Origin of the sequence: Roseivirga thermotolerans, assembly GCF_014653175.1 — a bacterium.
In the GTDB taxonomy this organism is placed as follows: domain Bacteria; phylum Bacteroidota; class Bacteroidia; order Cytophagales; family Cyclobacteriaceae; genus Roseivirga; species Roseivirga thermotolerans.
In genome coordinates, this window is sequence record NZ_BNAG01000004.1 from 1 (window position 1) to 115,343 (window position 115,343).

The 115,343-nt window shown below is 43.7% G+C and carries 93 protein-coding genes; 32 read left to right on the forward strand and 61 right to left on the reverse strand.

Features of this window, described 5'->3' with window-relative positions; all coding sequences use genetic code 11:
- Positions 1-440 precede the first annotated feature (440 nt).
- From IE164_RS13770 to IE164_RS13830, 13 genes are all read right to left on the reverse strand, one after another.
- Entirely contained in the window at positions 441-857 is a 417-nt protein-coding gene (locus tag IE164_RS13770) for a BrxA/BrxB family bacilliredoxin (RefSeq protein WP_189630834.1), read from the reverse strand.
- Between the two features lie 92 nt (positions 858-949).
- Positions 950-1,270, reverse strand: coding sequence for an SUF system Fe-S cluster assembly protein (locus IE164_RS13775; RefSeq protein ID WP_189630835.1), 321 nt, complete (start codon positions 1,268-1,270; stop codon positions 950-952).
- A gap of 147 nt (positions 1,271-1,417) precedes the next feature.
- Positions 1,418-1,606, reverse strand: a complete 189-nt coding sequence (locus tag IE164_RS18650; RefSeq protein WP_373299015.1) for a four helix bundle protein — start codon at positions 1,604-1,606, stop codon at positions 1,418-1,420.
- A 92-nt stretch (positions 1,607-1,698) separates the two neighbouring features.
- Positions 1,699-2,136 (reverse strand): SufE family protein, encoded by a 438-nt coding sequence (locus IE164_RS13785; protein ID WP_189630837.1) that lies wholly within the window; start codon positions 2,134-2,136, stop codon positions 1,699-1,701.
- A complete protein-coding gene (locus IE164_RS13790; protein WP_189630838.1) occupies positions 2,133-3,380 on the reverse strand; it encodes an aminotransferase class V-fold PLP-dependent enzyme in 1,248 nt (415 codons plus the stop codon). The genes IE164_RS13785 and IE164_RS13790 overlap by 4 nt, the downstream gene beginning before the upstream one ends.
- Position 3,381: 1 nt before the next feature.
- Positions 3,382-4,692, reverse strand: coding sequence for a Fe-S cluster assembly protein SufD (sufD, locus tag IE164_RS13795; protein ID WP_189630839.1), 1,311 nt, complete (start codon positions 4,690-4,692; stop codon positions 3,382-3,384).
- Positions 4,693-4,694: 2 nt separating this feature from the next.
- On the reverse strand, positions 4,695-5,453 hold the full coding sequence (gene sufC, locus IE164_RS13800; RefSeq protein WP_189630840.1) for a Fe-S cluster assembly ATPase SufC: 759 nt from the start codon (positions 5,451-5,453) through the stop codon (positions 4,695-4,697).
- A gap of 19 nt (positions 5,454-5,472) precedes the next feature.
- Complete coding sequence (locus IE164_RS13805; protein ID WP_189630841.1) at positions 5,473-5,904, reverse strand: four helix bundle protein; 432 nt, start codon at positions 5,902-5,904, stop codon at positions 5,473-5,475.
- 52 nt (positions 5,905-5,956) lie between these two features.
- Positions 5,957-7,402, reverse strand: coding sequence for a Fe-S cluster assembly protein SufB (gene sufB, locus IE164_RS13810; protein WP_189630842.1), 1,446 nt, complete (start codon positions 7,400-7,402; stop codon positions 5,957-5,959).
- A 116-nt stretch (positions 7,403-7,518) separates the two neighbouring features.
- Positions 7,519-7,986 carry an Lrp/AsnC ligand binding domain-containing protein gene (locus tag IE164_RS13815; protein ID WP_189630843.1) on the reverse strand — a complete coding sequence of 156 codons (468 nt, stop codon included), beginning with the start codon at positions 7,984-7,986 and terminating at the stop codon, positions 7,519-7,521.
- Positions 7,987-8,559: 573 nt separating this feature from the next.
- On the reverse strand, positions 8,560-9,774 hold the full coding sequence (locus tag IE164_RS13820; protein ID WP_189630844.1) for a ferritin-like domain-containing protein: 1,215 nt from the start codon (positions 9,772-9,774) through the stop codon (positions 8,560-8,562).
- A gap of 3 nt (positions 9,775-9,777) precedes the next feature.
- Entirely contained in the window at positions 9,778-11,712 is a 1,935-nt protein-coding gene (locus tag IE164_RS13825; RefSeq protein WP_189630845.1) for a GMC family oxidoreductase, read from the reverse strand.
- A 12-nt stretch (positions 11,713-11,724) separates the two neighbouring features.
- Entirely contained in the window at positions 11,725-12,150 is a 426-nt protein-coding gene (locus tag IE164_RS13830; protein ID WP_189630846.1) for a hypothetical protein, read from the reverse strand.
- Positions 12,151-12,293: 143 nt separating this feature from the next.
- Here IE164_RS13830 and IE164_RS13835 point away from each other — a divergent pair, with 143 nt between their 5' ends.
- On the forward strand, positions 12,294-13,679 hold the full coding sequence (locus IE164_RS13835; protein WP_189630847.1) for a TlpA disulfide reductase family protein: 1,386 nt from the start codon (positions 12,294-12,296) through the stop codon (positions 13,677-13,679).
- Positions 13,680-13,761: 82 nt separating this feature from the next.
- Positions 13,762-15,447: an AMP-binding protein gene (locus IE164_RS13840; protein ID WP_189630848.1), complete on the forward strand. Its 1,686-nt coding sequence runs from the start codon at positions 13,762-13,764 to the stop codon at positions 15,445-15,447.
- A gap of 118 nt (positions 15,448-15,565) precedes the next feature.
- Here IE164_RS13840 and IE164_RS13845 read toward each other — a convergent pair whose 3' ends face one another.
- The 5 genes from IE164_RS13845 to IE164_RS13865 form a co-directional block, all read right to left on the reverse strand.
- Entirely contained in the window at positions 15,566-16,051 is a 486-nt protein-coding gene (locus IE164_RS13845; protein ID WP_229838694.1) for a VOC family protein, read from the reverse strand.
- 72 nt (positions 16,052-16,123) lie between these two features.
- Positions 16,124-16,945, reverse strand: coding sequence for an AraC family transcriptional regulator (locus IE164_RS13850; RefSeq protein ID WP_189630849.1), 822 nt, complete (start codon positions 16,943-16,945; stop codon positions 16,124-16,126).
- A gap of 32 nt (positions 16,946-16,977) precedes the next feature.
- Positions 16,978-17,466: an energy transducer TonB gene (locus IE164_RS13855; protein WP_189630850.1), complete on the reverse strand. Its 489-nt coding sequence runs from the start codon at positions 17,464-17,466 to the stop codon at positions 16,978-16,980.
- Between the two features lie 35 nt (positions 17,467-17,501).
- Positions 17,502-18,005: an energy transducer TonB gene (locus tag IE164_RS13860; RefSeq protein ID WP_189630851.1), complete on the reverse strand. Its 504-nt coding sequence runs from the start codon at positions 18,003-18,005 to the stop codon at positions 17,502-17,504.
- A 221-nt stretch (positions 18,006-18,226) separates the two neighbouring features.
- Positions 18,227-19,219 carry a serine hydrolase domain-containing protein gene (locus tag IE164_RS13865; protein ID WP_189630852.1) on the reverse strand — a complete coding sequence of 331 codons (993 nt, stop codon included), beginning with the start codon at positions 19,217-19,219 and terminating at the stop codon, positions 18,227-18,229.
- 174 nt (positions 19,220-19,393) lie between these two features.
- Here IE164_RS13865 and IE164_RS13870 point away from each other — a divergent pair, with 174 nt between their 5' ends.
- On the forward strand, positions 19,394-19,846 hold the full coding sequence (locus IE164_RS13870; protein WP_189630853.1) for a hypothetical protein: 453 nt from the start codon (positions 19,394-19,396) through the stop codon (positions 19,844-19,846).
- Here IE164_RS13870 and IE164_RS13875 read toward each other — a convergent pair whose 3' ends face one another.
- From IE164_RS13875 to IE164_RS13890, 4 genes are all read right to left on the reverse strand, one after another.
- Positions 19,847-21,412 (reverse strand): N-acyl-D-amino-acid deacylase family protein, encoded by a 1,566-nt coding sequence (locus IE164_RS13875; protein ID WP_189630854.1) that lies wholly within the window; start codon positions 21,410-21,412, stop codon positions 19,847-19,849. It lies immediately after the preceding gene.
- A 131-nt stretch (positions 21,413-21,543) separates the two neighbouring features.
- Positions 21,544-23,106, reverse strand: coding sequence for an FMN-binding glutamate synthase family protein (locus IE164_RS13880; RefSeq protein ID WP_189630855.1), 1,563 nt, complete (start codon positions 23,104-23,106; stop codon positions 21,544-21,546).
- Between the two features lie 86 nt (positions 23,107-23,192).
- Positions 23,193-23,723, reverse strand: coding sequence for a paraquat-inducible protein A (locus IE164_RS13885; RefSeq protein WP_189630856.1), 531 nt, complete (start codon positions 23,721-23,723; stop codon positions 23,193-23,195).
- 132 nt (positions 23,724-23,855) lie between these two features.
- Positions 23,856-26,300 carry a zinc-dependent metalloprotease gene (locus tag IE164_RS13890; protein ID WP_189630857.1) on the reverse strand — a complete coding sequence of 815 codons (2,445 nt, stop codon included), beginning with the start codon at positions 26,298-26,300 and terminating at the stop codon, positions 23,856-23,858.
- Between the two features lie 103 nt (positions 26,301-26,403).
- Between IE164_RS13890 and IE164_RS13895 the strand changes: the two genes are divergently transcribed.
- Positions 26,404-29,373: a S9 family peptidase gene (locus tag IE164_RS13895; protein ID WP_189630858.1), complete on the forward strand. Its 2,970-nt coding sequence runs from the start codon at positions 26,404-26,406 to the stop codon at positions 29,371-29,373.
- A gap of 149 nt (positions 29,374-29,522) precedes the next feature.
- Here the strand turns inward: IE164_RS13895 and IE164_RS13900 are convergent, their stop codons facing one another.
- Positions 29,523-30,089, reverse strand: coding sequence for a pentapeptide repeat-containing protein (locus tag IE164_RS13900; protein WP_189630859.1), 567 nt, complete (start codon positions 30,087-30,089; stop codon positions 29,523-29,525).
- Positions 30,090-30,549: 460 nt separating this feature from the next.
- On the opposite strand from IE164_RS13900, the gene IE164_RS13905 reads away from it, so the two are divergent.
- From IE164_RS13905 to IE164_RS13915, 3 genes are read left to right on the forward strand one after another with little or no spacing between them, the layout of a single operon-like run.
- Positions 30,550-31,188, forward strand: a complete 639-nt coding sequence (locus tag IE164_RS13905; protein ID WP_189630860.1) for a peroxiredoxin — start codon at positions 30,550-30,552, stop codon at positions 31,186-31,188.
- Positions 31,189-31,202: 14 nt separating this feature from the next.
- Positions 31,203-31,517 (forward strand): thioredoxin family protein, encoded by a 315-nt coding sequence (locus IE164_RS13910; protein WP_189630861.1) that lies wholly within the window; start codon positions 31,203-31,205, stop codon positions 31,515-31,517.
- The gene (locus IE164_RS13915) at positions 31,498-31,755 is read left to right on the forward strand and encodes a DUF6952 family protein (protein WP_189630862.1); all 258 of its coding nucleotides are present in this window, start codon (positions 31,498-31,500) and stop codon (positions 31,753-31,755) included. The genes IE164_RS13910 and IE164_RS13915 overlap by 20 nt, the downstream gene beginning before the upstream one ends.
- Before the next feature lie 407 nt (positions 31,756-32,162).
- Here IE164_RS13915 and IE164_RS13920 read toward each other — a convergent pair whose 3' ends face one another.
- From IE164_RS13920 to IE164_RS13955, 8 genes are all read right to left on the reverse strand, one after another.
- Positions 32,163-34,061, reverse strand: coding sequence for a M56 family metallopeptidase (locus IE164_RS13920; RefSeq protein ID WP_189630863.1), 1,899 nt, complete (start codon positions 34,059-34,061; stop codon positions 32,163-32,165).
- Positions 34,058-34,429, reverse strand: coding sequence for a BlaI/MecI/CopY family transcriptional regulator (locus IE164_RS13925; protein ID WP_189630864.1), 372 nt, complete (start codon positions 34,427-34,429; stop codon positions 34,058-34,060). The genes IE164_RS13920 and IE164_RS13925 overlap by 4 nt, the downstream gene beginning before the upstream one ends.
- 198 nt (positions 34,430-34,627) lie before the next feature.
- Positions 34,628-35,098, reverse strand: coding sequence for a heme-binding domain-containing protein (locus IE164_RS13930; RefSeq protein WP_189630865.1), 471 nt, complete (start codon positions 35,096-35,098; stop codon positions 34,628-34,630).
- 114 nt (positions 35,099-35,212) lie between these two features.
- Positions 35,213-36,532, reverse strand: coding sequence for a hypothetical protein (locus tag IE164_RS13935; RefSeq protein ID WP_189630866.1), 1,320 nt, complete (start codon positions 36,530-36,532; stop codon positions 35,213-35,215).
- 11 nt (positions 36,533-36,543) lie between these two features.
- The gene (locus tag IE164_RS13940) at positions 36,544-37,155 is read right to left on the reverse strand and encodes a hypothetical protein (RefSeq protein ID WP_189630867.1); all 612 of its coding nucleotides are present in this window, start codon (positions 37,153-37,155) and stop codon (positions 36,544-36,546) included.
- A gap of 1 nt (position 37,156) precedes the next feature.
- Entirely contained in the window at positions 37,157-37,933 is a 777-nt protein-coding gene (locus IE164_RS13945) for an anti-sigma factor family protein (protein WP_189630868.1), read from the reverse strand.
- The gene (locus tag IE164_RS13950; RefSeq protein ID WP_229838695.1) at positions 37,923-38,543 is read right to left on the reverse strand and encodes an RNA polymerase sigma factor; all 621 of its coding nucleotides are present in this window, start codon (positions 38,541-38,543) and stop codon (positions 37,923-37,925) included. The genes IE164_RS13945 and IE164_RS13950 overlap by 11 nt, the downstream gene beginning before the upstream one ends.
- Positions 38,544-38,791: 248 nt before the next feature.
- A complete protein-coding gene (locus tag IE164_RS13955; RefSeq protein ID WP_229838696.1) occupies positions 38,792-39,301 on the reverse strand; it encodes a hypothetical protein in 510 nt (169 codons plus the stop codon).
- Positions 39,302-39,537: 236 nt separating this feature from the next.
- Between IE164_RS13955 and IE164_RS13960 the strand changes: the two genes are divergently transcribed.
- The 5 genes from IE164_RS13960 to IE164_RS13980 all read left to right on the forward strand — a co-directional run bounded on the left by IE164_RS13960 (position 39,538) and on the right by IE164_RS13980 (position 45,947).
- Positions 39,538-42,732, forward strand: a complete 3,195-nt coding sequence (locus IE164_RS13960) for a PAS domain S-box protein (RefSeq protein WP_189630870.1) — start codon at positions 39,538-39,540, stop codon at positions 42,730-42,732.
- 242 nt (positions 42,733-42,974) lie between these two features.
- Entirely contained in the window at positions 42,975-43,553 is a 579-nt protein-coding gene (locus IE164_RS13965) for a YceI family protein (protein WP_189630871.1), read from the forward strand.
- A 2-nt stretch (positions 43,554-43,555) separates the two neighbouring features.
- Positions 43,556-44,818 carry a hypothetical protein gene (locus IE164_RS13970; RefSeq protein ID WP_189630872.1) on the forward strand — a complete coding sequence of 421 codons (1,263 nt, stop codon included), beginning with the start codon at positions 43,556-43,558 and terminating at the stop codon, positions 44,816-44,818.
- Positions 44,819-44,833: 15 nt separating this feature from the next.
- Entirely contained in the window at positions 44,834-45,379 is a 546-nt protein-coding gene (locus IE164_RS13975; protein ID WP_189630873.1) for a hypothetical protein, read from the forward strand.
- Between the two features lie 130 nt (positions 45,380-45,509).
- On the forward strand, positions 45,510-45,947 hold the full coding sequence (locus IE164_RS13980) for a BLUF domain-containing protein (protein ID WP_189630874.1): 438 nt from the start codon (positions 45,510-45,512) through the stop codon (positions 45,945-45,947).
- On the opposite strand, the gene IE164_RS13985 is transcribed toward IE164_RS13980, so the two are convergent.
- From IE164_RS13985 to smc, 3 genes are all read right to left on the reverse strand, one after another.
- Positions 45,944-46,786, reverse strand: a complete 843-nt coding sequence (locus tag IE164_RS13985) for a cyanophycinase (RefSeq protein ID WP_189630875.1) — start codon at positions 46,784-46,786, stop codon at positions 45,944-45,946. The two genes, IE164_RS13980 and IE164_RS13985, sit on opposite strands and share 4 nt — an antisense overlap.
- Entirely contained in the window at positions 46,783-47,403 is a 621-nt protein-coding gene (locus IE164_RS13990; protein WP_229838697.1) for an SGNH/GDSL hydrolase family protein, read from the reverse strand. Before IE164_RS13990 ends, IE164_RS13985 begins: the two co-directional genes overlap by 4 nt.
- Before the next feature lie 84 nt (positions 47,404-47,487).
- The gene (gene smc, locus IE164_RS13995; protein WP_189630877.1) at positions 47,488-51,018 is read right to left on the reverse strand and encodes a chromosome segregation protein SMC; all 3,531 of its coding nucleotides are present in this window, start codon (positions 51,016-51,018) and stop codon (positions 47,488-47,490) included.
- 179 nt (positions 51,019-51,197) lie between these two features.
- On the opposite strand from smc, the gene IE164_RS14000 reads away from it, so the two are divergent.
- On the forward strand, positions 51,198-51,683 hold the full coding sequence (locus tag IE164_RS14000) for a hypothetical protein (RefSeq protein ID WP_189630878.1): 486 nt from the start codon (positions 51,198-51,200) through the stop codon (positions 51,681-51,683).
- Here IE164_RS14000 and IE164_RS14005 read toward each other — a convergent pair.
- The 3 genes from IE164_RS14005 to IE164_RS14015 all read right to left on the reverse strand — a co-directional run bounded on the left by IE164_RS14005 (position 51,680) and on the right by IE164_RS14015 (position 54,095).
- Positions 51,680-52,972: a M56 family metallopeptidase gene (locus IE164_RS14005; RefSeq protein WP_189630879.1), complete on the reverse strand. Its 1,293-nt coding sequence runs from the start codon at positions 52,970-52,972 to the stop codon at positions 51,680-51,682. The genes IE164_RS14000 and IE164_RS14005 overlap by 4 nt on opposite strands.
- Entirely contained in the window at positions 52,973-53,353 is a 381-nt protein-coding gene (locus IE164_RS14010; RefSeq protein WP_189630880.1) for a BlaI/MecI/CopY family transcriptional regulator, read from the reverse strand.
- Between the two features lie 82 nt (positions 53,354-53,435).
- Positions 53,436-54,095 carry a DUF4159 domain-containing protein gene (locus tag IE164_RS14015; RefSeq protein ID WP_189630881.1) on the reverse strand — a complete coding sequence of 220 codons (660 nt, stop codon included), beginning with the start codon at positions 54,093-54,095 and terminating at the stop codon, positions 53,436-53,438.
- Between the two features lie 89 nt (positions 54,096-54,184).
- Between IE164_RS14015 and IE164_RS14020 the strand changes: the two genes are divergently transcribed.
- The gene (locus IE164_RS14020) at positions 54,185-54,832 is read left to right on the forward strand and encodes an NUDIX hydrolase (RefSeq protein ID WP_229838698.1); all 648 of its coding nucleotides are present in this window, start codon (positions 54,185-54,187) and stop codon (positions 54,830-54,832) included.
- Here IE164_RS14020 and IE164_RS14025 read toward each other — a convergent pair.
- From IE164_RS14025 to IE164_RS14035, 3 genes are all read right to left on the reverse strand, one after another.
- Positions 54,819-55,208: a RidA family protein gene (locus IE164_RS14025; RefSeq protein ID WP_189630882.1), complete on the reverse strand. Its 390-nt coding sequence runs from the start codon at positions 55,206-55,208 to the stop codon at positions 54,819-54,821. The two genes, IE164_RS14020 and IE164_RS14025, sit on opposite strands and share 14 nt — an antisense overlap.
- Positions 55,205-57,661, reverse strand: a complete 2,457-nt coding sequence (locus IE164_RS14030) for a hybrid sensor histidine kinase/response regulator (protein ID WP_189630883.1) — start codon at positions 57,659-57,661, stop codon at positions 55,205-55,207. The genes IE164_RS14025 and IE164_RS14030 overlap by 4 nt, the downstream gene beginning before the upstream one ends.
- A gap of 116 nt (positions 57,662-57,777) precedes the next feature.
- The gene (locus IE164_RS14035) at positions 57,778-58,365 is read right to left on the reverse strand and encodes an LOG family protein (protein WP_189630884.1); all 588 of its coding nucleotides are present in this window, start codon (positions 58,363-58,365) and stop codon (positions 57,778-57,780) included.
- 132 nt (positions 58,366-58,497) lie between these two features.
- On the opposite strand from IE164_RS14035, the gene IE164_RS14040 reads away from it, so the two are divergent.
- The gene (locus tag IE164_RS14040; protein ID WP_189630885.1) at positions 58,498-61,728 is read left to right on the forward strand and encodes a S41 family peptidase; all 3,231 of its coding nucleotides are present in this window, start codon (positions 58,498-58,500) and stop codon (positions 61,726-61,728) included.
- On the opposite strand, the gene IE164_RS14045 is transcribed toward IE164_RS14040, so the two are convergent.
- On the reverse strand, positions 61,725-63,602 hold the full coding sequence (locus IE164_RS14045) for a sensor histidine kinase (protein ID WP_189630886.1): 1,878 nt from the start codon (positions 63,600-63,602) through the stop codon (positions 61,725-61,727). The genes IE164_RS14040 and IE164_RS14045 overlap by 4 nt on opposite strands.
- Positions 63,603-63,686: 84 nt before the next feature.
- Between IE164_RS14045 and IE164_RS14050 the strand changes: the two genes are divergently transcribed.
- The 4 genes from IE164_RS14050 (at position 63,687) to IE164_RS14065 (ending at position 74,251) form a co-directional block, all read left to right on the forward strand.
- Positions 63,687-64,364 carry a LytR/AlgR family response regulator transcription factor gene (locus IE164_RS14050; RefSeq protein WP_189630887.1) on the forward strand — a complete coding sequence of 226 codons (678 nt, stop codon included), beginning with the start codon at positions 63,687-63,689 and terminating at the stop codon, positions 64,362-64,364.
- 168 nt (positions 64,365-64,532) lie between these two features.
- Positions 64,533-65,024, forward strand: a complete 492-nt coding sequence (locus tag IE164_RS14055; RefSeq protein ID WP_189630888.1) for a hypothetical protein — start codon at positions 64,533-64,535, stop codon at positions 65,022-65,024.
- Between the two features lie 4 nt (positions 65,025-65,028).
- Positions 65,029-73,674: a TLD domain-containing protein gene (locus tag IE164_RS14060; protein ID WP_189630889.1), complete on the forward strand. Its 8,646-nt coding sequence runs from the start codon at positions 65,029-65,031 to the stop codon at positions 73,672-73,674.
- A gap of 127 nt (positions 73,675-73,801) precedes the next feature.
- Positions 73,802-74,251, forward strand: coding sequence for a hypothetical protein (locus IE164_RS14065; RefSeq protein ID WP_189630890.1), 450 nt, complete (start codon positions 73,802-73,804; stop codon positions 74,249-74,251).
- Here the strand turns inward: IE164_RS14065 and IE164_RS14070 are convergent.
- Genes IE164_RS14070 through IE164_RS14080 form a run of 3 tightly spaced genes read right to left on the reverse strand, consistent with a single transcriptional unit; the run spans position 74,243 to position 76,169 of the window.
- A complete protein-coding gene (locus tag IE164_RS14070; RefSeq protein WP_189630891.1) occupies positions 74,243-74,884 on the reverse strand; it encodes an SCO family protein in 642 nt (213 codons plus the stop codon). The genes IE164_RS14065 and IE164_RS14070 overlap by 9 nt on opposite strands.
- Positions 74,850-75,428, reverse strand: coding sequence for a toxin-antitoxin system YwqK family antitoxin (locus IE164_RS14075; RefSeq protein WP_189630892.1), 579 nt, complete (start codon positions 75,426-75,428; stop codon positions 74,850-74,852). Before IE164_RS14075 ends, IE164_RS14070 begins: the two co-directional genes overlap by 35 nt.
- Positions 75,429-76,169 (reverse strand): YHYH protein, encoded by a 741-nt coding sequence (locus IE164_RS14080; RefSeq protein WP_189630893.1) that lies wholly within the window; start codon positions 76,167-76,169, stop codon positions 75,429-75,431. It lies immediately after the preceding gene.
- 167 nt (positions 76,170-76,336) lie between these two features.
- On the opposite strand from IE164_RS14080, the gene IE164_RS14085 reads away from it, so the two are divergent.
- Positions 76,337-76,714 (forward strand): Dabb family protein, encoded by a 378-nt coding sequence (locus IE164_RS14085; protein ID WP_189630894.1) that lies wholly within the window; start codon positions 76,337-76,339, stop codon positions 76,712-76,714.
- 49 nt (positions 76,715-76,763) lie between these two features.
- Positions 76,764-77,474, forward strand: a complete 711-nt coding sequence (locus IE164_RS14090; RefSeq protein WP_189630895.1) for a TIGR00266 family protein — start codon at positions 76,764-76,766, stop codon at positions 77,472-77,474.
- Positions 77,475-77,983: 509 nt separating this feature from the next.
- Here the strand turns inward: IE164_RS14090 and IE164_RS14095 are convergent.
- The gene (locus IE164_RS14095; RefSeq protein WP_189630896.1) at positions 77,984-78,184 is read right to left on the reverse strand and encodes a hypothetical protein; all 201 of its coding nucleotides are present in this window, start codon (positions 78,182-78,184) and stop codon (positions 77,984-77,986) included.
- 138 nt (positions 78,185-78,322) lie between these two features.
- Here IE164_RS14095 and IE164_RS14100 point away from each other — a divergent pair, with 138 nt between their 5' ends.
- The 4 genes from IE164_RS14100 to IE164_RS14115 all read left to right on the forward strand — a co-directional run bounded on the left by IE164_RS14100 (position 78,323) and on the right by IE164_RS14115 (position 81,681).
- A complete protein-coding gene (locus IE164_RS14100; protein WP_189630897.1) occupies positions 78,323-78,928 on the forward strand; it encodes a hypothetical protein in 606 nt (201 codons plus the stop codon).
- Between the two features lie 288 nt (positions 78,929-79,216).
- Entirely contained in the window at positions 79,217-80,239 is a 1,023-nt protein-coding gene (locus tag IE164_RS14105) for a L,D-transpeptidase family protein (protein ID WP_229838699.1), read from the forward strand.
- A gap of 1 nt (position 80,240) precedes the next feature.
- Complete coding sequence (locus IE164_RS14110; protein WP_189630899.1) at positions 80,241-80,888, forward strand: L,D-transpeptidase; 648 nt, start codon at positions 80,241-80,243, stop codon at positions 80,886-80,888.
- A 28-nt stretch (positions 80,889-80,916) separates the two neighbouring features.
- On the forward strand, positions 80,917-81,681 hold the full coding sequence (locus tag IE164_RS14115; RefSeq protein WP_189630900.1) for a hypothetical protein: 765 nt from the start codon (positions 80,917-80,919) through the stop codon (positions 81,679-81,681).
- Positions 81,682-81,687: 6 nt separating this feature from the next.
- On the opposite strand, the gene IE164_RS14120 is transcribed toward IE164_RS14115, so the two are convergent.
- Together IE164_RS14120 and IE164_RS14125 are read right to left on the reverse strand one after the other, a co-directional pair.
- Positions 81,688-82,926, reverse strand: a complete 1,239-nt coding sequence (locus IE164_RS14120) for a cation:proton antiporter (protein WP_189630901.1) — start codon at positions 82,924-82,926, stop codon at positions 81,688-81,690.
- Between the two features lie 531 nt (positions 82,927-83,457).
- Positions 83,458-85,071, reverse strand: coding sequence for an AsmA family protein (locus IE164_RS14125; RefSeq protein WP_189630902.1), 1,614 nt, complete (start codon positions 85,069-85,071; stop codon positions 83,458-83,460).
- Positions 85,072-85,193: 122 nt separating this feature from the next.
- Between IE164_RS14125 and IE164_RS14130 the strand changes: the two genes are divergently transcribed.
- Positions 85,194-85,940 carry an HpcH/HpaI aldolase family protein gene (locus IE164_RS14130; protein ID WP_189630903.1) on the forward strand — a complete coding sequence of 249 codons (747 nt, stop codon included), beginning with the start codon at positions 85,194-85,196 and terminating at the stop codon, positions 85,938-85,940.
- 81 nt (positions 85,941-86,021) lie between these two features.
- Here the strand turns inward: IE164_RS14130 and IE164_RS14135 are convergent, their stop codons facing one another.
- The 6 genes from IE164_RS14135 to IE164_RS14160 all read right to left on the reverse strand — a co-directional run bounded on the left by IE164_RS14135 (position 86,022) and on the right by IE164_RS14160 (position 94,008).
- The gene (locus IE164_RS14135; protein ID WP_189630904.1) at positions 86,022-86,441 is read right to left on the reverse strand and encodes a hypothetical protein; all 420 of its coding nucleotides are present in this window, start codon (positions 86,439-86,441) and stop codon (positions 86,022-86,024) included.
- 361 nt (positions 86,442-86,802) lie between these two features.
- Positions 86,803-87,519: a hypothetical protein gene (locus IE164_RS14140; RefSeq protein WP_189630905.1), complete on the reverse strand. Its 717-nt coding sequence runs from the start codon at positions 87,517-87,519 to the stop codon at positions 86,803-86,805.
- 288 nt (positions 87,520-87,807) lie between these two features.
- Positions 87,808-90,042 carry a hypothetical protein gene (locus IE164_RS14145; RefSeq protein WP_189630906.1) on the reverse strand — a complete coding sequence of 745 codons (2,235 nt, stop codon included), beginning with the start codon at positions 90,040-90,042 and terminating at the stop codon, positions 87,808-87,810.
- Positions 90,043-90,244: 202 nt separating this feature from the next.
- Complete coding sequence (locus IE164_RS14150; protein WP_189630907.1) at positions 90,245-91,054, reverse strand: amidohydrolase family protein; 810 nt, start codon at positions 91,052-91,054, stop codon at positions 90,245-90,247.
- Positions 91,055-91,189: 135 nt separating this feature from the next.
- Positions 91,190-92,542 (reverse strand): sensor histidine kinase, encoded by a 1,353-nt coding sequence (locus tag IE164_RS14155; protein WP_189630908.1) that lies wholly within the window; start codon positions 92,540-92,542, stop codon positions 91,190-91,192.
- A gap of 89 nt (positions 92,543-92,631) precedes the next feature.
- Positions 92,632-94,008 (reverse strand): sigma-54-dependent transcriptional regulator, encoded by a 1,377-nt coding sequence (locus IE164_RS14160; protein ID WP_189630909.1) that lies wholly within the window; start codon positions 94,006-94,008, stop codon positions 92,632-92,634.
- A gap of 149 nt (positions 94,009-94,157) precedes the next feature.
- Here IE164_RS14160 and IE164_RS14165 point away from each other — a divergent pair, with 149 nt between their 5' ends.
- The 6 genes from IE164_RS14165 (at position 94,158) to IE164_RS14190 (ending at position 108,628) form a co-directional block, all read left to right on the forward strand.
- A complete protein-coding gene (locus IE164_RS14165; protein ID WP_189630910.1) occupies positions 94,158-96,584 on the forward strand; it encodes an FtsX-like permease family protein in 2,427 nt (808 codons plus the stop codon).
- Position 96,585: 1 nt separating this feature from the next.
- Positions 96,586-98,961 (forward strand): ABC transporter permease, encoded by a 2,376-nt coding sequence (locus IE164_RS14170; protein WP_189630911.1) that lies wholly within the window; start codon positions 96,586-96,588, stop codon positions 98,959-98,961.
- Positions 98,962-98,978: 17 nt separating this feature from the next.
- Positions 98,979-101,381 carry an ABC transporter permease gene (locus tag IE164_RS14175; RefSeq protein WP_189630912.1) on the forward strand — a complete coding sequence of 801 codons (2,403 nt, stop codon included), beginning with the start codon at positions 98,979-98,981 and terminating at the stop codon, positions 101,379-101,381.
- On the forward strand, positions 101,381-103,765 hold the full coding sequence (locus IE164_RS14180) for an ABC transporter permease (protein WP_189630913.1): 2,385 nt from the start codon (positions 101,381-101,383) through the stop codon (positions 103,763-103,765). The genes IE164_RS14175 and IE164_RS14180 overlap by 1 nt, the downstream gene beginning before the upstream one ends.
- 13 nt (positions 103,766-103,778) lie before the next feature.
- Positions 103,779-106,154, forward strand: a complete 2,376-nt coding sequence (locus tag IE164_RS14185; RefSeq protein WP_189630914.1) for an ABC transporter permease — start codon at positions 103,779-103,781, stop codon at positions 106,152-106,154.
- A gap of 95 nt (positions 106,155-106,249) precedes the next feature.
- The gene (locus tag IE164_RS14190; protein ID WP_189630915.1) at positions 106,250-108,628 is read left to right on the forward strand and encodes an ABC transporter permease; all 2,379 of its coding nucleotides are present in this window, start codon (positions 106,250-106,252) and stop codon (positions 108,626-108,628) included.
- A gap of 90 nt (positions 108,629-108,718) precedes the next feature.
- Here the strand turns inward: IE164_RS14190 and typA are convergent, their stop codons facing one another.
- From typA to IE164_RS14230, 8 genes are all read right to left on the reverse strand, one after another.
- Positions 108,719-110,524 (reverse strand): translational GTPase TypA, encoded by a 1,806-nt coding sequence (gene typA, locus IE164_RS14195; RefSeq protein ID WP_189630916.1) that lies wholly within the window; start codon positions 110,522-110,524, stop codon positions 108,719-108,721.
- A 309-nt stretch (positions 110,525-110,833) separates the two neighbouring features.
- Positions 110,834-111,214, reverse strand: coding sequence for a hypothetical protein (locus tag IE164_RS14200; protein WP_189630917.1), 381 nt, complete (start codon positions 111,212-111,214; stop codon positions 110,834-110,836).
- Positions 111,215-111,463: 249 nt separating this feature from the next.
- Positions 111,464-112,069 carry an SET domain-containing protein gene (locus IE164_RS14205; RefSeq protein WP_189630918.1) on the reverse strand — a complete coding sequence of 202 codons (606 nt, stop codon included), beginning with the start codon at positions 112,067-112,069 and terminating at the stop codon, positions 111,464-111,466.
- Between the two features lie 109 nt (positions 112,070-112,178).
- Entirely contained in the window at positions 112,179-113,186 is a 1,008-nt protein-coding gene (locus IE164_RS14210) for an endo alpha-1,4 polygalactosaminidase (RefSeq protein WP_189630919.1), read from the reverse strand.
- 18 nt (positions 113,187-113,204) lie between these two features.
- Positions 113,205-113,573: a VOC family protein gene (locus IE164_RS14215; RefSeq protein WP_189630920.1), complete on the reverse strand. Its 369-nt coding sequence runs from the start codon at positions 113,571-113,573 to the stop codon at positions 113,205-113,207.
- Between the two features lie 174 nt (positions 113,574-113,747).
- Entirely contained in the window at positions 113,748-113,951 is a 204-nt protein-coding gene (locus IE164_RS14220; RefSeq protein WP_189630921.1) for a hypothetical protein, read from the reverse strand.
- A gap of 188 nt (positions 113,952-114,139) precedes the next feature.
- Positions 114,140-114,841, reverse strand: a complete 702-nt coding sequence (locus IE164_RS14225) for a flavodoxin family protein (RefSeq protein WP_189630922.1) — start codon at positions 114,839-114,841, stop codon at positions 114,140-114,142.
- A 51-nt stretch (positions 114,842-114,892) separates the two neighbouring features.
- Positions 114,893-115,084, reverse strand: a complete 192-nt coding sequence (locus tag IE164_RS14230) for a CsbD family protein (protein ID WP_189630923.1) — start codon at positions 115,082-115,084, stop codon at positions 114,893-114,895.
- Between the last annotated feature and the right edge of the window lie 259 nt (positions 115,085-115,343).

Consider the following 115,343-nt stretch of genomic DNA (forward strand, 5'->3'; position numbering starts at 1 on the left):
ACGATGGCAAGCAAGTCACCATTCAAAGCCTGACCACCACCAAGTTTGTGTTTGGCTTTACCAAAGCCACCGGCCCCACCCGCGCAGGACTGGCCGGTGAATACATCATTACTGTAGAGAAATAGACCGTGGCTACGTATGTAGATCAGACAACTATGTGTCTATGAGACTGTTTTTAACAGACTCACTAAAAAGCACTCTCCGATGGGGAGTGCTTTTGCGTGCAATAAAAAAGAGGGCAATCTATAGATTGCCCTCTTTCTGTTCTGAATGATTGAGTTACTTCAGATGTTTAGGTTGATTCAATTTTAAACATCTTTTGGCAACTGTTCAATACCCTAAATGGGGGTGAAGTGTTAATAACAAGGGTTTTTGCCAGTGCTTAACGAAACTTTGTATGCCAACAGCAAAATGATGGCTGCACAAAATTTGAAAATAAATTAGCAGTATTCCTCGAATACATCGGCCAGGTGGTTGCCTATAACTTCGGCCGACCTTCCTTCGATGTGATGTCTTTCTACCATGTGTACCAATTCACCATCTTTGAAAAGCACCACTGAAGGTGAAGAAGGTGGATAAGGTAAGTGGTATTCTCTAACCTTAGCGGTGGCTTCAATATCGCCTCCGGCAAAAACAGTCATTAAATGGTCAGGCTTCTTATCGGCCAGCTTAAGGCCCATTTTTACTCCCGGACGGGCGGTTCCTGCGGCACAACCACAAACTGAGTTAATGACGATGAGCGTGGTGCCTTTGTGGTCTTTGAAATGCTCTTCAACAGCTTCTGCTGTTTTTAGCTCGGTAAAGCCTGCATCGGTTAGCTCTTGTCTAAATGGAACCAATAAATGCTCTGGATACATATCTATAAGTTTTAAAGTTCTATGTTTTAAGTTATTTGTTCATTGTTCAAAGTTCATTGTAAAGCGGCCTGAACCAGAAACTTTGAACTAATCTACATGAAGCCAAGTTCCAGCTTTGCTGCTTCAGACATCATGTCCATAGTGAAAGGAGGGTCAAAGGTGAGTTCCAGTTCAACTTCATTTACTCCTTCAATAGCTTTTACCTTTTCCTTTACCTCATCGGGCAATACTTCTGCAGCAGGGCAGGAAGGAGAGGTTAGCGTCATCAATATGTAGACGTTGTTTACCGGGTATACATTAATCTCATAGATCAACCCCAGTTCGTATACGTCCACAGGGATTTCAGGGTCATAAACAGTCTTTATTGCTGCTACAACCTCATCTCTTAATCCTTCTTTTATTACGTCACTCATTCCTTCGTAATTTTCAATGTGTCAAATTCCAATTCAGAATTTGTTGCTTGTTGCAGAAAGAATTCGCTGAAGTTCTTCTGCTTTTTTGAGAAGATTTAATCTTGTCTTCTCAAGTCTAACCTCGTTATGAGTTGAAACCCAATTCATCTAATAAATAGTTTCTTTGGCTTCATTTCTCGCAATTTTTAACCGAAACTTGAAATTCTTGTCTCCAAGTTTCTCATTAACCTTGATACAGTTCGCACTAATCGAGCCTGATGCTCTCATCAGGTGGTTTTGAATCGTCCTTATAGGCTCAGTCAATTGTCGAGTTTTGAACAAAACCCAAGATGACACAGCCAAAATTCATCACTCTCAATATCTAAATCCTATGGCTTATCCATAGATGCTGCGTGTTTATCTAATCCCTGTTGGAACTTGATGCTTTACTATTGACTTTTTACTTGCGTTGCAAACGCGAGTCCGTAAATCTTCATTTGCTTGATCATTGCCCCAAGACCATTGGAGCGCTGTGTACCAATAAACCTGTTCAGACCCACTTTATCGATAAAAAACAAATCGGCATCCACAATTTCTTTAGGGCTTCGGCCAGAAAGTATTCTTACCAAAATGCTAACTAATCCCTTGGTAATAGCTGTATTGGAATCTGCCTTAAAATGAATTTTATCACCTTGCAGTTGCGCGTCAAGCCACACTTTAGACTGGCAGCCTTTCACAATGTTTTCTTCAGTCTTCTTCTCTTCTTCCAGGGGCTCAAGTGTTTCACCCAGTTCCATTACATAGCCAATGGTCATTTCCATGTCTCCATCCAGCATGGAAAATTCTTCAATTATTTCGTTCTGAACGTCTTGAATACTTTGACTCATGGCTTCAGTTTCTTGATTATGTCCTTTAGGGCACCAATGAATACATCAATTTCTTCGATGGTGTTATAAACGGAGAAAGAGGCTCTAGTAGTTCCTTCTATGCAGAATCTGTCCATCAGAGGCTGTGTACAGTGGTGTCCCGTACGTACGGCAACGCCTTTGGCGTCCATCCACATGCCCAGATCGAAATGGTGTATACCCTCGACCACAAAAGATACCACACTCACTTTATGAAGTGCTTCTCCAATAATTTTTACCCCTTCAATATTTTTGAGTTGTGAGGTAGCGTAGGTGAGCAGTTGTTCTTCGTACTGAGCTATATGCTCTTTACCTACACGATTAATAAAATCGATAGCGGCTTTGAAGGCCACTACATCGGCAATGTTGGGGGTTCCGGCTTCGAACTTGTACGGGATGTCATTAAAGGTGGTCTTTTCGAAAGAAACCTCTTTGATCATTTCACCACCTCCCTGGTATGGAGGCATTTTCTCCAGCAACGACCGTTTACCATAAAGAATACCGACACCTGTGGGACCATACATTTTGTGAGCCGAAAAGGCATAAAAGTCAGCATTGAGTTGCTGAACATCTATGGGGAGGTGAGACGATGCCTGCGCACCATCGATCAGCACCTTTGCTCCCCGGGCATGAGCCATTTCTATAATTTGTTTTACCGGGTTAATGGTACCCAACGAATTGGAGGCGTGGTTCACCGCTACCAGCCTGGTTTTGTCAGACAGTAGTTGACTGAAGGCGGCTATATCTAGGTCGCCATTTTCCATTACAGGGATAGCTCTTACTTTAGCTCCTTTTTCTTGGGCTATTAGCTGCCAGGGTACAATATTGGAGTGATGCTCTAGTCCGGATACTATGATTTCGTCTCCACTCTGGAGAAACTTTCTGCCCCACGATGAGGCCACCAGGTTGATGGATTCTGTTGTGCCTTTGGTGAAAATAATTTCTTCGGCTTCATTGGCATTAATAAAAGTCTGCACCGCTTTGCGTGTGTCTTCAAAGGCCGTTGTAGAGCGTTCGGCCAAAGTATGTATGCCGCGGTGTATGTTGGCATTATCTGCTTCGTAATGATGCTTCAACGCGTTGATAACCTGAAGAGGTTTTTGGTTGGTTGCGGCATTATCGAAGTAAACCAGAGGTTTTCCGTTTACTTGTTGATGAAGTACGGGAAACTCTGCTCTTATGGCTTCTATATCGAGTTGCGTTGATACTACTGAAGTATCTGACATATTATTTCTCTAATCTGCTGGTAATGATTGCCTCTACATAGGCCTGAATGGCCTCAATTTCAAGGTTTTCTATAACATCGCTGGCAAAGGCATGCAAGAGCATGGCCATGGCTCTGTCTTTTTTAATACCGCGGGCCATCAGGTAAAAGAGGGCGTCTTTATCTAATTGACCTGTAGTACATCCATGCGAACACTTTACATCATCAGCCCATATTTCCAGCTGTGGTTTGGTGTTCACCGTAGCATCGTCTGTTAGGAGTATGTTTTTGTTAGACTGAAAGGCGTTTGTTTTTTGTGCATCTTTTCTCACAAAAATCTTTCCGTTGAAAACGCCTTTCGATTGATCGTCCATAATGCCTTTGTACAGCTCGTTGGAGAGCGCATTAGGCATGGTATGATCAACGGTGGTGTGATTGTCTACATGGGTTTTACCGGCTAACAGATACAATCCGTTCATATTGGCTTCACAACCTTCGGCATTAAGCTTAATGTCCAGGTTGTTTCTAACCATGGCACCATTTAGGGCGATGGTGTTGACCGTAAATGTGCTGTCTTTGGCTTGTGTTACATGTATGTTGGATATGTGGTAGGAGGTAGGGCTATCGTTCTCAATTTTGTAGAACTTGGCATTGGCACCTGCAGCCACCTCAATCTCATTCACCACGTTGCTAAAACCGGGCTCTGCTGCAAGGGTATCCACTTTTTCGATAAAGGTTACCTGGGCATTTTCTCCAACGCGAATCAGGTTTTTGGCCTGAACGTCAGACGACCGCGTATTTATGAACTGAATAAAAACGGGCTTCTCTATAACTGCATTGGCCTTTATGTCAATAACAGCTCCCTCGTTGGCCAGCACGGCATTCATGGCTACAAATGCGTCTTCCGTGCATTTAGAAAGTTTGTCGAAGTGTTTTTCTGCCAATGCGCTATTGCTGGCAATAGCATTGGAAAGGGTAGAGAATGAAATACTATTCTCTTCAATTGTATCGGAAAACTGCTCTGAGAACTTTCCGTTTATGAAGGTTATGTAATAAGCCTCAAGGCCTTCGATTCTATACTTTTCAACATCCCCTTGGTTTACCTCTGTACTTTCTTCTTCCATGGAAAAGTTAATGTGCTTTTCCAGGGCCTTGGTAAGGTTGGTAAACTTATACTCTTCTGCCTTGGCATGGGGTAACCCATTCTGAACGAGATGGTTGAGAGCTTTTTCGCGAATCTCGGCTATAGCCGTGTTGCTGGTAAGCTGCGGCCGTGATGCCTCAAACCTTTCAGAGAGTTTATCTATGATGGATTGTCCTGCGAATTTCTTCATATTTAAACTGCGGCTTCAGCTTCTTCTTTAATCCAGTCGTATCCTTTTTCTTCCAGTTCGAGTGCCAACTCTTTGCCACCAGATTTCACGATTCTTCCTTTGTAGAGTACATGCACAAAGTCTGGCACAATGTAGTCCAGAAGTCTTTGGTAGTGAGTAACTACTATGGTGGCATTGTCTTTAGACTTTAGGGCGTTTACTCCATTGGAAACTATGCGCAGCGCATCAATGTCGAGACCTGAATCGGTTTCGTCCAGAATAGAGAGTTTTGGCTCCAACATGGCCATTTGGAAGATTTCGTTGCGTTTCTTTTCTCCTCCTGAAAAGCCTTCGTTGAGCGATCTACTCAATAGCGACTGGTCAATATCTACAAGCTTCATTTTTTCCTTCATCAGCTTAAGGAACGAAACTGCATCCAGTGGCTTTTCACCTCTGTGCTCTCTCACCTGATTGATGGCAGTTTTCATGAAGTTGGTTGTGCTCACTCCCGGAATTTCTACCGGATACTGAAACGCAAGAAAAACACCTTCTCTAGCCCTTTCATCGGCATCCATATCCAGCAGGTCTTTTCCGTCAAACGTTACTTCTCCACCGGTTACTTCATAATCTTCTCTTCCGGCCAATACAGAGGCTAGCGTACTTTTACCCGACCCGTTAGGTCCCATAATGGCATGTACTTCACCTGCTTTTACCTCCAGATTGATGCCTCTCAGGATTTCCTTCTCCTCAATTTTAGCTTGTAGGTTTTTTATGCTAAGCATTTAGTTCACTGTTTATAGTTCAAAGTTTAAGGTCAAAACCGTAATCAGAGGCTTCTTCCTCAACTTTATACTTACTTCCTTTTAAGTCTGTGTTGTTTAAATATTTGATAAACCCATTGATCGTTTTAGTAACCAACTCAAGCTTCTCTAGAAGTTCGTTACTTTGGTCAATGGTAGTATAATTTCTATCAGTAGCCCTTATTACTTTTGACCGGACTTCAGCGCAAAATCCCCTGGCAACGGTCAAAAACTGCCTAAACTCCATGTTTCCACCTCTACCAAAACCTTCTGCAAGATTATCCATTATTGAGCCTGAAGCTGAGTTGACCTGATTTTTTAAGTCATAATCTTTTAAATATGAATTGTTATATAGAAACTCAAAAACAAGCTTATCCAAAACTCTGGCTTCCTGCCAGATCTTCAAATCCCCTATTTTGTTAATTAGAGCCATGCAATTGAGTCTATGAACAATAAACTATGAATTAAAAACCACGAGCCAGGAGTTACCCTACCGATCCTTCGAGGGTTAGTGCCAGCAACTTCTGAGCTTCTACGGCAAACTCCATTGGCAATTTATTCAATACCTCTTTGGCATAGCCGTTCACAATCAGAGCTACGGCAGACTCTTCATCAATACCTCTTTGCTGGCAATAGAAAATCTGATCTTCTCCAATTTTTGAGGTTGTGGCCTCATGTTCAACCTGGGCCGAACTGTTTTCTATATCTATGTAGGGGAAGGTGTGGGCTCCACACTTATCGCCCATGAGCAAAGAGTCGCACTGAGAGAAGTTCCGAGCATTGGTGGCTCGTTTCATTACGTGCACCTGTCCGCGGTAGCTGTTCTGCGAGAACCCGGCCGAAATTCCTTTAGAAACAATTCTAGACTTGGTGTTTTTACCAATATGAATCATTTTGGTGCCGGTGTCTGCCTGCTGATAGTTGTTGGTAACAGCTACAGAGTAGAACTCACCCTGAGAGTTATCTCCTTTTAGTATACAAGAAGGGTATTTCCATGTTACGGCTGAGCCTGTTTCTACCTGTGTCCATGATATTTTGGAGTTATCACCTTCGCAAATCCCTCTTTTGGTCACAAAGTTGTAAATACCACCCTTGCCATTCTTATCGCCAGGGTACCAGTTTTGCACGGTAGAGTATTTTACTTCGGCATCTTTGGCTGCTTTGATTTCTACCACGGCCGCATGCAATTGATTTTCATCGCGCATCGGGGCTGTACAACCTTCCAGATAACTTACATACGAACCTTCTTCGGCAACAATCAGTGTTCTTTCGAACTGACCAGTATTGGCGGCATTAATTCTAAAGTAAGTAGAGAGTTCCATTGGGCAGCGAACGCCTTTCGGAATGTAGCAGAAGGAGCCATCGGAAAAAACAGCCGAGTTAAGCGCTGCAAAATAGTTGTCGGTCTGAGGTACAACAGAACCCAAGTGCTTTTTAATGAGCTCCGGGTGTTCCTGAACGGCTTCTGAAAACGAGCAGAAAATAATGCCCAGCTCAGAAAGCGTTTCTTTAAAGGTAGTGGCAACCGACACGGAGTCAATAACTGCATCTACGGCCACACCGGTGAGTCGCTTTTGCTCGGTTAGTGAAATACCAAGTTTCTCGAAAGTAGCCAGAAGCTCCGGATCTACCTCGTCAAGCGATTTGGGTTTTTTCTTTTGTTTGGGCGCAGAATAGTATTTGATATCCTGATAGTCAACCCTTGGATATTTTACATTGGCCCAATCAGGTTCTTCCATTTTTTGCCAAATCCGGAAAGCCTTGAGTCGCCATTCCAATAGCCATTGAGGCTCTTCTTTCTTGGCAGAGATAAAACGGACTATATCTTCGTTCAACCCTTTTGGAGCTTCATCAGCCTCCAAATCCACGGTCCATCCGAACTCGTATTCTTTGGAGGTAAACTCTTCAAGGATTTGATTATCGTCACTCATACAATCTTATTTAGACTGGTTTTAAACACAAAGTTACAACCTATCCACCGAAGTAATGGTTTCCTGACAGAGAAATTTCCCAATACTTTATAGAGGATGTCAATAGTACATCACACTCAGACGTCTAACTGTATACTTCTGCTCAATGTTTCTTCGAGAATTACAAAGGTTTCGGTTCGCTCTATTCCATCTACTTTCTGAATCTTATCATGCAGTATGTTTTTAAGATGGTCTGTATTCTTGGCATATACTCTAATGAACATACTGTAGTTACCTGTGGTGTAGTGAATAGATGTAATTTCCGGAATTTTCACTAGCTGACTGGCCACACGGTCGTAAAGCGAACTTTTAGAAAGGAATACTCCCAAAAAACTACTGACCGTATAGCCCAGTTTATTCAGGTTAAGATCGAGTGAAGCACCTTTAACTACTCCCATCTTTTCGAGCTTATTCATTCTTACATGTACTGTTCCGCTAGAAACGAAGGCCGATTTGGCAATTTCTGTGTAGGGTTTCTTGGCGTTGTTTTGAAGCAGCGACAGTATTTTGAGGTCTACATTATCGATTTCGTAATTTTCCGGCATATCAGCTTTCTTAAATTATTGAATGTTTAAACAAATATACATTCTATTAATTAATCTGTAATAATTGATTTGTTTTGTTATTGATATTTTATTCAAATGAAGTTTTGACCTACCTTTGAATCACATTCAAACGGAATAGTAACAGAAAAGAATGTTTTACACTGTAGGATGACGAAACAGGCAGCCGTGCCCTCCTTTCTCGAGGGTGGAGACTCTGGGATAAAGCCAATCGGCCTAACCTCTCCGTGAAGGTTCGAATCCTTCTCCTACAGCATGAATAAAGTGATGAATCTCTGGATTCGAACGGTTCGAAATCGCAGCGTAGCGGAGATTCACGAGGGGATGAGGGCGTGCTTGTGGGTACGATTAATCCTTCTCCTACAGCATTTTAATTTGCTGGTTACAAAGGCCATGCTTTTGGAAGTCAGCCAACCGCTTCAAGTTAAAATTTACCAATAGTAATTCTTGTCAGTCTTTCGTAGAAAAGATGCCCGGTTTAAGGTGATATACCTAGAAGTTCTGCAGGTAGCAGACGGGCATCTTTACCCTTTTGAAAGGTGGATTTGCCTTGGGTTAGTCGCAATCCACAATTTCGAAGCAAGGCCCTGCCGTGTACCTTCCGTCATCTAGTGGTATTTTCATCAGCTCCATGGCTTTGTATTTAAGATCATACATGAGTGTCACTCCTTTTATGAGTTGGTCGGGTTGTCCGTTGCAGGCTAAATTGATGTTTTTCAGAAGAGCCGTGTAAGTTTTGCTAAACTCCAATGATTTTTCATAAAGTGCCGAACCTTTGTCATAGTCGGAAAGCTTAGGGTTTGGCCTGAAGTTATACATGGCTCCCCAGTCTACCTTAAAGGGCTGGCCCGTGGGCAGACCTTTATTGGGGCTGTCTCTGTGAGCGGAATCGGTAACGGCATAGAATCTGCCAAACCTTATTTCTTTAAAGCGGAAATAATGGGCATACTCTTCAACATCGGGGCCAAATAGTTTGTAATCATCGTCTTTAGGGTCGTATTCCTGCGAGAAGATAGTGCCTAATGTACCTTCGCCTTGCCCAACTATTTCATCGATTAACTGAATAGCGTCTGTCAGGTTGTTCACAGTAATTATTTTACCTCCGGAACCATAGTACTGTTCATCGCTCACCTGGTTTCTGTTGGGAGTAAATATGCTTTCACCTTTATTTTGAGCTTCTTTTTCCAGTTTAATCAGTGTGTCTTTAATGGCTTTGTAAAATTCGCCAATGCCGGTAAAGCTAGAGTCTGCACTGTTTCTTGCCAGCTCCTTATCTTTCTCTGATAGAAACTGCAAGGCACCTTCGGGGTGCTCAATTTTCTCGAAAGTACGGATAGAGTCTATGGAAAATGGAGCCAGGGGTACGATGAGCTGAGGCATTACATTTCCCGGCAGTTGCGATGGATAATTGGGAGTAAAAGTGCCTATGCTAGGTGTGCCACCAACCGCATTGAGCAGGTTGGCTACCATAACCATATGAAGCATTTCTTCAATCACCACACTTTTAATTATCTCTACCGACTCTAGGTTTGTACCTTCTTTTATAGAGTAAAGAGCCGATAAGTAGGGGGGAATGGTAGAAAGCTCCAGGTCCATGGCTGTTTGCAGATCGGCCTTCAGGTCTTCGATAGATTTTTTTTCCGAAGCATGTTCTGCAGCCTCTAAGAGTATAGACTGTTCGAAACGCTGGTCTTCACCGCGTGACTGATCAGCTTCAGGAATTAACAGGTGACGTTTTGGATTATCTTTTTTTCGAAAGGAGAGTTTCATGATTTAGCTGTTCAAGTGGTTAAGAATTGCTTCAGAGGTTTTAAAGGCCAGAGCCGACATGGTGAGTGTTGGATTGGAGGTTCCCAGAGTAGGCATGTTTCCACATCCTACCAGGTATAAATTATTATGGTCCCAGGTTTGGCCATTTTCATTGACTACGGAATCTTTGCTATTGTTGCCCATGCGGTGAGTACCAACAATATGACCGGCACCCCAAAAATTGTAGACTTTGCCCTGATACTCTACATGGTCGGGATTGTCGGTTGTGTATTCGGTAAAATCTTGAACACCCGCAGCTTTAAAAATCTGATCGGACACTTTCTTGTATTCAGCAAAGGCCTTTTTCATGTAGTCCGAGGCACTGTAATGGATTACCGGACGGTAATTACCCAGATTATCCAGGTAATTGGGGTCGATGGTTACCCTGTTTTCCGGCTCCGGAGTTTGTTCACACTCAAAGTGCAATAACAGTTGTCTTGGCACTATATGGTGTATGTGATTGCGCAGGCTTTCGCCAAACATGCCTTGAGCCACTGCATTTTCTACATCGGAACCAGGAGAAAACTTGGGCCAGCCCCAGCCCCAGTTGTCGATAGGAGAGATGCAGGCTGCATGATCTTTGCGGAACTCGCCATCGCGCATGGTGGGTATGTTGGTGGTAGAACCAGGTCCTCTGAACGGATAGGCCTTTTTGGGAAGCAAGCCCCAAGTGAGCATTACCATGTGATCCATAAGATTTCTACCCACCTGGTCGCTTGAGTTGGCTATGCCGGAAGCGAGCAAGAGTTTAGCGTTTTCAATGGCATTGGCTGCTAATACATAAATTTTGCCTTTGGCTACATGACTTTCGAATACGGATGAAGATGGGTTCTCATATTTTTTATATACAATACCAGTGACTTCACCGGTTTCTTCATTGGTGAGTACTTTGGAGGCCACTGAGCGGGTGCGGATGGCGATATGTTTTGGGTCTGATTTGCGCAGGGTTTTAAGGGCGTTGTACTTGGCTTGTACAGGACAAATGGGAACGCAGCTTGCATTTCCCTCACATCTGTGTCCTTGATGGTCGTCCCATACGGCTCCAACCGGGCTATATGTGGCATGCCGTTGTTCTACATGTTCGTAGGCTTTGGTAAAAGTATTCCAGCGTTTTTCGGCTTGCAGTTGCAGCTTACCACTGCTTTTGTTCCAAACTATATCGGCATAAGGGTAATCGGCATTCGGAATGGAGTTTCTTCCCTGAGGAGTACTCACAAATTGAAGTTCATGCTCTTTGCCATTGAAGAAAACTTTAAAACCGGAAGGAACACTCTCAATCACTTGCTTGTCTAAATAGCTTTGCGGTACTTTTTTCATGGGAAACTGATAGTTTTCACCATAGTCTCTTTCCACATCTACGTCAGGCCCTTTTTGTTCCGAAACACTGCCCGATACACCAATCTCAAATTCAGCCATCTCATAGTAAGGCTTAAGTGTGTTGTAGTCGAAGGGCCAATCGACACCCACTCCGTAGAGTGTTTTCATTCGGAAATCGTTTGGCAACATACGCGGTGTAGAGCCCAGCCAGTGCATGGTGGTTCCTCCGGGACCCCGCCAGGCATCGCTGCCAAAGGGCAATGGGCCGGCCTGAACAAGGTATCCTTTGGTAGAAGGTTGGCAGGCAGTAATTGGCTCTATATCCAGTACATCGGGCGATGGAGCATCTTTTAAATTGGGATAAGGGGAGTTGGGAACTTTTGCAGCCTTTTCGTAAAAAGTATTCAAGTAGCCCATATAATTATCGAAGGCCTCTTTCTTCTGAAAACTCATACCTGCTTCCAGTCCCGCTTCCAGAAGTAAGACTTTTTTACCGGCTTGTGACAAGGTTTTGGCCACAATAGAGCCTCCAATCCCTGACCCTACGATAACTACATCGTATTCAGTGGTGTTATTTTCCATAATAGTGTGTGTTTAGCAGTTAATTTTAATGGGTGGCTCACTCCACGAATTGTAGCCGGGTTGTTTGGCTCCTGGCGGATGTGTTTCGGCAACCTCCCACACCAGACTTTGTGTGTAGCTCTGGGCTGAAATTACATTGCCATCCCAGGTACCCAAATACCACATAAGAATAATCTTCTGGCCTAATCCGGCATAATTGCCATTAGGAATTAGCTCTTTCTCAATAGTCTCGTTTATGGCTTCAGTACTTTTTAGCTTTAGAATGGACTCGCAAGCATCATAGAATTGATCGATTGTTTGCGGGTTTACATGGGCTACAATAGTATTGAAGTAGACCTCGGCCATGCCCGTGCTCTGAAGATCGATTAGGGGGAAGCCAGTGAGATAAGTTGAAATGTCTAGAAATACATCTAACCTGGGGGGTATGTGTTTATCCATAATACTGATGTGTAATGTTTATACTTTCTAAGTTCAACAAAATCTTCCGTATTTAAAACCCTCCCCTGAGCCGATCTTAAATAGAGAACCGGGCCATTTTATGAGCGGCATGACTTTTATATCGCTTTTACTACTTTTGAGGCATGCGAATTTTTAGAAAAACAGTGGTTGCCCAGGCCTTGATGGCCTTAATTTTTTTGGCGATTTCTTGCCAAAACAGCGAAAATATAGACAGTCGGGTGCGCTTATCCGGTAAACTCGTAAACTGGGGCAATGCTTCCAAAATTTTAAATGACCGATCCCTAGCCTCCGATTTTGGCTTGGGCAACGATCAACTTATACATACTAATGAAGAGGGGCAGTTTAGTCTTTCTTTTGAGCTTAATGAGCCGGGCTATTTTTCCTTAGGTAGAAACAAACTTTACCTTAGCCCTGGTGATGAACTTTATCTGGAAGTAGATTATCGAGATCCGGAAGCAGCGGTGTTCAATGGAGCCAGTGCTACTCTGCAGGCCTATTTGAGCGGTGTGCCGTTTCCTAAGAGTGGTTCTTATTTAGAAGGTGGACGAAACCTCCAAAGTGCCAATGTGTCTGAAACTTGGGCATTGGCCAAAGCCAAAACCGAAGAAAGAAGAAAAGCACTGCAAGAACTTGAAGCTACGGAAGAATTTATGGAGCTGGAGAGTATGCGGTTAACGCTGGATCAGCTCAATACCATTCTTTCAATGCCCATATATGGTTCGTTTAAAGATTTTTGGGAGTATTCTGAAAAGAAAAAAGCAGAACTACTGGTTCCCCTCAAAGACGAAATAAACTCATTGGCTGCTGGCCTTATGCAAGACAAGTACATGAAGCACCCCAACTTTAGGGACATGCTGCTGGAGCTCGTTGATCCGGCTTTGCAGCAGGTAGGCATTTTTGCAGAATTGACCTTTACCCCTTACATGATTGAGTATGATAAAATGGGCGCATGGTCTACCCAATTGGAGCTGGCAGGTTTAACCGAGGAAATGGAGCAGGAGACCAATCAGTTGTTAGCTTCCAATATAGCCGAAGACTACAAAGCAATGATTCAAACCAAGTTGCAGTCTTATGAGGCCTTGAACCCTGGTAAGCCGGCCTTCGATGTGGTATTGACAAATGCTCTGGGAGAGCAGGTAAACCTGAGTTCGTTTAAAGGTGAACTGATTTACGTAGACCTGTGGGCTACCTGGTGTGGACCTTGTATTGCAGAGTTTCCGGCCTTTGAAGAACTCAAAAACGACTACACCAACGATCCGATAGCTTTCGTTCCGGTTTCTATAGATACCGATTTGGAGGCATGGCAGCAGTATCTGGAGAAACACCAATTAGAAAAAGACAACGAGTACGCTATCAACCGGTTAGATCTTGCGGACTACAAGGTTATTACCATTCCACGATACCTGTTGTTAGATTCTTCTTTTCAGATTATATCCGTTTTTGCTCCAAAGCCGTCCGATCCGCAAACCAGACTGCTGTTGGATAGTTATTTAAAAGCAAAACCATAAACGCATCCAAATATGTGAGCCTGGCAATCGATTGACTTGCCATTTCTTTTATATTTGGAGATAGCCAAAATCTAGAATTTACATGACTGAACGCATTTGGGTAAAAAGGTACCCTGAAGGAATTCCTGCAGATATTTCTGACAAAAGGCCGGATAACCTAATTCAGCTTTTAGAAACCTCTTTCAAGAACTTTGGGAGCAAAGAAGCCTTTGAAAATATGGGCAAATCGCTGACCTACCATGAGGTAGACCAGCAATCCGACTTCTTTGCAGCTTATTTACAGAATAAGCTGGGGATGAAGAAGGGAGATCGAATAGCCATTCAAATGCCCAACTGCCTGCAATATCCCATAGTGCTCATTGGTGCTCTCAAGGCCGGCTGTGTTGTGGTAAACACGAACCCTCTGTACACCCATCGGGAAATGGAGCATCAGTTTAGCGATGCTCAGGTTAAGGCTGTAGTAATAGTGGCCAACTTTGCCCATAGCCTGGAAGAGGCTTTGAAAAAAATAAAGGTAGAGCACATCATTATTACCGAGCTGGGCGATATGCTGGGCGGCTTTAAAGGTACTCTTGTGAACCTGGTGGTGAAACATGTGAAGAAGATGGTGCCTGCCTACTCAATTCCCCAAGCATTGGCCTTTAAAAAAGTGCTAAAAGAAGGTGCTCGCATGAAATACACCAAAGTAGATATTTCAGGAGCCGATACGGCCTTTTTGCAATATACAGGCGGTACCACAGGTGTTTCTAAGGGAGCTACTTTGAGCCATGATAATGTGGTGGCTCATACTCTCATTATTAATGAGTGGTTCAGGCCATTGCTCAGAAAGGGGCAAACGGAGGTTATGATCACCGCAATCCCGCTCTATCACATTTTTGCCCTCAATGTCAACGGTACGTTTATGATGTACATTGGAGCCAAAAATGTGCTGATTACCAACCCGCGCGATATGCCCGGTTTTATAAAAGAGCTTAAAAAGCATTCATTTACCCTTTTTACAGGAGTAAATACGCTGTTTAATGGTTTGTTAAACCAACCGAATGTAAAGGAGGTAGACTGGAGCCATTTGAAAGGAGCCATTGGCGGAGGCATGGCCGTGCAGGATTTTGTGGCTCGCAAGTGGAAAGAAACCACCGGCTCGGATCTGGTAGAAGGTTATGGACTGAGCGAAACCTCGCCAGTTGCCAGTTGTAATCCACTAGATGGTACACACAAGATGGGAACCATCGGATTGCCATTGCCCTCTACCCAACTGGCTATATTTACAGATGAAGGCCAACAACTGGCGCAGGGAGAAATAGGGGAGATTTGCATTAAGGGACCACAAGTAATGAGTGGCTATTGGAACCAGAGCAATGAAGGTGTTTTCTTTGATGGCGGATGGTTTCGCACGGGTGATATAGGGCTGATGGATGAAGATGGCTTCTTCAAGATTGTAGACCGCAAGAAAGATATGATCAATGTTTCAGGCTTCAACGTATACCCCAATGAAGTGGAGAATGTGATTGTAGACCACCCTAAAGTACTGGAAGTGGCCGTTATTGGGGTGCCCGATGCGCGTTCTACTGAATGTGTAAAGGCCTTTGTGGTGAAATCCGATGCCAGCCTTACGGAAGAAGAGCTAAGAACTTATTGTGAAGAAGAACTTACCGGCTATAAAAAACCGAAATACATTGAGTTTGTAGATGAATTGCCCAAGAGCAATGTGGGTAAAATTCTACGCAGAAAGCTCAAAGAAATGGAAGAGGAGAGGTCAAAGGCAGGATGATTGGGGAATTGGTGAACTAAGGAAATCAATAGCTGAGTAAAAGCTTAGGCAGGTGCTCTATAGGAAGTAAAGGATCAAAATTAATTGGCCTTTGTAATGCCTGCAAAGGCCAAGTTGATTAATTCATAGAATGCAAGCCCATTTTGTTTCCCTCCGTATCGAGGAATAGAGCGAAATACCCGTTTTCTTCGTCAATTAGGGTTTTAGCCAGTAATATTTGTCCACCACTTTTCTCAATCTTTTTTAGTACCGGCTCTAAGTCCTCACCACCATTCAAATAAACAAGCACACCCGTAGCAGATGGCTCATAGCCTTCGCCTTTGGTGATTACAACCGATGCAGACTGCCCGTTAGCCGGGAAAATTCCCATCTCTGTTCCCTGCATCTCTATGCTTTCAATTTGTATGTCTAGTATGGATTGATAAAACTTTACGGCTCTCGATATATCGGTGGCAGGAATTTCAACAATAGAGACAAATTTTTGCATGGCTGGTTTGTTTTGTGGATGGATTATTTGATTAGAGTTTAAACGATTTTCGGCATAGTAAATAATTATGCTCCCCAAAACCAATAGTATGGCAGAGCTAAGGGTACGGTATTTCATTGGTCAACACTATTTAATGTGGGTGCTAGTTAGGTCAGTTTTAAAATACAGAATTGTAAAAATGCGACAGGTCTAGCTTTCGGAGTAAATCAATGAGGAAAGCATCATTTGTTCATCATTCAGGTACTCCTTTGGATTTATGCCTGTAAACTCTTTGAAATCTTTGATAAAGTGCGCCTGATCGTAATACTCACTTTCATAGGCTATTTGGGTCAGTGTTTCGTTTTTTTTATTCAAAAGAGACTGCAGTGCAGCTTGCAGCCGTATAATCTTCCCCAGTTGCTTTGGGCTAATTCCCACTAATCTGGAAAAATTCCTTTCAAGGTTTCTCCTCTTGTGCGGTTCCTCTTTCAGTATGGTGCCAATAGATGCTTTACCCTTTGTTTTATAGAGGGCATCTATGGTTGACTTAACAATCTGATCGACCACGGCAGATTCGTTAAGCCTGTTTTTGAGAAAGCGCTCGACTATTTCTATTCTCTCATTAGTTGAAGTAGCCTCTATTATGTCCTGCTCAAGAGAACCAATAGAGACTTCATCGAAAAGAGCATGAAGAGGGGTGTCTTTGTCAGCCAATTCCTGAATAGGGGTTCGGATAAAATTAGCAAAGCCGTATGGATAGAAGCGAATAGCAAATGAGTTGACATAGCCTGTTGGCTGCACATAATATGGTGTGGTTATCTGGCCAATGACCATAGCCCTGGGTTGAAGAACATAGGCCATTTCGGAAGTAAACCTTTTAATGTCATCGCCAAGAATGAAACACATTTCAATGCACCCATCGGGGACAATACGCTGTTTGGGTGCCTGTGAACCATTGGGGACTTCCAACGTCCAATAACACTTGACTACCGGTTCTAAATCTGGATGGGGGTTAAAAGTCTCGTAGTTCATGAGTTCAATTTGGCGAAAAGTTCTTGGTAAATCTAACCTGGCATGAGCAACGAACGGTGACTAATAGTAGAGTTCCTGTTTGATTGTGAGATCTGGTTATTTCTGAAATAAATGAAAAAAGCAATAGAATCATTGACAGCCTTGCCTCTCTGTGTGGCCGGATTCCATTTACCCGAACTTAGCACTAGTCTCTTGGCTTCTGCATCTAATAAGGGGTGCAAACCCCGAACTACTTTAACATGGCTTACCTCTCCGGAAGAATCAATGGACACGTTCAACAATACTTTTCCTTCTATTCTTAACTGAGTTTTGGGGTATCTGATGTTTTCCTTCAGAAAGTTGTTCCATGCTGTAATTCCTCCAGGGTATGAAGCCGGAATGTGTATGGTGTGGTAAGCCGGTATAAGACTTCCATAGTTAACAGTGACTGCACTTTTTTGACAGTTATAGAGGAATAAAAAAGCAAGCCCTATAATAAGGCTTGCTTTGACAGTGAAAGTTTTTTGACCGTTTGGACTCAATGGGAAGTGACTTCGGAATAATCGATAGGACTAACCTAGTTCTCAACAATTTCTTCTTCCTCTTCAACACTGATTGATGATGGACCTTTGTCTCCTTCCGAGAGCTTGAATGCAATGCGTAATTGCATACGAGCGCTTACTGGCTCGCCTTGTTGCTTGCCAGGTACCCATTTTTCTGATTCCATCAGCACACGCAATGCTTCTTCATCACAGCCCGCTCCAATTCCTCTCATTACCTTAAAATCGCGCAATTCACCGGTTTTATCTACCACAAAGCTCAGGTAGACATTCCCTTCCACTCCTTTTTCTTTGGCCTTTTCGGGGTATGTAAGGTTGGTTAAAAGGTGGTTGTGCCAGGCATCAATACCTCCGGGGTAAATGGGCTGTTCATCAACGACTGTAAAAACCTGGTCGATGCTTACCGGCTTTTCTACTTCTAAATAGGCTACAGAGATATCTTCCTGAGGCTCTATAAATAATTCGCTGTCTGAACAGGAGAAGACAAACGCAGCTAAGGCTAGTAGTAATAACTTTTTCATAGGGCTGATTTATTAACTAATAAAATAATTTTAGAACTAATGTATTAGTTTATTTTGAAATAAAAAAGAAGCCTCGCTGAAAGATAGTTGAGTGTTACGGCAAAAGGTGTTCCGGATTAAAGGGCGTAAAGGGATTTTCGGTATGCTTCCAAAACCATCCTTTGCCGCTGACAGATAGATTCTGAAAAATAGGTCATCGATTGAAATGGCCTGATCGATTTTTACTTTGCGTTATCTATGAACATTTCCATCAATTCAAACTGAAGCCCACCGTAGTTGAGCGGATCCATATTGCCGGTAATAGCCAGCACTGTTTCGCTTGGCTGGTGAATGAGAAAGTAGGTGATGCCGCCTACCGAACCCCCACTGTGTCCGTAAAAGGTTTTTCCGCTCGGGCGTTCAAAAATTCGCCACCCAATTCCGTAGCCGGTTTCTTTACCCGCTATGGTCTTTTGTGAAGTCATCCATTCTTTGAGGGTACCAGCTTTGAGAAAGCCTTCTTTCATGTGCGCCTGCCCAAATTTGCATAGATCTTCTGTGGTGCCGATGAATCCGCCACCGGCCCATTTGTAGCTATTGTCTACTGTTGGGGCTTCTACCACTTTTCCGTCCTGAAACTGATAGAAGCTCACCCGGTTGGGTATGTCCTGATTGGCATAGTCTGGTTGGGTATGGTTCATGCCTAAAGGCCCAAATACCTCCGACTCCATGTAGGAAAGAAAACTTACATCAGACAGAAAGCCGGCTTCGGGAGCCGCTGCATTTTCCATGGCCACCGAGATAAGGTTCCAACCGTAGGAAGAATAGACATATTCCGTACCCGGAGTATTAATTAGTGGATCGTTGATAAATATGCCCAGACCATCTACCACTTCTTCATAATGTACATTGCTTAAAAATTCCAGCCCTTTGTAGTGCCTGATGCCCGCTAAATGTCCGGCCAATTGTCTTAAACTTATGGTGGCTCCTTTATCGGGCCAAATGGGTACGTAGCGCTCAATAGGGGCATCTAAATCTACCTTGCCCTCTTCATAGAGTTTGGCCAAACCAGCAGCAGTCAATGTTTTGGAAACGCTGCCTATTCTGAACATACTTTTGGACGGGTCTACCGGGGTCTTCTTCTCGAGATCGGTATATCCGTAACCCTTTGAAAAGACCAGTTCGCCTTTTTGACTGATGGAAACACTTAGTCCGGGAACCTGCGTCTTCTCCACGAAGGCTTGAAGTTTTGTGTGTGCTTGTTCTGAGACGGACTGTGAGCATAAGAAGGTAGTGGTGAATAACCCGAAAAGGAAAAGGATAAATCTTGCTTTCATGCGGTCTGAATGAGTTGAATAACTCTCTTAAGATAGCTGATAATTTGAATGGAGTGAAATGAGGAATAGAAAATGAATAAAGCTGATCAACTGATTTACAACTCTTTGAAGAGAAGGGGTGTCCTTATGTTTATGAGCTTTGAATCGAAAATGGGTTTGTTGAGGGGGCTTATTTTGCTGATGTCTTTAGGACTGATGACCTTTTCATGCGAGGTGGAAAATCCAGATTTAGTCGGTTGCTGGACCCATGCTTACGAAGAGGGGCAGACTATATACAAAGGTTGCGATTCTCAAACCTTTGGTTTGAGCCGCTTCAGACAAGTCTATGATTTCCGGGCCGATGGAACAGTAAACTACCTGGTGCTGCACCCTGCGGATGCTCATTATATGGATGAGGCCAAATGGGAATATGTTTCTAACCGTAATCAAGTGCTTATTAAGGATATTGAAACCAATAAAATTATCAAGACACTTAGAGTCTCCATACTTGATCAGGCAAAGCTTTCCATTGTTGAGGTTCTATAATTACTTTTTCCTCAATACCCTTCCAGCTCTATTTTCAGTCATTTCACCTTGGTCTACGGTAATTGTGCCATTGACGATTACATAAGGAATGCCCACAGGGTAGTGATGCGGGTCTTCAAAAGTTCCTCCTTCATCTACCGTTTCCGGGTCGAAAATGGTAATGTCTGCCAGCATACCTACTTTGATATAGCCTCGGTCGCTTAATCCCAATCGGTCCGCAGGCAGTGAAGTCATTTTGGCCAGTGCCAGTTCCAGAGAGATTACTTTTTCATCTCTGACATAATGCCCCAGTACCCTGGGGAAAGTGCCGTAACTTCTTGGGTGAGGGTGCCCCTGTCCGGGTTTTGCCAAGCCTCCATCGCTAGCAACCATGGCCAGCGGGTGCCGCATAATTCTCTTCACATCTTCTTCGCCAATGGCATGGAATATACATGAAGCCCCACCGTTCAACTGTCCTTCTATAACCAGTTCGGCTCCGTTGCTAAAGGTGGGTTCTAGGCCTTTTTCAATGGCCCAGTCTTTCAGGGTTTTACCATTTAAATCGGGTTTCCAGCTTACATTGGCAAACTGAACTACTGCTAGGTCAGCACCACCACGATCGTACTCTATGTTAAACATAATCTCTTCTTTGATCTTTTTACGGGTAGCCGGGTCATCGATTCGCTTTTTAAATTCCTCTTGTCCACCGGCCATAGCCCAAGTAGGAATCAGTACCGAAAGCCCCGTAGAACTGGCTGTGTAAGGGTACTGGTCCATCATTACATCAATGCCAAGGTTTCTGGCAGAGTCTACCATAGCCAGTGTTTTAGTGCTGGCTCCCCACATGGGTTTGCCTATGGCTTTGTGGTGAGTAAGCACAATGGGAATTCCCGCTTCTTTACCAATTTGTATGGCTTCCTGAACGCCCTCAATTAGTCCCAGGCCTTCCTCTCGCAGGTGAGAGGTATATATGCCTCCTTGCTGGGCAGCTACTTTGGAAAGTGCTATTACCTCTTCTATGTTGGAGAAGGAACCCGGCACATACTTAAGTCCGGTCGATAGTCCGTATGCCCCACTTTGCATGGCCTCGGCTACGGCACTCTTCATGTCTTCCAGTTCCTCTTCGGTAGGGGCCCGGTTTTCCGTACCCATAATGTTCCTTCGTATGGTATTATGTCCCACAAGCCAGGCCGTATTAAGGCCAAGTTTGTAAGTGCTCAACGAATCAAGAAAGGGCTGCATAGGAGAGGGACCCCGGCCGTCAGGCCCGGCCAGCACTGTGGTAACGCCTTGCCGAACAAAATTTTCTGCATCGGGCATGCGCATTATAGCTTCTATGTGGGAGTGTACATCAATAAATCCCGGGCTTACTACATGGCCTGTAGCATCTATGGTTTGGCGGGCTGCAGCGTCTTTAAGATCTCCAATTTTCGCAATCTTATCGCCCTTAATCCCCAGGTCTGCTTCGTAAAAGCTTTGGTTCTCGGCATCGTATATAGAACCGTTAAGAATAAGAATATCGAACTTTTCGGTGTTGGGAGAGCAGGCAAAAAATAAGGTGCCAATTAGTAAAAATAGCTTCTTCATAATTCTATGATTGAATGGAAGATAGCTAAAAAGAAAGTTCTTCGAAACCTGAATTTTACGACAAGTCTCTGATTTGGAGTATGTAGGCTCCTTTCTATACCCTGGCATTACCGGGGCTTAGAGCCCTGTGCTTAGTTTTCCGTCTTGATGGCTCCAAGGTGTGGGCATTCGATAAGACTGTTCATCCCACTAAATGGAACCGGTTCTTTTTGGTATTTATAGGCCTGTGTAAGTGTTGTAGTATAGTTGTTATCTCCCATGCCCACATCTACATCGTCCATTGTCATTTGGCAAGGGTGTTCATAGCCTGCTGCATGGGTAATTTCTAAAATTTCTTTTCGAAGGGTTTTAAGGTATTGAGCAGATCTGGCCGATTTATCCTTAACATCTATACCACTTTGCAGCCACTTGTTTTGAGTAGCTACTCCTGCAGGACAGGTATTGGTGTGGCAGGATTGCGCCTGAATACAGCCTACCGACATCATGGCCTCTCTGGCCACATTTATAAGGTCGGCCCCCATAGCAAAGGCCATGAGTGCATTGGAGGGAAATCCTAACTTACCGGAAGCAATAAATACCACCCGGTTGGTGAGGCCTTTCTTCTGAAAAATTTTGTAAACGGCCGCAAAGGCAAATACAAAAGGCAGTGCTACATGGTTGGCAAAAGATGGGGGAGCTGCTCCGGTGCCTCCTTCGCCACCATCTATGGCAATAAAATCAGGGCCTATGTTTTTCTCTAGCATCAGGTCGGTAAGCTCTTCCCAAAGTTCTAGCTTACCAACAGCGGCTTTGAAACCCACCGGAAGGCCGGTTTCTGCGGCTAACAATTCTATAAAATCCAAGAGTTGCGCGGGCGTGCTAAAGGCAGAGTGATTGGAGGGAGAAACCACATCTTGTCCCATAGGAATGTGCCGGATTTCCGCTATTTCGCGAGTTATTTTAGAAGCCGGAAGAACACCTCCCTTTCCCGGTTTTGCTCCCTGCGATAGTTTTATTTCAATGGCTCTGATTTGAGGATGTGCCGTGGTCAGTTCAATGAGTTTGTTTAGGTCGAAGTTTCCATTTTCATCGCGAACCCCAAAGTATCCGGTACCAATTTGCAAAACAGTATCGGCTCCCTTCTGATGATAGGGAGAGTAGCCTCCTTCGCCTGTGTTATGAAAAGCTCCGGCAGTGTAGGCACCTCTGTTCAGCGACTCTATGGCCCTGGCCGACAGTGAACCAAAACTCATGGCAGAAATATTGACAATGGAACGGGGTCTGAAAGGTCTTTTGCGCTGATTGTACCCACCCATAAGTTTGGCACAAGGCACAAGATCTTTGTGTATTACGTTGGGGTGGTCTGGCTTAGGAGTGTAAGGAAACAAGGCCGGGTTAATAAATACATAGCCCGCTGCGCTCTGGTCTTGATCGGTTCCAAAACCTTGATAGTTGTTTTGTTTCTTTGAACTGGCGTAAATCCATGAGCGCTGACTTCGGTTAAAGGGAAGCTCTTCCCGGTTATTGGCTACAATATACTGCCGTAGTTCTGGACCAATTCTTTCCAGCAAATACCTCAGGTGCCCTACGATGGGGAAATTGTGACTAATGGTATGCTTCTTCTGAAGAATGTCTCGCACAAACACGATCAACAAAAGCAGCAATATATATACCCACCAAGGGGTAGAAGCCAGTAGTTCCTTCAACTGATCCATAACCTGTGTTTCTTGGTAAGATCAGATTAAATTTTCAAGGCTACAACTCTCTGCGTCAATTGATTTTTAGGAACAAGCCGGCCTAATTACTGAATAGGATCGGCCGACTTTGTGCCGGGTTGAGAGGTAATGTCTTTGAGGCTCATTACCTGAATGGCAGCTATGGAAATTATACAGTAGGCTGTAAAATAGTAAAAGCCGTCTAAAATGCTGGAAGAGATGTTTTCTTCAGAAGAAGTGGCCAGGTACATCAGGAACACGCCCACCACAAACACATCGGCCATAGACCATTTGCCAATTAAAGCCACAAATTGATAGACCCTCAGGCGCAACTTCCATTGCCTGAAAGCCAATACCATAAACAACAGAACAGCCTTGAGAATTGGTACAATTACCGAGAAAAACAGGATGAGTGAAGCAACCAAATGATTGTCGTATTCATAGAGTAGCTTAATGCCGCTAATTACACTTTGCGTGCGGTCGTACAGTTCGAATTTACCCAATAATGGTATGTTGGCCCCAATGTTAATATTAATAATAGGCAAGGTGAGCCCGGGATAAAGGCATATTAGCGATACCACAATCAATACCAGGGCAATTATGTTTCTGCTGTTCATAGGTTATATTCTTGTGCAAGACGATTCAAAGTAAACAAAGGTAACACGGACTTGGAAAGGCTTTAAAAAACAACCTCAAGGGTATTTCACATGAAAGAACCCCTGAGGTTGATGGATATTGTATGCTGTTAATTAATTATCGCTAAAGCTACACCAGCTTTCGGCTTCCATACCAATGGGCGAGCCATCGGGCGGAGAAAGCGCATTTTGAACTTCAAGCTCTTGCGGATTCATAATAAACAGCTCTATCAAATGATTGAGATATCGGTAGTGAGCATTGGAGCTTGCTTCGCTGCCGTTGGCATTGTTGCCTGCAAATTGCTTGATTTTGAGCAAACCATTGAGAGCTTCGGCCCGGGCTTGGGTAGAGGCACTGTTACTTTTGTATAGATCCATCAAAGCAGCCACCATTTGGTTTTGCGTTGCATGGTTAAGATGCAGATAGTATGGGTTGGCGTAAGTAACGTTAAAAAGAGAAGAAAAGATGGTGTTGATAACATCGGTTAAGCCAATTTGCTCAGGATTCATAGCCTTCTGCTGAGCCAGTCGGGTAGCGCGCTGAGCATTGAAAATGTAACTCATCACAGCTCCGGCAACAGTTTCTCCGGGAGCAACCGGGTCAAAGTCTATTCCCGTACGTCCGTTAAAGGTTTCGCGCGAACGGCCAAAACCGGGAGGTCGGGGAGGAATGATTTTCAGAATATGTTCCGGGAAGGCCAACTGGGTCGGGCTCACTACCCGCAAAAGTGCATTGAGTGCAGCCTCTTGCTCTTCTTTCGATACGGTTGAAGGCAGGGGCTGGGAGTCTCCACGGAGTTTGTAGTTATAATACGTGCCTCCCAAAACTTTCACAGCACCCTCCAGTTGGTATCGGTGGAGCATGTACATGGGCACAAGCACCTCTTCTAAAGTGGCCAATGGGGCTCCAACAGGAATGTTTTTTTCAGAGAAGTTTTTAAGTACATGGTTTCTAACCTGTAACAAACGGTTGAGTTCTTCTACAGCGCTTTTGCCATTATCCCACAGGTGAGAACTTGGATGGCTGCTACCAATGGGGCGTGAATCAGAATCAGTAATAAACTGAAGGCCTTTTTTGAATTGATCTTCAATTAGCTGATCCAGCGCCTTGTCTTCATCTACATTGTCTGGAAAGTCCTGATAGCCCCAAGTTACCGCTGCTTTGTCCCATTCGCCAATACCTGCATCATAGGCATTTTTAAGCGAAATCTGCCCGTTCTGCAATTCAATGAGTGGGTGTGGATAGTCCATAACCGAAGCACGGCCATTGGTGCTGGAAATATAGTTGTGCATTAAGCCTATGGTATGGCCTACTTCATGGGCTGAAAGTTGGCGAAGTCTTGCCAAAGCCATTTCCAGTAGTCGTGGGTCAGGAGTAGTGCCGTTTTCGTAGGGGGTTAAAAGTCCCTGTGCAATCAGAAAATCCTGCCTCACTCGTAGCGAACCAAGACTTACATGGCCCTTAATAATTTCGCCTGTTCGGGGATCAGTTACCGAGGAACCATACGACCAACCTCTGGTAGAGCGGTGCACCCATTGAATTACATTGTAGCGTACATCCAGCGGATCGGCTCCTTCAGGCATTTCTTCAACGATAAAGGCATTTTTATAGCCGGCAGCTTCAAAAGCCTGGTTCCACCATCGGGCACCTTCAATTAAAGCCGACTTGATAGGCTCTGGTGCGCCACGGTCTACATAATAGCGAATAGGTTCTACCGGCTCGCTTACTTTGGCCTTTGGATTTTTCTTAGCCAATCGATGCCTTCGGGTAAACTGCTTGACAATGTTTTCCTGAATGGGAGTGGCGTAATCCATGTATCGGATGGTGCCATAGCCCGAACGGGGGTCTGCCTTACGCGGCTCATAGCCATTGTCTGGTAGCTCTATAAAAGAGTGGTGCATGCGCACTGTTACAGCGTCTGAAGACGGAGTTACACTTCTAAGATAGCCTCCTGCGCCACTTCCGGTAAAAGTAATAGTGGCTTCAAACTCAGAGTTTTTTGGGAAATTTTTGAGCATGGGTGGGTATATGGCCGACCGGCTTGCATCGGGTCTGAAGTTGCCTTGTCTGGATCGGCTAAGCGTATTGGCTACCCCATGGGCATCGGAGAGCAACAAGGGAGTAAGGTCTACCAAAACACTACCCTCCGATTCGGCCGCCACCGTGAAACCGTGAAGTACTGATTCGGCAAAGGCCTCTTTTACCGCCCTCACTTCATCGGCATTTTCTGAAATGGCCCGGTATGAATAATTAGGCTGTACCATAAGAATTTTTGGGCCAACCCGCCTAAACTCTACTATTTGTGTACCACCAAGCTGCCCTCTGTCCAGGCCAATGTCGTTAGAGCCTACTCCGGCAGCTAAGGAGTTTACGTAGAGAAATTCAGTGTCCAGTTTGTCTATTTCCAGCCAAACCTTTCCGTTCTTTTCGTCCCAGTAATAGGTAAAAAATCCTTCTTTCTTTTCTGTGCCTTGAGTGGCCTCTTCTATACTTTTCTGGGCCTTTACTGCCTGCCAGCCTATCATAAGGACCAGAATGAGAAAAAATCGTTTATTCATGAAGCTTTAGTTTTATCTGAATGATTCCCATCAATATAAGAAGTCTTTGCTAAGACGACCAGACAATTATATTTGTGGGGCTTCATAATTAAACCATCAGAACATGTCAACCATACGAATCAGATTAACAGTACTTTTTAGTGTACTGGTGTCCATTGCCTGGGCACAGAAAAAACCACTTACCCACGATGTTTATGATGACTGGAAAGGTATACAGTCGGTGAGCATCAGCAACGATGGCAATTGGGCCGGGTGGCGAATTGCTCCACAAGTGGGCGATGCACAACTTGAATTGCGCAACCTGAATAATTCAAATAGCATTGTCATCGACAGGGTTTCCAGGTATGCTTTTTCTAACAATAGCCAGTTTGTGGTGGGAGAAATTAAGCCTGCCTACGAGGAGGAAAGAACACTGAAACTAAAGAAAACTCCTTCGAGCAAAATGCCAAAGGACTCTTTGTTTATTGTTTCCTTGAGCAACGGAGAAATCAAAAAATTTGCAAGGGTAAAGAATTATCAGCTTCCGCGCGAATCGAGCGAGTGGGTGGCCTGGCAATATGAAAAGCCTTTGCCTGAGAAAAAGAAAGTAGAAAAGAAGGAAGAGCCGAATAACGAGGAAGAAGGCGCTAAAAACAAGAGGAAGAAAAAGAACAAAAAGAAGCAGCCGGAACCAAAAGAAACTCCAGAACCCGAAGAAGTTGAAGATCCAAGGGCCAAGTCTAAGGGCACAGAGTTGGTGCTTTTTAATATGCGCACCGGAGAAATGAAGAGCTTTGAAGGGGTGATGGAGTACGATTTCTCTGAAAAGGGCAATCTGCTGGTTTATGAGTTCGATGAAATAGATTCGCTGAATCCATCAGGCCTTTATGCTTACAATACACAGACCGGAGAAACGGTTACGCTAAGTACCGGAATGACCGATTATAAAAAAGTGGCCATTCATGAAGACGGCAATATGCTGGCCTTCTTTGCCACGGCAAGCGATAAAAAGGATGAAGAAAAGTTTTGGAGCATTATGGGCTGGAAGGCCGGAGACTCACAGGCTCAAATATGGATAGATTCTACCAACCGAGGTATACCGGAAGGCTGGATGGTTGGAGACAATAGCAGCATCCGATTCTCCGAGTCGGGCCAGCGCATGTACTTTGGTACGGCTCCCAAGCCCATGAAGTATGCATACGAAAGCGATACCACTATACTCAAAGAGGAGCGTCCTGAGGTGGACGTGTGGTCTTACAACGATCCATACATTCAGCCTATGCAAAAATTGCAGGCCGGCAGGGAACGCAACAGAACCTATGAGGCCGTTTTTCATATAAACAACAGGCGTTTGGTTCAATTGGAAGGAACCGACCTTGAATCTGTTTATGTAGATACAGACAACGACAGAAGTTTTTATCTGGCCATGGACGACCAGCGGTTCAGAACGCAGTATACCTGGGATACTCAATTGCCCAGAGACTACTATAAGGTAGATGCGCTCACCGGTCGGGTAGAGTTGTTGCTGGAAAGCACCGTTGGTTATGCATCACTATCGCCCGGAGGAAAGTACTTGTCATGGTTCAATCAGGAGGATGGTAATTATTATACCATGAATGTGACCTCAGGAAAAATAACCAACCTTACAGCCGATATGGAAGTGTCTTTTGCCGATGAACTTCACGATAGCCCTTCATTGGCCAGTAGCTATGGTAGCCCGGGTTGGTCAGAAGGTGATGAGGCGTTCTATCTGTACGATCGCTATGATATTTGGAAATTCGATCCGGAGAACCGCTCAGCCGCACAGAATATGACTCAGGGGCATGGAAGAGCCAATCAATTGGTGTACCGTTATCAGCGAATGGACCGTGAGGAAGAATATGTGAATACTTCCGGCAAAGCTGTTGTAAGTGTCTTTAATGAGTGGACCAAAGCCTCAGGTTATGCCTATGCTTCAATGGCCAGTGCGGGGGTTCCGGAGGTAATTGTAATGAAAGACATGAGCGTGTTTGGTTTAGAAAAAGCTGAAGATGCCGAGAGAGTATTGGTGCGTATGTCTACCTACGAGGAGTATCCTGAGGTGTATATGGCCAATTCGTTGCAAATGGATGGTTTGACCAAGCTAACGGATATGGACGCTCAAGAAGACCCTTACAAGTGGGGTACCGCAGAGTTAGTAGAGTTTGAGTCGGGCTTTGATGGTGAAGTAATGCAGGCCATTCTTTACAAACCCGAAAACTTCGACCCTAATAAGAAGTATCCTATGATTGTGTACTTCTACGAAAGAAGGTCTAACTCATTGCATAGCCACCCAAGTCCTGCGCCAAGTGCCAGCACGGTGAATATTCCTTACTTTGTCAGTAATGACTACCTGGTATTGGTGCCAGATATTAAATACGAAATCGGACATCCGGGCAAAAGTGCTATGGACCATGTGGTGCCGGCCACCAAGGCGGTAATGGCCAAAGGTTTTGTAGACGAAAAGCGAATGGCCATTCAGGGACAAAGCTGGGGAGGCTATCAGGTGGCCTACATTGTGACCAAGACCGATATGTATGCGGCTGCAGGAGCCGGGGCTCCCGTGTCTAACATGACCTCTGCCTACGGTGGAGTACGTTGGGGGTCGGGTATGAGCCGAATGTTCCAGTATGAGAAAACGCAGTCTCGAATAGGAGGTACACTTTGGGATAAATTCGATCTCTATGTAGAAAACTCACCTTTGTTCGGTGTGCCCAATATTAATACCCCATTGTTTATTATGCACAACGATGCCGATGGTGCAGTGCCATGGTATCAGGGTATTGAGTTCTACATGGCTTTGAGAAGGCTACAAAAACCCAGCTGGATGGTGGTGTACAATGATGAAGCCCATAACCTGAGAGAGCGTAAGAACAGAAAAGACCTTTCTGTGCGCATGGGACAATTCTTCGATCATTACCTGAAAGATGCTCCAATGCCGGAATGGATGGCCTATGGTCTACCGGCTACACTAAAAGGTCGAACTCTCAGATATGAGCTTGTGGACGAACAGACAGAAGAAAAAATAAACGAAGGAGCCAGCCTTAAACTGGAAAAGGGTAAGGGACAAAACTAGATACTCTCACCTGATAGATACAGGGCATTCCCGAAGGCATGGAAAACCAAGGTCTTCGGGAATGTTTGTTTTTGGTCAATTCTTAGTTTCAAGTGTTTTTGAGAGTGAGTTTGAATGGCGTTGGAAAAGAGGGCTAAGTCTTACTGACCCTAAATGACTATAATTTGATGTTGATTGAGAAGCCCCGGGAGTTGCGTAAGTTCAAATTGAGCACCCTTTAGGGTGTTTTTATTGGGGTCTATGTCTAGCCCCGAAGCTTCCTGAAAATTGGCGTTTTGCAGGTTACATCCCACAAATACAGCCCCTTGTAAATTAGCCTTGCTAAAATTGGTGCCCGTTAGGTTTGCCTCGGCAAAATCACAATCAAGACAACTACATTCAACAAAAGAACTTTCTTTGAGCTGAAGGTTGTAAAAGCTGGAAAAATCGAGTTTACAGCGCTGAAAATGCATGGAGAGTAGAAAAGGATTACATTGGCTAAACCGGAGTCCCATGAGTTTGCAGGAGTCGAAACGAACCGATTTTAAACCTGTATCAACTAGTTCTATACCCGAAAGGTCAGAGTCGGTAAATTCACACTCCAAGAAGCTAAAACCGGATAGGTTGCTCTTGGAAAAATCGGCTCCCTTAAATGTGCAGTATTCAAACTGCATACCCTGCTTTAGCCAGTTGTCCAGGTTTTTACCCGTAATGGTTTCGTCCTCTATAACTTTCATTCCTGTTCTTTAGGGCAAGTTAGTTAAAACTTAAAAGGGCAGTGGACTTGTCCGGTGCTTTGTGAGAGAGGCAGATTCTTATTGATGAAATCTATAGAAATACAAAATTTACTTTTGTATTAGGTAAATTATTGAATGGATTGTGTGGTAGGATGTATTAGGTGTAATCAAAGATTCGGAAATATGCAATTTGGTCTTGTGCCTGGCGAAAAGCTACTAAAAATAGCTCAATTAATCTTTTTTATCTCATCTCACATTTAGTGAGCGGATCGGTTCTTAACTGATTAGTGCTCAGTGGCTAATGTATTTTCATCAAAAATAGCTGGTTGCTTCTTATTGATAACGTCAATAAGAAATTCAAAAAACCAATCTGCCGGATAGGCTTTAATTGATTGTTGAAGGTTACCTTCGCAGCATTATTTAACAGAACATACATTTCACTATAAAACTAAAATTCAATATGAGCTACGTAGGTAGAAAATTTCCAAACATTACCGTAGACGCCATGAACGAAATGGGCGATACTTTTAAGTTGAACGTGCTGGAAGAAGCCAGAAAAAACAACAAAAAAGTAGTGCTTTTCTGGTACCCTAAAGACTTCACTTTTGTATGTCCTACTGAGCTTCACGCTTTTCAGGAAGCTTTACCTGAGTTCGAAAAGAGAAACACTATTGTAATTGGTGCTTCTTGCGATACGGCCGAGGTGCACTTTGCCTGGTTGAATACATCGAAAGACAACGGAGGTATAGAAGGCGTAACCTACAGCCTGATTGCCGATAGCAATAGAAACCTCGCCAGAACACTGGATATTCTTGATATCACTGGTGTGAGCTATGACGAAGAAACAGGAGTAGAGTTGTTAGAGGGCGACAATGTGACTTACAGAGCTACTTACCTGATTGATGAAGAAGGTACTGTATTCCACGAAGGGGTTAACCATATGCCCGTAGGTAGAAATGTGAAAGAATACTTGAGACTTATTGATGCTTACGCCCACGTGCAACAGCATGGTGAGGTTTGTCCGGCCAACTGGGAAGAAGGAAAACAGGCTATGACAGCCAACAGAGAAGGGGTTACTTCTTATCTAAGCAACAATTAAAAAAAGATTGAACGATGGTCGTTGAATTGAGTGAAGATAACCTTCAGGAAGTTCTCAACGAGAACTCAAAGGTGTTCGTTCAGTTTTCTGCCTCTTGGTGTGGAAACTGCCGAATTATGAAGCCAAAGTTTAAGAAGCTGGCTTCAGAACGAGAAGATGCCCGATTTGTGATCGTTGATGCGGAGAAATTCCCTGAGTCAAGGAAACTGGCCAACGTGAACAATCTGCCAACTTTTGCCGCCTATGAAGGTGGTAAGCTGGTAAATCAGGTGCAAACCAATAAGTTCGAATCGCTAAAAGCACTTGTCGATGAGGTTGCCGCTAATTAAGCATATTACAGAATTCATTGAGCAAAACGATCAGGACTTTGTTTTGGAGGCTATAGAAACACTCGAAAACCTTACCGAGTGTGAAAACCTTAAAGATGAAGAACTGGACGTGATAGGGGAGCTTATTTCGAACCTCTATGGCGCCATAGAGGTAAATGAGTCCATCCGAAAAGGGAAACCTAAGAAAGAAGCCCTCAATGAATTTATGAAACGTGTTACTGGGTCAATCGATCGGTAGCCCTTAAAAAGTAGAGTGGAACCCCGGCCAATGGTCGGGGTTTTTTATTTCTATTACCTACTATTCTGCCAGCCGGATTGCTGACAAGGCTTTGGCAGGATAAACCATCCAAAACCTAATCAAAAAAAGCTACCGGTTCTTTAAAAACCGGTAACACTTTAGTTTAAAACAGCATTGATCGGAGCAGGTGGCTTTCACTCTATAATAGACTAGATAGCCAATACGTTTCGAAGTACTTTTCTACCAACACTGGTGCTCTGTGGAGTATTATATAGATTGCTTGGTTAATACTGCTTTCTAAGACAAGAGCTTACAATTCAAAAAGATGGACTGAGTCAAGGAAGTTGTTGCTACAACACATTGTGCTCTTGCTGTGTTGAATTCGCTACAGCTTGTTTGTGGTAGATTTAGGGTGTGTTTTTAGCCTCTTCCTCAATCTCACGAAGGTTTAATAAATTAATCCAGTGACCATCCGGTTTCCCTTCATAGTATTTAGTGGTGTACATATTTAGTTGGAAGGTATGAACCCCATAATTTTTGGCATTGGCGAGTAATTTGCTCTTCCGGTAAGAATAAATTTCGCTGGCTGAATAATTCTTGAGTTCCGAGTTTTTAATTCTCCTTCCATCAAGCCAAATTCCATACTCGTTTTCATTAGCAAATATGTTAGCAAAATTTTCTGGTATATCCATTTTGGCTGGTCGCGGTGAATAATAAGCAGGTCTGGCCTCATTTTGTCTGAACCGTTCTAGCTCTGATTGGCTTAGATCTCTAAAGATTTTTTCAACTGTGTTTCCGTCTTTATTGAGAAACCTTACCAATATGTTAGGTTTTAAATGGATTGATCTAACACCCCCTGGTACAGTGTCTTTTTTTTGAGTGACTAACTCAATATTCTCAGCAACTCTTCTATATGTGTTGTAATTCAGCCAAAAACCTCTGTCATTATCTATTTTATATTTCTTGTCTACGTATTCCTTTGTAAGGGCAAAGAATTGATATTCAAAGTTGCCTAAGTTGCTCGTGTATGTTGTCATTTTTCTCATACTGAACCTGTAGATGTCTGAAGGTTCGTAGTTCAGCAGCTCTAGATTGTCTACTCTATCTCCATTAAGCCATATGCCATATTTTTCCTTGTCAAGTAGAAGGTTCCAGTCACTATTACTGAGCTGGTCAGTCTTTGCTATTTCTATAAAGAGTTCCCCTTTTGATAAAGGATCTATAAATCGAATTCTCTCTTCCTCTTCAAGGTCGCCAAGCCGTTTCGAAATAGTTTCTCCATCCGATTGAATAAATCTCACTTTGGTATCAGTTGAAAGCTGATTTATTGGGACTGCTTTCTGGTCAACTAAAGATGAATTTTCGTAAGGTTGATTTTGCGATAGGTCTAAATTTGAGCCTAATTCTTTGGCAGTGACTTTCTGATTTCCGAAAGCAAGTACAGTGGTTGCAATAGCTATCAAACCTAATGACTGCTTTAGCCGCTGAGTGGTTTTGTGTGTTGTTTTGACCATCATGTTTAATCGTTTTTTGGTTTCGCCAAATGTTAGCCTACTAGACAACATCGGCTCATTATGTGAATTAATTTTGGAATAGTTTATTAATGTCTTTTGGTAATCGGCCAATGAGGAAGAGTTTTTGCAAGCCGCTTCATCGGCTAGGAACTCATGGTTCAGCTTAATTGATCTTTTGACCATGTAAACCAAAGGATTGAACCATAGAATGGAGCTGAGAAGCTCTATCACAATTATATCATAGCTATGTTTTTGGGATACATGTGCCATTTCATGTTCTAGGATTGCTGGAGGGAGTAGACCTGCCAGATATCTGGCTTTATTGGTATAAATAGTACTCAGGAAGGTAAATGAGCTTTTTAAGTTTTCTTTTAGACATACCTGATACCCCTCTAGCTTTATAATTTGTCCTTGCCGTTTGAATTGATGCAGCCTGTAAAGGTTTATGATAAACCTGCCTATGAACATAAGGCAAATCAATGAATAGGTGTAAGTGAGTATTTGATTCCACACTATTTCTGTAGTGATGGATTGCTCTTGTCCATCATTCGGTGCCATAGGATGATACAACAACGTGTCCTCCAATGGAATGTCGGCAGAGTTTTGAGGTATTATAGGAATATAAATATAGCTCGTTTGAACAGTGATTAACGGAATGGTGAGAGACAGAGGGAGAATAAGAAGCAGGTAGAACCTATTGAAACGAAAGGTTTTATCGTTTCTTAAAAAAAAGTAGTAGATACTATAAAGCATCAGGCTACTCAGCATAAATTTCTGGAGGTATTCGATCATTTCTTTCGTGCGTTTATTTGTTGTTCTACTATTTGCTGAAGCTCTTTCAATTGTTCATCGCTAAGGTTCTCTTCTGAGGTAAAGAAAGAGGCGAACTGCGAAACTGAGTTGTTGAAGAAGTTCTTTATAACCCCATTCATTTGTTTGGAAAAATAGACCTCTTTGCTGATTAAAGGAAAGTACTCTCTTACACTTCCATATCTTTCGAAATGAACAGCCTTCTTTTTCTGTAGGCGTTTCAGTAAGGTGGCTACTGTGGTTGAGGCAGGCTTGGGCTCGGGGTATCGGTCTATCAGGTCTTTCATAAAGGCCCTTTCCATTTCCCAGAGGTACTGCATGAGTTGCTCTTCTGACTTAGGTAAGTTCATTCTACTTTTGTAAATGTATTTCTACAAATGTAGAATAATAATTCATAAATCAAAACGAAGCATTTAGTTGTGTGTGGCTTTTTTACTCGTAACAAGACGGCTAGGCGTTGAGCTTGAGTAGGGTATTGACAAAAAAGCTACCCACTCTTAAAGAATTGGTAGCTTCAATGCTTTAGACAACAAAGGCTAAGCCAGTAACTAATTGGCCTCTTGACTAATTTTTGCTCTTTCTTGTTCTACCCAGGTTTTGAGCATTTCCAGGCGTTCTTCCGTTATTTTCGCATCGCTGTGCAGCCAAAGGTAGCCGGGGAGAGGCATATGGCCCTCTTCTACCTCTTCTACCATTTCTTCCAGTTTATGATCTCTTCTTCTGGCAGAATAGGTGGCCCATTCAGAAAAATTTAGCTCTTCACGACCGTGCTCTATATGTTCGGCAATAGACCAGCTAAAGGGAGCAATGCTGGCATACCAAGGGTATCGTGGCTGGTTGCTGTGGCAATCGTAGCAGGCCGACTTTAGAAAATCGGTCATTTGAGCATTCACCTGAAGGGTTTCTATAAGGTCGTTGTCAGTAACCGGTTCATTTATTCTCTCCGGTCGGTTTATAAACTGGATGACCACCAGGCCAACGACCAACACGAGCAGAATATATTTGAGTATTTTCTTCATAGGGTTGAATTTTGGCACAAGTTATTAATTATCGTTTGTTTGGTGAAGATGTTTATGACTATGCCAATAAAAAAGCCCGGTGACCAACCGGGCTTTTTGCTAAAGTCGCGAATTTTAGCGGTTTGATTTGCTCGATGTTCCGACCGCTCCTTTTAATGGAGCGGGGGGCGATGGAACCGCTTCTATTACAGTTGGGAAGAAGTCTACATCTTGCACAGACCATAAGTGACTGCTGCCGGATAGGCTGGTTTGCATTTTAGTGACATCGATTTCGTTTTTCACCTGATCCAACGACTTCTGCCCTTTGGCATAGGCATCTATTGTGCTCTTGGGTATAACCATGCGTATGCTTCTGGGAATATTAGCATTTCGGTAAGCTGAGCCAAGGTCTACATTGATAATGACACTTTCGTTGCTGCCAAGGCTTCTTAGGGTTCTGCCATACTGAATTACATTTTCTTTAAGCATGTTTTCGAAATCGGGATAGGCTTCTTCAACAGCCTTCATGGCTTCTTCAATTTCCTTTTGCTTGTCTTCGGAGTTTTTAGATACAACTCGTGTGCCGCTGCCAATTGTCTGGCTAAGAATCGCCACGTTGCCGGAAACACTGGTGCTTAACTGAATGTTGAACATAAGTCCGAAACCATCAAAGTATGTCCAGTTAGTTCGGCCTCTTCTTCTAAACTTTCCGTCCATGCTGCTTTGAAGCAAGTCATCAAGAATACCTGCCAGAATTTTTGCATCGGTCATTTCTTTTTCAACATCTTCATTAACTTTTACTTCAATGGCATTCATGGCCTGTTCCAGGCTCAGTTTGCCTGAAGTGAAATCACTCAGCGTTTTTTGAGATATGCTGCTTTGCATTCTCTTTTTCTGGGTGGTAGGCCTTGCATAGGAGATACGGTTGGCCGAAGTATTTACCTTCTCTTCCGTGATGATGTCTGTATAGTCCAGATTGAGCATTATTTTTTCCCCTGGCTTTAATTCGGTGAGCAAACTCCCATAGTTGGCCAAAAACTCCTTCGATAGTTTCCGGAGTCGGTCTGCATTCTGTTTGTTCATTTCTTCGGCCGAAAGTTCATCAGCTTTTTCGCTACCATCGTCTTCGGTTTTTCCTCTCAGTACATCCAAAAAGACACGGCCATAGAAAGAGTTGCCCATAGAGAAAATAACTCCGCTACCAGGAATGTACATGCCTTTGGCACTGCGCGAAGAATAGAAGGAGTTTTCACTATCGCTAAATAAGTCGCCCAATACGTTTTGAAGAATCACAATGTCTTTTTCCATTTTGGGTAGTTTGGAAAGGTCTTGTGTTTGGTGGCTGTAGCCGCTAACAGTAGCCTGCGCAACGTCTACAAACTGCTGGGCCATTGCCGGACTGGCAATAAAGAGAGCCAGCAGAGCTACTAAGATGTTTCGTGTTGTCTTTTTCATAATTCAGATATTTATTTTTTAGATGTTTTTATTCTGTTTTCGATTTGCTCAACAGAGAGCTTGTTACTTTCAATGTTCAATACATCGGCCTGTGCTATTGAAAAACTGATTTGATAGGTTCTTTCGGGTTGTTTTGGGCTTGTGGCCGGGTCTTCCTCTTGGTTAATTATAGGGTCGTGAATGTTGAAGTGAAAGATTATAGATTCGTTGACCTTTACTCCGGGCAGGTAACTACTAAACTGATGCAGGAAGTGGGCCAGACTGCTCTTGAGCCTTTGCTGTTGTAAAGCCACAATCTCGTTGTCGTAGAACGTATCCATTAAGTCCGTATCTAGTTCTCGGCTCCAATTCATACGGCCATCAAGAAATATGCGTGCATTTGGGGCTTCAATAAAGATAGTTGCTCCCTGACCTTCGGTATAGCTACTTTCCGTTTTTTGAATACGGTTGAGCAGTGGAGCACCTTCCCATTTTTTTAGAAAATTCTCCAGTGTTACCCGGCTAATTTCCAGATCCCTTTCTACCGGACTGAACTTTCCGTTTTTCATTTGTGCCTGGCTGGTGTTTATGGTTAGAAACACCAGTGCAAAGGCAGTGAGTAGATAATTTGAGTTTTTGACCATTTTATTTGTTGTTAGATAAGTTGGCAGCTACCGCATTCACACGTTCTGTTAAGTCAATGATAGCTTCTTCCATATCAATTTGCCGATTAACAGTGGCGTCTTCCAGAGCGCTAAAGGCTGCCTGAATGTTTCTTAAATCTTCGATGCGCTGTGTTTCTAAATTGTTTGAGAAGTTCAGCACTATTTGATGAAGAATTTCGCGATAATCTTCGCCTACCTTTTCCGAAAATACAGTCAGCTCATTGAGCAGTGCTTCTCTTTCTCTGTTAAATGCTTCTTTCAGAAAGGTGTCATCATTCAGGCTGGCTTGTAATGCGCTGAATTTGCGATTGATGCTATCGTTGCGGTTGTGCAAGCTGGTGTTCATGTAGTCCAAAACCATTAGCCTGTCCTGGTAAATGAGGTCGGTTACCTCTTCTTCAGACATACCATACTGGGCAGGCCCAAAGGCCATCCGCCATCCGTCATTCGTTTTCTCTACTCTAAAGTTACTCAACCAGGCAAAGACACAAACCAGGAGCAAAGTGGCCGCAACAGCCACGTACTTGCGCCAATACAGCCATTCTTCGTTTTTCGATGGCGTAATAAAGGCCATTGGCTGAGGCATTTCTTCATCTTCTAACTCACTGAACAACAAGCTGGTTTCTTGCATTTCTTCCAGCTTTGCTCGCTCCTCCGGATGCTCCTTCAGGTAGGCCTCTATGGCCTGTTTTTCTTCTTCGGGAAGCTCATCGTATAAGTAATCGATAAGCATTTCCCTGGTCGGTTTATAATTCATAGTGTACCGTTTCTTTCGTAATGTTCCACTCCTCCAGTAGCTTTCTAAGGCTACCGAGTGCATAATAAAGCCTAGACTTTACGGTGTTTTCAGAGATATCCATCACCTCTGCTATTTCTCTTATTTTCAGCCCCTCGTACTCTTTCATTATCACCACCATACGTTGCTCCTCTGGTAAAGTAGCCAATGCTTTGGTGAGCACATTTTTGAGTTCTTTGTTGCCGAAGGATTTTTCCGGGTTATCCGATTTAGAATCGGAAAAAGTATCGGCAATGGTGCGCTGATCGTCTTTGGTTTGCACTTTTAAAAAGGGGAAAACCCATTTTCTGTTTTGCCTACGAATTTCTTCGTGGCAATAATTAGAAGCAATGCGGTAAATCCATGGCTTAAAACTCGATTCGTCTTTAAGGCTGCCAAGATTTTTACTCATGGAAATAAACGTTTTCTGAGTTACCTCCATGGCTTGGTCATAATCGCCAAAGTATTTGAAGGCGAAGTTGTATATACGCTTTTGCCACTGTTTAACCAGCTGATTAAGTGCTATTACATCGCCTTGTTGGGCTGCCTTTACTAAGAAGTTGGTTTGTGGCATTAGGTTGAATTCCCGCATTGCTTTGTGCTTCCTGTTCTACGATGAACAGCGAGAGAAAATAGTTTGAAGAAAGTTAAACATATTTCTTCGTGCACCGGTAAAGCGTTAGGGTTGCTACTGAAGGGCCAGTTAATGAAACACAAAAAGAGGTATCTCAAAAGCCTTAAAATTCCTCATCTCAACTTGTCTATCGATAGGCAAGTTTAGGGTGACGCTGACCTAGCTTTTGAGAACACCTCCGCTTTTGGGCATGCTGCCAAAGGTAGTCAATAGTCAATTTTATTGAGGGTACCTTTAAGCCGCGTTGCTACAACCACTTGATCTAACTGATGTTTATTGAAGTCTTTTTTTAAGGAAACAGCGCGAATGTCTTGAGCCTCGGTACTTATTTCTGTAAGATGGAAGAGATTGAGTACCGATTTTTCGTAGCTCTTAAATTGAGCCAGAATACTGTTGGGCATGCCTTGCTGGTCTACATAGCGTATTACAAATGTGAGGTCATTCACACGGCTAAAGCTTTCAGTTTGCATTTCCTTGTTATTGAGCAAAAGTTTCCAACCCTCGTCATCTTGGGAAAACTCATAGTACTGAAAACTCTCAATTGGATAGTCTTGTCGAATACCGCTCCATTTACCCTCGATTCCTGTCAATTCAATTTCTGGAGATTTGCCAAAAAGTCCTGGTCTGTTGGTTTGATGGTACAGACCTGAGCATCCGTAAAAATTGAGTGCAAAAAGGAGAATACAGAAAAGTTTGAGGAGCGATGAACACTTCATGGACCAAAATGGTACAATCATCGCGCCTCAGAGAACTTCCGTTGATATTCAGATACTTATAAATGTTGTTCGTCACAAATCCATCCCAATATGGGACAGGAGCTCCCGATTTGGGTAAAAAATAACCTTGCTACATAAAAATGCGTCAATTAAATAGTATCTTGCGTGCTTGCAAAATCAAGACTTAAAAAGAGTGTCTAAGTGCTTGATTTTCACCTTTCGCCCCGAAGCTCAAAATGATTAAACCGGACTTTCCACACAACGAAAGAGAGAGGCAAAAAGCCTTAGAAGAGTATGAGATATTAGATACCCTTCCGGAGAGAGATTTTGACGATATCACACAGATCGCTTCGGTTATATGCAACACACCAATTGCTCTCATTAGCTTAATAGATAAAGACCGTCAGTGGTTCAAATCGAGAGTGGGATTAGAAGCACCGCAAACTTCTCGGGACGTAAGTTTTTGTGCCCATGCCATACACGACCCGGAGCATATTTTTGAGATTACCGATGCCCGAAAAGATGAGCGCTTCCATGATAATCCATTAGTTACTGAAGATCCGAGGATAGTTTTTTATGCCGGATCACCTTTGGTTTCGCCCGAAGGGCATTTGTTGGGAACCCTATGTGTAATTGACAGGGTAAGCAAAAAACTCTCTGAAGAACAAAAAAAATCACTTGCAGCACTTTCGCGTCAGGTAGTAAGTCAATTGGAGCTCAGAAAGAAGAATAAGGTTTTAGAGAAAGCCCGTAGACAGTACCAAACCCTTATTGAAAATGTAGATGACTTTGTGTTTGAGGCTAACGCCAAGGGCATGTTTACCTATTGCAACCCTTTAATGTCTGAAGAAATGGGCTTTAGCAGCGAAGAGTTGCTAACCATGCACTACACTGATCTGGTGCATCCGGATGACAGGCACAGAGTAAAAGAGTTTTATCGGGAGCAGATAGCCAATGGGGCAGACGATTGTTACATAGAGTTTAGGGTACTGATAAAAAGCAATCCGGAGGTTGAGCTAATTGTTGGGCAAAAGTCCAAGCTCATCTATGAGGAAGGTGAACTGGTAAAAGTAACGGCCATTTCGAGAAACATAACCCGCGAGGTGCAGCTTCAGCGAAAGTTCGATGAAAATGCTGAACTCTATAAGCTCATCTCAGAATCGGCCCAGGATTTGGTATGTATGCACAACCTCAAGGGAGAATATACTTACGTTTCTCCTTCGGTAGTCGATAACCTCGGCTATACACCCGAAGAAATACTCGGTACTTCTCCTTACGACCTCATGCATCCGGAAGATATTGAACGGGCCCAAAAAGAAGCGCATCAACCCCTTTTAGAGGGAGAGAAGGAAAACTACTTTGAGTACAGACTGAGGCATAAAGATGGCCGATACCTTTGGTTCGAGTCTATCTCCACGGCCATAGAAGATGAAGAAGGTAAGGTAGTGTCTTTGAGATCTTCTACCCGCAACATACAGATCCGTAAGGAGCAAGAGGCCATTATTAACAATCAACGGTCGCGGTTAGAGTCGTTTGTTTTGGCTACGCCCGCTCCGGTAGCCATGTTCGATACTGAAATGAAGTATCTGGCCTATAGTAGCCAATGGCTTAAAACTTATGGTTTGGAGGGCAGGGATATTATTGGGGTGAGCCATTATGAAATATTCCCTGAAATTGGAGATGACTGGAAAAAAATTCATAGCGAATGCCTTCAGGGTAAAACCCATAGGAAAGATGAAGACCGGTTTGAGCGGGAAGATGGCTCCATACAGTGGATTAAGTGGGAGGTGAGGCCATGGTACAATAGAAAAGGAGATATAGGTGGAGTGATAATGCTCACCGATGACGTTACCAAAATAAAGGAACAGGAAATTGAATTGAGAGAGGCCAAGGAAAAAGCGGAGATAGCTTCGCAGGCCAAAGCCAATTTCCTTTCTGTAATGTCTCATGAAATTCGCACACCGCTCAATGCGGTTATTGGCATGTCTCATTTGCTCATGCAAGAAGATCCAAGAGAAGATCAATTGCACGGCCTGAAGCTCATTCGCTTTTCCGGTGAAAACCTGCTCAGCCTTGTGAACGATATACTTGATTATAATAAAATAGAAGCAGGAAAAATAGATTTGGAAAATATAGAATTCAGCCTCGAAGAGCTGGTAAATAACATTAAACACACGCATGCCTACAAAGCAGATGAAAAGTCTATCATGCTGAAGCTGCTTTACGATAAGGACATCCCGAGTTCTATCATTGGTGACCCTTCGCGTTTATCTCAGGTTTTGAATAACCTTCTAAGTAATGCCATTAAGTTTACGAGAGAAGGAAGTGTTCGGATTAAGGTAGAAGAGTTGAGCCGAACCAAGGATGAAATAGAGCTGCAATTCGAAATTAGAGATACGGGTATTGGCATTTCAGAAGAAAACCTGGCCAAAATCTTCGACAGATTTGTTCAGGCCGAATCATATATAACCAGAAGTTTTGGCGGAACCGGGCTAGGACTTTCAATTACTAAACGGTTGGTAGAAATAATGGGAGGGGAGATAAAAGTGAAGAGTAAAGTAAACGAAGGTTCTACCTTCTCATTTGTATTAAAAGTGCCATACAAAGAACAAAGCGAAAACCAGGTAGACTTGGGAGGTAACTATGAATCTCAAAAAGATATCAATAGCCTCAATATTCATGTGTTGTTGGTAGAAGACAACCAGGCCAATCAATTTGTGGCCACTAAGTTTTTAGAAAAGTGGGGGGTGAAAGTGAGCCTTGCGCAAAATGGAAATGAAGCCATTGATCTTATCAAGTCGAAAGCCTTCGATTTGGTGTTGATGGATTTGCAAATGCCGCAGAAAGATGGTCTGACGGCCAGCAAAGAAATTAGACAAATGGAAGAGGAGTATTTTCAGAAAGTGCCCATCCTGGCTCTCACTGCTTCTTCCGATGCCGGTACCATGAACAGAATCAGGGAGTTTGGTATGAACGATATTGTGGTAAAACCCTTTATGCCTTCTGAGCTCCACAAAAAAATTATAGCCAGTATAAAAGGTAGTGCCAGTGCGGTAGAGCCTGTTGCCAGCGAAAAAGTCGCTCGTCAGGTAAACGTAAGTTTGGACAGTATAAAGGCATCGCTTAAGTCATATTCTGTAAGTGATGAGCGTTTTACCAATAGCCTTTTGGGTAGCTTCATCCTCAATCTGGAAGAATTTGTGCAGCAGTTTCCCGGCTACATTAAGAACAAAGACGAGTCTTCGGCCAACTTTATACTGCACAAAATGAGAACCACCTTTCGCATGTGTGGCCAAAACGATCTTACCGAGCGAATAGAGCAATGCATTCAGTCTATGGCCCATGAAGAAGAGCGTCCAATGGTTCCATCCATAATAGAGGATTGTGAGCGCTTGGCCCAACTTCTGCGCGAATACAGGGGGCAAGACTGATTTTTTCGGAGTCTGTCTTTTTTCTGGAGTGGGTCAATGCACTTTCTTATAGTAGCCCCAAAGGCCGGAATCTGTTGCCCATTTGCTTGCCCATTTCAGTCATTCTTATGAACCAGTTTCTCTTTGACTAATACTGATCTATATCAGCTTTTTTCACCACTATAAGTCATTTTCTGAGTTGACGCACATCAGCCGCTGAGCCATTAGCTCCGGGTACCTTTGAGTTATTCAAAGAGGAGGTCATGATGAGCAGATTTATCTACGTTTTTTGTGCACTACTGGCTGCTTGGCTAATGCAAAGCACTGCCCTGTGGGCCCAGGAAAAACGCTTTGTTTTACAAGCCCGGCCGCAGTTTAAAGTACTCGGTACTTCTACGTTACACGACTGGCACATGGAAACTTCGGTGGCTGAAGGATTTCTGGAGTGCCTTGCCAATGAAGGGGAATATCCTACGATAAAAGAGGCTAGGGTAACGCTTAAGGCCAAAGACCTGAAGAGTGGAAAGAAGGGGATGGATAGAAACGCCTATAAGGCTCTTTATGCCGAAAAGTACCCAATCATAGAGTTTAGGCTCCAAAATCTTTCTATCGATGAAACAGGCAGAGGCAAAGCACTGGGTACACTGTTTCTGGCTGGCACCAGCCGGGAGGTATCATTCACTGTAGAGCTGCAATACACCGAGGGAATAGTAGAAGTTACAGGCCGCACGGCCTTCCGTCTTACGGATTTCAACATAGAACCGCCCACAGCACTCATGGGCACCATAAAAACAGGTGATGATGTCACCATTGAATTCAACACAACTTTCAAAACTCTATAACCATGAAAAATCTGAGGTTTACTTTTCTCATTCTATTTCTGTTCTCCGGTGTAGTGGCGCTGGCCCAAACCGATGAGCGAAAGCTATTGCAATACTATAGAATACCCGGTAAGCAAGGAGTTAACGTCTTTGAAACCTCAAAAAAAGACACCGTGAAATTCCAGGGGTTCCATGTGCGTGTAGGGGGAGACTTTGCCCTTCAGTTTCAGGGGCTTAGTCATGAAAACTCCATAACTGGAGATCCATTGGTAGATCTGGGCTCCAATTTCAATTTGCCCACAGCCAATTTAAACATAGATGCACAGTTGGCCGATGGGCTTCGCATGCATTTGCGTACTTACCTCTCATCGAGACACCACACAGAGGCTTATGTAAAGGGAGGCTATCTGCAATTCGACAGGTTGGATTTTATTCAGGAAGGATTACTCAGTGGTCTAATGGACATAGCTACTATTAGAGTGGGGATGGACCAGATAAACTATGGCGATGCACAGTTTAGACGTTCTGACAACGCTATGGCCATATATAATCCCTTTGTGGGCAATTACATCATGGATGCTTTTACCACCGAGCCTTTTGTGGAGCTTACTCTCATGCCTTCTGACTGGATTTTTGTGGTGGGCCTTACCAATGGACGACTCAACCAAAGCCCACTAAAAGGCGATGACGGATTTGTGTTTTTTAGTAAGGTAGGATGGGACAAGCAAGTGAATGATGACTTACGCCTACGGTTAACCGGCTCTTTGTATAGCAGTTCTGACCAAGGAACCAGAGACTACCTCTATGGCGGAGACCGGGCAGGAGGACGCTACTACGGAACGTTGGCTACCGTAGCCAATGGTGGGTCCGATTTTGATCCCCGATATAACCCACGGTTTGCTTACCAAACAGCCATACAAATCAATCCGTTTATAAAAATTAGTGGCTTTGAATTTTTTGGGTTGATGGAGTTTGTTTCTAATGGCAACGATGCTATAGGAGGAGATTTTACCCAATTGGGTTTGGAGGGCTTGTACCGCTTTGGTAATGCAGAGCAGTGGTATTTTGGTGGTCGGTACAACACTGTGTCTGGCGAAACCACCAGTGCCGGATCAACCCGTGAAATTAGCCGGGTCAATATTGGCGGAGGGTGGTTCATGACCAACAATGTTTTGGTTAAGTTGGAATATATGAATCAGGAGTATAGTGGAGCCGGTTTTGCCAATAGTCGATTCCAGGACGGACAGTTCAATGGTATAGTGTTGGAGGCGGTTATTGGCTTCTAAAACCAAGCGTTCTCAATGACCATGAGACTATTGGTCTTAGCATTAGTGTGGGTTTCCCCGTTGTCCGTCAGTGCTCAAGATAGCCTGTTGATAACCGGGAAATCCATTACCATTCAGGGGCAAACTTCGCTCGGTAAATTTGCCTGCACATACTCCGAAATACACCAGCCTGAAGCCGCTTTTATAAGAAATGGCGCCAACTCAATTCCTGTACTTTTTTTAGAATTGCTGATTGAAGATTTTGACTGCGGAAATAAAATACTCAATAAAGATTTCCGTGAAACCCTTAGAGCAGCAGAACATCCGAGTATTGGAATCAGTGTAGACAATTTTCGAAAAATAGAAAACTATTATCTGAGCACTGTAAGCTTGACTTTGGGCGGAAAAGTGTCTGAGCTTTTAGAATTGCGTTTTATTAAGATCGATAAGCATGGAAATACTTATTTAAAATCTGAGTTTAAGCTTAGTACAAGCAGTTTTGAACTTAGCCCTCCTAAAAAACTTTTCGGACTCATTAAATTGAGAGAGACTCTTGAGGTGAGCATTTGCCTCTACTACTAAAATTTTAATTATTCTGGTAATGATTAGGTGAAACACCTATAAGATTCTCGCATTCTATCGCTCTCTTTGTAATTCACCTCTTCCGCATTCAGCCATTCAGACTTTTTAGGGTTTATTAATTTTCAGGGTTATGTTAAAAAGCGTGGTTTATACTAGCTCGGCTAATACCGCGATAAATGAGGAAGTATTAAAAAGCATTTTAAAAGAAAGTGTTCGATACAACAATTCAAGACAAATCTCCGGATTGCTCATTTATCATGATGGTACTTTTCTTCAGGTAATTGAGGGCGATAAAAAGGAGGTTGAAGGATTGTTCAAAAGGATATGTAAAGACGTTCGTCATCGCAATGTGACTATTCTTTTTGAAGAAGATATTGAAGAGCGTGAGTTTGGCGCTTGGGCCATGGCTTTCAAAGAGGTACATGACGAAGATCTTTGCCAGTTGGAAGATTATGTAAAACTAGACGATCTCCATTTTGGTGAGGTGATAAAAGAAGGCGGAGCCAAAAGTATATTGAAAGCTTTTTACGAGATGAACATTTCCAGTGGAGCTCAACACATGTTTTAGTTACCTTCCACTCTTCGGTTCAACAAATGGTATCGGGCACCTTTTCTGAGCAGGTGAAACCGCTCTTGCCCGTTGGCGTTTTTCACAAATCGGCCTTCCTTCTGATTCCAATGTGTGCCGTCATACACCAATACATAGCTTTGGCCCAGCACTTCAAATGTATTGCCATGAACCCATATAGCCGTATTTTCATCAATAGAAAGCCCCAGTAAATCAGGGTATTGTTTCAGAATTTCAAACATGTCGAACTGTCGGTTTCTCGCCAACGTATGCTGATCGATGGCTACGTTTTCAATAAAGGCAAAGCCTTTTTCATGGTCACCCATCATTATAGTATTGGTTTTGCTATCTCCTCGGGCAAGGTAGGAGCCTTGTATGGTAGCTCCAGCCGATGAACCGGCTATGACGCCTCCGCGGTCGAGCAGTGCATGCAGTTTACCTTCTACCTTAGTGCCAAGGTAAGCATCGGCCAGCCTCCATTGCCGTCCTCCTGGAAAGTATACCCCGGTTGCCTCATCTAACACGGCTGCAAAGTCTTCGGTATCGGCTATTTTTGGGTCGGTGGTGTGGAGTATACTCACCTTGCCTACACCTCTGCGTTGCCATTGGGCCGTAATTCTCTCTTTAGCCGCTTGGTCTACATCATAGCCTCCTGCGGTTGGAATAACCACTATATGAGCTTTTGAGCCACCGGCCAGTGCAATAAACTTATTATATACGGAGGTATCGGCAAGGGCTCCTCCGGCAATAATCAGGTGGCCTTTTTCAGGCCCGGTGGTTTGGCCAACTAAATGCAGGCAAGCACTAAGGGCTAACACATAGAGCAGAGCGCGCCTCATTTCTTCAACAATTTCTTAACGTCCTTTTCAATAAGGTCTACCCATTGGCTATACATTTTTCCGGAAGGGTGGAGGTTATCCGGTGCAACCAGTTCCTTGTCTTTGTCGGCTTTTCTGGAAATAGGAGTAATGTTGAAATACTTTACTCCGTATTTCTTGCATATCTGTTGAGATACTTCGTTGTAGGCATCCAATTCCCGTGCAATTTGCTCAGCTTTGGCAGCCCCAAAAGGTGTTTTGCCATAATCGGGGATAGAAAGAACGAAAACGCGCTTTTTCTTACCTCCAGCCAGCTCAATAGCCATTTGTAGTAGTTCTTCAAACTCAGGAGCAAAGCTTTCTACACTGCGGCCCTGGTATTGATTGTTTACCCCAATTAGCAACGAAACCATATCGTATTGAGGTAAAAGCTCAGCGTCTTTTTCAATAGCCGCTTTCAGTTCATCGGTTCTCCAGCCTGTGGTGGCAATTATTTTTGGTGGGGCAAGGGTAAATCCGTTCTCATTAAGGCGTTTTGCCAATTGTACCGGCCAGCGTTGGTTTTCATCTACACTTTCTCCAATAGTGTAAGAGTCGCCAAGGGCCAAATAGTGGAGTTGAGATTCTTGATTCTTCATGGGGGTAAAAGTTGAGCCAGTGACCATAAATAAGGCTATTATACAGAGTGAAATACTTTTCATAGGCGGTTTGATCCTTTGTTGTTAATCGGCCAGTTCTCTAAGGTCTACAGGAACCACTTTTGAAACACCTTGCTCAATCATGGTAATACCATAGATGATATCGGTAGCAGCCATCGTCCGTTTGTTGTGGGTTACAATAATAAACTGCGATTCGGCTGAAAATTTCTTGATGATATTGTTGAACTTATCAATGTTCGCATCGTCCAGAGGGGCATCTACCTCATCGAAAATACAGAAAGGGGCCGGTTTAAGGAGGTAAATAGAGAAGAGAAGCGAGGTGGCTGTTAGTGTTTTTTCTCCTCCCGACAACTGGTTGATGGTAAGAGGGCGTTTGCCTTTTGGCTTAGCCATAATTTCTATTTCAGACTCCAGCGGGTTGGAAGGGTCTACCAGTTTCAGGTCACAATCGTCTTCTTCAGTAAACAGTGAGCGGAAAACGTTGACAAAGTTTTCTTTGATCTTGCCAAAGGCATCCAAGAAGGTGTCACGGGCAACTGTGTCAATTTCATCAATGGTCTGCAACAACGAATCTTTGGCCTCAATCAGATCATTCTTTTGTTCGGTTATGAAGGTGTGGCGCTCTTTAATTTCATCATAGGCTTCCATGGCCATAGGGTTGATTGGGCCAATGCGTTCAATTTTTTCGCGTAGTTTGAGCACTCCCTGTTCAATTTCTTCAACCGCACGGTCATCAGGTTCGGCCTCTTCTCTCAGCACAGCATCAAGGTCTACTTTAAACTCTACCGACAGTCGTTCCTTTACAGCACTCAGCTCAAGTTTGGTTTCATTGAGCTTGTTTTGCTGTTCCATAATGAGCGTATCGGCCAGCTCTCTTTTATGGCGTAGTTCTCTCAGTGTTTTTTCGGCTACATCAATATCGCCTCGTTGTGCGTAGTAGTCTTTTTCGGCCTCATTTACTCCTTTTTCTATAGCCTCTTTTTCATCATACATGGCAATGAGCTCATCCTCATTGTTTTCTGAAGTATCGATGAGTTTTCTTATCTCCAGTTCGTTTTTCTCCAGCTCTTCCTGGTTTTTGGCAATGCGCTGCTTGCTGCTTTCAAAAGCAGTTTGTTTGTAACTTATTTCCTGCTTTATGGATTCTACCCGGTTTTGCTTTTGATGAAAAACGATGTTCTTATCGTTAAAGGCCTGTGATTTTTCAGACAGTCGTTGAGACTCTGTTTTGGCTCTTGCTTCCAACTCGGCAATACTTGCCTCTATTTCCTCAAAAACAGCTTCTTCATCTTCCACTTGTGGACGCAGGTCTTCTAACTGAGTGGTTAGTCGTTCAATGCCCTTGACTATTTCTTCTTTGCGATTGGCATGGCTGGAGAGCATTTGAGAGAGCTGTTCTTTCCGTGTTTTTACGGAAATATACTCTTCATTGATTAGGTTGAATTCGCGCTGAAGTTCTTCTATTTCTGATTTAAAAGAGTTGGATTTAAGTCTGGCCAGTTCCTGCTGTTTTTGGTCGAGCCGATCTTTGATATCAACGCTTTTGGCTTCGAGTTCTTTAATTGTTTTTTGAAGCTTTTCAAGGTTTTTGGCTCTACCTATTCTTTTTCCTTCAAAGAGGCCTACTGAACCTCCTGAAACGCTGAATCTTCTTTTGGTGTACTTGCCGCTTTCTGTAATAAAAATAGCGTGCTCATCCATAGGAATATCTCCGGGGCCACCTTTTACTATGTATACATTTTCCAGAATGTAGCCTATAAGCCGCCTGTATTTGGGATCATATTCAACGATTTCGGTAGCCGGTATGGCATTATCGTAAAGTCTGGAAGGAGGAGCTTCATATTTATCGAATGCATCGAGCACAAAGAAGTTGGCTTTGCCTTTTGATGCATCGCTAAGAATATTTACTGCTTCGAAAGCCTGACGCTCAGTGTCTACTATGTAGTAGTTCATGTAGCCCTCCAGATAGTTCTCAATGGTTACCCTATACTTATCGTCACAGGCAATGATGTCGGAGAGTAGGGGAGCATTCTTATTCCAGTTTGCTTTCTTTTTGAGAAACTTGATGGCTTCCGGAAAACCTTCCAGATTTTCTACCAACGATTTGGTAAGGTTGTATTCGTTGCGTTTACTATCGAGTTTGCGGCCTACCTGAGTCATTTCATCGCGCACCATGTCTATGGTTTCGCTGGTGTCTTGGATGGCCTTCAGGTGTCTTTCTTCTTCGGCTTTACGCTTTTGCAAGAGGGCTCCTTTTTCATCGCGCTGCTCTTCCAGTAGGGCCAGCTTCTCGTCAAAGCGGTCGAGCGTTTCAGATTGTTCCGAACTATCGGTTTCGGTCTTTTCAAACTCCGATTTCAGTGTTTGGAGCTGAATTTCCTTGATCTCAATGTCTTTCTTAAGATTGAACAGGCGCTCTCTCTTGGAGGTGAAACTCTTGCGTTGTTCTTCGAAAGCGAGTTGAGCATTTTGGGCCACTTCTTTCTGTTCGGCATATACCTTTTCCAGCGAACGTACCTCTTGCTCAATGATGCCCAGTTCTTTACTGGCTACTTCCAGTTCGTTTTGGAGGCTTTCGAGACTAAAAGAGGCCCTGTCGTTGCTTTTCTTGTCGGCTTCGAGTTGCTCTCGGAGGTTATCACTTTTGTCTTCCAGAAAAGTGAGCCTCTCGTTTTTAATCTTGCGCTCGCTCTCAAACTGTCTGATTTTATTGACATGTTCGTTGAGGGTACGCTGCCGTGAAGCAAGTAGTTTTTCTTTGGTTATGAGGTCGGTTTTGCCTTTTTCTATCTGAGCTTCCTGGCTGGCGATCATTTGATTGATTTCCAGCTTTCGGTCTTGCTCTTGCTGAATGGTTTTTTCCAGTTGTTTGAAGCGGTTCGATTTTTCTGCTACCGTTTTTCTGGCCAGCGCAACGCTCTCAATTTTGTATTCATCTTTAAGCCGATAGTACTTCTCGGCCTGCTTGGCCTGCTTTTCCAACGACTTAAGGTTTTTCTCTATTTCAAAAAGCAAGTCTTCAACCCTGTCCAGGTCATCGTCAGTATCCTTCAGTTTTTTGAGGGTTTCTTTCTTTCTGGTTTTGAACTTGGAGATACCGGCTGCTTCTTCGAAAAGAGCTCTGCGAGAGTTGTCTTTGTCGTTCAGAATGTCGTCTACCATTTTCAGTTCAATGATTGCATAGCTATTGGATGCTATACCGGTGTCCATGAACAGATTGGTAATGTCTTTGAGGCGGCAGCTTATACCGTTGAGCAGGTACTCACTTTCTCCTGAGCGGTAGTATCGCCTGGTAATCGTAACTTCGGTATATTCAGTAGGGAGAAGGTTTTTTGTGTTTTTAAATGTGAGAGATACTTCTGCCAGCTGCGTGGGCTTGCGTTTTTTTGTGCCATTGAAAATGATGTTCTCCATCTTTTCTGAACGGAGCATCCGGGTTTTTTGCTCGCCCAAAACCCACCGAATTGAGTCTACCACGTTGGATTTACCGCAGCCATTGGGGCCAACAATGCCGGTAATGCCTTCATCGAAGTTAATGATGACCTTATCGCCAAAACTTTTAAACCCTTTTATTTCTAGCTTGGTAAGTTGCATGAACTGATATGCCTCAAAAAATTAGAGTAGCTAGCAAAATTAAAATTAACACCGACAATTCAGTGGTAATGCGTAAAAAAATGCAGAGAGTTTCGTTGGCCAAGGTGGCATTGTCTGCTGCATGGCTTTTGTAGTTGTCTCTGGCATATTTGCCCCAATTTGCTAGCTTTGCTATTGGCATGGATTTCGACTTCGGTACCTTACTTTACATTGTTTTGGCGGTAATCTATTTTATTGTTCAGTCGGGCAGTAAAAACAAGAAGAAGCGTTCAAACCAAAGAGGTGAGCAAGAGGTCTATGAGCCCAGGGAATCGAATAAGCGAAGACCTACTTTCGAGGAATTATTGGCCGAGTTTACAGGCCAGCAGCCTCAGAAAGATCCTGAACCAATAGTTGAGCCGGTAAAGCCCGTGGTTGTAGAAAACACTTCGCAAAGCAGGCGTTCGGTTTATGAAATTGCCCAGGAAAAGTCTGCTCAAAGGAAGAGGGAAGCTGAATTAGAGGTTCAGCGCATACGATCAAAAACCAGCGATCATCTAAAAGGATATGAGTTAGAGGAAGAAGAGGAACAAACTGAGTCTTCTTATGCTACTATGTTTGAAAACCTGGACGATGTAAAGAAGGCCTTTGTTGCTTCAGAAATATTCCGAAGAAAGTACCACTAAGACTTTTTAAACTCAATTGGCAGTTTGATCACTGAAGTAACGGCATTGCCGTTGGCTTTAGCGGGTTTCCATCGGCTGGAGCGCTGGAGCGCATTAATAATAGCTTTTTCAGTATCGAAGCCCAGGCGGTTGTGGAATTTAAGGTTTTGAATAGCACCCAATTGGTTTACCTCAAACGATACTAAAACTTCTCCTTCAGTGTTGGCTACCTTGGCTGCTTCAGGATACTCAATGCTTTCTTCCAGCATCTGCTTCCAGTTTTCAATGCCAATTTCGGGCATAGGAACTTCCTGCATGCTATTGGCTAATGGTTCTATGGTGTAGTTTTTTACATTTACCTGTTCTACAGGAAGTGCCTCAAAAGAGAAAATAAAGAACAACAAGGCCATCACTGGTACGGGGATGAGCAGTTTCATGTAGTTGGTTCGGGCTACTTTCTTCATCATGTCTAACCGCTTGAGGGTTTTATTTTTACCGAAGTAACTACCGTATTTAAGTCCCATTTTATTGAACACCGTAGAAACCAGCAAGTGCGCGTACTGGCTATGACCGGTTTTGCTTACCACAGCATGGTCTGCCGCATACTCATGAACTTCCTCTAGCAGTTGCTTGTACAGATACACAAGCGGGTTGAACCAAAAAATAATCTTTAATACCTCAATGAATATGATGTCAAAGGAGTGTTTTTGGTCAATATGAGCTCTTTCGTGAGCGATTATTTGCTCTTTTTGCTCCTCGCTATGCTCCTGAGAATTGTCCCAGAAAAGGTAATTGAAGAAAGAGAAGGTGGGCATAGTGCCATCGGTGCTCACCAGAAAATAGTTGTCTTTGAATCGAGTGTTGTGTCGTTTATACCAAATTACCTCTTTGAAAGAACGTATTTGAATAAAGAGTTTCAGCAAGCCGTATACAACGCCTGTAACATAGAGCATAAGCAGTGCTTCCCACCATAGTAAGAAGGGCCTTTCCGATTGGGCCGTAATTGTATAGGAGTAGGCCTTTTCGGCTTCAATGATTGGTTCGCTACCTACTCCGTTGCCAAACTGATGAATGGAATTGAAGAACCCCGGAGTGGTTGCAGGGTCGTAAGAAAATTCCATGAGAGGGAAAGACACTGACAAGAATAGGGCAGCCAACAGATAGAACCGGTTGTATTGAAAGCTTTTATCGTTTCTGAAAAAGAAATGATATAGCAGATAGAGAATAGCCAGACAAGTGGCTGATTCAATCAGGTAGATCACTCCTTCATTGAGCGATTCCAATAGTTCTACTGTTGGGTGCTTTTTCATTTATTGTTCTTGCTCTTCAGTGTCCAAATCACTTTTTACGTGCTTCATCAAAGACTCAAAGTCTTGAATATCCATTTCATTTTCTTTGGCAAAGAAGGACACCAATTTTTGGAACGATCCTCCAAAGTAGCCTCCTAAAAAGTTCTTTAAGTAGAAGTTACTATAAGACTTCTTGTCTACTATAGGAAAGTACTCATGGGTTTTTCCGTAAGCTTTGTATCCTACAAATCCTTTCTTTTCTAATATTCTTATTATGGTAGATACCGTGTTGTATGCGGGCTTGGGTTCAGGCATTTTGGCCAAAACGTCTTTTACAAAGCCTTGTTCTATTTCCCACAGTATCTGCATCACTTGCTCTTCAGCCTTAGTTAATTCCTTCATATCGCAAACATTGTTACATACATAATGATCAATTATACAACTATCCGGGTAGTTTTCAAACTAATAGGTTAGTTTATTTTTTTCAGAGTTGAGTAAAGGCATAAGCTATAAGATTGGCTCCCATTTGCAGGGCTTTTCTTCTTACTTCTTCCGGGTCGTTATGAATCCGTTGGTCTTCCCAGCCATTGCCTAAATCCGACTCATAGGAATAGAAGCACACCAGTTTGCCCTCATAAATCAAGCCAAAGCCCTGGGCGGGTTTGTTATCGTGCTCGTGAATTTTGGGTAGCCCCTGCGGAAACTCATACTTTTGCTTATACACCGGGTGGTCGTGTGGTAGTTCCACAAATTCAAGCTCTGGAAATACCTTTTTCATCTCTAGTCTGATGTAGGCATTAAGACCATAATTATCATCAATATGGAGAAAGCCCCCCGAGGTAAGGTATTTTCGGAGGTTTTCGGCTTCTGAAGCACTAAAAACTACATTGCCATGCCCGGTCATATATACAAATGAATAGTCGAAGAGTTCGGGGCTGCCAACTTGCACCACCGCATCGCGCTCATCGATGTTGGTACCCAGTTGTTCATTACAAAATTTGGCCAAATTGGGCAGAGCCGTTTTATTGGCATACCAGTCGCCACCACCTCCATATTGAAGTTTTGCTATTTTGAGTGGCTCTGATTGCCCATAGGCATTAACACTCAATAGAAGGATAAAAAGAAGACCAATTGTCTTTTGCATGAATTTTTGGAGTTGTCTTTACTTGGAACGATTAATTAGAGGTACAGTTTATTATTTTACAGCATCAAAAACCAGTAATAGTTTAGGAAGTGACCCGTAAAGGTTTTGAAAGTTTTGTGGAGCAATTGAAACTGCGGTTGGCCGAACCTCTGCCGGGCAAAAAGGCGCAAGTAGAAATGGCCCCGCGGCCCATAGACGAAAGACGCTTTAATGAAAATCCGGAAAGGCCACCCAGAAAGGGTGGAGTAATGGTGCTTCTGTACCCTGATGAAGGAAGAATTCATGTTCCTTTAATGAAAAGGCCGGTATATAATGGCACCCATAGCGGCCAGGTAAGTTTTCCGGGTGGAGCCTGGGAACCTATGGACATAGACCTAACGCACACGGCACTCCGAGAAACAGAAGAGGAAATTGGTATTCCGCAATCGGCAATTGAAGTACTGGGGCACTTGTCTGAGTTGTTTATTATTGCCAGTAACTTTAAAGTTTTGCCAACCATTGGGGTTGTATACGAAAAACCAAACTTCATTCCTGATCCCATAGAGGTGGCGCGCGTGTTGCCCATGTCGCTGGATGTACTGTACAACGAGGAACAGCGGAAAGTTAAAACCATGAAATTCCCACCATTCACCATTCATTCTCCCTACTATGATGTGCATGGCGAGGTGGTATGGGGTGCCACGGCTATGATGCTTAGTGAGCTAGCCGCGATAATGGAGCAGCTTATTCGGAAATAATGGCTGTGGCTTCTATTTCAACCAGGTACTTGTCATCAATAAACCGTGAAACCTGAACCATGGTGGTGCAGGGTTTTATATGGCCGAATGCTTCCTGATGTGCCCTTCCGATGGCTTCCCATTGTGTAATATCGGTAACAAACATGCGCGTACGCACCACGTCTTCCATACGGGCACCGGCTTGTTCTAAAACACCTCGTATCTTTTGCAGGGCAAATTTGGCTTGTAAGTAAGGATCGTTTCCGCCAACCAATTCGCCTTTGTCATCGGCTACAGTGCCGGTAACTTCAACTACGTTGCCCACCCGCACAGCTCTGGAGTAGCCTACAACGTCTTCCCAGGGGCTTCCACTGCTGTAGTTTGTTCTTTTACTCATGACTTATTTACAATGTGTTTTAAAATCTTTCGGTACAACTCGTTGGGTTCGAATGGTTTTTGTACAAGAGTAAGAAAGGGCGAATTGGAGAACTCTTCTTCAAACTCTGAAGTAAGGTAGCCACTCATGGCAATGAGTGGGGTGGCGCTGTTCTTAATCTCAATCTTTCGGATAAGCTCGGCCGCAGCAAAACCCGAAAGAGGTTTCATTTCTATGTCCATTAGCACCAGGTCGTACTCGTTTTGCTTACACTTCTCTACGGCTATTTGTCCATCGCTGGCCTCCTCAAACTGGGCGTTCCAGTTAACCAACAGCCTTTTAAGTACCAGCCTGTTCATGTCGTTATCATCCACTACCAAAACCTTCTTTTGTTTCAGGTCTTTGTCGCGGGTTTGATCCTGAAGATTGACCATGTCAAAAGCCTGATTGATTTTAAAAGACACACTAAAGGAGAGCTGGGTGCCTTCTTCTTCGGCCGATTCAATACGTATTTCGCTTTGCATGAGGCGAAGCAATTTTTGAGTAATGGAAAGTCCTAAACCTGTACCGCCATACTGTCTTGTGGTTTCATTACCAGCCTGTTCATATTCTTCGAAGATCGTTTTCAGCTTGTCTTTGGGTATTCCAATACCCGTATCATTAACCTCAAAGTTTACGGTGGCCACATCGTCTTTCAGGCCTTCCAGGCTGGCTTTAATGTGTACGTGCCCCTCATGCGTGAATTTGATGGCATTACCAATAAGGTTGTTAAAGATTTGAGTAAGGCGTGTAGGGTCGCCAATCACCCTGTCCGGCATATGCTCACCAATTTCTACGAGTAAGTCTATTCCCTGGCTTCTCGCTTTGTATTTAAAGCTATCGCGAATGTTGCGTAGTAGGTCTATTATGGAGAACTCAATAGACTCCAACACCAGTTTGTTGGCTTCAATCTTATTATAATCGAGCACATCGTTGATGAGTGAATGCAAGCCTTCGGCAGAAAATTTCAGTGCATCGATGTATTCCTGCATTTCTGCATCTTCATTATCCATTTCCATGATGTGGCTCAGGCTGATAATGGCATTGAGCGGGGTTCTAATTTCATGGCTCATTACAGAAAGAAATTCCGACTTAGCCTTAGTGGCTCTTTCTGCCTCTTCGCGAGCAATTTCCAGTGCCTTGTTTTGTTTTTTGATTACCTGAGTTCGGGCAGCTACCAATTCGGTGAGTTCCTGGTTGATGTTGAGTTGTAGGCGTTCGTTGTTCTTTAATTGTAAAATAAGCGACCGCTGAGTTATTTCATGGTTTTCGTAATCGCGTTTCAGTTTATGACTTATGCCCAGCGAGAAAGCAATGAGTTCTACAATTAGCCCTGCCTGAACATAAACCGGCACATCGTTAGAGATACCGGTTGCTCGAGAAATGGCCGAAATAAGCACTCCTAATAACATAAGAAAAGTGCCAAGAGTAAAGTACCTGATAATGAGTGTAGACTTTCTGTTAATGGCAATGAGGAACACAATGCCAAAAACGGCCAACACTATCATGGCGTAGATCATTATCTCAACGCTGTTGTGAATGTCTCTGGTTATCCAAAAATAGACGCACACCAAAATAAAGGCCAGGGAAGCAGTCCGGCTCACCCATATGAGGGTGTTGTTCCATTGCGGGTGTGTTTTTCGGAGTTCGAGAAACTCTTTAGCAAACATAAAATAGGCTGCTGCGCTCAGTATAGGTAGCACCCACAAAATGGGTAGTGGGTCTGGCGTTTCCGGGTGAAACCAAATTTCTATAATACCATACACCTGCAGAAAATAGATAAAATTGAGCAGGGCATAGAAGGCAAAGTAGATGAAGACGTTTTGCTTGGTGTAGCCAAAAAGAAAGCAGGAGATGAGCATGATTACCAGCAACAATCCGCTAAACATCCCTTCGAAAAGGTTAATGCTTTCTTTCTTCCTGGTCCATTCCAAATAAGGCTCAAGGCTGGCCCTAAGGTCTATGGGCATGTTATCGGCACTCTGCACTTTCACATACACATGAGCAGTTTTTTGCGGGGGAATGTCCAACAGTACCTTGGTGGTATAACCTTGTGGTATACTTCTGCTTTTGGCAGCAAACTTATAGCCCGTTCGCTGCTCAGTCATTACACTGTCTATGAGAATGTAATAGGTTTCGAAAGGGTTGCTTCCCCCTCGCAGTAAGTGACTCAACCGTTCGTTCGATCGGTTTTGCACCTGATAATACAGCCAGTAAGTACCTTCTTTATTAAAGCGTGTAATAAAACTGCTTTCCAGAAAGTCTTCGGGGGCCATGTTTCGGATATCGTCAATATCCAGGCTATTGGTTTCATCGGTGTAGACCAAAATACGCTGTGGATCCAGTGTCTGGCTTTTGTGCTCATTAAAAATGTGGAGGTTATTGAAAAAAGCCGGCTCGCCTATTAAAGGGGTTGAAGCCCCCCATAGTAGCATGAATGTAATTAAGTACAGTAATTTGACTAACCTCATCAATAGATCTAGTAAAGTGCTAGATTCTTTCTGGCCTGCAAATTACAATTATGAATTTTAAGATGAAGCAATTGCACAAATTATGCTTGCGCAAATTTAATTGCATCGTTCGACCAGGGTGCGCTGCTTTGAATAGCTTCCAGCACTTTAGCCGGGTCTGTAAATTCAGTCCAGATTTCTCTATGTCTTTCTCCCATAAAACCTTCCTCAATAGCCTTGTTAAGCATGTTAAGCAAGGGGTCGTAGTACCCGTCCAGGTTGAGAATGACTATTGGTTTTGTAAAAATGCCCAGGCGTTTTAGGGTTATGGCCTCCATGAGTTCCTCAAAGGTTCCACAACCTCCGGGTAAGGTAATGAGTGCATCTACACCAACCATAAACTGTTTTTTGCGCTCGTGCATATCGGCAGTAAAAATAAACTCATTCACATCTTTGTGATGAAACTCTACCTCTTTCATAAAATGAGGCATAATACCAATTACTCTGCCTTTTTCTTCCAGAATAGTATCGGCCAATTGACCCATAAGCCCCCGGGCACCACCGCCATACACCACTGTAGTGTTGTTTTTCACCAAGGCTTTGGCCACCACTTTGGTAGCCTCGAAATACTTCGTGTCAATTTTTTCGCTCGAAGCGCAATACACACAAACCTTCTTGATTTTTTGCATCTTCTACAATTCCAATTTGCGGGGTACAATGTATGGAAAATGTCTAAAAAAATGATACATCCGTTGGAATGATTCGACAATGATTGACAATCTATTTTTCATATTTTAACCAAACATTCAATCCAAGAAACTATGAAAAGATTAGTGCTTACCTTTTGTTTGGTATGGTTGGTTTTTGATCAGGCCCGGGCTCAGGGGACTATGCTGCTCCGAGAACCCACCATATCCGATACGCATATTGCATTTGTTTATGCCAACGACTTATGGATTGTTGGTATGGATGGTGGCCAGGCCAGCAGGCTTACCTCCAATATTGGAGGAGAAACTAACCCTCACTTTTCTCCCGATGGTAAACTAATTGCCTTTTCAGGGCAGTACGATGGCAATCAGGATGTCTACGTAATTCCTGCACAGGGGGGAGAGCCCAAACGCCTGACATGGCACCCTTCGGCTGATAACGTAACAGGGTGGACCCCAGAAGGAGAGGTGCTTTTTACTTCTGGCAGAAAGGGGCATCCGACTAAGGAATCTAAGTTTTTTGCCGTTTCACCGGAGGGTGGCCACCCGCGTGAATTGCCCATACCCAGAGCAGTAGATGGAGAAATATCGGCTGATGGCCGGTGGATTGCTTACCAACAGATTTCTTTTTGGGATCCTGAGTGGAGAAATCACCGCGGAGGGCAGGCCAAGCCTATATGGATTGTTGACCTAAAGAACTATGACCTTAAAATGACTCCGCAACCGGATAGCGAAAGACACACCAGCCCTGTATGGTTAAACGGAGAAGTCTATTACCTATCCGAAAGAGACTTTGCCAACAACATTTGGAAATTCAACCCCAAGACGGGAGAAGAAAAGCAACTGACCTTTCATACCGATTTCGATGTGAAAAACCTGGATGCCGGTGGCAACCGAATTGTTTATGAACAAGGTGGGAGACTTCATTTACTCAATCCGGCTACCGGAACCACGAAGGCACTCGAAATTCATGTGGCCGGAGATATGAATTGGGGACGTCCCCGATGGGTAGAAGCGAGTGCTTTCGACCTTCAAAATGCTCAAATATCACCCACAGGTCAGCGGGCTATCTTTGAGTTCAGGGGCGATATTATTACGGTACCCAAAGAAGAGGGTACCTGGAGAAACCTGACCAATACGAGTTTGTATGCCGATCGGTCTCCGGTATGGTCGCCCAAGGGAGACAAGGTGGCCTGGTTTACCGATCAGTCGGGAGAGTATCAGTTAATGATTTCAGATCAGAAAGGGTTGCAAAGCCCCAAGCTCATAAGCCTGCCAAACCCTACCTTTTATTTTAAGCCTCAATGGTCGCCCAATGGTCAGTACATAGCCTATACCGATACAGATTATAATATGTGGTATGTGGATGTGGAAACCGGTGAGGCGAGAAAAATTGACACCGACTTGTTTGCTCACCCCAATCGCTCCATGAACCCGGAATGGTCGCCAGATAGTCAATGGATTGCTTATGTGCAGCTTCAGCCTAACCAGTTTAAAGCGGTGAAAGTGTATCATGTGCCTACCGGAAAAACACACTTGCTCACCGATGCCATGGCCGATGCCATATCGCCTGTGTGGGATGCAAGTGGTAAATTCCTCTATTTTCTGGCTTCAACAGACTATGGCCTTAATAGCGGTTGGCTCGATATGAGCTCCTACAACGTACCGTTGAGTTATACGCCTTACCTGATGGTACTTCAAAAAGAAGGTAAATCTCCCTTCTTGCCCAAAAGTGACGAAGAGCCGGAGGGTGATAGCGATAAAAAAGAAGCCAAGGAGAAGGTAGAAGTGAAAATTGACCTTGACGGAATTGCCAGTCGCATTGTAGCGGTAGATGTTCCGGCAAGAAACTACACCGAATTGTTGCCCGGTCCGGAAGGCTACTTCTTTTATATAGAGTCTGTTCCCCAGCAGGGAAACAGGTTACAGCGCTACAGCCTTACTGAACAAAAGGCCATTACCTTCTTATCCGGAATTTCCCAGGGGGTGGTTTCGGCCGATAGAGAAAACTTGCTCTATAGAAGTGGAAGCACCTGGGGCATAGTTTCTACCAAAGGAGGGGAAAAGAAAGTGGGTGATGGACGACTTGATATATCGGGTATACGCATAAAGATAGACCCTACGGAAGAAGCCCGGCAAATCCTGAAAGAGGGTTGGAGATTTATGCGCGACTTTCTTTATGTAGACAATACCCACGGTGCTCCCTGGGACGATGTATGGAAGTGGTACGCCCCTTGGGTAGAGCATGTGAGGCATCGTTCTGACCTTAACTACATAGTTGACATTATAAGCGGAGAAATTGCCGTGGGTCACTCTTATGTGTCGGGTGGAGACTATCCTGACCTAACCAGTGACAGGGTTGGACTTTTAGGAGCCGATATAGTGCGCGATCGACATGGCTTTAAAATTGAAAAAATATATACCGGTGAAAGCTGGAACCCTAACCTGACAGCTCCGTTAGCAATGCCCGGTATAGAGATTAAGGAGGGAGACTATATTTTACAGGTCAATGGTCAGGATGTTTCTTTGAAACAGAACTTCTTCAGTTACTTTGAAGGACTTGCCAACCGGCAGTTGACTTTGCTGGTAAATGATAAGCCCACAAAAGATGGAGCTCGCACAGTTTTGGTACAGGCTATAAGCAATGAAAATGGCCTGCGCCAGTTCGACTGGATTGAGGGCAACAGAAGGCTGGTTGATGAACTATCGGGAGGCAAGTTGGCCTATGTATATGTACCCAATACCAGTAATCCTGGTTATACATATTTTAACAGATATTACTTTGCTCAACAACACAAGAAAGGGGCTGTAATTGACGAACGGAACAATGGTGGAGGTTCCGCAGCCGACTATATGGTAGATGTAATGGCTCGTGAGTTGCATGGCTATTTCAATAGCAGGGTAGAGGGTAACACCCCCTTCCCATCGCCCGGAGCTGGTATTTGGGGACCAAAGGTTATGATTATCAATGAGAGGGCTGGATCGGGTGGAGATTTACTGCCCTTTATGTTCCGCCAAATGAAGATAGGCCCGCTGGTGGGTACCCGAACCTGGGGTGGGCTGGTTGGCACCTGGGATACACCACGGTTCATTGACAACGGACGTATGGTAGCTCCCCGCGGAGGTTTCTACAATACTGAGGGAGAGTGGGATGTAGAGGGAGTAGGAGTAGCTCCTGATATTTATGTGGAACAACTGCCTAAATTGGTTATTGACGGAAAAGACCCGCAGCTGGAAGCCGCAGTAAAAGAAGCTCTTAGGCTCTTAGAAACAGAGGGTGTAATCCTGAAGCCCGAGCCACCGGCTCCGGTTCGCTGGAAAAGACCTCTTAAAAAAGGAAACTAAAACCTGATTTCGAAAGAAAGACCTTCATGCGTTGGGAGCCGCTTTAGAGTGGCTTTCAACTGCATGACCATGAGCTTAATAATACGCATTCCCATACTTCCTGTGGCCCCACTTTGGCCACTTCCTTTAATGCCAGGGCCAAAATCGGAGTATTCAATAATGGTTAGGTTGTTTTCCTTTCTACACTGAATAACAATGCCCTTTTCTAAGGACTGTGGAGTAGAGTGTTTTATGGAGTTAGTGATGAGTTCATTAAAAATGAGAGCCAAAGGTATGGCCTTGTCTATGGGTAGAAAAAGTGCCTTGCACCGAATGGTAAACGGCATGTGGCCATTGCCTTTCTTTAAGCTATTAAACACCAGAGGGACCAACTCTTCCAGGTAGTCCTGAAAATTAATATTCTTAGAGCTATTAATGCCATACAGCTTTTCATGGACAATGGCCATGGTTTGAATACGATTTCTTAAAGCCGTGTATAACTCATTGTTTCCGTCAGGGTCTTCTTCTTGCTGCAGGTAAATGAGGCCCGAGAGAACCATCAAGTTGTTTTTTACCCTATGGTTGAGTTCCCTGTAAAGCAACTCTTTCTCTTCCAGCGAATGAGATAGCTGTTCGTTGGTACTTTCAATAGCCGCCTGTTGTAAGTTGAGCTGTTGGTTTTTTCTTCGTACCCGTAAAAAAAGCAGCACCACAGTGAGGGTAGAAGCTCCTAAAAGAACACTACTCACCACGGTGTATGCTAGTGCCCTTTCGTTGGCCTCGGCCTTAATTTGTGCCTCTTTAAGGGCCTTTTCGGCCAGCTCTTTGTCGTGAACGGCCTGTAGCTCTTCTACATCTATGGCATATTGGTCGTTCATTAGTTGAACTTTGGAGAGATACGATTTTCGCGATAAGTCATAAGCCTCTTTGTAACGCCCAAACCCATAGAGAATGGTCATTTTAAGAAGGTATAAATCTTCCAATACACCATGCCAGTTATTGGTTTCGGCCAGTTCAATAATGGGAGCTGCTTCTTCCAATGCTTTGTCAAAATAGCCTCTTCGGGCATAGTAGGTGGTTAGATTGTGAATTACCGTAGCTACATCGCGCATGCGGTTGCTTTCTTCCAGTATTTCCAGTGCCTTCTTATAATAGGAGATAACCTTTTCTTCATTGTCAAATTCCGTATGACCGTAAGTAAATCCTAACTCATTGTAAATCAGTGCTTCGGTGTAGCTTGAGCATTCTGTGTTGCTAATTTCAAGAGCCTTGTTACAGAAGAAAACAATATTGTCTGTATTGGGCTGAAACTGTGTTTCGCAGGCAGCCCTTCGGCTAAACCAATAGGCAATATTGCAAGGGTCTACACCTCCCTGAGCAATAATTTCTTCGGCATAACCGAGGTGTTTAAACGCCAGCTCTTTCAGGTTTCTGGCTCTGTAAAACTCGGCAAGGAGAGTCTCCGTTTTTGCTATGTTGTTCATGTCGTTTTGCTTGGTGTAGTAATCGAGCATGGCCAACAGGTCTTCCAGCGACTTGCTAAATCGCTGCAGCACTTTATTCATAAAAGACCGCGATTCCAACATGACCATTCGCAGTGAATCATTCGATTGAATCACCGCAGAAGTATCTAGTATCTGATAATAATTCGAGGCTTCTTTGTAGTTGCCGTAGTCAGTGAGCTCAATAGCCCTCTCCAGATTTTTTAGAGTTTTTTCAGTTTCAGTATTACTTTCAATTATTTCTTTTCTCAGTGACTCCTCTTGAGTGTTTGAATTGTAATTCGTTGATATAGATGATGTTAGTGTAGTGAGTGTGAAAATAGAGGGAAGTATTAAATAGAACTTTTTAAAGTTTAAGTAGGTGGTAATTTTTCTCTTATTATGGGCTTTCATAGGGCAAATGTGCTGGCAGACTGAAATGTAAAAAAAGAAATTATATTTACTTCTATCAACCAAAACACTGTAATGGCTGCTGGCATGAGCATCACTCTTGTAGAGGATGAGATTATCATAGCTGAATATCTTCGGAGCATTCTGGAAAAGAAAGGGCACGAGGTAAATGTGCTTTTCTCCGGCAATGACGACTTCGCGAAGCATCTGGAAGACTACAAGCCCGATTTGGTATTTCTCGATATCAACCTGGATTCCGAAAAGAGTGGTATAGATTTGGCTGGTATGTGCCAGCAGAGGGGTGTTCCGTTTATATACCTTACCTCATACTCCGATACCAAAACCATTGAAAGCGCCATGCGCTTCGACCCGGTTGCTTACATACTCAAACCTTTTACCGAAGAGGAGGTACATAAAACCCTCAACATTGCCCGCATAAAACTGGCCAAGAGTAAAGGAAACTTCTTGAAGCTAAAAGATGGCTATAACCTTATTAAGATTAGGCATCAGGACATTATGTGGTTAAAGGCCGACAACGTGTATACTGAAATAAAGACTGAGCAAAAAAAGTATGTACACCGTATTGGTCTATCTGAGATTAATGAATTACTTCCGGAAGAGACCTTTTTAAGAGTTCATCGATCGTACATAGTAAATATGGGAATGGTGGACGGAGTAGGGAGTGATCATCTGGAATTGAAGGGAGAAAAGATTCCTATCGGCCGATCGAAAAAGGCCGAAATATTTACACGTTTCAATCAATAGCTCCTTTCTCGACAATGTAGTTCACATACAAACATCGGTAGTTCACAACAACAAATCCTTTCTACACAATAATATAGGCTAGATTTATTCTTGCTTCGCCTGAGCACTCGTAGTGGCCCTTCTGTCTCTACTTCAGATGTAATTCATCGCAACCAAAACATGTAGTATATGAACTCTCCCTTATCACTAAGGAGGGCGAACCGTGCTTGCACACAGGCATCGGATCATCGCTTTACTTATTTTTTACGAGGTGTATTGGGCATTTTTTCTCTTATGCTCATCTCCATTTCCACCCAAGCTCAAGAAGACAACTGGACCCTGCTCAAAGAAAGTGACGGGGTAAAAGTGTTTTATCAGCCAGAGGCTTGTCAGAGCCAGTCGGTTCCTGATCCGCTTCAGGCCGCAACCATCGGGTTTGGCCATCAGACACTGAAGCTGAAGTTTGTCAACTCCAACAGCTCCAACAGATCGGTAACTTTTTCTAAAGTGACTAAAAACAGCAGTAATGAACTGCATTCATTGAGTCTGGCACCGGGCACAACCCTTCTCGATAAATGTGACGAAGCACCCAGGATAATCCTGAATCAGCAAAAGGACGATGACTATCCCGTGGCTTTTTCGGATTACATCAAAGCATTTGAACTGACCATTAACAACTAAGGCCATGAAAAGAATTATACAACTGAATCTAATTCTGCTGATGATTTGCTCATCGGCTTTATACGTTAATGGACAAACTACCTTCCCAATTCTTCCGGGTTCTGTCATGTCTGACTCAGACGATAATGCAGTACTCAGAGGTTGGCTGGACGACCTGGGTATAGCACCCTCCGGTACACTGCTCTACAGAAGATCTCGTGATGGGGCCAACTCGACTGTTTTCCACAACAGGGTAGACGGTCAGGGGCCTACTCTGGTGATTTTTAAACTGAACAATGGAACCGTTTTTGGAGGCTACTCTCCAGAATCATGGTCTAGTTCGTCCGGTGGCTACCGGCACAATCAAGATGCTTTTCTCTTCAACCTGACTACCAACCAACGGGCGAGTACCTATTACCCGCAGTACAGCATCTATACTTCCAGCTCTTATGGTCCGACTTTTGGCGGAGGGCACGATATTTTTATTAACAGCACCATGGATGGTGGTTACTTCAATGTGCATAGCTATAACTCTGTAGACGGAAGTGGCTACAGGTCTTCAACTGCACTAAAAGCACTTACCGGTATTAATACTTCCAGCACATATTATAGCTTTTCAAGTGGGTTAATTACCGAAATTGAAGTGTACAAGGTTGAATTCAATAGCTCCGGCCCCATCATACAAGGGCAGGATATAGTGGTTCAGCTAGACGAGAATGGACAAGCTACCATTAGTGCTGAAGACATTGACAATGGAACAACTGACCCTGATGGACCGGTAACTCTTTCCATCGATGTGAATACATTCAATTGCGATAATCTGGGTGGAAACTCCAGCGCCATTAACATGGAAAGCTTAGGCTTTGTCTCCAGAAATGTATACTCACATGGTGGAGGGTACAACCCTCATACCAATGAGTTTTGGTATCCGGGATGGTCTAATAGTACGGTTTACAGGCTCAATCCAAGCGGTAACTTGTTAGGCACCTTTAATTCTGGCCAGACTCAGATGATGCAACTTTGGATGGATCTGAACAGTGAAGATTACTATACTGCCAACTGGAGTTATAATACCATTACAAGACGATCCGGCACCTCTACGGTATGGACATACAATATGGGTAGAACAGCCTCCTGTGTAACTACAGATGCTGATTATGTCTATGCCTATGGCGTGTGGGAAAACGTGATTCGAGTGCTCAACAAACAGACCGGACAATTTATAAGAAACATTAACCTTCCCGGTACTATCTATACCTGGGGAACAATGGCCGTAGCCAACGGATACATCTATATTGGAGGTAGAGCTAACGGATGGTCAGACTTCCCAAACAACTATCAATACCTGCACCAGTTAGATATGGATGGCAACTATATCACCTCCATTTATACAGGAAGAAATCCGTACAGCATGGCCTTCGATGGAGAGGTAATGTGGATTGATCAGTTGAGCAACAACCCCGTAGGTATTAAAATTGCCAATGGCAATGCGTATGAAGGAGGGGGAGGAAGCAATGCCGTAACCCTTACAGCTACCGACCCGTTGGGTAACTACAGAACACAAACCTTTTCAGTAACTGTAGAAGACAATATTGCGCCAACCATTCAACTCAATGGAGCCTCATCGGTGTTTATAGCGACTGGCGAAACATTCAACGACCCGGGAGCAACAGCTTCCGACAATTGTTCTGCCGAAGTTGAAGTTAGCGGTTCGGTCGATACCAACACCCCCGGTTCTTATACACTCAGTTATAAGGCCATTGATGGCTCAGGCAATGAGTCTGCTGTCGTAACCAGAACTGTGGAAGTGGGAGAGCCCATAACCATTACTCCCTGGAGAATCTCCGATGAGTCTGACGATATAGTTTCAGGAATCTCTCAAGGGTTCAGGGGAGACCCCAATGCCTATCAGTACGCTAATATTCCCCCCACAAGTGACCTCTCATGGCAGGTAGCTCCGCTCGATGGTTCAGGAAATATTCTCTTTGGGAGTGGCAACTCCTCAAAACTTGGGGGGTACCCATGTGGCACAGCACTTGACTTTACCTACTTTGAAACCTTTGTAGATATACCGGCCGATATTCAGGTGAATGAACTCACCGTTACTTTTGGCCAGGTAGATGACGGAGTAAGAGCCTACATCTTTAACTCCGCGTACCCCAATGGCACGTATAGAGGAGAGCTGTATGGAGGAACCAATTTCAGTCAAGATTACAGCGATTTGGCAGTGCCCGGAGAATTGAACAGAATTGTCATTGTTCAGTTCGATGATTGCGCTGTAGGAAACAACCTAAGAGATGCCAATATTACCATAAACGGATCGCCTGTTCCGGTAAACAACAGCGCACCTCCCGTAGCCATAGCTCAGGACATTACGGTGGCACTCGGAGATGACGGTACCTTTAATCTGCAACCATCTCATGTGGATAACGGAAGTTTCTCTACCCTTGCCGGGCCCGTAACCCTGACTTTAGATCAAACCTATACCTTCTCTTGTGCCGATAATGGCACAACCACTGCTGTAATCCTGACCGCTACCGATACAAACGGGGAGCAAGCCAGTACAACAGCAAATGTGACCATCAATGGTGGGCTAGATACAGATTTGGATGGTATTCCAAACAGTTGTGACCTGGATGATGACAATGACGGAATACTCGACACCGTAGAGTGTTCTTCATCAGTATTCCACTGGTCCAATGCCCCTACATGGAGTTCAGGCCATGGACCAACCGTTGGCCGATCGGCCAGGGGTACCATAAACGGTATTGGTTATACCTATACCTCCAATGTAAACTTCAGACTTACAGGCAATTTGTTTGGCCACCAGAAGTTTCCGAGCGAATTAGAAATACCAAACCAAACTTCTATTCGAAACGATTATGCCTCTCAGAATACACTGACCTTCGATGAACCCATGACCAACCCGGTTCTCGTCTTTGCTTCTATTGGAGGAGGCCCTACCGTAACTATACAGTTCGAAGATGACTTTGATATTCTTTGGATTGAAAGCAACACCACCTCTTATAACGCCCAGGCCAGAACGGTTACGGGTAAAGAAGGCAACGTAGTTATCCGTTTTAACGGAACCTTTAATGAACTCAACTTCGACTACCTCAATGACGAGACATATGTGAACTTTGCTTTTGGGGCAGACTTCTTCTCCCTTTGCGACTTCGATCTAGATGGAATTACCAATAACCTGGACCTGGATTCTGACGGTGATGGTTGTGCCGACTCTGTAGAAGGAGGTCTTGGTTTAGGGCTAGATGCCATTAATGCCGATGGAACACTTTCCGGTTCGGTAGACTCTAATGGAGTTCCACTTTCGGCCAATGGTGGGCAAGGAGTAGGAACCAGCGCCAGTGCCTCAGCAACCTGTGAGTGCGAATTGGGTATAGACCAAACTGCTCCCAATGTGGTGGGTAAAAATATTTCAGTGACGTTAACTTCTTCAGGTACCGTTTCCATTTCACCTCAAGATGTACTAGACAGCGGATCTGATAACTGTAACCCGGTTACCTATACCCTGAGTCAGGATACCTTTGGAGCCAATGATGCTTCGAATAGCCCGGTTACTGTGCAGCTTACCGGTACAGACCCGGGTGGAAATGCCACCACAGTCGATGTTCAGGTGACAGTTATAGACCCTGTGCCGGTGGTCATTACTAGAAATATTACCGTATTCCTCGATGCCAGCGGACAAGTGACCATTGCCCCCGAAGATGTAGACAATGGGTCAAGCTCGGTGGTAGGACTATCAGGGCTATCGTTAGATGTTAGCTCATTCGATTGCTCCAATGTGGGGAACAATACAGTGACACTTACAGCTACTTCTACTTTAGGAAGTCAGGCTTCAGGAACAGCCAATGTATTTGTTGCCGATGAAATAGCCCCGACTATTACGGTTCAAAACGCTACCGTACAGCTCGATCAGAATGGCTTCGGAAGTATTCAACTTTCGGATATACTTACTTCGGCTACAGATAATTGTGGCATAGCCAGTCAAACAGCAACCGATTTGTCTTTCGATTGTACAGAAGTTGGAGACAATACAGTTACGGTAACAGTCACTGACGTGAATGGTAGAGTTACCCAACGTGATGTTACGGTAACCGTGCTCGATGTGTTGCCAATAATTGCCGAAGAAGACAACTTTACACTGGATTCATGTCAGCCGATTACGTTTACCGTAGCCGATTTGTTAGGTAATGATTCTGACCCTTATGGAGAAACACTTAAGGTAGACTTTGTGGGGCAGCCCAGCAGCGGAAGTATAGTAGACAATGGCAATGGCACCTTTACATATACTCCCGGTCAGTCTACCAACCACACGGCCACAGCCGAGTATATTGTGAAGAGAGATGATGGTACGGTTGTGTTCTCTGGTAACGGACACTTCTATGAGTTTGTAACAGCTCCGGGCATCACATGGTCCGATGCTAAGGTGGCCGCTGAGGCCAGAACTTACAACGGTCAGCAAGGATACCTGGTAACCATTACCAGTGCAGCCGAAAATGACTTTGCCAAATCTAAACTGCAAGGTCAGGGCTGGATTGGCGCCAACGACTCGCAAGTGGAAGGAGAGTGGCGTTGGGTGACCGGCCCTGAAGCCGGTACCTTGTTCTACCGTAGATCTACCGGGCCGGTAAACGGAGCCTATCATAACTGGGCCGGAGGAGAACCAAACGATTACAGAGCCGGAGGATTCTTTGTGAATGGTGAAGATGTGGCTCACTTCCTTTCAGATGGAAGATGGAACGATTACCCGAACAATGTAGGAACAGCTATTGCCGGATATGTGGTAGAATATGGCGGTAATGCAGGAGACTGCGATATTCAGTCGGCCGCCACTGGCACCATTACCTTCGAACTAAACGATGCGGTTGCTCCGATAGCACTTGCGCAAGACCTTACGGTAGACCTTGCCAATGGAGGAGCTCTTATTACTCCACAACAAGTGAATGCGGGCTCAAGTGATGCCTGTGGTATACAGAGCCTGTCTCTAGACAAAGAATTCTTCACTTGTCAGGATCTTGGACAAAATACGGTAACTCTTACAGTAACCGATGTGAACGGTAATTCCACCTCAACCACAGCGGTGGTTACGGTAAGAGACGTAACTATGCCATACCTGAATGTGATTAATAGAACCTTTGGCCTCGATGAAAACGGAGAGGTAAACATTACACCGCAAACCATGTACAACTCGTCTAATGACGATTGTGGAGGACCGGTAGTGGTGACCATCGACAAGAGTAGTTTCGACTGTTCCAATATTGGCGATAACATCATCACCGTGACCTCAACAGATGAGAGCGGAAACCAAAACATTCAGCAGGCCATACTTACCATAGTAGATGCAGCTGAGCCGGAAGTTGTGGTGAGAGATTACCTCTTGGTAGAACTTGACGAAAACGGAAATGCCAGCATTACACCGGCCGATTTAGACCTGGGAAGTAATGATAATTGTGGTATCGATCGACTGGAAATCAGCCAGTCTACCTTTACGTGTGCCGATGTAGGAACCCTGGTGGTTACTACAAGAGCCTATGATGTGAATGGTAATATGGATGTAAACAGAGGCCAAACGCTGGTTGAGGTGAGAGACGTTACCAACCCGATTGTACAGGTCAATGACATAACCGTTCAGTTAAACAGTCAGGGTGTGGCCACCATTACCCCTCAGCAAATTGATAATGGTTCTGCCGATGCTTGTGGTATTGCTACGTTGGCCCTTGATAAAACCAATTTCGATTGTTCCAATGTTGGGGCCAATACGGTTACCCTTACCGTTACCGATGTAAATGGCAATGCAAGCACCGCTACTGCTACTGTAATAGTAGAAGATAATATTGCTCCGGTGGTAATTACTCAAGACGTCACAGTGGAGCTCGATGCCAACGGTACGGCTTCAATAACTACTGCGCTCATAGATAATGGTTCGAGTGATGCCTGTGGTATTGCTACAATGACGCTCGATAAAACAAGCTTCGACTGCTCCAATGTGGGAAGCAACACGGTTACACTCACCGTTACCGATACTAACGGCAACATGAGTACTGCCACGGCCACCGTTAGCGTGGTAGACGTAATTGCTCCAACAGTGTTTACTCAGAATCTAACAGTTTATCTAGATGAAAATGGAGAAGCCGGTATTACTCCAGAAGGAGTAGACAACGGAAGTTTCGACAACTGCTCATTTACCCTGAGCCTTGATAAGCTAAGCTTTGACTGTAGCAATGTAGGAGAAAACACTGTGAGCCTTACAGCCACCGATGCCTCCGGAAACACCACCACCGCTCAAGCTATCATAACAGTAATAGATAACATTCTGCCTACCGTTGTTCCGCAACACATTGATGTGTTCCTCGATGAGCAGGGAGCAGCCTCTATTGTGGTGGCCGATGTTGATGGAGGTACCTTCGATAACTGTGGAATTGCCTCGCTTACTATCGATACGTCTGGTTTTGGTTGTGAAGACCTGGGGCAAAACAATGTGACCCTCACTGCAACCGATGTAAATGGCAATGTCAATACCGGAATAGCTATTGTCACAGTGATTGACAACATAGCACCAACGGTAAATGCCAATGATATAGCCCTGGAATTGGATGAAAACGGTCAGGCCAGCTTTACTGCCGAAGACGTACTCATCTATTCAGAAGATGATATCGAAAGACCTACCGAGTGTGACGTAACCGATGCCACAGACCACGGTATGTTCCTTAAAAAGTATGTTCCGGGCAATGCCGGCAATGCACCAATTGTGGGTATTAATACCGATAATGTGCTCAATGGACAGGCTTCGCACTCAAGCTCCTGGAACAAATGGAAGAAGAAGTGGAAAGGTAAAAACGGTAGTGATGATGACGATGACGACAAGGGCGATGATGACGATGACAAAGGTGGAGATAGTGATGATGACGATGGAGGGAAACCAAAAGTAAAAGACGCTCGATTCACATTTACTTCGGCAGGAGTGCTTACCAGACAACTCGATGGTACAGCCACTGTAACAGGAGTATTGCAAAACCTGAACGATGCTACCGACCAATGGGAAGTAACTCTAAACCTGAGCCAGGGATATAACTGGCAGGAGTGGAGAGCCATGGGCAAAACATTCAAAGGCGACTGGTGGACTGTGTGGGATAAGTACAAAGATTGGACCTACTTTGAACTTCTTTCTGGCCAGTTGGTAGGGCAAGGAAGAAATACCGGAGAGGTGATGCCTCTTGAAAATGGAAACGATAAATTCGGATTCCAGCTTGGAGATGGGGCCAACGACAAAGATGCTGATTATGGCATGTCGGGATGGATTAACTATACCAATCTCAAAGGCGAAAAGCAACGTGGTGATTTCAACTTCGATATAGCCAACTGTGGTCTGGTGCCGGTTCCTGACGGAACAGTATACACCAGCGACAATTGTAGCATTGCCTCAACGGCAGTAGATGTATCAGACTTTACCTGCCTGCAGTTGGGCACCAACACGGTCAACGTTTCTGTCACAGATCAAAGTGGTAACACTACCACAGTTCCAATAACAGTTACTATAAACGATTATATAGCTCCGGTGGCTGTGTCGCAAAACATAACCGTTGGTTTAGGAGCCGATGGCACCGTGGTGGTAGATCCGGCCTTGCTCGATGGAGGCAGTACCGATAATACAGATTGTCCGCTTACCTTTAGTATAGACAGAGACACCTTTAGCTGTGACGATGTGGGCAAAGGAACCTACTATTACGAAGCTACTGAAGGCGACAGTCATAAGAACAAAAAAGGTAAAGGCCATAACTATGGCGATGATGATGACGACAATGATCCGGGCAACGGATATGCCTGGGGCCATAAGAAAGGCACAAAGAAGAAAGGACATAAGGTAACCCTTACTGTTACTGATGCTGCCGGTAATTCTTCCAGTACCATGGCCTACATCACTATAGTAGATGATCTCGCGCCCGTGTTCTCTTCAGAGCCTGCCACAATTGTAGTGTACAATGAGGAGTACAGAAAAGGACGGAAGGTATATACCAAAGAACACACAGAGTATCTGAAAGAAAAGGACGTGGAGCCTTTGGTGTCTGACAACTGTGGTGTATACAAAATCTACTTCGACAAGAAACGATTTGGTGTGGCCGATGCCGGAATGAATCAGGTGGCTGTAGCCGCCAAAGATAAGGCAGGCAATATAGGATATGGCCAAATCAATGTAGAAGTGATTGATATTTCTAACCTGGGTAAGTACATAGAAATGTGCTACAAAGGCAGAAAGCTAGTGGTTAAGCGCAACAAGGTGCAAGACATGATAAGAAGAGGCGCTACTCTGGGAGCTTGTGACTCCGGAAATATAATGACAGCCAGTGAGTTTACGCTGGGTGAGCCGGCTCAAGAAGAGCTATTTGTGCCGGAACTCAAACTGGAAAGTTATCCTAACCCGACCAGAGGCGTTACAACGTTTAAAATTTCCAGCAACGTAAGTGGTTCGGCCCGTATGGCGCTGCTTTCTACTTCTGGCATAGAACTGGAAGAAGTATTCTCCGGTGAACTCGAAGCCAATACGGAGGTAGAAGTAGGCTACGATGCCGGGCAACTGCCAAGTGGAATGTATATAGTAAGACTGGTGACGGCCGGTCAGGTAAGAAATCTGAAGTTGATGGTTGAGAAGTAACTGTCATACTACAGTGTTTAGGTGAAAAAGAGCCCCGATGGTAACATTGGGGCTACTTTATTTTAATCTTTAATCGATTGTTTATCAGGATATTGGTGGTTAATAATTACTACCTTTACAGAGCCGTATGATTTCTTCAACCTTAACTTTAGTCTGTGCCTTGGCCGGACTTATTTTAGTGCGTTTTGCCCGAAAACCACTAACCAAAATGGTCACAGTAATGCTCGCCTTGTCTAGCATTATCTATCTCGATCCCATAATGGGTATAGGCCCTTTTGGTACCTATGTATTTGCTTTTTGCTCAGTGTTAGCTTCTGTGGAGTCGGCCAATTCGTTAAACCTGAAAAACTACCACAAAGCCTTTCTCATTGGTACAGCTGTTGTAATAGTACTCATTACGGTTTCCGAGGTGCTTGGCTTCGATGAGATGATTCCCAAATATATTTTCGGAATGCTCTACCTGTTAGGATTCGGTGTGCTCTTTCTTAAAAGTTTTAAGAAAATAAAATCGAGGTTGGGAATATTGGTGGTATGGTCAGCCGAGGCTATAAAATGGTGTGCCGAATTGTTAGCCTGAAGTCAGGAGAATCTGTAAATCCTCCTTTAGTCGTTTCATCTCCAGGCTCAGCGTACCGTTATATACCCCTCGAATTCTTCCGCTACCATCTACCAGAATGAAGTTTTCGGTATGCAAAAATTCATTTGAGTTTTTGTTCAGCCCCATTTCTTTTTCAGCAAAGAAAGATTTTCGAGCCAGAGTATAAATGGCGTCTGTGTCTCCGGTGAGTAAATGCCATTGCTTGTCATCAATTGCACGAGCTTCAGCGTAGTCTCGTAGCACCGTCACCGAATCGGCCCAGGGCATTACGCTAAAAGAAACCAGTTGCACTTCGCTGGCTTCAAAGCTATTTTGAATTTCTGCCAGGTTGCTGGTCATTTTAGGACAAATGCTTGGACACAAGGTAAAGAAGAAGTCAGCCACATAAGGAGTTCCTTTCAATTGTTCGCTTCCAAACAGAACCCCATTCTGATCGATAAACTGAAACGGGGCAATAGTATGGATTTGACCAAAGGCTCCGTCATTGCTAGAAATCCATTCAGGGCTAAAGCTGGCCGAATTAAAAAACGGCAAGCCCTCAGTTTTTTTTGGGCTATGGCAGGCAGTGAGACCTACACTAATAATCAATGGCAGTAAAACCTTCAATTTCATTGCTTACAGATTTACAGTTCTTTAGTCCTATTAGGCCATATCTGCGGCCGTTTTTTACCACATAGTTGGCGCGAATGCTTCCGTCTTCATTCCACATTTTTTGTGGGCCATCCTCTTTGCCTTTTTGGTAAGTCATAGCCCTTAACAAAGTGCCTGACTCAGACCATTCTTTGCTAATGCCTTCCGCTATACCATCTCTAAAGGAGTACATGAACTTTTGCTGACCATTGGGCCACCAGCCCAAGTGCAGGCCACTTTTCCGATTTTGCATGTAATAGCGTTTATAAGCCAACTGCCCGCTTTCATAATAGCCCCTTTGTCTGCCCTGGCGCTTGCCATTTGCGTAGTGCCGAACAGCCTTTATTTCGCCTCTTGGGTAATACTCTATGGCCCTGCCTGTGTAAGGTTTATCCTTATGGTAAAAAAGGCCCCCCTGCCTTTTCAGCTCATTGGCATCAATGGTGTGGTGAGGTATTCTTGCTGCAGTCACTATAACCACCAGGACAAGAATAAACAAGATGCTATAAGGACTCAGTCGTTTCATTTAGTTGGTCACCGTTCCTGCAACACCATAAAAACCACTGCCATTAATATAAGGGTCGGCATCGGTGATGTGATAATGATAAATACCCTCCGGATAGTCAGTTGTAGCATGGCTATGCCCATGAAATTCGTCCAATTGCCCATTATTCACCCGACTACCGTTTTCTACCGGGCCATACACCGGATACCCGTCCAGTAACCAACCCAGAAGAGCATCAGACCCATTGTTTGTGGTTAGGTAAAGAGGTTCTTGGTGGTAATGGTAGTTGCCCGAGTTGGCCGGGTGTCCCAGATACTGATCAAAAGAATCGATTTCATTGGTTAAAGGCTGATTATTGGGGCCTGCATACTGATTGAAAAAAACAACCCCATTCAGGCTAATGCCTATAGCACCCAAAGGCGTGGCTTCGTTTTGGGTGGCGGGAGTAGGGTTGAGAGGAATTCGCAGGGTAATGTTTTGCTCGGCTATGGTATTAGGGTTTCTATGGAAATTGCTGTTGCTGCCATTGTATGCTTCGTATCGCGAGTCTGTCTGACTAAAGTATGGGCTGGGGTGGTTGGGGATGTCGTCTGTTTCAATGACTAAAAATTCTCCTTCAACATAAAGCGTTACGTTATCTGTAAAGCGTTGATAAACAGCCGGTACATCCGTAACCTCATCTTGAGGCGCATTACCATCGCCAGAGTCGGAGCAAGACAGTGCAAGTAGAAGAGTTGAAAAAAGTAGTGTCTTTTGTTTCATGGTTAATTATGGTTTTGCTTCTTAGATGCCAGCCCGGTAGATAACTTGCGGATGAACCTTAAATTTCTGTCACTTTTTAAAAACTGAGGGTGAACCTGTTGGTTCAGGGGAGATAGCTTGTGCTTCAGATACTCCTCTTAACTTTGAAATTAACTCTGCGCTAAACCATGAAGAGAATCGCTATACTGCTAATGAGTTTGTTACTTATGAACTCTTGTAATCGACCATTACCCGAAATGAAAGGTGAACTCCGGCACGTGGTGACTTTTAAGTTTATTCCTGAAGCCACAAAAGATCAGATAAACCGTCTTATTGAAGATTTTGCCGGCCTGCAACAGCAAATAGACTTAGTTAAATCTTTTGAGTGGGGGCTCAACGTGAGTCCTGAAGGGTACGATAAAGGTATGACCCATGTTTTTTTGCTCACCCTTAAAAACGAAAAGGACAGAGATTTGTACCTTATTCACCCGGCTCATGTAGCCTTTGGACGTAAACATGGGCAACTTATTGAAGATTCTGTAGTAGTAGATTACAAGGCCGAATAAGCCCAAGCAATATTGAAACGATATTACAATTAATCACTTAACTAACATTATGGCACACGAAATAGACTATGAATTAATAGGAGATGATATGCAATTGGTGGAGGTAACGCTCGACCCACAGGAAACAGTAAGAGCTGAAGCCGGAACAATGATGTATATGGACCAAGGCATCCAAATGGAAACCGGTACAGGAGGCGGACTTATGAAAGGACTTAAGCGGATGTTTACCGGAGAGAGCTTCTTCATTACCTCTTTTACCAACATAGGTGCCGGTCGGCAAAAAGTAGGTTTTGCCTCACCTTACCCCGGAAAAATTGTCCCTATAGATTTACTTAAAATGGGAGGGGAGTTTCTCTGTCAGAAAGATGCCTTCTTATGTGCGGCCTATGGGGTTGAAATAGAAGTTGCCTTTACCAAGCGTCTTGGAGCCGGACTTTTTGGAGGCGAAGGATTTATTCTCCAGCGACTTACGGGTGACGGACTGGCTTTTATTCATGCAGGAGGAACCATTATTGAAAGAGACTTGCAGCCCGGAGAAACACTGCGTGTAGACACCGGTTGTGTAGTGGCTTTTAGCCGCACCGTTAATTACGATATTCAGTTTGTAGGCGGGTTTAAAAATGCTCTTTTTGGAGGAGAAGGACTGTTTTTGGTCAACCTGCAGGGACCCGGTAAGGTGTATTTGCAAAGCCTTCCATTCAGTAAGTTGGTCGATCGGATTCATCATGCCTTACCTCCGGCCAGAAGGGGCAACGACTAGAGGAGTTTATGTTGAAAGCGCGAAGCATGAAGCTAGCAGCGTGAAGCCGGGTTTCCGTATTCCAACATCTGACTTCGAGTATCTGTAATTTCCAGCCTTCTCCTTTTCCATGCTGAGCGCAGCCGAAGCATCTGCCCAATGTTTAAGCTAAGGCAGATTCCTCCCTAAAGTCGGGAAGGGAAAAGAGCTGAGAGTTAAAGGCGGGAAGCAGGAAGCTAGTGGCGTGAAGCCGTGTTTCCATATTTTACCATCTGGCTTTGTGCATCGGTAATCTCTAGCCTTCTCCTTTTCTATGCTGAGCGGAGTCGAAGCATCTGCCCAATGTTTAAGCTTAGGCAGATCCCACCTAAAGTCGGGAAGGGAAAAGGGCTGGGAGTTGAAAGCGAGAAGTCTGAAGCTAGTAGCGTGAAGCCGGGTTTCCGTATTCCAACGTCTGACTTCGAGTATCTATGACCTCGGCCTTCTCCTTTTCCATGCTGAGCGCAGCCGAAGCATCTATCTAATGAGATTCACTTCTCCAGATCCCTCCCTAAAGTCGGGAAGGGAAAAGGGCTGGGGGTTAAAGGCGGGAAGCATGAAGCTAGTGGCATGAAGCCGAGTTTCGGTATTCCAACACCTGACTTCGGGTATCTGTAATCTCCAGCCTTCTCCTTTTCTATGCTGAAGGCAGCCGAAGCATCTGTTATGGTTTTTAATTTTCTGTATTTCAATTAGTTATAAAAGGTTTCGCTTTTTTAAAAATATTTTTGCCTTCCACCTGTGACCTTTTTCTAAGGTTACGTCATATGCTCGAAAAATGAAGAAGCCCACAGGGCATACTAAAACTAAAAACAGAGTAATAACTAATTATGAAAACCAAGTACACATTTATCAGTGCATTGTTTATTGCCATTATTGGCCTTTCATCTTGTGCTGAGCTGCCTCAGGCAGAAGTAGACGCTGCTAATGCTGCTATTGAGCAGGCAAAAGCTGCAGGTGCCGATGTTTATGTAGCCGATCAATTCCAGGCGCTTAACGATTCTATGGCCGTTGCTATGACTAGCCTTGAAGAGCAAAAATCTAAATTCTTCAAGAACTACAGCAAAACCGTAGAGAAGCTAAACGCTGTAACTGAAATGGCCGGACAAGTGACTGCTAACACCAACGAAGCTATTGAGTCGTTGAAAGCAGAAATCGAGTTTGCCATTACAGAGGTTCAAAACCTGGTGGTTGAAGGCAGAAACTTAATTAGCGAAGCCCCAAGAGGTAAAGAAGGCGCAACTGCCCTTGTTGCCATCAAAGCTGAGCTAGATGTAATTGAGTCTGCTGTAAACGAGTCAAACGCCATGTATCAGAACGGTGAGTTGAAACCAACCATGGAAAAACTTAGCGCTGCCAGAGAAAAGGCAAGTGCCATAAATACAGAATTAACAGAAGTGATCAGCAAATACAAAACTGCTTCTAACAGAAAGTAATGTATTTGTAATTGGTTGAAGGTCCCCGGAAAGGCTTCGGCCCCAAGGGGATTTTTATTATAAGACAGTTGGCTAAGTCTCGGAGACTGGCAATTGCTTCATCGGCTACCATTTAGGTGGTTTAAGGTTGACGAAGCATGTGAAGTTGGGGTAGTTTCTGAGGCAACCCACTTTTCGAGATTTAGCCAACTGTTTGCTTTTTAGAGAGGTGCGTTCATGAAGTTGAAAAGGTTGTTTTTGGCCATAATGGCCCTAATTATTCTCACAGTTGTTCTAAGAGTGATTTTCTTGCCGAAGCCCCCCGTACAAGTGTTGGAGGCAGCCCGCGAAAAGATTTCACAGGCCGAAAAACAGAAGGCTGGTGCATATGCCACACGGCAGTTGCAACAAGCTACGGCTCATTACGATTCGGCCATGACCGGCTGGACACAGCAAAACAGGCGTTTTCTGTTGCTAAGAAATTTTAAAACCGTAGAGCAGCATGCCCAAAAAGCAGCTCAAATAGCCGAACAAGCGGCAAATACAGCCTCGCAAGCCGCTAAAAAGGCGCTGAATGCTTATCTCCACAGGCTGGCATCTGTAGAAAATCAGTTAAGACAATTCGATACTCAATTCAAGCATTTGCCACTCGGCAAGGAAGAAGTAAAGCTTTTGGCAAGTAGTAAGCTGGTTCAACAAGAACTTAACAATGCCCTGGCTCAGGATAATCTGGAAGCACTCGAGAAAAGACTTGATAAACTGGAAAAAGATACGCGCCAACTTTCAGAAAGGGCAAAAAAACTGGTGGCTGAACTGGAACAAGAAATTCCGCAGTGGAACAGGCTGGTAAACCAAGCCATAGAAGAGTCCAAAAGAAAGGGTACAGCTCTTTTGGTGGTGGAAAAGTATGAGCGAAAATGCACCATATACAAAGCCGGCAAAGCTGTGGCCAGCTACAAGGTAGAGCTGGGTGCCAACTGGATGGGAGACAAGCTGAAGGCCGGTGATAAAACAACCCCGGAAGGTCATTACAAAGTCGTTCGCAAAAAGAAGAACGGACAAACCCGATACTACAAAGCGTTATTGCTCGATTATCCCAACGAGGAAGACAAAAAGCGATTTAAGCAAAACAAGGCCAATGGCCTAATACCCGCCAATGCCTCTATTGGCAACCTGATTGAAATACATGGCGATGGAGGTAAGGGGATTGACTGGACCGATGGTTGTATTGCCCTGGAAAACAAGGATATGGATAAGATTTTTGATGCTGTTGTAGAAAATACCCCTGTAGTAATTGTAGGGGCTTTAACCGTGCCCGGAAAGGGTAAATAATATGATTACAAAAGTTCATAAATCAGTTTGGATATCGGCTTCTGTGGTGGCTGTATTTGTAGTACTGTTCAACTTGCAGCCTCTTGCCATTGCCTTGGCCACCATCAGTTGGTCGCCCGGTGTAAGTGATTCAACACTGATGGCTTTAGAGCATACGGGCCAAAAAGAACTCAAAGAACTCGATCAGAAACTGAGGGCAAATGTTCCCAAAGGACACTACCTCGTAGTGAATAGTACGGTCAACGAGTTTTACCTATACAAAGGAGAACAAATGGTGAAGAAAGACATTTGCTCTACCGGTAGTTATGTGCTGCTCAAAAAAAGCGAAAAAGAAAAGTGGATGTTCAAAACTCCTAAAGGAGAGTTTAGGATTAGGAATAAAACCAAAGATCCGGTTTGGAAAAAGCCAGACTGGGCCTTTGTGGAAGAAGGGCTGCCGGTACCATCGGCCAATCACCCATCTCGTTTCGAATATGGAGTATTGGGCGACTATTCTCTGAGCCTGGGCGATGGATACCTCATTCATGGCACCTTGTTTCAGCGATTTCTGGGACTTCCTGTCACCCATGGTTGTATTCGTCTCGATGACGAAAACCTTGAGCTGGTTTATAAGTCGCTGCCCATGGGGTCCAAGGTGTTTATATTCTAAAAAAATGAGTCTGTCAATAATCCGGTCAATGAAACACAAACGTACCGCTTTGGTGGTGGGAGTTGGCCTATGCCTGATACTTTTGGTTACATTGGCTCAATGGGTAATGGCACCTATACATAAGCTGAATGATTGGGAAAAGCCCATTGAAGCATCTCGTGCAAAGAATGAGCCTTGGCCGGTTAATACGGCTCCCTTGGACTCCCTTCAACGTGAACTGGCTCTAAGAAAGGCTCTCTTGGAATTGCCGAAAAAGGACTCTATTCATTTGCTAATTAACCTGGCAGACAGCAGTATTAACCTGTTTATGAATGGATTAACCATCTACCAGGCAAAAGCCACCGCCATTGAGGTTGACCCACTGATAAAGCGACTGAACACATCGGTATATTGGGCACAGTGGAGTATTCCTCGAAAAACAGTCTTCTCGCAAGCAAACATTGTAAAGGAGCCTGTGATCGAAAAGGTGGCTCCCAAAACTCAGGAAGAGTTTTTGGCTTCTGTAACTTCTCCCGACTCGTTAATCTACGACCCGGCTTTCGTGCACCTTGCCTTAGACAATGGCACACAGCTTATTTTAAGCGATGAGGCCAACAAGTTTGGAGGGAGAACAGGACGTAAGCTATACTCGGCCTATCGTTGGAGGAGGAGAGGGGTATTTCTAAAATCGGTGATTACATTCAGCCAATATACGTACGAGCCCAAAGTTTATCTGGAAGCTGAAAACAAAGCTTTAACCGCTATATATAGAGCCCTTCCTGAACAGCCCAAAGTAGTGATCTACTATCGTTGATGTCTATTATTTGCGCAGTACCCGCTTCACCAATGGCCCAATGGTGAGGCCTTGGCCGATAATGGAGAAAACCACAATGACATAGGTTACGGTTAAGAATAGCTCCCGCTCCATTTCAGGCTGCAGAGATAGAGCCAATGCTATAGAGATACCTCCGCGTATTCCGCCCCAGGTCATAATAAGATCGGTTTTAGGAATAAACTCCAACTTCTTATTGAAAAGCATAATTGGACCCTTCAGGGCAATGTATCGCGCAATCAGCGTAATAGGAATGGCTAGTATTCCGAGTAAAATGTACTCTCCGTTAATTACCACAATTAATAGCTCGAAGCCAATGAGTACAAAGAGAATGGCATTCAGAAATACATCGACCAATTCCCAAAACTTATCCACGTAGTTTTGGGTAGTATCGGACCAGGCAATTTCTGGCGATTTGTTGCCTATGAAAATTCCGGCCACTACTACGGCAAGAGGCCCTGAAAAGTGTACGTAATGAGCAATGGTATAAATACCCATTACAAGCGCAAGGGTAATCATTACCTCCGTTTCGTAATGGTCAATCGTGCGCATAATTTGAAAACCCAGCCAGCCAAGTACCAAACCCAGAGCAATACCACCAAACACTTCTTCGAAGAATAAAAGACCAACTTCTTCGGCTTCTACTGAGGCAATACCTTTTTGGGCAATGGCGAAAATAACAAGGAAAACCACTACGCCTACGCCATCATTGAAGAGCGATTCGCCCACAATTTTAATCTCGAGTTTCTTGGGTGCTTTAGCGTCTTTTAATATGCCCAATACAGCAATAGGGTCGGTAGGAGATATAAGTGCACCAAACAAAAGGCAATAGATGAATTCAATGGGGTGGCCAACTGCTTGCGTAACAAAATAGAAAATACCCCCAATTATAAAAGTTGAAGTGATTACCCCAAATGTGGCGAATAGCATTATTGGCCAGCGCTGTTTGGAAAGCTCATCCAGTTTGGTGTGCAGTGCTCCGGCAAAGAGCAGGAAACTCAGCATTACTTCGAGCAATACAGTTTTGAAATCTATAGATTGAATTAGCTGTTTAGACTGCTCCAGTATACTATGATTGAACTGCCCCAGGGCCAGAATAACCAGTGTAAAACACATGGCAATAATCATCAGGCCAATGGTAAAGGGTAGTTTTAGGAAGCGGGTGTTTATGAATGCGAAAGCAGCAGAGAGTACCGTAAGAATGGTGATGATTGCAAAAATATCCATAGGTTGTGCAATGGTTTAGACCTATGGCAAAATAAGTTGTTTGCTTCATATTGCCCAACGGCTTTATTGAATTGTGTGCAAATCACGCTTGAGCCTAGATATCGGATTTTCAAAACTTGGCGCTCCCTTCACGTCCCAGTTTTCCCCTTCCCGACTTTAGGGAGGGATCTGCCAAGCCTAAACATTGGGTAGATGCTTCGACTCCGCTCAGCATGGAAAAGGAGAAGGCTAGAGATTACCGATGCACAAAGCCAGATGGTAAAATATGGAAACACGGCTTCACGCCACTAGCTTCATGCTTCCCGCCTTTAACTCGCAGCTCTTTTTCCCATCCCGACTTTACGGAGGGATCTGCCGAAGTGAATCTCATTAGATAGATGCTTCGGCTTCGCTCAGCATGGAAAAGGAGAAGGCTGGAGATTGCAGATAGCCCGAAGTCAGGTGTTGGATTATGGAAACACGGCTTCACGCTACTAGCTTCATGCTTCATGCTTCACGCTTCACGCTTCATACTTCCCGCTTCCCGCCCCCTCAATCCTGCATCACTAATTGATAAATAAGCTTGGGTAGAACGCCCTGGGCAAATCCGTCAATCAGTCCTCCGGCATATAAATCGAGGTGATCCTTGTAGGGCGGTCGCTTATAAGAGTAGCTGATGGTTAAAGGTTCGCCCTGCTTATCGGTTTTGTTGCTGCCACGAACCAATAGGTTACCCAAACCAGACTGCAACCACCGTTTATCATTGGCTCTATTAGTCAACGAAAATTTAAAATCAGAATAGCGGAGAGTCATTTGGCCCTGGTTTAGCAAGGTGCCTCCCGTACCACTAAAAGCTATATGTTCAAGTGTGCCGTTTTCCATCTGCACACGGGTCAAATTGGCAATGAGCGGATTGAGCGCAGTAAATTTCATAGATTCAATTTCCCCATTGTAACTGTGTTTTTCCGGAGTAGAAAGGGGGAGGTTCAGTTGTAACCAAAAGGCCGATGCGTTCATAAAGCGTCCATTAAACTGTGCCTGAATAGTGGTGCGCTGTCGTGTATTTATTGGTGCTATTAGAGCATTCAACCGACTGAGTACCAGGTTGCCGGGTTGTACCTCATTGCTGTATATCCGGTAGTCTATATGCCCGTCTATTATCTGCACGCTATCTAATTCAACCTCAAGGGGCAGAGCGAGCAATGATTCATGAAACAGCCGTTTGTATTGGTTTTCATTGAGCGGAAGACTCTTGTGACGATGAATAGTCACCCGCGGCTTGTAGAGTTTTAGGGAACTACCATCAATGGACTGCCGATTTTTGAGTGTCCTGAAATTATCGGAGTGGTAAACCATAGAATCGGTAGTGATTTGGAAAACCGACCTTCGGTACTTCGAGTGGGCAGCCATTTGAACCGGATTGCCTTGAGGTTCCATGCTAAGCCCGAGGCAACGCAGTACCTCTTTCTGGTAATCGAAGTGCATCTGATCGATGGAATAGCTGTATTGCCCATCACGAGGTTTCATTTTTAGCTTCTTGAGAGCCAGTTTGAACTGGTCTAAAGTAGCCGAATGCAGAAAATTAAGGTTAGATTCAATGTTAAGGTTTAGGTTCTCGATTGTCAGATCCAGTTGTTGCCCTGTCCCTAGGGTATCGCGGTGGTTGCGATCGGCCAAAAAAGAAGCCTTTCCTTCTTTTATGTTTAGTTTGCCTACTACAATATGCCTAATGGGCTGTGATGTTTCCTTTTCAGTATGGTTGGTTTTTGCCTTGGAATCATCGGTCACAAAGAATATCATTTCCGGTCTGTCTATCTCTATTCGTCCGGTCTTAATGGTCGATCCAAAAAGGAGTTCAAACACATTGATTTCTAATACATCGAGCTTTTCTGCCTTAAAGAAAAGGGGAGGATGAAGCGAGCCTACCGAGTGGCTGCTGGTGTCGGATCGAAAGGTGACGCCTTGGTATTGCACATTAAACCCCGAAGTAGAAAGGGAGGTAGCGCTCTTTTGGAAAGTGAGCGTGTAGAATCCGCCAAAGGTGGTTTTAATCTCTTTTTTGAGTTGATTGTTGACTATGCCTTTGAGAAAAAACGTGGCAAATATGACTAAAAGCCCCACAATAATCAGTAGCGAAATACCAATGCGTTTCAGTGTTTTTCTCATGGGGCTGTTCATAGGCGCCAAAACTATGCAGTTTGCTCATGCCACTGGCTTTGTCAACTTAAAGCCGATATTCTGAAAGGTACTGAAAAGCAAAAGTTTGTCAAAGCTCATTATCTTGAGCTATGAACCTGAAAAAAAGACTGCAGCAGGGAGAAACACTATTGGGTACGCTATTGAGCCTGCCTTCTCCTGAAATAGCTGAGATAATGAGCCAGGTGGGCTTCGATTGGTTGTTTATCGACCTTGAGCACGGGCCGCATGGAGTTTTGGAGTTGCAACGGATGCTTCAGGCTATGAAACCGGAATGTAGCGCTCTGGTGCGGGTGGCGGAGCTGAGCGAGGCTAGTATTAAAAAGGTGCTCGATACGGGGGCTGCAGGCATTATTGTACCGAAAGTCAATTCGGTCGAGGAGGCTGGACGAATTGTTTCTTATGCCAAATACCCAACGAAAGGGGTGCGCGGAGTGGGTGCGGCTCGTGCCCATGGCTATGGACTTAGCTTTAAGGAGTATGTAGAAAAGGCCAATGAGCAAACGCTGGTGATTATTCAAATAGAGCACCCCGAAGGGGTGAATCACATCAATGAAATAGTGGAGGTTGAAGGGATTGATGTGGTTTTTATTGGGCCTTATGATCTTTCTGCCAGTTTTGGAGTGGCCGGGCAAGTAGAGCATGCGCTGGTGAAAGTAGCCATCGATAAAGTTGAAAAAGCTTGTGATAAAGCAGGAATTCCCATGGGCTACTTTGGTACTACTCCGGAGGCGGTTAAACCTTTCAGGCAGAAGGAACGCTACCAACTTATTGCCTGCGGAACAGATATCGGATTTTTGATTGAAAAAGGGAAAAGTGTTTTAAAAGAGTTAGGCTAAGTCAAGATTCATTTTTAGAAAGTCAACAGCAGAGTTGTGGCGGTTAGTAAGTATAAAAACCTCTACTGCGGAATATGTCTTTTAGGCCATAAAACTCTGGCTTTCTTCTTGAATATCTCTTAGAAGTGAATTTGCCCCAAGGAACATTCCAAAGGGAATACATATACCAAATAGTTCGTGGAGTTTACTGGAGTCTATTGCATCAAAAATGGTTAGAATCCCAAAAGAAGCAGAACCAAGTATGCCGAAAATTGCGAAAAGTTTAAGCATAATTAACAAGGCTACTTTATTGAATTTGTTTAGTAATCTAACCTTGGTTGTGAGCTTGTAAATTAGAGCGAAGTAGTAGTAGAGCATGTGATATCCGAGGTTAATGAGAATAGCCTCAAAGAGCCTGCCTGAAATATCGCTATTCCTCGAGAAGATTAAATGCATGACACTCAACGATAGGTTTACGTATCCAATAACTCTATGATAATTTTTAATCTCTGATTTAGTCATGAAGTGATTTACGAGTTGTGTGTTGTTAATTTAACCTGAGTTCGATGTACGAAAAGAACGTCATGCCGGAAAAACAGGTCTTAAACTCTCAAAAAGGACTGGTTTATCCGGTATCTCAACAGAGTCTAAATGAGATTGCGGATATTTTCCTTTGCGTATGTAAAGTTTTCAGAGGAAAATTCCGCAATGACGTCCTAAGAAGGGAGATTTTACTACTTACTTACATCGAACTCAGGTTAATTTAAGTGGTTGTTCTAACCAAATCGGGAGAATAATGTAGCCGGGTGGTATTGCATAGGCATACATGGGGTCTAAAACAACCGGTGTTTTGTTTTTCTAGAAATGGTGAAGCTCTCGCCTTTTATTGCAGTTCTTCAAGTAATGATGCATTAGCTTCAATGATTTTTTCTTCCAGGCTTTTTAAATCTTCCAAAACCGATATGAGACCTTTCTGTTTTCCATTGTAGACCATTTCTACGGCACTTTCGCTGGTTTTTAAGTAGGTTTCAATCAGTGAGTTGACTACGCCTAGCTTTTCAACCAAAGTAACGTTCATTCTTACTACGGTGCCGGTGGCTTGGGCTAAATCCCACGACCTGTTGTTTATGTTTGGTAGCTTGAGTTGAATGTTTCCAACACCCATTAGCTTTAAGGTGTCTTGTTCTAGTTTTAGATCAAAAACGCTTTCACCAAATATTAGCACCCTCGAATCGTCCTCTTGCATCACCATTATATTTTCGCGATACTCTTTCTGTCCAAATATTAAAGAGCGTTTAAAGAAGTTGGCCAGTTTGGTGTTGTCGTTTACATCAAAATCCAAATCGGCACTTGCAACTGCCAGTAGTAGATTCTGGTTTGAGTATAGTTTTTGCAAAAGCTCTTTGCGATAGTCGAGCGATTTTCTGAGGAGTGCATCATTACTCTTTACCTCTTGAAAAATAGACTCTTTTACCTTTTGCAGATTGGCATTTAAAGCTGACGATTCTCGCCAGCTATTTAATACAAGGGCTAGAATTACAGCAAAAACCACAGATATGAACTCTACAGCTAATTGCTGGGTATTTAGTTTGTTTTTCATATTCAATACATTTAGGTGTATGTGCTACGGGGGCTAGCCATCGTGCGTAAGTAAGGCTTTTCAAATATTTACTAAAGTATTGTATCGCAGCCCCCTTTGCAAATAGCTCAATTAGCTTTAGGTGTGGGGGGCTGTATGGTCTTCTTCCTAAAGAAGGGCGGTTGGTCTGTGGAGCGAACCGAACTTAGGTCAAATGGGTGACAATCTGTTATTTCTGCTGCAAACTGCACACCTTTAGAGTCTCGAAACGGCTATTGGAAAAGGCCTTGGAGTAGGCACAGAAACCTATTAACTCCCTAAAATCTCAAGGATTTTTGAACTGCCATGTTTTTCAGCTACACTGCGAGGCGATTGTCCGTCAAGTTCAAAGTTCGTTGAAATACCGAGCTCTAGAAGCTTTTCCATACACTTATCGCTGTTTTCCTGTGCACTGACTAGTACTGTTTTTTGGATCATTCGGTTTTTGGAAAAATCATCTAAACCTTCTACATAAGCATTTAAGAGTACTTGCATGCCTGCAGGGTTGTTGGTGGCAATGGCATAATGCAATACGTCCAGGGATTCGCTATTTCCGGTGGTCCAGTCTATTTTATTTAACTTTATTGTTTTATGGAAACCGCTTGAAACAAAGCTGGTTAGCGTACTCTTAGCCTCTTCAATTTGTTCTTCTGTAGAACCATAGCCTATAAATTTGAGAACGCTTATATGGCTTCGTATACCGCTTTGTATTTTTTGAGTGAGTCTTAACCGAAAGTCCTCTTCGCTGGTTTGTAGCGAGGAATCTTTTCGGAATGCTTCTAAGAGGTAGTTAAGTGCAATTATTTCGTTCTCATCTTCCAGGTACTTGGCCATGCGCAGGTAATTTTCTGCACTTGGGTTTAAAGTTGCTGCCTTGGATGCAAAATCGATTGCTGACTGTTTAAACACCCGGGGGCCTGTCACATTCCAGATTTCCCTGAAGTTTCTTTTAAGGTAGGAAACCAAAAGTTCGGCCTCGTCCATTGTGGCATATCCTAAGGCGAAAACCTTGGCCGGAAAATCTGATATGTCTTCCGATGATTTTAACTGGTTTACATATCCCTGATATTGATCAATGAGGCTTTGAATTTGCGTAAGATTGCTGATGTTCATTTGCACCAGAGAGCTGTCGCTTGCAATCTGCTTTTCATAAGCGGCTTCATCGGTTCTCTTCAATGTTTTTCTGTACTTGATGCCGTTCTTATCAGGATTCCTAATGGATTCGATAAGATTTAAAACATTGGTTTTCAAGTCTTTTTGTTTTTGAAGCTGGCTCTGGTAGTATTGAATCATTTCCTCGCGACTAAGGTCAATACCCGTTGAACTGGTAATGATTTCTGTCCAGTTTGTGCCGGGTTTAAAGCCTTGTTGATAGGCTAGTCCTCCCGGAGTTACATTGACAATTTTTATGGTTGGGGTTCCCAAAGGCATGCCGGTTCGGGCATCTACGTATTTGGGTGGGTCTATTCTAATTTCCATACCCATGTCTTGCCCGTGGATGGCATTTTCGAAGTAATCGTTTTTACGCTGGGCAATTTGAATAGCCTTCTTTTCTTCGGATATCAGGTTGTTGGGTATTCCCGCTGGTGGCTTTGTGGGCAAGGGGCAGTTGTTGTTTAGCCAGTCGGTCGTATTAGGGTTCCAGTTCGACCGTAAAGACTCCTGATAACAGTTCAGGTTATCTACCATGGCGAGATAATAGGCTTCCATGGCAGGGTCTTCGGCATAGGCGGCCAGCGTGAGAAAATCGTTGGTTTTCGATACTATCTTATGGTAGGCATCCCAATAAATCTGGCTCATTTGTGAGCGCTGTTGCTGTTGCAGCTGAGCTTTTCTGGCCGCGGCTTCTTTCTTTGCTTGTTTCATCTCAAGCAGGTTGGCGAATGCCCCTATGCCTTTATAAAAGCCTGTTTGATTATTATTCTGAATGGCATCGCCAAGGCTCTGCAAACCATCGGTTATCAACTTGGTTTTGGCTGCCGCAATGTCTTGTTGCACGTATTCAAGGTCTTTCATTTTCCGATTGAAATCCATCAGTGATAGGGTCGGGTCGTTGGTGCTTACCAAACCGTTGATACGCTGGAGCCGATTGGAGAATTCTTCTGTGAGTTGGTCAAGTTCGGCTCCATACTGCATTACTTCCAGATAATTGGCTTCAATAAAAGGGGAGCTGTTATCTTCTGCAGATCCATTGGCTGAGCCTACCAGGCAATTGGGTACTGAAGGTAAGCTAAGGCCGGCACAGGGAGAGCCATAACTGTCGTAACTCGATTTAATTTGTTCCAGAGTAGCTTTTAACATTCTTGCCTGCTCGGCCGTTCTCGGCTTGTTTTTACAGGCACAGAGGTAGGCAAAGAATTGTGCTGCATTGGCGCATACAGGGCTGCTACCCGGTTTGCCAATATTGTTTTTGGCCTTTTGCGCATTGGGGTCTTGCGTGCAATCCTGGGCAGGGAGCATTAGACAGAGTGAAAGTAAGAGGGCTGAGGCAATTAGCTTCTTCATGTTGTTTAACTAAAATGAAAAAAGAATTAGAAGCACCTTTGACCCGAATGTGGTCTAAGGGCAGGCGGGTTTGAAGAGTCTTGAATAATAAAGTAAGGGTTTTTGATGGATAATTACAAGGCAACTTAGCTGCCTAACGTAAGCTTTTGTGCCCCTTGAACTATGGGTTGGTTTTCAGGAGCTACCATATTGCCGACCTAGTTTAAAGTGCGGTTACATCTATCTTAAATAGTTCGGCAGCGTTTTTCCAAAGAATCAACTCTTTCTTTTCTTCAGGCAAATCGAGCTGATCCATGAATTTGAGGTAGGAGTTCATGTTGGAAATGGGCCAGTCCGTACCATAAAGTAAATATTTAGGATTGCCGGCATAGGTGATCATTTCCTCTATTTCATTTTTCATATAGCGTTCAAATTTTTCGTTGAAATCGCCCAGCACCAGGCCGGAAATGTCAGCATAAACATTATCGTTTTTGTAAACGACCTCCATACAATCCTTAATCCACGGGTTGCCGACATGGCAGATTACAATTTTTAGTTCCGGGTAATCAACGGCCAGATCATCGTGGTGAATAGGGTGGGAGTACTTCACCTTTCCTCTGGGGGCATAGGTGTCGCCCGAGTGAAACATTACGGGTACATCGAACTCAATGGCCATTTCATACCAAATTTGCAGTCGGCTATCGTTGGGATAAAAGGGTTCGTAGCCGGGGTAGAACTTGAGGCCTTTAATGAGGCCTTTTTCCAGGTAATCACTGATGATTCGTACATCTTTATAGTCGTAGTGCAGAAAACTGATACCCGCTACCACTCCCAGGTTTTTTCTGTCGGCAATGGCTTCTACTACTTGGGTGGTGCTTGGCCTGTGCTCATTGACTTTATAAGAGGAGAGCACCAGCGCATAGTCGACCTTGTTTTCTTCCATGGTTTGAGAGAGGAGATTTAGGCTTTGGTCAATTGAGGTGACGCGGTCTTCGTGGTAATTGTTGATGTGGGTATGTACGTCAATGATCATAGTGTTCTGTTTTGATTCTCTAAAATAACCTTCCCATCGGGTTTGGTTTTGCAGCGTGGCTGGTCAATCAATATAGGTATATGATTCCGTACCGTGGGAAATTTTCTAGAATGTTATGCCTTGGTGCTTTTCGTTTCAGCTCCTAAAAATCAAACTAAAAGTTGCTCCCAGGCCCGGTTGTGATTTAGCTGTTAAGTCGCCTTTGTGTTTTTTCATAATCTGCTTGGAGAGGCTAAGTCCAATGCCGGAACCATTTTCTTTGGTGGAGAAAAACGGAATAAAAATCTGATCCATTTTAGTTTCGTCAATGCCTATGCCGTTGTCTTGTATTTCAATGACGGACTGATTGGCATTGGAGTAGGCACTTATTTGTACCAGACCATTTTTTTTCTTTTCGGTGGCATGGCGCGCATTGGTGAGTAGATTAATCAACACCTGATCGACCAGCTTTCGGTCCATAGATATTTTGAGGTGAGCCTCAGACTTAACTCTCAACTCTACCCCGGCTTTTTCAAACTCTTTACTCAGCAGATTAGCGTTTTCTACCAATAATTCATTTACGTTTACTTCTTCCAGCTGTAGAGCTTTTATGCGCGTAAGCTTGCGGTAATCTTCTACAAAATGAAGTAGCCCTTCACTACGTTTTTGGATGGTTTTGAGCGAAAACCGAAGGTCTTCCAGGGTTTCTTCGCTAAGGTCTTCGAGCGGCTTGGGCTGGCCTTTTTCTTCCAGCATCATCAGCATGGTTTCTGAGAGGGAAGTAACAGGCGTTACGGAATTCATAATTTCATGGGTGAGAATTCGAATGAGTTTGTGCCAGGCCTCAATTTCTTTCTGCTCAATCTCACTTTTAATGTCCTGAAAAGTGACAATGGTATAACGATAGTTCAGAATTTTCAACCGGTTGATTTGAACGGATACTTGTTGTTTCTCTCCTTTTATGGAGAGTTCTATTAGCCTTCGCTCGTTGTCTTCCATAGTGTCGAGCTCTGCGGTAAAGGCAGGTTGGAGTTGCTGGAGTTGCTTCCAGTAATTGGGGGTGGCTATTTTGAGCAGGTCTTGTGCTGCTTTGTTCATAAGCTCTATGCCATGGTCTTCCTTAACCGCCAATACACCCACTTTTATATTATCTACAATTACTTTGAGAAACTTGAATTGGGCCTCTTTCTCTACACTCACCTTTTTGAAGGCGTCAATGATTTCCACGAAGGCGTCTTGCAACTCCTGAAACGACTTACCGTGTTTTTTGCCCTTGAACGATATAGAGAAGTCGGAATAGCGAATAGCCATTAAGAGTTTGGCAATTTCGCGGTTGGTGTAGGTAATAAAGCGAATGAGTTCGGAAACCTGAATAATGATAATGCCCAAAAGGATAAGCTGATTGAAGAATAGCTCGGTGCGCGCAAAAATAAAGGCCAGGGCTGTCATAGTGAGCATAAGCAGCACTATGCGAATAACTACCAGTAGAGCAAATCTTTTCGATACCATAGTTTTGTTGTTAGTGGGTTGGTTATTCGTTATCGGAGACTGCTGATTATTACTTACGGTTGTCTGATAACCACTCCCTAATCTCCGGCCTAAAGGCCGTACTTTTGCATTCTTCTGTATAGAGCCAGCCTGTCTAAGCCCAACTCTTTAGCCGCGCGGGTTACATTGCCATTGTGCTTATCTAAGGCTTTCAATATTAGTCTTTTTTCATTTTCGGTAAGGTTGAGGTTTTCTTCTTCATGACTTTTTTGTGTCGCCTTACTGTTGCCCAGCATAAAGTCATTGGGTCCAAGTTTGTTACCATCGGCCAGAATAATGGCTCTTTCAACTGCATGTTCCAGCTCTCTGATATTACCGGGCCAGTGATGTTTTTTGAGTTTGTTCATGGTGCCGGCATCAATGCGCATATTGGCTTTCTTGTATTTTTTGCCAAAAACATTGAGAAAATGCTCTACGAGCAGGTCTATGTCATCGGGCCGCTCGGCCAGTGGAGGCATCTTTAGTTCTACGGTATTGATGCGGTAGAGTAAGTCTTGTCTGAATTCGCCTTTTTCTACCATTTCATATAGTGGCATGTTGGTGGCGCAAACCAGGCGAATGTCTACCGGTATTTCTTTGCCGGAGCCTACGCGGCTCACTTTGCGTTGTTGTAGTACTGAGAGCAACTTGGCTTGCAAGGGGAGTGAGAGGTTGCCTATTTCATCGAGAAAGAGAGTGCCGCCCTGGGCCAGTTCAAAACGGCCGGGCTTATCTTCTTTGGCATCGGTAAAAGCTCCTTTCACATGCCCGAAAAGTTCCGATTCAAAGAGTGTTTCGCTAATTGAGCCAAGGTCTACCTTTATAAACACCTGATCGGATCGGTCTGACTTTTTGTGCAGGGCGCGGGCGGCCAGCTCTTTGCCGGTTCCGTTTTCCCCCAAAATAAGCACATTGGCGTCAGTTGGTCCCACTTTTTCGATGAGCGAAAACACACGTTGCATGGGGGCAGAGTTGCCCAAAAAGTTGGCGTATTTTTGGTCTACATCGTGGGCAATGCTTTTGGTGGTGTTTTTGAGCCGGTCTACTTCCAGTTTGCTGTGCCTTAGTTGTAAGGCTGAGGTAATGGTGGCGTAGAGTTTTTCGTTTTTCCAGGGTTTGGTAATAAAATCGGTACCACCTGCTTTAATAGCTTTTACGGCCAGGTCGAATTCGCCATAGGCCGTTACCAGTATAACAATGGCGTTAGGATCCAGATCGAGTATTTTGTTGAGCCAGCGCAGACCATCTGAACCATCGTTTTCGCCCTTCTTAAAGTTCATGTCTAACAGAACTACATCGAACGATTCCCTTTCAAAATGCAGAGGAATGAGTTCCGGATTATTCTCAATTTGCACCAGGGTAAATTGCTGTTTTAAATACATACGTGCGGTGTTGAGCACGTCTATATCGTCATCTACCACCAGTATTTTAGCCTCAATTTTCGCCATAAAACTGTATCAAAAACAAACACCTAAATGTATTGAAAACAAACGGAATAGAAGTCCATGTTTATGAAAATTATTTTTAACTTATTGATATTCAGTTGTTAATGAGTTTGGCACTGCTTTTGGCTTGCTAGCGGCATCAAAGGTCTACTATGTTAAAAAACTACTTCATTACTGCACTCAGAAACTTGTCTAGAAACAGGTCGTTCACCATTATTAATGTTTTTGGGCTTGCCCTTGGCATAAGTGCCGCTTTGGTGCTTTTTAAAATAGTTCTGTTCGAAAAGAGTTTTGATACTTATCTGACTCATTATGACAGGTTGTACCGCTTTACTAAAAAGGTGGTGAGTCCCAATTCGGTAGAGCTGGAGGGAGGAATGCAAAACCCTTTTGCCGAAGCCTTTAAGAACGATTATCCTGATCTGGGTATTCCTGTTCGGACCTTCTATATTGGTGAAAATCAGTTGAGTGTGCAGAATGTAACAGGCGATTGGTCGCACTTTGAACAACGCGATGGAATTGCCTTTGTAGATGCTGACTTTTTTAAACTCTTTGATTACGAATGGAGGGTAGGAGATTCGGAAACGGCACTTTCCAAACCTAATTCGGCTGTGATTTCCGAATCGTTGGCCGAAAAGTACTTTGGAGTAACCGATGGTGGCTACGACCGGGTGTTGGGTAAGGAGATGAAGCTGAATAACGAGCTTACCTTCTTTATTTCGGGCGTGGTATCCGACCCTCCCAAAAATGCTTCCTTACCATTTAAGCTAATGATCGAATACGAGTCTGTTGAAGCTATTTTCGACTTCTATCAGCCCGACTCGTGGACTTCCACTTCATCTAATGCTCATGTGTATTTTCTGGCCAATGAGAATGTAACGGGCGATCAGATTCGCTCAGTTTTACCCGAAATGGCCGAAAAGTATATGCCGGAAGGCGAGAATGAAACTATTTTTCAACTTCAAGCTCTGGCCGATATGCACTTTCAGCCCGAGTATAACACCTATGGCAATATTGCCAAGTCCAAAGACTTCTTAACCGGCCCCATTGCTATCGGTATTTTCCTGATTCTTACCGCTTGTATCAACTTTGTAAATCTTTCCACGGCTTTGGCAGTAAAGCGGTCTAAAGAGGTGGGTATTCGCAAGGTTTTGGGAGGTGTAAGAAACCAACTGGTACTTCAGTTTTTAGGGGAGACTTTTCTCATCACCATTCTGGCCATGTTGTTTTCTATGGGAGTTGCAGAATTGGTAATGACCAACATGGAAGATTTGGCCAGGTACAATTTGTCTTTAGACCTGCTTAATGATACTCCGCTTTTAATGGTGTCTGTTGCCATTGTGGTTGGAGTAACTCTAATGGCTGGTTTGTACCCTTCTTTCATCCTCTCAGGCTTAAAGCCGGTGGCTGTGCTTCGCAGCAAGGGGCAGTCGTCTTTGGCAGGTAATGCCAATACCCGCAGAGGGCTGGTAGTTGTTCAATTTCTTATTTCGCAGGTACTTGTTATATGCACGTTGGTAGTCATTTCTCAAATGAAGTTCTTCGAAAAGAAGGATTTGGGTTTTAGAAAGTCTTCTATCGTTACTTTTCCACTACCATCAAACGAGGCTGACAAACTGGACTTGATTGAAAATGAGCTGATGACTTTTCCGGGAGTAGAAAAAGTAAGTTTTTCCTTTGCCAGCCCGCTTTCGGACAACAACATAGGCTCTACTTTTGGCTATGCTCCACTAGAAACTACCGGAGAGTTCGATGCCGCTTTTAAGGTAATAGACGAAAACTATCTGGAACTATACGACATTGAGCTGTTGGCAGGAACCGACATTAGCGAATACGATACGGCTCTTGCTGAAGCCTTGATTTCCGAGCAGGCGCTAAAGCTTATGGGACTGGAGAATCCCCAAGACGCCATTGGCGAAACCATCCGTTCGGGCTTTGGTGGCAGCAAACGGGTAGTAGGAGTGTTCAAAGACTTCCACAATAAGAACCTAAGAAATAAAGTAGACCCCATTATAATGGTGAAATACCCAGGCTATTACTATGAAGGTGCGCTGCGGTTTGAAGGATCTGACAATGAGATGTCTGGCCTGATCGCTAAGCTGGAAAGTGCCTGGACGGCTCAGTTTCCTGATATCATTTTCGATTACTCCCTTCTTTCTGATCAGATTATGCAGAATTATGAAGACGAGGCCAATGTGCTAAGACTCTTCCAGATATTTTCCGGTCTGGCCATATTTATAGGTTGTTTGGGCTTGTATGGCTTGGTTTCGTTCATGGCCAATCAAAAGACCAAAGAAATTGGAATCAGAAAAGTGCTTGGTGCTTCAGTGGGGCAAATTCTGAACATGTTTTCCAAAGAAATGCTCATACTCATTGGTATAGCTTTTATACTGGCTGCGCCTATTGGGTTTTACCTGATGAACGACTGGTTAAGCGGGTTTGAGTATAGGATTGAATTGTCTCTATGGGTGTTTGCTGCAGCCATAGGCTTTACATTACTCATAGGGGCTGTAACCACCGCTTTGCGCTCGTTCAAAGCGGCAACTTCCAACCCTGTAGACTCCCTAAGAAGCGAATAGTATGTTTAAGAACCACCTTCTTTCCATATTCAGAAATTTAAAGCGCAACAAAGGCTATGCTTCTATTAATATAATGGGGCTGGCCATTGGCTTTGCCGCAGCTACACTCATTGCGGTATATGTAAAAAGTGAGTTTACTTACGACAAGCACTATGCAGGCCATGAAAAGATTTACCGACTCAGTGCCGAGCGTTTTGCTCTTTCTTCTATAGCCATTCTCAATCAGTTGAAGAGTAATATTGCTGCGGTAGAGGAGGTGGTAAACATAATGCCAAACCCTTCGGCCAGTTTAACCACAACTTCCGGAAAAAGTCTGGCGGTCAAAGACTACTTCTATACTACGGAAGGCTACAGCCGGGTATTTAGCCATCAGTTTATTTTGGGCAATGCTGAAACAGCGCTTGCCAAGCCCAATGGGCTTATACTTACTGCTTCTATGGCTCAAAAACTCTACGGCCGGGACAACCCGATTGGTGAAAAAGTTCGGGTTAATTCACAAATTTCGGCCGATGACTTTGAAGTGACCGGAGTTATTGCCGATCTGCCCTCCAATACCACACTTACTTTTTCAGCATTGGGCCGGCTACCCCGCGAGTTTGAAGACAGGGTAAAAGATAATTTTTCGTTTACCACCGGGTATAGCTACATGAAACTTGCTACGCCAATAGCCTCCAATGATTTATTGGCGGCTGTTGAGGAAGTAATGTTGCCTTTGGATTATCAGAGACATGGTAGTGGAAAATCTATCGAAGAGTTTACATCCGGTTATTCATCGGGTTTGGTGGTGATGCCCCTGGCCGATGTCCACCTACAGTCCAATGTTCAGTTTGAGGCTTCGGAGCCGGGCAATGCCAAATACCTCTTTGTGTTTATGTGCATTGCTGTTTTTATTATCGTTTTGGCGGCCATTAACTATGTGAACCTGGCTACCGCCCAGGCATCGAAGAGAGCCAAGGAGATTGGTGTTCGCAAGGTACTTGGTTCGGTAAAGAATCAGCTGGTTGCTCGTTTCATAACCGAGTCGGCCGTGGTTGCGCTGGTGGCCGTACTTTTGGGCTTTGGTTTGGCCGAAGGGTCGCTAAAGTTGCTCAGAAATGCGGGTTTCTCTCAGTTCGATACCAACGTATTTGAATACTCCGGGCTGGTATTAGTTATGCTTGCAGTAGCGTTGCTCACCGGTTTGCTTGCCGGTGTTTATCCGGCTTTTTATTTAACTGCTTTTAAGCCCTCTGCGGTGTTAAAAGGAGACTATACGGCAGGTTCGGGGAATAGGGCTTTTAGAAATGGGCTGGTTGTTTTTCAGTTTGTGGTAAGTCTTTCGCTGGCTATTTTCTCTGTTTTTGTTTCTCAACAGCTTCATTTCAGTCTCAAAAAAGATATTGGTTTCGATAAAGCCAATGTGCTTTTAATAGATAACACCAAGTTTCAACTTGGGGAGAATGTAGAAACTTTTCGTTCAGAGTTATTGGCCAAACCGGTTATTAGTGGTGTAGGCTTTAGCCATTACCAACTTACCAATCTGCCTCTTTCAGGTATGATTGAAAATGGAGTTGAAAACGCTGAATACCAGCGAATTCAATACAAGTATACCGATGCGGCTTATGCGCGCCTAATGGGTTTTGAGTTGGTAGAAGGTAGTTTTTTTGATGAGGAGCTAGACGGAGACCGAACTTCTATGCTGGTGAATGAAACACTGGCCAAGAATCTGGGAGGGCACGTACTTGGCCGAAAGTTCGATGCCAATTTTAATGGAAAGGATGTGGAGATTGTGGGAGTGATCAAAGACTTTCATTACGAAGGTTTTCGCAAGGCTATAGGCCCTGTGGCTTTTTTTGGAAGACCGTATCCCTCTTTGGTTTCGGTGAAGTTTGAGGGCACCTTGCAGGAGGCAGCCACTGCGGCTGAGCAGGTATATAGCCAGTTTACTTCCGAACCGTTCGATTATCAGCTGTTTGAACAATCGTTCGATGAGCTTTTCCACAAAGAGAAACAACTAGGGCAGGTCATTAATTTATTCACGGCTTTGGCTGTTTTTGTGGCTGTTCTCGGATTAATAGGGCTTATTAGTTACACTCTCGATCAACGGGTTAAAGAGATTGGTATTCGCAAAGTATTAGGGGCTTCGGTTCGGCAAATTCTAGCTATGCTCAGCAAAGAAATGCTTCGGCTTATTGTGCTGGCTTTTCTTACGGCTATTCCGCTTTCCTATTTTGTGGTAAACAGCTGGATGGCCGAGTTTGCCTATCACATTCCCATAAGTATACTTCCATTTATTTGGGTAGGGGCCATTGCTCTTGTAACCATTCTTGCGGTTGTGGTGGCCCGTTCGCTGGGAGTAGTCATGTCTAATCCTGTAAAAGCACTTAGAACGGAATAAAACTCAAAAACAACATCATGCTTAAAAATTACTTAAAAACGCTTTTTAGAAACTTTGTCAGGAACAAGGTCTTTACGCTCATTAACATTTTTGGGCTCACTCTGGGAATAACCTGCTCCCTCATTATGTTTCTCATTGTTAAGCAGGAAGTAAGTTTTAATCGTTACCATGCCAATCTGGACCATATCTATCGTATTGGGCATATTGATATTGAAAATGGGAGAGAATATACTGGTGGAGGAATTCCGCTGGTTATGCCTGCTTCAGTAAAAGAAGAGATTGTTGGAATAAAGGAAGTCACGCTTATTTCTCACGAACGCTATGGGCTTATATCAGTAAACAGGGCCAACGGAGATGTTTCTCATTATGAGGAAGATCCTGAGTTGGTTTATGTGGAACCTAACTTTTTTGATGTGTTTACCTGGCCTACTTTGGAAGGAACCGTTGGTGGTAACACACTGGAGCAGCCCAATGTGGTAGCGCTTACTAAAAAGCTGGCCGATAAATATTTTCCGGGGCAGTCGGCCGTTGGTCAAACCATTCGGCTCGATAAGTCTACGGACTTAAAGGTTGTAGCCGTTTTGGAAGATGCACCGGCCAATTCAGACTTTCCGTTTGGCATCTTCATTTCCATGGAAACCAAAAAGCGGAGAAACCCCAACGAGTTCAATCGCTGGGGGAGTATTTCGAGCGATAATGTAGCCTTTGTGCTATTGGAAGACCATGTGAGTCCGGAGCAGATCGAAGCTCAGTTTCCGGACTTTACCGAAAAGCACTGGAACAAAGAAACTCGCGAGACCCGCACTTTTGTGCTTTCCTCACTCAAAGATTATCATTTCGATGAGCGCTTTAACACCTTTAGCCAGCGCACGGCACCTAAGTCTATGCTCATTGCCTATGTGATTATTGGTGCCTTTCTTATCGTAACTGCCTGTGTGAACTTCATTAATATGTCTACAGCCATGTCGGTAAAGAGGGGCAAGGAAGTGGGTGTTCGCAAAGTGCTTGGAGGGAGCCGCAAATCTCTGGTGCTTCGGTTTTTAGGAGAAACTTTTGCCATTACGTTACTGGCCCTTTTACTCTCTACGGCTATTACCGAAAGGCTTTTGCCTTTGGTAATTGAAGATTTCATTGGAATAGAAGTGCCTTTCAATCCTATTAAGGAGCCTATTATACTCGGCTATTTGCTGGCTACCTTGCTTACGGTTTCTCTGTTGGCAGGTTTATATCCGGCCTTGGTGCTTTCGGGTACTCGCCCCATTTTGGCCTTAAAAGGTTCTATGATTCATAATAAGGGAGGGCTTTTTTTTAGAAGGTTTCTGGTGTTCTTTCAGTTTCTTATTTGTCAGCTGCTCATCTTCGGTACGGTAGTGGCCTTGATGCAAATCAACTTTTTCATGTCTGTAGACATGGGCTATGACAAGGAGTGGATATTGAACATAGGACTTGCCCGTAAGGATAAACAGGCTTTGGACCTTTGGGATTCGGAAATTCAGAACATTCCGGGGGTTAAATCGCACTCGTTCAACTTCACCCCTCCGTTTTCAGGCTCTGTTTCAGCCACAGATGTTTATGTCTATGCCAACGATAGCGCAGTAGACCGGTTTACTACTCATGTGAAAATGGCCGATGATCGCTACTTAGAAACGTATGGTCTTAAACTGCTGGCCGGAAAGTGGCTGAACGATAGCGACACGGTAAACCAATTTGTGGTTAATGAAACCTTTCTCAAGGAGGTAGGACTGGAGCCGGAAGAGGCCATCTTTAAAACCATAGAGATATGGGATAAACGTGCCCCCATAGTTGGTGTGGTTAAGGACTATCACACGGGTAGGCTCGATAGTGCAATAGAACCCGTGGCTATGTTCAACGACAGGAGAAACTACAGAAACCTGGGGGTGAGGGTTACGGCTGCCAATGCCAGTGATGTGGTGAATTCGCTCAAAAATATTTGGTACCAGATAAATGAAGAGTATGAGTTTAACTACAGGTATGTAGACCAGCATATTGTAGAGTATTATGAGTTTGAGCGCAAAATGTCTCAGATGCTTACGGTATTTGCTTTCATAGCCATTTTCATTGGCTGTCTTGGACTCTATGGCCTGGTCTCATTCATGGCCAATCAAAAGGCCAAAGAGATTGGTATTCGAAAGGTGCTGGGAGCTTCGGTGCAACACATAGTGGGGCGCTTTTCGCTGGAGTTTGTTGTGCTAGTAGGGCTGGCCTTTTTGGTGGCAACACCATTTGCTTATTGGTTCATGAATAACTGGCTTCAGAACTATGAATATAGCATTAGTATTGGCCCTCTCATTTTTGTGGTGAGCCTGGTTACTTCTGTGGTTATAGCTATGGTTACTACGGGCTATCGCTCCTTAAGAGCAGCTACTACCAATCCTGTTCAATCCTTAAGAGACGAATAATGATAGCGCACTACCTGAAAACTTCTTTCCGGGCCTTAAGGAAAAATCCACTGCTTTCCACCTTAAATATTGTGGGCTTAAGTGTTGGCCTGGGGTGCTTTTTAGTCATAGTCACTTACCTCTATCAGGAAAATACCTATGAGAAAGGGTTTACAGATTATGATAGAATTTATAGGCTGGAAGAGGAGTTTTTGGGTATGGGCAGGACGGCCTGGTCTACCAGTAATCTGCAGTATAAACTCAATGAGATTCCTGAAATAGAAAGCTATGTAAGACTGTCTGTCGATCAGGGCAATGAAGGCAAAGCTATAAATGGTGAAAAAATCATAAAAATGCCTAAAGTGCTGAAAGCCACGGATGGGTTGTTTGAGGTATTTGATTTTTCCTTGCAGCAAGGAGATGTAGCCCGGGCTATTGACGGTCCTAATAAAGCGGTGCTGACAAAAGACTTTGCCCGCAGGCTGTTTGCCACGGAAGATGTGATGGGCAAAACATTTGAGTACATGGGTAAAGAGCTTATGGTAACCGGTGTTTTGGCCGATCAGGTGTTCGAAACACACCTGAAGTTCGACTTTATTTCCAGTAACCTGTACAATCCGGAATATACTGACAAGCGTTGGTGGGGCATTGGTGGATACATTTACATAAAAACTACGGAGCCATTGAAGCCGCAACTCCTTAATAAGCAGCTCGATGAGATTTCTAAGACCTATGTTTATCCGGTGGTTAACAATAGCGAGCTGAGTGCAGAGGAATGGCTGTCTTCGGCCAATAAAATTCAATTCTTCGCCAAACCAATACGAGACATCTATTTGGGTAGCAATGAGAAGTTTGAGATAGGGACCAATGGAGACAAACAGACACGGGTAACCCTTTCCATTATTGGAGTTTTTATTCTGGTTATTGCTATCATCAATTTTATGAATTTAACCACGGCTCGTTCATCTCTACGCACCAAAGAGATTGGACTCAGGAAGGTGTTGGGTACCCGAAGAGGCCATTTGGTGTTTCAGTTTCTTACCGAGTCTACGCTTATTACTTTGTTTGCGGCCCTTATAGGGGCAGGCTTATCTGAACTGTTTATCACCCTGCTCAATCAGAAATTAGGAGAGGTGATTGGTCTTTCCATACTGAGTTATCCAATGCTCGGTGTTTACATTTTGCTGGGGGTATTGGTGGTAGGTTTTTTGGCTGGCATTTATCCGGCTTTCTATCTGTCGTCCGTTAAAATGATTCCGTTGCTCAAAGGAATGAAGCTTGGGCAAGTATTGAACCTGGGCAATGCACGAACCTTAAGAAACGGTCTGGTAGTGTTGCAGTTTACTATATCTTCTACACTCATTATTGGTTCATACTTTGTGTATAGCCAGTTGCAACACTTAAAGTCAGTCGATGTTGGTTTCGATAAAGAGCAGGTTCTGGTGATTTCGCATTCGTTTGACGCTACAGTCAATTTAGAGGCTCTTAGAAATGAATTATTGACAGTTCCCGGAGTTGAGCAAGCTAGTTTTAACAGCCGTCTGCCGGCCGATAGGTCTGCCAATATAATGTCTACCATGTTGGGGCCTGAAAAATCCGTGGCATTCAATGCCTTTCAGGTCGACCCGTATTATGCCGAAACGCTGGGGCTACAGCTTTTGCAAGGCAAGTGGTTTTCTCCGGGCCAATCGGTAAGCGATTCTCTGGTAGTGCTTAATAGGGCAGGTTTAGAAGCCGTGGGTCTGGAAGGGGATCCCGTTGGTCAGGTGTTTGGTAACTACTGGCGAGTAATAGGGGTGGTAGAAGATTTTATAGTAGACAATTACCGTGAGCAAATAGGGCCGGCCATTATGACCTATGATCAGTCCAGTCCCGGTCAACTGGCCATTAAGCTGAACTCGCAAAACGTGGCAGCTACTCTAGCTTCTGTGCAGAAAGTGTGGGAAGGGCTTATGGCAGGTCCATTCGAATATAAGTACCTCGATCAGAATTTTACCGAGATTTTAAACAAGGAAAAGCAGAATGCCGATGCAGTGTTGGTGTTTACTATTCTGGCCATTTTCATTAGTTGCCTTGGGCTGTTTGGTTTGGCTGCTTTTATGGCCGATCAGCGGGCTCATGAGTTTGGTATAAGAAAAGTACTCGGAGCGAGTGTTGCGGATATAGTCAGGAACTTTGGTTTTGACTTTACCCGACTCATAGTCCTGGCCTTTGTGGTGGCAATTCCTGTGTCTGTTTATGCAGTTAACCTCTGGCTCAACGGTTACGCCAATCGTATAGAGTTGGGTGTTTGGGGGTTTGTTATTGCCGCTTTGCTTTCCTTTGGTATAGCATTTCTCACCATTGCCTTTCAATCCCTCAAAGCGGGTCGCCTTAACCCGGTAAAAACCTTAAGAAACGAATAAACCACTTTCAACTATGTTTAGAAATTATCTATCTACAACCCTGAGAAAGCTAAGAAAGCAAAGGTTTTTTACCATTATTAATATACTCGGATTGACCATTGCCTTAACGGCCTGCTGTCTGATAGCTCTGTTTGTTCGAGATGAATTGAGTTTCGATCGGTTTCATGAAGATTTTGAGAACATCTATAGGCTCAATAGTCTTAGAGGAGAAGAGCAGTCTATTTCTGGTTATGCATATGCCGACTTTATAGAATATGTTGATGAAAGAGTGCCTGAAGTTTCTTCTTATGCCCGGATTGTAAGAGGAGGTGCTCTTAATCTGTTAGAGAGTGATAACAATGAGTTTTATTCTAAGTCTTTGATTTATGTAGAATCGAACTTTCTAGAGTTTTTCTCTTTCGATTTACTGCAGGGTAATGCTCATACTGCTCTATCGAACCCATATGCAATGGTTGTTACTGAGAGTTTGGCCAATAAACTCTTTGGAGAACAGAGCGCATTAGGAAAGGAGGTTTTAATAAACAAAGAGCAAACCTATGTGGTCTCTGGTGTTGTAAAGGACCCTCCAAAAAATAGCTCCATCCAATTTGAAACACTCTTGCCTATTAAACCCGAGCAAGTAGAAAACACCTTCAGTGAAGGTTATTTATCAGGTAATATCAATTTTGTAAAGTTAAACCCAAATGCTTCTTTGGCTCAGGTAGAGCAGTCGATTAACAAGGTAAAGGAAGTACCAAACTATGGTGTGGTTCTTGAAACTACTAACTTCCGACTGATGCCATTGGCAGATCAGCGTCTTAGAAGTGGGTATGATCAGGATACCTTGCTCTTTTCTGATATCAGGATGGTTTATCTCTTTGGATCTATCGGCTTGGTGATTCTGATATTAGCAATTATCAACTATGTCAATCTGGTAACTGCGCAATCGCTGCAACGAGCCAAGGAAATAGGATTGAGAAAGGTGATAGGTGCAAATAAAGCGCATTTAGCTTGGCTTCAAGTATTTGAATCTATTGTCATTACTACCATCTCATTAGTGTTTGCCTTTGCAGTGACGGAAAGATTAATTCCTCTTTTTAATTCGCTGACTTCCAAGGATGTGTCTGTTAGCTACTTTAGTTCGGAGTTTTTGGTGTTAATTCCTTTGTCAGGAGTTTTTCTAGGGGCATTAGCTGCTCTTTATCCATCAATTAGAACATCCAAAGTTAGCCCATTGGTATTAGTTGGGCGTCCTCAAGGTAAACTATGGAATGACCAGCGGATTAAAAAGGCGCTTATGCTCGTGCAGTTTTCAGCGGCCATTATTCTCTTACTGGTCACCTTTACCATGAGAAGTCAAATGAGGTTTTTGGAGAACTCCAAAGTTGGGTTCGAAAAGGAACTACTTATCAATGTTCCACTTTTCAAAGATCAGAAAGATTACCATGCCATATTGAAGTCGGAGGTGTCCAAGATTAAAGGTATTTACTCAGCCTCTGTGACCGACTGGATGATTGGTGGTTATACCTCTTCAACCAAATATACAGAAGCTCCAGACCAAGACTCTAGGGAGAGGCCTCCGAAATCAAGCGTTACTAGGGTCTCAGCAGATGAGTCAATTCTAAGTACTTTACAGGTTGAGGTTGTAGAGGCATTAGAAGAGTTTAATTATAATAAGCTCGACTCTACACAATTGGTGGTTACGGAGTCAATAGTTAATGAACTAGGTTGGGAAGATGGAATCTTGGGTAAGTCACTCTTTGAGTATACTGGTAAGTCGCATAAAGTAGTGGCTGTAATTAAAGATTTTCACTCTCATAACTTTAAAAAGGCTATAGAGCCGACTACCATTCAGCTTATGGATGAAAGCTATGGCAACGAGGATTTATTGATACGCTTAGAGAGTGAGCAGCACCAGGAAACACTTAAAGAAGTAGCAGAAGTCTATGAAAGAATTGCAGATAGGCCTTTTGAATACTCTTATATAAGTGATGTGCTTAATAGGTATTATAAAACCGAATCTGATCAGATCTTGCTTTTCAATGTTTTCTCCACCCTGGCTATGTGTATTTCATTGCTGGGTCTTTTGGGGATGATCTCTTTTGTAGCTCAGCAGAGAAGGAAAGAAATCAGCATCAGAAAAGTATTGGGAGCCACATTGAGTTACCTCGTCCTTCTTCTGAACAAGGGCTTCATCAAATTGGCACTGATCGCCTTTATAGTTTCTGTTCCGGTTGCGTATTACGCTTCCGAAAAATGGTTAGAAAGCTTCATGTACCGAGTGGAGGTTAGCCCTGGGGTTTATATTGCCACGCTTGTTGGGTTTATTCTAATCAGTAGTTTGGTCACACTGAGTCAATCGCTCAAAGTATCCAGAGAGAATCCAGCAGATGTACTGAGAGATGAGTAATTATGTTCCCATATCGACATAGCTCATTCCGATCATCAAATTAACGAGAACCTACCCTGTAGAAACTTTACGAAACGAATAAACCACTATCAACCATGTTCCAAAACCACCTTAAACTAATACTCAGAAAACTCAAAAGAGAGAAACTATACTCTTTCGTTAATATTCTTGGCCTTACTATTGGCCTAACCGCTGTTCTTTTGATTGCGCTTTATGTCAGGGATGAACTGAGTTTCGATAAGTTTCACAAGGATTATAAGAATATGTATCGAGTTACGCTTGATCATGAAGATTGGGGGGCTCGGCCATTCATAACTTCTGATTTCGTTGAGTTCTTTAGTCCTGAAATACCTGAGGTTGAGGGTTTTGTTAGGGTTTCTGGAGTATCTAGAGCCATAGGTGGAGATGTACTGCTCAGAAACAACAACAATGATATTAGCTCAACCAAAGTATTCTTTACCGATCCCAACTTCTTTAAATTCTTTGACTTTGAGCTGGTTAACTCAGGGAAGGAAGGTGCTCTCAATGGTGATATGTCTGCTGTGATAACTGAAGGTTTAGCAGAACGATTGTTTGGAGATACAGATCCTGTTGGTGAGTCTATCCTCATCAATAAAGAGTTTGAGGTAATAGTGGCTGCTTTGGCAAAAGACCCGCCTTCAAATAGCACAGTTCAATTTGAGTTATTGATTCACAAGAACGACTATTTCAAGAATGATTTCGAGAATACCAATGGATTAAGAAACGTCTTGACATACATTGAATTGAACCTGGAGAGTTCCATTGAAAAGGTTGAGGCTGGAATTAATGATTCTAGAATACTTCCGCCATATAGAGAATGGCTTGAAAAAAGTGATTTTGGCCTTTTAAGGTTAGATCGTCAAAGGCTATATGCTGAATACGAGGTTGACTTTTTTAGTAAAAACCAGATAGATTTAGTTATACTCTTTATAGCTATTGGAGCAACAATCTTAGCCCTGGCAATCATTAACTATGTAAACCTGATTACTGCCCAAGCCACAAGAAAAGTGAAGGAGATTGGCCTAAGGAAAGTAATTGGTGCTTCTAAAGTCCAATTAATTGCTTATCAGTTTGTGGAGGCCATTAGCCTAACTATTATCTCTTTTATTTTGGCTTTTGCAATAGCTGAGCGCAGCTTACCTTACCTCAATACTCAGCTGGGTAAAGCTATACGTCTTGATTATTTCAGTAGTGATTTCTTTATATGGATTTTCGTTTTTGGTGTGCTTCTTGGCTTAATTTCCGGGCTTTACCCAGCCTTCTTCATAGCAAGGTTTAAGGCATTAAGCTTAGTTCAAAGATCAGAGGTCTCATTGGGAAGTAAAGGATATCTCAGAAGGTTTTTGGTCCTTTTTCAGTTTGTCGCTTCTGCTATTCTGTTGGTGGTGCTCTCCATTATCTCTCAACAGATGAACTATATGAAAACAAAGGATTTGGGCTTTGACTCAGACTTTTTGGTGAGTGTTCCGCTTTATAGAGATTCTACTCATCTTTTTCAGACGGTTAAAAATGAAATAAGTACTATTTCAGGAGTTCAGTCGGCCAGCATCAATGGTTTTGTAATGGGGTCTAGAATTCAAACGTCTATCAGCAACCATTGGGACAGAGAATATGAAGGTAGAATAGGCTCAGGTGTGACAGGTGTTTATGCAGATGGTGATTTCTTTGAAACTGCGGGGGTTGAGTTTGTGTGGAAAGCCGATCAATTTGATGGCTCCTCCTTAAAAGAAGGGCAAATAGTGGTCGATTATTCGCTGGCGGAAAAGTTTAAACTCTTAGAAGATCAGGCAATAAAAAAATTATACAGATATAATGATAAGGTGGGAGTGGAAGTTGTTGGAATCGTAAAAGACTTTCATGTAGAGTCGTTGAAAACGGAGATTATTCCCACTATTATACTTCCTTTAAGCGATTGGGGAAGTAGGAATATTCTGCTAAAAATAAACCCTAATGATGCCCAGGGCACTTTAGCTAAAGTTGGAGGTGTTTATGAGACGTTGTTTGATAGACCTTTTGAGTTTTACTACCTCGATGATCAAATAGCCGATTTTTATAGAAAGGAACAGGGACAATTCCGTTTGTTCAAGATCTTCACCAGTCTGGCTATTTTTATTTCACTATTGGGCTTGGTAGCCTTGACCATTTTCTCCCTCGAACAACGCAGAAAAGAAGTAAGTATCAGAAAGGTACTAGGAGCTTCCGTTCAAAGACTCATCCTGATGCTCAATAAGGAATATTCTGTTCTTGTACTAATAGCTTTTATCATAGCCTCTCCAATAGCCTATTACGCCATTCAAGACTGGCTGCAGGAATTTAAATACAGAATAAGCTTGAGCCCTTTGACTTTTATAGGAGCCTTTTTAGGGTTTCTTGCTTTGAGTTGGCTGGTCACTATTGCTCAATCATTGAGAGTATCCAGAGAGAATCCTGCAGATGTACTGAGAGATGAGTAAATGAAAAGAGACGGTTTCTATGGTAAGTAGTACTGACTACCTGACCCATAGAAATCGTCTCATTTTTCAAATTAATAAGGTCTGTTTGTTTTACGCCTCGGTTTTTGCCATTCTGTTCCGAGTATTTTCATCCAGATAAATCTTTCTCATACGAATGTTCTTGGGAGTAATTTCCAGGTATTCGTCTTTTTGAATGTACTCCATAGCTTCTTCTAAGGAGAATCTCTTTGGAGGCGCAATTTTGGAGTTGTCGTCAGAACCGGCAGCACGCATGTTGGTTAGCTTTTTTCCTTTTTGAACGTTCACTACCAGATCGTTCTCACGCGTGTGTTCTCCAATAACCTGTCCTGTATAGAGGTCTTCGCCAGGAGCCACAAAGAAAACGCCTCGGTCTTGTAGTTTGTCGAACGAATAGGCCGTGCCCGGTCCGTTTTCCATAGAGATAAGCGAGCCGTTTATTCTGCCTTTGATTTCGCCTTTGTATGGCTGGTAATCTTTAAAGCGATGGTTCATAACAGCTTCTCCACCCGTGGCGGTCAATACGTTATTTCTTAAGCCAATCAGCCCTCTCGAAGGAATTTCGAACTCAAGGTGTTGCTGGTCGCCTTTGGGCTCCATAATCTTGAGCTCTCCTTTACGTTGTGTCGCCAGTTCTATTACTTTACCGGCTACTTCAGAAGGTACATCTACTACCAGCGTTTCAATAGGTTCGCACTTCTTGCCATCTATTTCTTTGAGAATTACCTGAGGCTGACCCACCATGAGCTCATAACCTTCTCTTCTCATGGTTTCTATAAGCACAGACAGGTGGAGAATTCCACGACCATACACCAAAAACTTGTCCTCAGAGTCGGTAGGTTGAACTTTTAGAGCCAAGTTTTTCTCCGTTTCTTTCATCAGACGGTCTCTTAGGTGTCTGGATGTAACAAACTTACCTTCTGAACCAAAGCCCGGAGAGTTGTTAATGGTGAAGAGCATGTTCATTGTAGGCTCGTCAATAGAAATACGCGGAAGTGGTTCCGGATTGTCAAAGTCGGTGAGCGTATCACCAATTTCAAAGTTTTCCAGCCCAACTATGGCGCAGAGGTCGCCTGCCTTAACCTCCGTAACTTTTACTCGGCCAAGACCTTCAAAAACCTGAAGTTCTTTAATCCGAACTCGCTGAATTGAACCATCAGCCTTGGTTAGTCCCATAGATTTGCCTTCTTCCAGCTTGCCCTGATACACCCTTCCAATGGCTATTCGGCCCACATAAGAGGAGTAATCGAGAGAGGTAACCTGAAACTGAGGAGTACCTTCCGGGCTTGGGGCTTCCGGAATTACCTCGAGAATTTTATCAAGCAGTGGAGTAATGTCTTCAGTAGGTTGCTTCCAGTCGGTGCTCATCCAGCCTTGCTTGGAAGAACCATAAACGGTTTCGAAATTGAGCTGTTCTTCTGTAGCATCAAGATTAAACATTAGGTCGAAAACCTGTTCGTGAACCTCGTCAGGTCGGCAGTTTTCTTTGTCTACCTTGTTTACTACAACTATTGGAGTTAGTCCCAGGCCCAGGGCTTTGCTAAGCACAAAGCGTGTTTGTGGCATTGGGCCTTCGAAGGCATCCACCAACAGCAATACACCATCGGCCATTTTAAGAACACGTTCTACTTCTCCGCCAAAGTCTGCGTGACCAGGAGTGTCTATAATGTTAATCTTAACCCCTTTGTAGGTCACCGATACGTTTTTGGAAAGAATGGTAATCCCTCTTTCACGCTCCAGATCGTTGTTGTCCAGAATCAATTCACCAGATTCCTGATTTTCTCTGAATAGTTTAGAGGCGTGAATAATTTTGTCTACCAGGGTAGTCTTGCCATGGTCTACGTGAGCAATAATGGCAATATTTCTAATGCTTTGCATAACAGCTTTTCAAATCGAGCGGCAAAGGTAGGGTTTTAATATGACTTCAGTGTTATGCGCCTGAAAATAGTACAAGGTGGTGTGTGGAATGAGAATCAGTAATTGGTGAAATGGTCATTAGTTATTGGTGACGGGGTAGTTGGGGGATTGTTGAAATGGAGAATCATAGAACTAGACTCTTTAGGAGTTAATTTCATCGTTAGAGCCTTCTAAGATTTTCCAATCTATTTAATAGACAAGTTCAGAATGACGGCCTTTGAAGCTTTTAAGACAGCTTCATCACCGGCATGGAGAACAACCCTTGAAAAGTTACTCTTGTGGGTGGCTTCTATTAAGTTTTTCGAATTCAGCAATCTGCTCTTTCAGTCGATTAATCTGTTCAGAGGGAAGAATGTTTTGATAGGCTCCCACAATAATTTCTAACTCCACATGCCTGGACTTTGCCATAAGGTTATTGATTTGATTGAGCCGATGAAGGGCTCCATCGCCTTTTTCAACAATTGACTCCAGCTTTCGCTCCAATTCTATTGGGCCAACTTTGGCTTTGACCACATCTTGGTCGGTAAAGCTCTCTATAACTCTCGAAATGGTTTTTCGATAAACAATGAGTACAAAAGCAATTACTACAGGCCAGGATAGGAGCAGGTAGCCAATTCGCTCAATTATTTCTAAGGTATTGATGGTGTTCATATGATTAAGGTTTATGGATGGATTTGTAGTGGCAATGGAGTTCAGCAGATTGTTAGTTCCATCGTCAACTTATAATCACGCACGCCATAGCGTAATTGAATAAACTCAAATTGATGGGGGATTCCAAATATTATTGGCAGAGGCTATGGCTGTTAGTAGCTGATTCACAGGCGTACCGCAAGCCTAATGTGCTTTTATGATTAGGCATGTGTGGAATGTGGTTGATTAGACAGAATGTAAACTACCGGATTAATTATGGCCATTATCGCGTTGACCATCGTAGTAGTTTTTTAGAATAGAGTCCATTTCTGACCGACCCTCTATAATGGACAATACTTTCTCCCAGATATCATTTGGAATGAGTTCGCGAAGTGGTTGCTCAACCCGGGGGATACAATGGAACACCTTTTTTACTTTGCCGTCCCAAACCTTGTAGTATTTAACCAGATCGTCAGGGTAAACCACTTTGCGTTTGGTGCCCTCATCAGAGGCTCTAAAGGGGTAAGGAATGTTCAGATAGCCGTAGTCATCGGTCAGTTGTTCTCCCGGTTGAATGTCTCTAATGGCAATTTCAAAGTCGTAGGCCGTAGAAAGACAGTTGGAGTTGAAGCTGTGGTTTACAAACCTTCCATTGTCCCAGCAGAGCACAAAATTGCCTTTGTTGTTTCTATAGGTATAGGTATCGAGTATTTGCTGATAGATAGGCTCCATTTGCTGAAATTCAGACGGGCTGAATTCACGGTCAAGCTTATCGAGTGCCCAGGTAATGGTGCCTGCCGGGATGAAATCTGTGGCCACAACTCCGTAGCCTATTTCTTTGCTGATAAACTTCAGCTCTGTGTTTGGGTGTATCATGGTTTCTGAAATCAAAAAGTGGCTCTCAGTTGTCCCGGATTTGATTTCCCGACTTGCTGTGGAGTTGGATGAAAATATAGCTTGAATTGAACTACCAAACAATGGGTGCTCAATGATGATTTTCGAAGTATTCGAAAGCGTCTATTATATCCAGATAAGCTCCGTCAAAACCAGCATCAATAATTTTCTTTAAGTAGGAGCTGTCATTTCCATAAATAATCTGCTGCCAGCCTTTATCCCAATAATTCACCTTATAATTGCCCTCCCAATCGGGGTTTTCGGCCTTAATCCATGCCGGACTACCAACCTGCCATTCACTTTGCCAATAATATCTGTAGTCTTCGGCTTCACCTATGCTCATATAAGAGACAACAAGTCGTTTTCCCCCATTGGCCTTGGTCTTTAGCTTCTCAAGGTCACCGGAACTTAGTGGCTTGTCATGGAAAAAGAGATCCAGAATAAGTAAGTCGTAGTTGGTTTTGGCGAGTGCTTCTATGAGGGCTGTTTTTGTCCGAAAATTTGAATAATTGAGTAAGTAGAGGAAGTTTTTAGCTTCTGAAATACGGAGGATATCCTTGCTGTTTTCATTAAAGACACAAGAGGGGTATGACGGTATTTCATCTAAGTTTCTCCTGTGGGCTGCAAAAGAGATAAAGTCATTGCGCTTATTCTGCCTATAAGACTTGTTTACTTTAGACTTGGAGTGGCAATAGTCTGTAGTGAGTACTTCTACACCGTTTTTTTCAAAGAGTAGACACAGATTGAGCATGTACTGTTGGTCGGCAGACGGAGTGGGCTTATTGTCTTTGCTGTAGCCATAAAATAAATCTTCGCGTCCGGTAGCGTCTATGGCATTCAGGTAGTCCAGATAGGGCACCCCACTGGCATCTCCGGAAGATGTGGCCAGTTCCTGTCCGTTTTGAGGAATTATTAGAAAGTCGGCATTTTGTTGCTTGGCATAGACGCTAAGATTCTTTACAAAATTCCGCATTTCCTGCCTGTAGTCGGTGTGGTCAGAGGAAGGCCGGCCAGCACCGGAATTGTTCCATGTTTCGGAGGTATGAAAGACCCCCAGAAGGGAGAAGATTATAGGTAGAATGCTTACTGTCTTTTTCATATCATTAGGTTAGCGTGGTTATTGGGTAAACTCGCCAATGTGCCAGAGTACAGTGCTTGGATCGTGTACGAAAAACTCTCGGCCCCATGCTTCATTTTTAATTTCTGATATACGCACTGTAGGGTACTTATGCTCTAAATCCAAAGTCAACAGTTCAGCTCTAAATGCCTCTATGTTGTCTACTTCCAGAAACAGCATGGTATTTTCTACCCAATCTTTTACAAAATATTTCTGAAGATAGAAGGCCACATTGTTTTTAAGCTTATACACGCACATATCGTGCGAAAGCTCTATTTCCTGAAAACCAAAAGCCCGGTAAAAACTCCTCGATGCTTCATAGTCTTTGGCTCCTATAAACGGGCGGATGCTTTTGGCTTGTTGTTTCATGGTCTAAAAATCATAGATATAAAGGTCGAAAAAGTGATTGAATTATAGGCGTTTGCACTAAATTAAGCTCACAGCAATGCTTTTACGGTACGGTTTAGTAAACAAACAAGTGGCTATCAATTTATAAAATGTCTTACAGCGTCTACGGTGTTGTGATGGGCTTTTCTGCAGAGGTTAAGTCCGTTTTTCTTCAGCTTTAGAAGCTGAGGGTTGCTTTGTGGTGTATCCGTAGGCCAGTCCGCCCAATAACCAAATAGGTGCTGAAATGAGCAATTCCCTGGCCTGAAGCTCTTCGTTTTTCAGTAGAGGCATAATGCATGATGTAATCACAAACATTAATATACCCCAAACCAAACCATTAATGATCCACCGTTTCATGCCGTGTGTTACTTTTAGCCATAGGCTTAAAATAATGACTTGTTCGCAGGTGATCAAACAGATAGTGTGTTTTCCAGACGTATTACCGTTTTAGCACGCCCACCCCGATAGTTTAAGAACAACTAGCTGCTTATTCGCAGCCATTGTCATTGGCTTCAGGTGATTTCACCACTGGCGCAATGCGTTGTTTATCGATATTCCGGATTGTCGAAATTCCATCGTTTACCATTTTCCCAATCCTTTCGGGAATTGCCATAGGAGGGGTAGCCTTCTGCCTTCTTAAGGAGTTGAGCAAGGTGCAAGAGATTGTAGGTCATAAACGTGGTGTTTCGGTTAGTAAACTCGTTCTTAACCGCGCCCGATTCTTCATCCAAATAGCTGGGGCCGGGGCCTATTTCACCCAGCCAACCACAATCGGCTTGGGGGGGTATGGAGTAGCCAATGTGCTGCAAAGCATAAAGAATAGACATGGCGCAATGCTTGGCTCCATCTTCGTTGCCGGTAATTACACAGCCTCCAACCTTGCCGTAGTATATGTATTGGCCTTTGCTGTTTGTTTGGCCACTTAGGCTGTAAAGCCGTTCGATCAGCTTTTGAGCTTCAGAAGATTTCTCTCCCAGCCAAATAGGAGTGCCAATCACCAGAATATCAGCCTTCAGAATTCGTTCGGAAAGTTCCGGCCATTCATCTTTTGGCCAGCCGTGTTCTTCCATGTTCGGAAAAACCCCGCTGGCTACCTCATGGTCTATTAGCCGAAGCTCATCGACCGTTACGCCTTCTTTGCGCATAATTGTCTTAGACAAACGCATGAGGCCTTCCGTATGGCTTTGTTCTGGCGAACGTTTAAGGGTGCAGTTCACATAGATGGCTGAGAGGTTAGAGAAATCCATAAGTATTTAGCTATCAGATTTTTAATGTACGCGTTTTATCGGACGTATACATTAGAGGGAATCGATAAATCGTTTAATCTCGCTCTTAGCTTTTCCAGTCTTTCTCTGAATTCTCCCCAGAAGTTCATCTTCCTGACCCTCCGTATAAGTAAGATCGTCATCAGTAAGATTAGCATATTCTTGTTTCAATTTTCCTTTTACAATGTTCCAGTTGCCTTTCAGTTTGTCTATTGTTGCATTCATAGTTTTATCTTTTGGTTCACCCTAAGAAATCCAAGGATGGTGCCATAGCCATTGGTTGCTGAGGTTTGTGGTTAAATGGTTGATTTTCAGTATTTTGAATTATAGTGTGTTTTGTTTGGGTGGAAAGGTATTCTACACTATCGGGAAAATATTTCTCGAAATGACAGGGAGTAGGGGGCTTATGGAGTCTGAACGGCCACTTTAGCAGTTTTTGGTTGTTGGCCGGAAATAGCCAACTGGCAAAATAGTGCTATCTTCC

Coding starts and splice junctions, on each gene's coding strand:
- IE164_RS13770 (WP_189630834.1), bottom strand. CDS start 857: ATGTATCCAGAGCATTTATTGGTTCCATTTAGACAAGAGCTAACCGAT.
- IE164_RS13775 (WP_189630835.1), bottom strand. CDS start 1,270: ATGAGTGACGTAATAAAAGAAGGATTAAGAGATGAGGTTGTAGCAGCA.
- IE164_RS13785 (WP_189630837.1), bottom strand. CDS start 2,136: ATGAGTCAAAGTATTCAAGACGTTCAGAACGAAATAATTGAAGAATTT.
- IE164_RS13790 (WP_189630838.1), bottom strand. CDS start 3,380: ATGTCAGATACTTCAGTAGTATCAACGCAACTCGATATAGAAGCCATA.
- sufD (WP_189630839.1), bottom strand. CDS start 4,692: ATGAAGAAATTCGCAGGACAATCCATCATAGATAAACTCTCTGAAAGG.
- sufC (WP_189630840.1), bottom strand. CDS start 5,453: ATGCTTAGCATAAAAAACCTACAAGCTAAAATTGAGGAGAAGGAAATC.
- IE164_RS13805 (WP_189630841.1), bottom strand. CDS start 5,904: ATGGCTCTAATTAACAAAATAGGGGATTTGAAGATCTGGCAGGAAGCC.
- sufB (WP_189630842.1), bottom strand. CDS start 7,402: ATGAGTGACGATAATCAAATCCTTGAAGAGTTTACCTCCAAAGAATAC.
- IE164_RS13815 (WP_189630843.1), bottom strand. CDS start 7,986: ATGCCGGAAAATTACGAAATCGATAATGTAGACCTCAAAATACTGTCG.
- IE164_RS13820 (WP_189630844.1), bottom strand. CDS start 9,774: ATGAAACTCTCCTTTCGAAAAAAAGATAATCCAAAACGTCACCTGTTA.
- IE164_RS13825 (WP_189630845.1), bottom strand. CDS start 11,712: ATGGAAAATAACACCACTGAATACGATGTAGTTATCGTAGGGTCAGGG.
- IE164_RS13830 (WP_189630846.1), bottom strand. CDS start 12,150: ATGGATAAACACATACCCCCCAGGTTAGATGTATTTCTAGACATTTCA.
- IE164_RS13835 (WP_189630847.1), top strand. CDS start 12,294: ATGCGAATTTTTAGAAAAACAGTGGTTGCCCAGGCCTTGATGGCCTTA.
- IE164_RS13840 (WP_189630848.1), top strand. CDS start 13,762: ATGACTGAACGCATTTGGGTAAAAAGGTACCCTGAAGGAATTCCTGCA.
- IE164_RS13845 (WP_229838694.1), bottom strand. CDS start 16,051: ATGAAATACCGTACCCTTAGCTCTGCCATACTATTGGTTTTGGGGAGC.
- IE164_RS13850 (WP_189630849.1), bottom strand. CDS start 16,945: ATGAACTACGAGACTTTTAACCCCCATCCAGATTTAGAACCGGTAGTC.
- IE164_RS13860 (WP_189630851.1), bottom strand. CDS start 18,005: ATGAAAAAGTTATTACTACTAGCCTTAGCTGCGTTTGTCTTCTCCTGT.
- IE164_RS13870 (WP_189630853.1), top strand. CDS start 19,394: ATGAATAAAGCTGATCAACTGATTTACAACTCTTTGAAGAGAAGGGGT.
- IE164_RS13875 (WP_189630854.1), bottom strand. CDS start 21,412: ATGAAGAAGCTATTTTTACTAATTGGCACCTTATTTTTTGCCTGCTCT.
- IE164_RS13880 (WP_189630855.1), bottom strand. CDS start 23,106: ATGGATCAGTTGAAGGAACTACTGGCTTCTACCCCTTGGTGGGTATAT.
- IE164_RS13885 (WP_189630856.1), bottom strand. CDS start 23,723: ATGAACAGCAGAAACATAATTGCCCTGGTATTGATTGTGGTATCGCTA.
- IE164_RS13890 (WP_189630857.1), bottom strand. CDS start 26,300: ATGAATAAACGATTTTTTCTCATTCTGGTCCTTATGATAGGCTGGCAG.
- IE164_RS13895 (WP_189630858.1), top strand. CDS start 26,404: ATGTCAACCATACGAATCAGATTAACAGTACTTTTTAGTGTACTGGTG.
- IE164_RS13900 (WP_189630859.1), bottom strand. CDS start 30,089: ATGAAAGTTATAGAGGACGAAACCATTACGGGTAAAAACCTGGACAAC.
- IE164_RS13905 (WP_189630860.1), top strand. CDS start 30,550: ATGAGCTACGTAGGTAGAAAATTTCCAAACATTACCGTAGACGCCATG.
- IE164_RS13910 (WP_189630861.1), top strand. CDS start 31,203: ATGGTCGTTGAATTGAGTGAAGATAACCTTCAGGAAGTTCTCAACGAG.
- IE164_RS13915 (WP_189630862.1), top strand. CDS start 31,498: ATGAGGTTGCCGCTAATTAAGCATATTACAGAATTCATTGAGCAAAAC.
- IE164_RS13920 (WP_189630863.1), bottom strand. CDS start 34,061: ATGATCGAATACCTCCAGAAATTTATGCTGAGTAGCCTGATGCTTTAT.
- IE164_RS13925 (WP_189630864.1), bottom strand. CDS start 34,429: ATGAACTTACCTAAGTCAGAAGAGCAACTCATGCAGTACCTCTGGGAA.
- IE164_RS13930 (WP_189630865.1), bottom strand. CDS start 35,098: ATGAAGAAAATACTCAAATATATTCTGCTCGTGTTGGTCGTTGGCCTG.
- IE164_RS13935 (WP_189630866.1), bottom strand. CDS start 36,532: ATGAAAAAGACAACACGAAACATCTTAGTAGCTCTGCTGGCTCTCTTT.
- IE164_RS13940 (WP_189630867.1), bottom strand. CDS start 37,155: ATGGTCAAAAACTCAAATTATCTACTCACTGCCTTTGCACTGGTGTTT.
- IE164_RS13945 (WP_189630868.1), bottom strand. CDS start 37,933: ATGAATTATAAACCGACCAGGGAAATGCTTATCGATTACTTATACGAT.
- IE164_RS13950 (WP_229838695.1), bottom strand. CDS start 38,543: ATGCGGGAATTCAACCTAATGCCACAAACCAACTTCTTAGTAAAGGCA.
- IE164_RS13955 (WP_229838696.1), bottom strand. CDS start 39,301: ATGAAGTGTTCATCGCTCCTCAAACTTTTCTGTATTCTCCTTTTTGCA.
- IE164_RS13960 (WP_189630870.1), top strand. CDS start 39,538: ATGATTAAACCGGACTTTCCACACAACGAAAGAGAGAGGCAAAAAGCC.
- IE164_RS13965 (WP_189630871.1), top strand. CDS start 42,975: ATGATGAGCAGATTTATCTACGTTTTTTGTGCACTACTGGCTGCTTGG.
- IE164_RS13970 (WP_189630872.1), top strand. CDS start 43,556: ATGAAAAATCTGAGGTTTACTTTTCTCATTCTATTTCTGTTCTCCGGT.
- IE164_RS13975 (WP_189630873.1), top strand. CDS start 44,834: ATGACCATGAGACTATTGGTCTTAGCATTAGTGTGGGTTTCCCCGTTG.
- IE164_RS13980 (WP_189630874.1), top strand. CDS start 45,510: ATGTTAAAAAGCGTGGTTTATACTAGCTCGGCTAATACCGCGATAAAT.
- IE164_RS13985 (WP_189630875.1), bottom strand. CDS start 46,786: ATGAGGCGCGCTCTGCTCTATGTGTTAGCCCTTAGTGCTTGCCTGCAT.
- IE164_RS13990 (WP_229838697.1), bottom strand. CDS start 47,403: ATGAAGAATCAAGAATCTCAACTCCACTATTTGGCCCTTGGCGACTCT.
- smc (WP_189630877.1), bottom strand. CDS start 51,018: ATGCAACTTACCAAGCTAGAAATAAAAGGGTTTAAAAGTTTTGGCGAT.
- IE164_RS14000 (WP_189630878.1), top strand. CDS start 51,198: ATGGATTTCGACTTCGGTACCTTACTTTACATTGTTTTGGCGGTAATC.
- IE164_RS14005 (WP_189630879.1), bottom strand. CDS start 52,972: ATGAAAAAGCACCCAACAGTAGAACTATTGGAATCGCTCAATGAAGGA.
- IE164_RS14010 (WP_189630880.1), bottom strand. CDS start 53,353: ATGAAGGAATTAACTAAGGCTGAAGAGCAAGTGATGCAGATACTGTGG.
- IE164_RS14015 (WP_189630881.1), bottom strand. CDS start 54,095: ATGCAAAAGACAATTGGTCTTCTTTTTATCCTTCTATTGAGTGTTAAT.
- IE164_RS14025 (WP_189630882.1), bottom strand. CDS start 55,208: ATGAGTAAAAGAACAAACTACAGCAGTGGAAGCCCCTGGGAAGACGTT.
- IE164_RS14030 (WP_189630883.1), bottom strand. CDS start 57,661: ATGCTACTATGGGGGGCTTCAACCCCTTTAATAGGCGAGCCGGCTTTT.
- IE164_RS14035 (WP_189630884.1), bottom strand. CDS start 58,365: ATGCAAAAAATCAAGAAGGTTTGTGTGTATTGCGCTTCGAGCGAAAAA.
- IE164_RS14040 (WP_189630885.1), top strand. CDS start 58,498: ATGAAAAGATTAGTGCTTACCTTTTGTTTGGTATGGTTGGTTTTTGAT.
- IE164_RS14045 (WP_189630886.1), bottom strand. CDS start 63,602: ATGAAAGCCCATAATAAGAGAAAAATTACCACCTACTTAAACTTTAAA.
- IE164_RS14050 (WP_189630887.1), top strand. CDS start 63,687: ATGAGCATCACTCTTGTAGAGGATGAGATTATCATAGCTGAATATCTT.
- IE164_RS14055 (WP_189630888.1), top strand. CDS start 64,533: ATGAACTCTCCCTTATCACTAAGGAGGGCGAACCGTGCTTGCACACAG.
- IE164_RS14060 (WP_189630889.1), top strand. CDS start 65,029: ATGAAAAGAATTATACAACTGAATCTAATTCTGCTGATGATTTGCTCA.
- IE164_RS14065 (WP_189630890.1), top strand. CDS start 73,802: ATGATTTCTTCAACCTTAACTTTAGTCTGTGCCTTGGCCGGACTTATT.
- IE164_RS14070 (WP_189630891.1), bottom strand. CDS start 74,884: ATGAAATTGAAGGTTTTACTGCCATTGATTATTAGTGTAGGTCTCACT.
- IE164_RS14075 (WP_189630892.1), bottom strand. CDS start 75,428: ATGAAACGACTGAGTCCTTATAGCATCTTGTTTATTCTTGTCCTGGTG.
- IE164_RS14080 (WP_189630893.1), bottom strand. CDS start 76,169: ATGAAACAAAAGACACTACTTTTTTCAACTCTTCTACTTGCACTGTCT.
- IE164_RS14085 (WP_189630894.1), top strand. CDS start 76,337: ATGAAGAGAATCGCTATACTGCTAATGAGTTTGTTACTTATGAACTCT.
- IE164_RS14090 (WP_189630895.1), top strand. CDS start 76,764: ATGGCACACGAAATAGACTATGAATTAATAGGAGATGATATGCAATTG.
- IE164_RS14100 (WP_189630897.1), top strand. CDS start 78,323: ATGAAAACCAAGTACACATTTATCAGTGCATTGTTTATTGCCATTATT.
- IE164_RS14110 (WP_189630899.1), top strand. CDS start 80,241: ATGATTACAAAAGTTCATAAATCAGTTTGGATATCGGCTTCTGTGGTG.
- IE164_RS14115 (WP_189630900.1), top strand. CDS start 80,917: ATGAAACACAAACGTACCGCTTTGGTGGTGGGAGTTGGCCTATGCCTG.
- IE164_RS14120 (WP_189630901.1), bottom strand. CDS start 82,926: ATGGATATTTTTGCAATCATCACCATTCTTACGGTACTCTCTGCTGCT.
- IE164_RS14125 (WP_189630902.1), bottom strand. CDS start 85,071: ATGAGAAAAACACTGAAACGCATTGGTATTTCGCTACTGATTATTGTG.
- IE164_RS14130 (WP_189630903.1), top strand. CDS start 85,194: ATGAACCTGAAAAAAAGACTGCAGCAGGGAGAAACACTATTGGGTACG.
- IE164_RS14135 (WP_189630904.1), bottom strand. CDS start 86,441: ATGACTAAATCAGAGATTAAAAATTATCATAGAGTTATTGGATACGTA.
- IE164_RS14140 (WP_189630905.1), bottom strand. CDS start 87,519: ATGAAAAACAAACTAAATACCCAGCAATTAGCTGTAGAGTTCATATCT.
- IE164_RS14145 (WP_189630906.1), bottom strand. CDS start 90,042: ATGAAGAAGCTAATTGCCTCAGCCCTCTTACTTTCACTCTGTCTAATG.
- IE164_RS14150 (WP_189630907.1), bottom strand. CDS start 91,054: ATGATCATTGACGTACATACCCACATCAACAATTACCACGAAGACCGC.
- IE164_RS14155 (WP_189630908.1), bottom strand. CDS start 92,542: ATGGTATCGAAAAGATTTGCTCTACTGGTAGTTATTCGCATAGTGCTG.
- IE164_RS14160 (WP_189630909.1), bottom strand. CDS start 94,008: ATGGCGAAAATTGAGGCTAAAATACTGGTGGTAGATGACGATATAGAC.
- IE164_RS14165 (WP_189630910.1), top strand. CDS start 94,158: ATGTTAAAAAACTACTTCATTACTGCACTCAGAAACTTGTCTAGAAAC.
- IE164_RS14170 (WP_189630911.1), top strand. CDS start 96,586: ATGTTTAAGAACCACCTTCTTTCCATATTCAGAAATTTAAAGCGCAAC.
- IE164_RS14175 (WP_189630912.1), top strand. CDS start 98,979: ATGCTTAAAAATTACTTAAAAACGCTTTTTAGAAACTTTGTCAGGAAC.
- IE164_RS14180 (WP_189630913.1), top strand. CDS start 101,381: ATGATAGCGCACTACCTGAAAACTTCTTTCCGGGCCTTAAGGAAAAAT.
- IE164_RS14185 (WP_189630914.1), top strand. CDS start 103,779: ATGTTTAGAAATTATCTATCTACAACCCTGAGAAAGCTAAGAAAGCAA.
- IE164_RS14190 (WP_189630915.1), top strand. CDS start 106,250: ATGTTCCAAAACCACCTTAAACTAATACTCAGAAAACTCAAAAGAGAG.
- typA (WP_189630916.1), bottom strand. CDS start 110,524: ATGCAAAGCATTAGAAATATTGCCATTATTGCTCACGTAGACCATGGC.
- IE164_RS14200 (WP_189630917.1), bottom strand. CDS start 111,214: ATGAACACCATCAATACCTTAGAAATAATTGAGCGAATTGGCTACCTG.
- IE164_RS14205 (WP_189630918.1), bottom strand. CDS start 112,069: ATGATACACCCAAACACAGAGCTGAAGTTTATCAGCAAAGAAATAGGC.
- IE164_RS14210 (WP_189630919.1), bottom strand. CDS start 113,186: ATGAAAAAGACAGTAAGCATTCTACCTATAATCTTCTCCCTTCTGGGG.
- IE164_RS14215 (WP_189630920.1), bottom strand. CDS start 113,573: ATGAAACAACAAGCCAAAAGCATCCGCCCGTTTATAGGAGCCAAAGAC.
- IE164_RS14220 (WP_189630921.1), bottom strand. CDS start 113,951: ATGAAACGGTGGATCATTAATGGTTTGGTTTGGGGTATATTAATGTTT.
- IE164_RS14225 (WP_189630922.1), bottom strand. CDS start 114,841: ATGGATTTCTCTAACCTCTCAGCCATCTATGTGAACTGCACCCTTAAA.
- IE164_RS14230 (WP_189630923.1), bottom strand. CDS start 115,084: ATGAATGCAACAATAGACAAACTGAAAGGCAACTGGAACATTGTAAAA.